The sequence below is a fragment of the Streptomyces spinosus genome (genome assembly GCF_020400655.1).
GTDB lineage: Bacteria > Actinomycetota > Actinomycetes > Streptomycetales > Streptomycetaceae > Streptomyces > Streptomyces argyrophylli.
The window spans coordinates 57,672-171,803 of sequence record NZ_JAINRC010000018.1; the positions used below are offsets into that span (position 1 = coordinate 57,672).

General features: G+C 70.9%; 96 protein-coding genes and 2 pseudogenes. 46 read left to right on the forward strand and 52 right to left on the reverse strand.

What is annotated here, in order from left to right; all coding sequences use genetic code 11:
- Positions 1–394: 394 nt before the first annotated feature.
- Positions 395–1,105 carry a sigma-70 family RNA polymerase sigma factor gene (locus LG395_RS30900; protein ID WP_225811960.1) on the reverse strand — a complete coding sequence of 237 codons (711 nt, stop codon included), beginning with the start codon at positions 1,103–1,105 and terminating at the stop codon, positions 395–397.
- A 226-nt stretch (positions 1,106–1,331) separates the two neighbouring features.
- Here LG395_RS30900 and LG395_RS30905 point away from each other — a divergent pair, with 226 nt between their 5' ends.
- Positions 1,332–1,739: an OsmC family protein gene (locus LG395_RS30905; protein ID WP_225811961.1), complete on the forward strand. Its 408-nt coding sequence runs from the start codon at positions 1,332–1,334 to the stop codon at positions 1,737–1,739.
- Positions 1,740–1,855: 116 nt separating this feature from the next.
- Here LG395_RS30905 and LG395_RS30910 read toward each other — a convergent pair whose 3' ends face one another.
- The 5 genes from LG395_RS30910 to LG395_RS30930 form a co-directional block, all read right to left on the reverse strand.
- On the reverse strand, positions 1,856–4,627 hold the full coding sequence (locus LG395_RS30910; RefSeq protein ID WP_225811962.1) for a helix-turn-helix transcriptional regulator: 2,772 nt from the start codon (positions 4,625–4,627) through the stop codon (positions 1,856–1,858).
- 89 nt (positions 4,628–4,716) lie between these two features.
- Positions 4,717–5,058 carry a hypothetical protein gene (locus LG395_RS30915; protein ID WP_225811963.1) on the reverse strand — a complete coding sequence of 114 codons (342 nt, stop codon included), beginning with the start codon at positions 5,056–5,058 and terminating at the stop codon, positions 4,717–4,719.
- A gap of 113 nt (positions 5,059–5,171) precedes the next feature.
- Entirely contained in the window at positions 5,172–5,891 is a 720-nt protein-coding gene (locus tag LG395_RS30920) for an alpha/beta fold hydrolase (RefSeq protein ID WP_225811964.1), read from the reverse strand.
- A gap of 65 nt (positions 5,892–5,956) precedes the next feature.
- Entirely contained in the window at positions 5,957–6,907 is a 951-nt protein-coding gene (locus LG395_RS30925; RefSeq protein WP_225811965.1) for an alpha/beta hydrolase, read from the reverse strand.
- A 166-nt stretch (positions 6,908–7,073) separates the two neighbouring features.
- Positions 7,074–7,862, reverse strand: coding sequence for a DUF427 domain-containing protein (locus LG395_RS30930; RefSeq protein WP_225811966.1), 789 nt, complete (start codon positions 7,860–7,862; stop codon positions 7,074–7,076).
- A gap of 242 nt (positions 7,863–8,104) precedes the next feature.
- Between LG395_RS30930 and LG395_RS30935 the strand changes: the two genes are divergently transcribed.
- The 4 genes from LG395_RS30935 to LG395_RS30950 all read left to right on the forward strand — a co-directional run bounded on the left by LG395_RS30935 (position 8,105) and on the right by LG395_RS30950 (position 11,848).
- On the forward strand, positions 8,105–8,575 hold the full coding sequence (locus tag LG395_RS30935; RefSeq protein ID WP_225811967.1) for a carboxymuconolactone decarboxylase family protein: 471 nt from the start codon (positions 8,105–8,107) through the stop codon (positions 8,573–8,575).
- Between the two features lie 159 nt (positions 8,576–8,734).
- Positions 8,735–9,697: an alpha/beta fold hydrolase gene (locus LG395_RS30940; protein ID WP_225811968.1), complete on the forward strand. Its 963-nt coding sequence runs from the start codon at positions 8,735–8,737 to the stop codon at positions 9,695–9,697.
- Positions 9,694–11,229 (forward strand): MFS transporter, encoded by a 1,536-nt coding sequence (locus LG395_RS30945; protein ID WP_225811969.1) that lies wholly within the window; start codon positions 9,694–9,696, stop codon positions 11,227–11,229. The genes LG395_RS30940 and LG395_RS30945 overlap by 4 nt, the downstream gene beginning before the upstream one ends.
- A 124-nt stretch (positions 11,230–11,353) precedes the next feature.
- Positions 11,354–11,848 carry a cupin domain-containing protein gene (locus tag LG395_RS30950; protein ID WP_225811970.1) on the forward strand — a complete coding sequence of 165 codons (495 nt, stop codon included), beginning with the start codon at positions 11,354–11,356 and terminating at the stop codon, positions 11,846–11,848.
- Between the two features lie 194 nt (positions 11,849–12,042).
- Here LG395_RS30950 and LG395_RS30955 read toward each other — a convergent pair whose 3' ends face one another.
- Positions 12,043–12,501 (reverse strand): cupin domain-containing protein, encoded by a 459-nt coding sequence (locus LG395_RS30955; protein ID WP_225811971.1) that lies wholly within the window; start codon positions 12,499–12,501, stop codon positions 12,043–12,045.
- 285 nt (positions 12,502–12,786) lie between these two features.
- Between LG395_RS30955 and LG395_RS30960 the strand changes: the two genes are divergently transcribed.
- The 3 genes from LG395_RS30960 (at position 12,787) to LG395_RS30970 (ending at position 17,627) form a co-directional block, all read left to right on the forward strand.
- Entirely contained in the window at positions 12,787–13,527 is a 741-nt protein-coding gene (locus LG395_RS30960; RefSeq protein WP_225811972.1) for an SDR family oxidoreductase, read from the forward strand.
- 112 nt (positions 13,528–13,639) lie between these two features.
- Positions 13,640–16,327 (forward strand): pyruvate dehydrogenase (acetyl-transferring), homodimeric type, encoded by a 2,688-nt coding sequence (gene aceE / locus LG395_RS30965; RefSeq protein ID WP_225811973.1) that lies wholly within the window; start codon positions 13,640–13,642, stop codon positions 16,325–16,327.
- Positions 16,328–16,427: 100 nt separating this feature from the next.
- Positions 16,428–17,627 (forward strand): 2-oxo acid dehydrogenase subunit E2, encoded by a 1,200-nt coding sequence (locus LG395_RS30970; RefSeq protein ID WP_225811974.1) that lies wholly within the window; start codon positions 16,428–16,430, stop codon positions 17,625–17,627.
- 118 nt (positions 17,628–17,745) lie between these two features.
- Here the strand turns inward: LG395_RS30970 and LG395_RS30975 are convergent, their stop codons facing one another.
- The 3 genes from LG395_RS30975 to qcrB all read right to left on the reverse strand — a co-directional run bounded on the left by LG395_RS30975 (position 17,746) and on the right by qcrB (position 21,196).
- The gene (locus LG395_RS30975; RefSeq protein ID WP_225811975.1) at positions 17,746–18,264 is read right to left on the reverse strand and encodes a GNAT family N-acetyltransferase; all 519 of its coding nucleotides are present in this window, start codon (positions 18,262–18,264) and stop codon (positions 17,746–17,748) included.
- A gap of 155 nt (positions 18,265–18,419) precedes the next feature.
- Positions 18,420–19,262, reverse strand: coding sequence for an alpha/beta fold hydrolase (locus LG395_RS30980; protein WP_225811976.1), 843 nt, complete (start codon positions 19,260–19,262; stop codon positions 18,420–18,422).
- Positions 19,263–19,576: 314 nt separating this feature from the next.
- The gene (gene qcrB, locus LG395_RS30985; RefSeq protein ID WP_225811977.1) at positions 19,577–21,196 is read right to left on the reverse strand and encodes a cytochrome bc1 complex cytochrome b subunit; all 1,620 of its coding nucleotides are present in this window, start codon (positions 21,194–21,196) and stop codon (positions 19,577–19,579) included.
- A 393-nt stretch (positions 21,197–21,589) separates the two neighbouring features.
- Between qcrB and LG395_RS30990 the strand changes: the two genes are divergently transcribed.
- From LG395_RS30990 to LG395_RS31010, 5 genes are all read left to right on the forward strand, one after another.
- On the forward strand, positions 21,590–22,354 hold the full coding sequence (locus LG395_RS30990; protein WP_225811978.1) for a class I SAM-dependent methyltransferase: 765 nt from the start codon (positions 21,590–21,592) through the stop codon (positions 22,352–22,354).
- A gap of 191 nt (positions 22,355–22,545) precedes the next feature.
- Positions 22,546–23,784, forward strand: a complete 1,239-nt coding sequence (locus LG395_RS30995; RefSeq protein WP_225811979.1) for an NAD(P)/FAD-dependent oxidoreductase — start codon at positions 22,546–22,548, stop codon at positions 23,782–23,784.
- A gap of 105 nt (positions 23,785–23,889) precedes the next feature.
- Positions 23,890–24,633 carry a PIG-L deacetylase family protein gene (locus LG395_RS31000; RefSeq protein ID WP_225811980.1) on the forward strand — a complete coding sequence of 248 codons (744 nt, stop codon included), beginning with the start codon at positions 23,890–23,892 and terminating at the stop codon, positions 24,631–24,633.
- A gap of 76 nt (positions 24,634–24,709) precedes the next feature.
- Complete coding sequence (locus LG395_RS31005; protein WP_225811981.1) at positions 24,710–25,810, forward strand: phenylacetate--CoA ligase family protein; 1,101 nt, start codon at positions 24,710–24,712, stop codon at positions 25,808–25,810.
- Positions 25,810–27,201, forward strand: a complete 1,392-nt coding sequence (locus tag LG395_RS31010) for an aldehyde dehydrogenase family protein (RefSeq protein WP_225811982.1) — start codon at positions 25,810–25,812, stop codon at positions 27,199–27,201. Before LG395_RS31005 ends, LG395_RS31010 begins: the two co-directional genes overlap by 1 nt.
- A 7-nt stretch (positions 27,202–27,208) precedes the next feature.
- Here the strand turns inward: LG395_RS31010 and LG395_RS31015 are convergent, their stop codons facing one another.
- Entirely contained in the window at positions 27,209–27,838 is a 630-nt protein-coding gene (locus tag LG395_RS31015; protein WP_225811983.1) for a DUF5134 domain-containing protein, read from the reverse strand.
- 200 nt (positions 27,839–28,038) lie between these two features.
- On the opposite strand from LG395_RS31015, the gene LG395_RS31020 reads away from it, so the two are divergent.
- The gene (locus tag LG395_RS31020) at positions 28,039–28,935 is read left to right on the forward strand and encodes an RNA polymerase sigma-70 factor (RefSeq protein ID WP_225811984.1); all 897 of its coding nucleotides are present in this window, start codon (positions 28,039–28,041) and stop codon (positions 28,933–28,935) included.
- A gap of 259 nt (positions 28,936–29,194) precedes the next feature.
- The gene (locus LG395_RS31025; protein WP_308071431.1) at positions 29,195–29,692 is read left to right on the forward strand and encodes an Ohr family peroxiredoxin; all 498 of its coding nucleotides are present in this window, start codon (positions 29,195–29,197) and stop codon (positions 29,690–29,692) included.
- Positions 29,693–29,838: 146 nt separating this feature from the next.
- On the opposite strand, the pseudogene fdxA (LG395_RS31030) reads toward LG395_RS31025, so the two are convergent.
- A pseudogene (gene fdxA / locus LG395_RS31030) lies at positions 29,839–30,144 on the reverse strand (ferredoxin); the annotation flags it as partial.
- 234 nt (positions 30,145–30,378) lie between these two features.
- On the opposite strand from fdxA (LG395_RS31030), the gene LG395_RS31035 reads away from it, so the two are divergent.
- The 3 genes from LG395_RS31035 (at position 30,379) to LG395_RS31045 (ending at position 33,702) form a co-directional block, all read left to right on the forward strand.
- Positions 30,379–32,079, forward strand: a complete 1,701-nt coding sequence (locus LG395_RS31035; protein ID WP_225812082.1) for an FAD-dependent oxidoreductase — start codon at positions 30,379–30,381, stop codon at positions 32,077–32,079.
- Positions 32,080–32,193: 114 nt separating this feature from the next.
- A complete protein-coding gene (locus LG395_RS31040; RefSeq protein WP_225811985.1) occupies positions 32,194–32,940 on the forward strand; it encodes an SDR family oxidoreductase in 747 nt (248 codons plus the stop codon).
- A 165-nt stretch (positions 32,941–33,105) separates the two neighbouring features.
- A complete protein-coding gene (locus LG395_RS31045) occupies positions 33,106–33,702 on the forward strand; it encodes a YceI family protein (protein ID WP_225812083.1) in 597 nt (198 codons plus the stop codon).
- A 127-nt stretch (positions 33,703–33,829) separates the two neighbouring features.
- Here LG395_RS31045 and LG395_RS31050 read toward each other — a convergent pair whose 3' ends face one another.
- Positions 33,830–34,096 carry a WhiB family transcriptional regulator gene (locus tag LG395_RS31050; protein ID WP_225811986.1) on the reverse strand — a complete coding sequence of 89 codons (267 nt, stop codon included), beginning with the start codon at positions 34,094–34,096 and terminating at the stop codon, positions 33,830–33,832.
- A gap of 459 nt (positions 34,097–34,555) precedes the next feature.
- Here LG395_RS31050 and LG395_RS31055 point away from each other — a divergent pair, with 459 nt between their 5' ends.
- From LG395_RS31055 to LG395_RS31065, 3 genes are all read left to right on the forward strand, one after another.
- Entirely contained in the window at positions 34,556–34,990 is a 435-nt protein-coding gene (locus tag LG395_RS31055; protein ID WP_225811987.1) for a cupin domain-containing protein, read from the forward strand.
- 206 nt (positions 34,991–35,196) lie between these two features.
- A complete protein-coding gene (locus LG395_RS31060) occupies positions 35,197–35,451 on the forward strand; it encodes a hypothetical protein (RefSeq protein WP_225811988.1) in 255 nt (84 codons plus the stop codon).
- 194 nt (positions 35,452–35,645) lie between these two features.
- Entirely contained in the window at positions 35,646–36,173 is a 528-nt protein-coding gene (locus LG395_RS31065; protein ID WP_225811989.1) for a hypothetical protein, read from the forward strand.
- Between the two features lie 103 nt (positions 36,174–36,276).
- Here the strand turns inward: LG395_RS31065 and LG395_RS31070 are convergent, their stop codons facing one another.
- Together LG395_RS31070 and LG395_RS31075 are read right to left on the reverse strand one after the other, a co-directional pair.
- The gene (locus LG395_RS31070; RefSeq protein ID WP_225811990.1) at positions 36,277–37,626 is read right to left on the reverse strand and encodes an NAD(P)/FAD-dependent oxidoreductase; all 1,350 of its coding nucleotides are present in this window, start codon (positions 37,624–37,626) and stop codon (positions 36,277–36,279) included.
- A 513-nt stretch (positions 37,627–38,139) separates the two neighbouring features.
- A complete protein-coding gene (locus LG395_RS31075) occupies positions 38,140–38,874 on the reverse strand; it encodes an alpha/beta fold hydrolase (RefSeq protein WP_225811991.1) in 735 nt (244 codons plus the stop codon).
- Between the two features lie 326 nt (positions 38,875–39,200).
- Between LG395_RS31075 and LG395_RS31080 the strand changes: the two genes are divergently transcribed.
- The 4 genes and pseudogenes from LG395_RS31080 to LG395_RS31095 all read left to right on the forward strand — a co-directional run bounded on the left by LG395_RS31080 (position 39,201) and on the right by LG395_RS31095 (position 43,073).
- The gene (locus LG395_RS31080; protein WP_225811992.1) at positions 39,201–40,103 is read left to right on the forward strand and encodes a sigma-70 family RNA polymerase sigma factor family protein; all 903 of its coding nucleotides are present in this window, start codon (positions 39,201–39,203) and stop codon (positions 40,101–40,103) included.
- A 269-nt stretch (positions 40,104–40,372) separates the two neighbouring features.
- Positions 40,373–40,990, forward strand: a pseudogene (locus LG395_RS31085) (sigma-70 family RNA polymerase sigma factor); the annotation flags it as partial.
- Between the two features lie 279 nt (positions 40,991–41,269).
- Entirely contained in the window at positions 41,270–41,851 is a 582-nt protein-coding gene (locus LG395_RS31090) for a hypothetical protein (RefSeq protein WP_225812084.1), read from the forward strand.
- Positions 41,852–42,155: 304 nt separating this feature from the next.
- A complete protein-coding gene (locus LG395_RS31095; protein ID WP_225811993.1) occupies positions 42,156–43,073 on the forward strand; it encodes an alpha/beta fold hydrolase in 918 nt (305 codons plus the stop codon).
- A gap of 249 nt (positions 43,074–43,322) precedes the next feature.
- Here the strand turns inward: LG395_RS31095 and LG395_RS31100 are convergent, their stop codons facing one another.
- From LG395_RS31100 to LG395_RS31110, 3 genes are all read right to left on the reverse strand, one after another.
- On the reverse strand, positions 43,323–45,557 hold the full coding sequence (locus LG395_RS31100; protein ID WP_225811994.1) for an ABC transporter permease: 2,235 nt from the start codon (positions 45,555–45,557) through the stop codon (positions 43,323–43,325).
- Between the two features lie 430 nt (positions 45,558–45,987).
- The gene (locus tag LG395_RS31105; RefSeq protein ID WP_225811995.1) at positions 45,988–46,815 is read right to left on the reverse strand and encodes a hypothetical protein; all 828 of its coding nucleotides are present in this window, start codon (positions 46,813–46,815) and stop codon (positions 45,988–45,990) included.
- Between the two features lie 124 nt (positions 46,816–46,939).
- Entirely contained in the window at positions 46,940–47,917 is a 978-nt protein-coding gene (locus tag LG395_RS31110; RefSeq protein ID WP_225811996.1) for an NAD(P)-dependent oxidoreductase, read from the reverse strand.
- 432 nt (positions 47,918–48,349) lie between these two features.
- Here LG395_RS31110 and LG395_RS31115 point away from each other — a divergent pair, with 432 nt between their 5' ends.
- The gene (locus LG395_RS31115; protein ID WP_225811997.1) at positions 48,350–50,275 is read left to right on the forward strand and encodes an N-acetylmuramoyl-L-alanine amidase; all 1,926 of its coding nucleotides are present in this window, start codon (positions 48,350–48,352) and stop codon (positions 50,273–50,275) included.
- 148 nt (positions 50,276–50,423) lie between these two features.
- On the opposite strand, the gene LG395_RS31120 is transcribed toward LG395_RS31115, so the two are convergent.
- From LG395_RS31120 to LG395_RS31135, 4 genes are all read right to left on the reverse strand, one after another.
- Positions 50,424–51,857 carry an amidase gene (locus LG395_RS31120; protein ID WP_225811998.1) on the reverse strand — a complete coding sequence of 478 codons (1,434 nt, stop codon included), beginning with the start codon at positions 51,855–51,857 and terminating at the stop codon, positions 50,424–50,426.
- Positions 51,854–52,054 (reverse strand): hypothetical protein, encoded by a 201-nt coding sequence (locus LG395_RS31125; RefSeq protein ID WP_225811999.1) that lies wholly within the window; start codon positions 52,052–52,054, stop codon positions 51,854–51,856. Before LG395_RS31125 ends, LG395_RS31120 begins: the two co-directional genes overlap by 4 nt.
- Before the next feature lie 153 nt (positions 52,055–52,207).
- Positions 52,208–54,058: an asparagine synthase (glutamine-hydrolyzing) gene (asnB, locus tag LG395_RS31130; protein WP_225812000.1), complete on the reverse strand. Its 1,851-nt coding sequence runs from the start codon at positions 54,056–54,058 to the stop codon at positions 52,208–52,210.
- Between the two features lie 114 nt (positions 54,059–54,172).
- Positions 54,173–55,399 (reverse strand): MFS transporter, encoded by a 1,227-nt coding sequence (locus tag LG395_RS31135; protein WP_225812001.1) that lies wholly within the window; start codon positions 55,397–55,399, stop codon positions 54,173–54,175.
- A gap of 330 nt (positions 55,400–55,729) precedes the next feature.
- Here LG395_RS31135 and LG395_RS31140 point away from each other — a divergent pair, with 330 nt between their 5' ends.
- Together LG395_RS31140 and LG395_RS31145 are read left to right on the forward strand one after the other, a co-directional pair.
- Positions 55,730–56,692, forward strand: coding sequence for a GlxA family transcriptional regulator (locus LG395_RS31140; protein ID WP_443743015.1), 963 nt, complete (start codon positions 55,730–55,732; stop codon positions 56,690–56,692).
- 97 nt (positions 56,693–56,789) lie between these two features.
- The gene (locus LG395_RS31145) at positions 56,790–57,596 is read left to right on the forward strand and encodes a thioesterase family protein (RefSeq protein WP_225812003.1); all 807 of its coding nucleotides are present in this window, start codon (positions 56,790–56,792) and stop codon (positions 57,594–57,596) included.
- A 67-nt stretch (positions 57,597–57,663) separates the two neighbouring features.
- Here the strand turns inward: LG395_RS31145 and LG395_RS31150 are convergent, their stop codons facing one another.
- Complete coding sequence (locus tag LG395_RS31150; protein ID WP_225812004.1) at positions 57,664–58,902, reverse strand: cytochrome P450; 1,239 nt, start codon at positions 58,900–58,902, stop codon at positions 57,664–57,666.
- A 92-nt stretch (positions 58,903–58,994) separates the two neighbouring features.
- On the opposite strand from LG395_RS31150, the gene LG395_RS31155 reads away from it, so the two are divergent.
- Together LG395_RS31155 and LG395_RS31160 are read left to right on the forward strand one after the other, a co-directional pair.
- Entirely contained in the window at positions 58,995–59,942 is a 948-nt protein-coding gene (locus LG395_RS31155) for a LysR family transcriptional regulator (protein ID WP_225812005.1), read from the forward strand.
- A gap of 49 nt (positions 59,943–59,991) precedes the next feature.
- The gene (locus LG395_RS31160) at positions 59,992–61,503 is read left to right on the forward strand and encodes an AlkA N-terminal domain-containing protein (RefSeq protein WP_225812006.1); all 1,512 of its coding nucleotides are present in this window, start codon (positions 59,992–59,994) and stop codon (positions 61,501–61,503) included.
- Between the two features lie 58 nt (positions 61,504–61,561).
- Here the strand turns inward: LG395_RS31160 and serA are convergent, their stop codons facing one another.
- The 13 genes from serA to LG395_RS31225 all read right to left on the reverse strand — a co-directional run bounded on the left by serA (position 61,562) and on the right by LG395_RS31225 (position 76,035).
- Entirely contained in the window at positions 61,562–63,148 is a 1,587-nt protein-coding gene (gene serA / locus LG395_RS31165; protein ID WP_225812007.1) for a phosphoglycerate dehydrogenase, read from the reverse strand.
- 37 nt (positions 63,149–63,185) lie between these two features.
- Positions 63,186–63,512, reverse strand: coding sequence for a ferredoxin (fdxA, locus tag LG395_RS31170; RefSeq protein WP_225812008.1), 327 nt, complete (start codon positions 63,510–63,512; stop codon positions 63,186–63,188).
- A gap of 4 nt (positions 63,513–63,516) precedes the next feature.
- Positions 63,517–64,569 (reverse strand): 2-oxoacid:ferredoxin oxidoreductase subunit beta, encoded by a 1,053-nt coding sequence (locus LG395_RS31175; protein ID WP_225812009.1) that lies wholly within the window; start codon positions 64,567–64,569, stop codon positions 63,517–63,519.
- The gene (locus LG395_RS31180; protein ID WP_225812010.1) at positions 64,559–66,448 is read right to left on the reverse strand and encodes a 2-oxoacid:acceptor oxidoreductase subunit alpha; all 1,890 of its coding nucleotides are present in this window, start codon (positions 66,446–66,448) and stop codon (positions 64,559–64,561) included. Before LG395_RS31180 ends, LG395_RS31175 begins: the two co-directional genes overlap by 11 nt.
- Positions 66,441–67,283: a VOC family protein gene (locus LG395_RS31185; protein ID WP_225812011.1), complete on the reverse strand. Its 843-nt coding sequence runs from the start codon at positions 67,281–67,283 to the stop codon at positions 66,441–66,443. The genes LG395_RS31180 and LG395_RS31185 overlap by 8 nt, the downstream gene beginning before the upstream one ends.
- 3 nt (positions 67,284–67,286) lie before the next feature.
- Positions 67,287–68,612 (reverse strand): condensation domain-containing protein, encoded by a 1,326-nt coding sequence (locus LG395_RS31190; protein ID WP_225812012.1) that lies wholly within the window; start codon positions 68,610–68,612, stop codon positions 67,287–67,289.
- The gene (locus tag LG395_RS31195; RefSeq protein ID WP_225812013.1) at positions 68,609–69,682 is read right to left on the reverse strand and encodes an NAD(P)/FAD-dependent oxidoreductase; all 1,074 of its coding nucleotides are present in this window, start codon (positions 69,680–69,682) and stop codon (positions 68,609–68,611) included. Before LG395_RS31195 ends, LG395_RS31190 begins: the two co-directional genes overlap by 4 nt.
- The gene (locus LG395_RS31200; protein ID WP_225812014.1) at positions 69,679–71,010 is read right to left on the reverse strand and encodes a SidA/IucD/PvdA family monooxygenase; all 1,332 of its coding nucleotides are present in this window, start codon (positions 71,008–71,010) and stop codon (positions 69,679–69,681) included. Before LG395_RS31200 ends, LG395_RS31195 begins: the two co-directional genes overlap by 4 nt.
- A gap of 161 nt (positions 71,011–71,171) precedes the next feature.
- The gene (gene panD, locus LG395_RS31205; RefSeq protein WP_225812015.1) at positions 71,172–71,549 is read right to left on the reverse strand and encodes an aspartate 1-decarboxylase; all 378 of its coding nucleotides are present in this window, start codon (positions 71,547–71,549) and stop codon (positions 71,172–71,174) included.
- A gap of 100 nt (positions 71,550–71,649) precedes the next feature.
- A complete protein-coding gene (locus LG395_RS31210) occupies positions 71,650–73,218 on the reverse strand; it encodes a class I tRNA ligase family protein (RefSeq protein WP_225812016.1) in 1,569 nt (522 codons plus the stop codon).
- A gap of 15 nt (positions 73,219–73,233) precedes the next feature.
- Complete coding sequence (locus tag LG395_RS31215) at positions 73,234–73,572, reverse strand: cupin domain-containing protein (protein ID WP_225812017.1); 339 nt, start codon at positions 73,570–73,572, stop codon at positions 73,234–73,236.
- A 42-nt stretch (positions 73,573–73,614) separates the two neighbouring features.
- The gene (locus LG395_RS31220; protein ID WP_225812018.1) at positions 73,615–74,859 is read right to left on the reverse strand and encodes an FAD-dependent oxidoreductase; all 1,245 of its coding nucleotides are present in this window, start codon (positions 74,857–74,859) and stop codon (positions 73,615–73,617) included.
- A 597-nt stretch (positions 74,860–75,456) separates the two neighbouring features.
- Positions 75,457–76,035, reverse strand: a complete 579-nt coding sequence (locus tag LG395_RS31225) for a ScbR family autoregulator-binding transcription factor (protein WP_225812019.1) — start codon at positions 76,033–76,035, stop codon at positions 75,457–75,459.
- 359 nt (positions 76,036–76,394) lie between these two features.
- Here LG395_RS31225 and LG395_RS31230 point away from each other — a divergent pair, with 359 nt between their 5' ends.
- The gene (locus LG395_RS31230; protein ID WP_225812020.1) at positions 76,395–77,579 is read left to right on the forward strand and encodes an IS701 family transposase; all 1,185 of its coding nucleotides are present in this window, start codon (positions 76,395–76,397) and stop codon (positions 77,577–77,579) included.
- Positions 77,580–77,672: 93 nt separating this feature from the next.
- Here LG395_RS31230 and LG395_RS31235 read toward each other — a convergent pair whose 3' ends face one another.
- The gene (locus tag LG395_RS31235) at positions 77,673–78,425 is read right to left on the reverse strand and encodes an SDR family NAD(P)-dependent oxidoreductase (protein ID WP_225812021.1); all 753 of its coding nucleotides are present in this window, start codon (positions 78,423–78,425) and stop codon (positions 77,673–77,675) included.
- Positions 78,426–78,604: 179 nt separating this feature from the next.
- Positions 78,605–79,249 (reverse strand): ScbR family autoregulator-binding transcription factor, encoded by a 645-nt coding sequence (locus LG395_RS31240; protein ID WP_225812085.1) that lies wholly within the window; start codon positions 79,247–79,249, stop codon positions 78,605–78,607.
- Between the two features lie 115 nt (positions 79,250–79,364).
- Between LG395_RS31240 and LG395_RS31245 the strand changes: the two genes are divergently transcribed.
- Positions 79,365–80,306 carry a ScbA/BarX family gamma-butyrolactone biosynthesis protein gene (locus LG395_RS31245; protein ID WP_225812022.1) on the forward strand — a complete coding sequence of 314 codons (942 nt, stop codon included), beginning with the start codon at positions 79,365–79,367 and terminating at the stop codon, positions 80,304–80,306.
- Between the two features lie 192 nt (positions 80,307–80,498).
- Here LG395_RS31245 and LG395_RS31250 read toward each other — a convergent pair whose 3' ends face one another.
- Positions 80,499–80,786: a hypothetical protein gene (locus LG395_RS31250; RefSeq protein ID WP_225812023.1), complete on the reverse strand. Its 288-nt coding sequence runs from the start codon at positions 80,784–80,786 to the stop codon at positions 80,499–80,501.
- 594 nt (positions 80,787–81,380) lie between these two features.
- Here LG395_RS31250 and LG395_RS31255 point away from each other — a divergent pair.
- Together LG395_RS31255 and LG395_RS31260 are read left to right on the forward strand one after the other, a co-directional pair.
- Complete coding sequence (locus LG395_RS31255; RefSeq protein WP_225812024.1) at positions 81,381–82,565, forward strand: pyridoxal phosphate-dependent aminotransferase; 1,185 nt, start codon at positions 81,381–81,383, stop codon at positions 82,563–82,565.
- 236 nt (positions 82,566–82,801) lie between these two features.
- The gene (locus LG395_RS31260; protein WP_225812086.1) at positions 82,802–83,710 is read left to right on the forward strand and encodes a DMT family transporter; all 909 of its coding nucleotides are present in this window, start codon (positions 82,802–82,804) and stop codon (positions 83,708–83,710) included.
- Positions 83,711–83,777: 67 nt separating this feature from the next.
- Here the strand turns inward: LG395_RS31260 and LG395_RS31265 are convergent, their stop codons facing one another.
- Both LG395_RS31265 and LG395_RS31270 read right to left on the reverse strand, forming a co-directional pair.
- Positions 83,778–84,386, reverse strand: coding sequence for an ester cyclase (locus LG395_RS31265; RefSeq protein ID WP_225812025.1), 609 nt, complete (start codon positions 84,384–84,386; stop codon positions 83,778–83,780).
- A gap of 59 nt (positions 84,387–84,445) precedes the next feature.
- Positions 84,446–85,642, reverse strand: coding sequence for an L-dopachrome tautomerase-related protein (locus tag LG395_RS31270; RefSeq protein WP_225812026.1), 1,197 nt, complete (start codon positions 85,640–85,642; stop codon positions 84,446–84,448).
- Between the two features lie 273 nt (positions 85,643–85,915).
- Between LG395_RS31270 and LG395_RS31275 the strand changes: the two genes are divergently transcribed.
- Entirely contained in the window at positions 85,916–86,941 is a 1,026-nt protein-coding gene (locus tag LG395_RS31275) for an SLAC1 family transporter (RefSeq protein ID WP_225812027.1), read from the forward strand.
- A gap of 41 nt (positions 86,942–86,982) precedes the next feature.
- On the opposite strand, the gene LG395_RS31280 is transcribed toward LG395_RS31275, so the two are convergent.
- Entirely contained in the window at positions 86,983–87,306 is a 324-nt protein-coding gene (locus LG395_RS31280) for an alpha-amylase inhibitor (RefSeq protein ID WP_225812028.1), read from the reverse strand.
- A 469-nt stretch (positions 87,307–87,775) separates the two neighbouring features.
- On the opposite strand from LG395_RS31280, the gene LG395_RS31285 reads away from it, so the two are divergent.
- On the forward strand, positions 87,776–88,462 hold the full coding sequence (locus tag LG395_RS31285) for an SDR family oxidoreductase (protein WP_225812029.1): 687 nt from the start codon (positions 87,776–87,778) through the stop codon (positions 88,460–88,462).
- Between the two features lie 39 nt (positions 88,463–88,501).
- On the opposite strand, the gene LG395_RS31290 is transcribed toward LG395_RS31285, so the two are convergent.
- From LG395_RS31290 to LG395_RS31305, 4 genes are all read right to left on the reverse strand, one after another.
- Positions 88,502–89,752 carry an alpha-L-fucosidase gene (locus LG395_RS31290; protein WP_225812030.1) on the reverse strand — a complete coding sequence of 417 codons (1,251 nt, stop codon included), beginning with the start codon at positions 89,750–89,752 and terminating at the stop codon, positions 88,502–88,504.
- Between the two features lie 3 nt (positions 89,753–89,755).
- Positions 89,756–92,800 (reverse strand): alpha-mannosidase, encoded by a 3,045-nt coding sequence (locus tag LG395_RS31295; RefSeq protein ID WP_225812031.1) that lies wholly within the window; start codon positions 92,798–92,800, stop codon positions 89,756–89,758.
- 277 nt (positions 92,801–93,077) lie between these two features.
- Positions 93,078–94,415, reverse strand: coding sequence for a 6-phospho-beta-glucosidase (locus LG395_RS31300; protein WP_225812032.1), 1,338 nt, complete (start codon positions 94,413–94,415; stop codon positions 93,078–93,080).
- Positions 94,412–95,182 (reverse strand): DeoR/GlpR family DNA-binding transcription regulator, encoded by a 771-nt coding sequence (locus LG395_RS31305; protein ID WP_225812087.1) that lies wholly within the window; start codon positions 95,180–95,182, stop codon positions 94,412–94,414. Before LG395_RS31305 ends, LG395_RS31300 begins: the two co-directional genes overlap by 4 nt.
- Positions 95,183–95,309: 127 nt before the next feature.
- Here LG395_RS31305 and LG395_RS31310 point away from each other — a divergent pair, with 127 nt between their 5' ends.
- The 6 genes from LG395_RS31310 (at position 95,310) to LG395_RS31335 (ending at position 103,331) form a co-directional block, all read left to right on the forward strand.
- The gene (locus LG395_RS31310) at positions 95,310–96,332 is read left to right on the forward strand and encodes a carbohydrate kinase family protein (RefSeq protein ID WP_225812033.1); all 1,023 of its coding nucleotides are present in this window, start codon (positions 95,310–95,312) and stop codon (positions 96,330–96,332) included.
- Between the two features lie 54 nt (positions 96,333–96,386).
- Complete coding sequence (locus LG395_RS31315; protein ID WP_225812088.1) at positions 96,387–97,673, forward strand: ABC transporter substrate-binding protein; 1,287 nt, start codon at positions 96,387–96,389, stop codon at positions 97,671–97,673.
- On the forward strand, positions 97,673–98,629 hold the full coding sequence (locus LG395_RS31320; protein ID WP_225812034.1) for a carbohydrate ABC transporter permease: 957 nt from the start codon (positions 97,673–97,675) through the stop codon (positions 98,627–98,629). The genes LG395_RS31315 and LG395_RS31320 overlap by 1 nt, the downstream gene beginning before the upstream one ends.
- A 14-nt stretch (positions 98,630–98,643) precedes the next feature.
- On the forward strand, positions 98,644–99,507 hold the full coding sequence (locus tag LG395_RS31325; protein WP_225812035.1) for a carbohydrate ABC transporter permease: 864 nt from the start codon (positions 98,644–98,646) through the stop codon (positions 99,505–99,507).
- On the forward strand, positions 99,504–102,431 hold the full coding sequence (locus LG395_RS31330; protein ID WP_225812036.1) for a glycoside hydrolase family 2 TIM barrel-domain containing protein: 2,928 nt from the start codon (positions 99,504–99,506) through the stop codon (positions 102,429–102,431). The genes LG395_RS31325 and LG395_RS31330 overlap by 4 nt, the downstream gene beginning before the upstream one ends.
- A gap of 66 nt (positions 102,432–102,497) precedes the next feature.
- Positions 102,498–103,331, forward strand: a complete 834-nt coding sequence (locus tag LG395_RS31335; protein WP_225812037.1) for an SDR family NAD(P)-dependent oxidoreductase — start codon at positions 102,498–102,500, stop codon at positions 103,329–103,331.
- A 30-nt stretch (positions 103,332–103,361) separates the two neighbouring features.
- Here the strand turns inward: LG395_RS31335 and ku are convergent, their stop codons facing one another.
- Positions 103,362–104,450: a non-homologous end joining protein Ku gene (gene ku, locus LG395_RS31340; protein WP_225812038.1), complete on the reverse strand. Its 1,089-nt coding sequence runs from the start codon at positions 104,448–104,450 to the stop codon at positions 103,362–103,364.
- Positions 104,451–104,904: 454 nt separating this feature from the next.
- Here ku and LG395_RS31345 point away from each other — a divergent pair, with 454 nt between their 5' ends.
- The 4 genes from LG395_RS31345 to LG395_RS31360 all read left to right on the forward strand — a co-directional run bounded on the left by LG395_RS31345 (position 104,905) and on the right by LG395_RS31360 (position 109,237).
- On the forward strand, positions 104,905–105,351 hold the full coding sequence (locus LG395_RS31345) for a hypothetical protein (RefSeq protein ID WP_225812039.1): 447 nt from the start codon (positions 104,905–104,907) through the stop codon (positions 105,349–105,351).
- 104 nt (positions 105,352–105,455) lie between these two features.
- Entirely contained in the window at positions 105,456–107,474 is a 2,019-nt protein-coding gene (locus LG395_RS31350; protein ID WP_225812040.1) for a hypothetical protein, read from the forward strand.
- A 45-nt stretch (positions 107,475–107,519) separates the two neighbouring features.
- Positions 107,520–108,389 carry a class II glutamine amidotransferase gene (locus LG395_RS31355; RefSeq protein WP_225812041.1) on the forward strand — a complete coding sequence of 290 codons (870 nt, stop codon included), beginning with the start codon at positions 107,520–107,522 and terminating at the stop codon, positions 108,387–108,389.
- A 272-nt stretch (positions 108,390–108,661) separates the two neighbouring features.
- Positions 108,662–109,237: a helix-turn-helix transcriptional regulator gene (locus LG395_RS31360; protein ID WP_225812042.1), complete on the forward strand. Its 576-nt coding sequence runs from the start codon at positions 108,662–108,664 to the stop codon at positions 109,235–109,237.
- Positions 109,238–109,425: 188 nt separating this feature from the next.
- Here LG395_RS31360 and LG395_RS31365 read toward each other — a convergent pair whose 3' ends face one another.
- The 5 genes from LG395_RS31365 to LG395_RS31385 form a co-directional block, all read right to left on the reverse strand.
- Positions 109,426–110,223 (reverse strand): L,D-transpeptidase family protein, encoded by a 798-nt coding sequence (locus LG395_RS31365; protein WP_225812043.1) that lies wholly within the window; start codon positions 110,221–110,223, stop codon positions 109,426–109,428.
- A 389-nt stretch (positions 110,224–110,612) separates the two neighbouring features.
- Positions 110,613–111,821: a CU044_5270 family protein gene (locus LG395_RS31370; RefSeq protein ID WP_225812044.1), complete on the reverse strand. Its 1,209-nt coding sequence runs from the start codon at positions 111,819–111,821 to the stop codon at positions 110,613–110,615.
- Entirely contained in the window at positions 111,818–112,387 is a 570-nt protein-coding gene (locus LG395_RS31375; RefSeq protein ID WP_225812045.1) for an RNA polymerase sigma factor, read from the reverse strand. The genes LG395_RS31370 and LG395_RS31375 overlap by 4 nt, the downstream gene beginning before the upstream one ends.
- Positions 112,388–112,658: 271 nt before the next feature.
- Positions 112,659–112,997 carry an STAS domain-containing protein gene (locus LG395_RS31380; RefSeq protein ID WP_225812046.1) on the reverse strand — a complete coding sequence of 113 codons (339 nt, stop codon included), beginning with the start codon at positions 112,995–112,997 and terminating at the stop codon, positions 112,659–112,661.
- A 5-nt stretch (positions 112,998–113,002) separates the two neighbouring features.
- Entirely contained in the window at positions 113,003–114,082 is a 1,080-nt protein-coding gene (locus LG395_RS31385) for a cobalamin B12-binding domain-containing protein (protein WP_225812047.1), read from the reverse strand.
- Positions 114,083–114,132 lie beyond the last annotated feature (50 nt).

The following is a 114,132-nucleotide window of genomic DNA, read 5'->3' on the forward strand; positions in this document are numbered from 1 at the left end:
TGATTGCCTCCTCGTAACGAAGACGGTTCCCGGCCCCGCCCTACAGACAAGGCGGGTCTTCCCGCTGTGACACGACGAGGTGGGGACGGGCGATCTCAGGCCGTCGGGGCGGGGCGCGCGTCTCGTCGATCACGGCCGAGGCCTCGGCGAACGCACCGGCCCGCAGGTGCACGCCCCGCTGCCCCCGGCACGGGACGTCCGGCAGTCGGGCACGCCGGCCGCCAGACGGTCCGGGAGAGCGGGCTCGCCGATGCCGGTACTCCTGTCGATCCGGGTCGACTCGCTCTCGACGACTGGGTACGGGACCCTTTCCACGGCCACGCCCGGCGTGCGGAGCGGGCCGGCTGCGAAGTGCGGCGGACTTCCGGGCGCGGGGATGGGCCCAACGACTGCCCTAATCGTTCGCGGGCCCGCCGAGCGGGGCGCTCACGGGTTCTCCGGCGTCGCTCAGGAGGACGTGTTCGAGACGGGCCAGGTCACCCACCTGTGCAGCCGCGAGCAACGCCCGCACCAGCCGGCGTTGCGCGGCGACGTCCACGCGCTGCCTTCGCCACGGCGCGGCGAGACGCCGCTGTGCGCGGGTGACCTGCTGCCTTGCGTTGGCGACGGAGAGGTGCAACAGGCCGGCGATCCGGTCGTACGGGTAACCGAACCCCTTCCGAAGGACGAACACGGCGCGCTGCTGCGGTGTCAGCGTCTCCATCAGCAGGGCGACCGCTCGCTCCACGTCGTCCTGCCGTTCGGCCACCACGTCAGGGGTGGCGTCGGGGTCCGGCGGATCCGGAAGCCACGGGGTGGCGCACCACTCCCGCCGTCTGCGAGCCGACTGGAGCACGTTGATCGCCACCCGGACGGTGATCGTCCGCAGCAGCGCCGGAGGGCTGTGCACGGCTGTGCGGTCGGTACGCTGCAACCGCAGCCATACCTCCTGCATCACGTCTTCCGCCTCGCTCACGTTGCCGAGGATCCGATAGGCGATGTTGATCAGCGAGGGTCGGGCCTGCAGGAACACGGACACAGCGCCGTCCGGATCGTCGATCGTCGAGGCCACCGCGCAACTGTCCCGCACCGGCGAGCGCCTGCGTTCCCTCGGATACGTGTCCACGGTCGGCTCCTCCGTCGAGTGGGTGGGCGACGTCGGAACGCCGCGCGACCAACCCTCGCGTCGCAGCGTGGCGACCGCGCCATTGAGAACCCGTGGGAGGGTGCGTGGTGGTGCCCTGGTGATGCCGTGGTGGGGTCGCGGCGTGTCACACGCGCGTACGCCGCTCGGTCTCTGCGGAAGAGGGATGAGCTACCCGGTCCCCGCACCTCGGTCGAGAGGAAGACCCATGACCACGCGCATCGTGTCCATTGCCGAAGGCAGCCGGCTCACCCGTTCCATCGCGGTCGGCCCCCACACCCTGACGGCCGACGAACCCGAGCCGGTCAGCGCGGACGCGGGCCCCACCCCGGGTGAGCTGCTCCTGGCAGCACTGGGGTCCTGCACTTCCATGGCCGTGCGGGCGATGGCCGACCGGCACGGCTGGGCACTCGACCGCGTCGACGTGGCCGTACGCTTCGGTGATCAAGGGCGCATCGTCAAGAACGTCGGGCTGACCGGCGACCTGGAGCCGGCGCAGCGGGAGCAGTTGCTGGCGACAGCCGGGCGCTGTCCCATTCACCGCCTGTTGACCAGGGACGTCGAGATCGTCACCGTGCCCACGTTGCTGGCGGAACCGGACGCGTCCCCCGCCTAGGGTCTTTCGTCCGGATCAGGCCGGATCAGGCACCAGACCCCGCGAGCCCGGCATGATCCGAACGAGAGGCCCTGGTCACGACCCCGGTGACCGGGCCCGCCCGGTAACCGGGCGGGTCAGGAGGTCGCCGGCATCCCTTCGAGGGGCACGGAGCCGATCTCCTTGCGGGAGGAGATGCCAAGCTTCGCGAAGATCTTCCGCAAATGCCATTCGACCGTGTGCGGGCTGAGAAACAGCCGGGCGCCGATCTCCGGGTTCGTGAAGCCGCCCTGGGCGAGTCGCGCGATCTCGGCTTCCTTCGCTGTGAGGACCACCGGCGTCGCCGAGGCGCGTTTGCGCACTTTCACGCCCACGGCCTGCAACTCGCGTCGCGCACGCTCCGCGAATGCCTCGGCCCCGGCTTCGCCGAGCATCGTGTACGCCTCGCTCAGCTGGGAACGGGCCTCGGCCTTTCGCTGTTCCAGGCGCAGCCACTCACCGTAGCGAAGTCGTGCCCGCGCGCCGTCCATCCGGGCCTGAGCCGTGTCGAGCCGTTCGATCGCTTCCCGGTGCAGGACGTCGGCATCGCGCCCCTCGCTCACCAGGGCACGAGTGGCGGCCGAGATGCCGAGCACCCAGTCGGTTCCGCTGACCTGGGCCATCTCCTCGATCGTCCGCACAGCCTCGGCCACCTGCGCGGCCCGCCCCAGTCGTGCGGCCGCTTCGACGAGTTCGACCCGGGACTGGAGGGACAGTCCGAGTTCCTGCGGGTTCTCGCACCCCCGCTCGGCGGAGGCGAAGGCCTCCTCGTACCGGCCCAGACCGTTGTAGAGGACCGCCGCCGCCCACTGGGTCGCCGTCGTCACCTTGCCCTCGTCCTGCAGGAGACGGTCGTGCGTGAGTGTCTCGATCGCCTGCCGGGTCGTGGACTCCCGTCCCTTGAAGGGCTCCACGACGAGTGCCCCGTAGTGCGCGAAGAAGCCGCTGCCCGTGGCTTCACCGATCGCGTTCGCTTCCACCGCCAGGGAGTCTGCGCCACGGAGGTCACCGGCGAACACCCGGTTCGACAGACGCAGCAGGAGGGCCGAGGGCAGGACGGCGAGCGCCCCGTTGCCACGGGCGGAGTCGACCAGCCGTGCCGAGAGCTCGGACCAGGCGGCGAAGTCCCAGGTGCTGTGTGCCATGCGGCACACGAGCGGAAGCCATCCCAGAGCTTGCTCCCGGGAAAGTCCTCCCGTGCGGAACGCGTCGACGGCCTCCTGGAGGATCGGCGCGCCCGCGGAGTATCCCTCGGTGATCACCCGTGCGAGACCGGTCAAGAGAAGACCTTCACGGCTCCCGGCGTCGACGCGGCCCGGCGCGCTCAGCACCGCCTCGGCGACGTCGCGGACCCCACCCGTGGCCAGCCGGCCCGCGGTCAGGGCCGCGTAGATCGCGTCCCGGTACGTCTCACCGGCGAGTACGGCGTCGTACGGCTGGAGCCGCTTGGCCGCTTCGAGCAACAGCGGCAGGCCGGCGCTGGCGCTTTTGGCCGCGGACATGATCTGTCCCCGGAGCAAGGTCGCCTGTGCGGCTCCGACCTCGTCGAGATGGCTCAGTTCCGCAGCATCGACCAGTTCCCGTGCCACGTCGAAGGCGCCCGCCTGGTACTCGGCCTGCGCCGCCGCCAATGCCCTGGCTCCGCGGCGTACGGGATCCGGAGTCAGTTCGGTGGCCCGATGCAGGAATGCCGCCGCCGCCGCGACCCCGCCGCGCGCGTACGCCCGCCCGGCGGAGCCCTCCAGCTCGGCGGCCACGGCCTCGTCCGGTCCCGTCGACGCGCTCGCCAGGTGCCATACGCGGCGTTCGGGATAGGCGCTCGCGTCGATCGAGTCGGCCAGAGCCGCATGCACGCGGCGGCGTTCCTCGAAGCCGACGGCACGGTACGCCGCGGAGCGAACCAGCGGGTGGCGAAAACGCACCCATGTGCCGAGCGTCATCAGTCCCGACGCCTCGGCGTGGGTCACGGCGGTGTCCACGGAGATTCCCAGGCGCTCGGCGGCATCCCGCAGCAGGGTCACGTCACCGACCGGCTCGGTGGCGGCGATGAGCAGCAGTTGTCGCGCCTCCGCGGGAAGCGACTGGATTCTGCGGAGGAAGCCCGCCTCGATCTGGCTGGACAGGGGCCGGGCACCGGGCCCTGGGATACCTCCGGCCAACTCGACGGCGGTCAGCCCTCGCGGCAGCTCCAGCAGGGCCAGCGGATTGCCGCGCGCCTCGGCGATGACGCGGTCGCGCACACGCTGGTCGAGCGGCCCGGTGACGACGGAGTCGAGGAGTCTGCGGGACTCGCGCTCGCTCAGTCCACGCACAGCAAGCTCCGGCAGGTCGGCGAGAATGTCGGGGGAGCCGGATTCCCGGACGGCCAGCACGAGCAGAACCGATTCAGCAAGCAGCCGGCGCGCGACGAAGCCCAGAATCTGGGCCGACACACGGTCCAGCCACTGCGCGTCGTCGACCAGGCAGAGCAACGGCTCGTCGCCGACGGCCCCGGCGAGCAGACTCAACGTGGCCAGACCGACGAGGAAGCGGTCGGGCGCGTCACCGACCCGCATCCCGAACGCGGTGCGCAGCGCGTCGCGTTGCGGCTCGGGAAGACCATCGAGATGGGACAGCAGCGGGGCGCAGAGCTGGTGCAGCGCGGCGTAGGAAAGCTCCATCTCGGACTGCACTCCGGCCGCCCTGACGACGCGGCATCCGGTGGCACGGTCGCACAGATGGTTCAGCAGCTCGGTCTTCCCGATGCCCGCCTCACCGCGCAGCACCAGGACCCCGCTTCGCCCGGCCCTGGCCTGTGCGAGGAGGTCATCGAGAACCTTGCACTCGTCCCGCCGCCCGAAGAGTCCGGTCCGTGCTCCGTCCCTCGCCATGACAGCCTCCCGGCCGCCACGATACCTTGGCGCTCAAGGACGTCGAGCCCGTCCCGAACATGCCGCTCTCCCTTTTCACGGCGCGGGGATCAGGCCACCGACCCCACGACGACGGCCGTGCACACGAACGTCAACATGATGATCACGGCCATGGCGATCAGTGTTCCGCGCAGCCATCGCCCGAACCGGATGTCGTTCGCCGTCTCGGCCGCGCCGACATTCTCGGCGATGTACTTCGTGACCATGTGGGCCACGTGCTTCTGCTCCTCGAGATACCACAACTCGATATCCCTCTTCTGTCCGTGGCTCAGCCCGTCCATCCTCGCGGTGAAGGCCGTCACACGCCGGCGAGCAGCACTGAGATGAGCCTCGCGGTACAAATACGCCTCTATGTCGACCAGTCCACGAGCTGCCTGTTTGTTCATGTTCATGATGCCTTCCAGAGTCGGTGGCCCGGCGGTCGGCACCTGGACCGGGCTGCCGGCGGCCGACCGCTCACTCGATCGGCCGCCCGGTGTGATCCGGTGGGCTGGGAGCCGGCGGTTCAGCCGGTCGCCTGCGCCGCCTCGTCGATCAGGCGCGCGACGTCACCGGGACGCGAGACGCCGACCGCGTGGGAGGCGGTAACGCTCACCATGGTCGCCTTCGCGCGCTCGGCCATGAAGATCTGCGCCTGGGCCGGGATGTTCCGGTCCTCGGTGGCCACGAGAACCCACGACGGAATGTCCGTCCACGCCGGCGCGGAGGCACCCTCCGCCAGCGCGACGTCGGTCACGGGCCGCTGGGTCGCGGCCATGACCGCCGTGATCTCCTCCGGAACGTCGGCGGCGAACTGCTGGTGGAACTTGCTCTTCTCGATGTAGAGATCCGTGACCTGACTACCGTCCGGCAGGGTGACCGGTACCGGACGGAGCGCCTCCCCCAGGGTGCTGCCCGGGAACTTGCCGGAGAGGGTGACCGCGCTCTCCCCCTCGTCCGGCAGGAAGGCGGCGACGTAGACGAGTGCCTTGACGTTGTCGAGGCTGCCGGCGGCGTTGCTGATCACCGAGCCGCCGTAGGAGTGGCCGGCGAGGACCACCGGGCCGTCGACGGAGGCCACGAGTTGTCCGACGTACTCGCTGTCTCCGGCCAGTCCGCGTAGCGGGTTGCTCGCGGCCACCACCGGATAGCCGTGCGACTGGAGCTTTTCGATGACACCGTTCCAACTGGAGGAGTCTGCGAATGCGCCGTGGACGAGGACGATGGTCGGCTTCTGTGCACTCATGAGAGTGGCCTTTCGTTCTGCCAGTGACTGTGTCCGGAATTCGTCCGCGGAATACCGCGGGACGATCAGTCGGTGCCCAGGGCCTTGCGCAGAACGTGGACGGCCTGCTCGATCGCCGCGGTCGAGGCCCGAGTTCCGCGGACCGGGTTCAGCATCATGAAGTCGTGCAGGGTGGCGTTGTAGCGGACGCTGGTCGTCGGCACGCCGGCCTGGATCAGCTTGCGGGCGTACGCTTCACCTTCGTCGCGCAGTACGTCGTTCTCGTCGACCACGACATATGCCGGCGGCAGCCCCTGAAGGTCCTCCAGGGTCGCGCGCAGGGGCGAGGCCGTGATCTGGTCACGCTCGGCCGGGTCGGTGGTGTAGGCGTTCCAGAACCACTCCATGGCCTTCGCCGTCAGGTGCGGACCGTGGGCGAAGAGGCGGTAGCTCTCGGTGTCCTGCCCGGCGTCGGTGACGGGGTAGTACAACGACTGGTGCAGGAAGGTGACGTCGCCGCGCCGCTTGGCCAGGTGAGTCAGGGCGGCGCTCATGTTGCCGCCGACGGAGTCACCGGCGACGACCATGCGGGAGCCGTCCAGACCCTCTTCGGCGCCCTGGGCGGTGACCCACTGGGCGGTGGCGTACGCCTGCTCGACGGCGACGGGGTACTTCGCCTCCGGCGAGCGGTCGTACTCGACGAAGACCAGGGCCGCCTCCGCGCCCACGGCCAGTTCACGCACCAGGCGGTCGTGGGTGCCGGCGTTGCCGAGGATCCAGCCGCCGCCGTGCACGTAGAGGATCACAGGCAGGACACCGGTGCTGCCGACAGGCTTGATGATGCGCACCCGCACATCGCCGACCTCGGCCGGTACAGTGATCCACTTCTCGTCCACGTCGAGCTTGTCGACCGGCCCGGACTGGACATCGTCGAGCAGCTTGCGGGCACCCTCGACACCGAGTTCGTAAAGCAGCGGCGGCTTGGCGGCCGCGTCGGCGAATTCCTGGGCGGCGGGCTCGAGAATGATGTCGCTCACGGCATACTCCCTGTGAGGTGGTGGTTTTCGAAAGACTTTCCACCCCATGAGACCGGGACGGGAGTCGATGTGTGACGCATCGGCGAAAGCGGCACGTAAATCGCTCACCGACCACGGCCTTTCTCAAGGGTTCCCGTGCAGGCCCGAACCGACTGGTCCGGCCTCGTCAGTCAGAAGCCGGCCGCGTGGGGTCGGTGGGCTTCGGCAGCAGGAAACCGTCGACGTACAGGTCGACATGCTCGTTGTAGAACGCGGTCAGTCCGGCGATGCGGTTGGCGTGGATGGTCGGGAAGTCGTACGTCCAGGCGATGTCCTCGTGGGAGGCGGCATCGCTGTCGAACGACCAGTAACTGCTCGTCGTCCCCTTGTAAGGGCATCGGGTCACCGTGCCGGAGCGCCGCAACCTGGTCCAGTCGACGGTCGCACGGTCGAGGTAGTAGCGAGTCGGCAGACCGGTCTCGAACAACTTGACGCAGTTGGGGGCTTCCGCCAGCACCACGCCGTCCACCTCGACCCTGACGCTGCTGCCGGAGCGCAGGGCGTCGACGCGGGAGTACGGACTCCGGGGATGCACGAAGACCGGCTCGTCCTCCTCGAACCAGGAGTCCAGCGCCTCCCACTCGAAACGCACGGTGTCGTGCAAGGGCCCCGGGGCACCCTCCCCCCACACCCACGCCACACCCGGCCGCACCTCCGAGCCGACCCGCAGGGTGTGACGGTGCGCCGGGCCGGCACCGAGGTGCTCCATGTGCCTGTCGTCGTCGAGGACACCGTCCACCAGATCCTCGACCGGGATGCTGAACTGGGGGTAGGCCTGCCACTCCCAGACGTAGAGCGCGCGGCGGGTGTCGAAGACGACACGTCCGCCGATCATTCCCCGGATGCGGCGGGGTACCGGCTCGACGTGCCCGACCGGGACGATGAGGCTCGGGTGCAGGACACTCTCCGTTGCCATGGTGATCACCTTTGGTTCGCTGAGTGGTGCGCTCGCCGTGCCCGGTGTCTGCGGTCCCAGGATGACCGCCCTCGGGCCGACGAGCCCCACCTGTTTGTCGTCACACGGTGTTGCGGATCGTGTTGCACCGATCCGGACCGGGTCCTGGTCCGACGCGAGTGACTCGATGACCGACGATGTCACAGATCGAAGGTGCTCCCGGTCAGTGAGCTGTAACTGTCCCACACCTCAGGAGATCCGTCATGGACGCGCGAATCAACTACTTCGGCAACGCCCTGGCCGGCAAGGTCATGAAGCACCTGAACTCGGCCGGCGCGGCGGTGCACTCGGCTCTCCCCGTCGCCACCCAGGAGCTGGTGAAGATTCGTGCCAGCCAGATCAACGGCTGCGGCTTCTGCACCGACATGCACACCAAGGACGCCGCCGCCGCGGGTGAGGAGCAGCAGCGTCTGAACCTGGTGGCCGTGTGGCGCGAGGCCACCGTCTTCACGGACGCCGAGCGCGCCGCGCTTGAGCTGGCCGAGCAGGGCACGCGCATCGCGGACGGCGCGGACGGCGTGTCGGACGAGGCATGGGCGAACGCCACGAAGCACTACGACGAGGACCAGCTCGTCGCGCTGATGTCGCTGATCGCCGTGATCAACGCCTACAACCGCATCAACGTCATCAACCGGCAGCCCGCCGGCGACTACAAGCCCGGCATGTTCGGCTGAGTCAGCCGCTCCGGCCCGCCCGGCCGCAGGACCGTCCGTCGCCTGGTCGCCCCGACTTTCGACCAGGCGCCGGACGGCGCCCCGCGCGGCCGGTCGAAGTCCGCCCGGCGCTCGGAGCCCGGAGCGGCCGCCGCGGGCCTTGGAACCCTAAGGACCCTCATGTCTGAACGCCACACACTCGCCCCTGTCCGGCGAGTCAGGACCGACGTACTGGAAGTCGCCTACTACGAGGCGGGTTCGGGGGACGACACCGTGCTGCTCCTGCACGGCTTCCCCTACGACATCCACAGCTACGCGGACGTCGCCCCGCTGCTCGCCGAGGGCGGGTTCAGGGTCCTCGTCCCTTATCTGCGGGGCCATGGGCCCACCAGGTTCCTGTTCGAGTCGACTCCGCGCTCGGGTCAGCAGGCCGCTCTGGGAGCCGACGTCGTCGCCTTCCTGGACGCCCTGGGCGTGGAGCGCGCCTACCTCGCCGGATACGACTGGGGCGGGCGCGCCGCCAACGTCGCCGCGGCCCTGTGGCCCGAGCGCGTTCTGGGCCTGGTCTCGGTCAACGGCTACCTCATCCAGGACATCGGCGCCGCGATGGTACCCGTCGCACCCGAACGGGAAGCCGGTTTCTGGTACTTCTACTACTTCCTCACCGAGCGGGGCCGGGCCGGTCTGGCCGCCGACCCGCAGGGGGTCGCGCGGGTCATCTGGAAGCGGAACTCCCCCAAGTGGCCGTTCCGCGAGGAGGATCTGGAGCGGACGGCGAGGGCCTTCGCCAACCCCGACCACACCGACGTCGTGATCCATTCGTACCGGCACCGGCTCGGATTCGCGCCGGGTGCCGCGGCGTACGCGAACCTCGAGGCACGTCTCGCCGAACTTCCGGCGATCACGGTTCCCACCGTCACCCTCGACGGCCTGGCCGACGGCAACTTCCCCGCGACGGACGGTTCCTCGACCGCTCGTCACTTCACCGGCCCCCGGCTCCACCGCGAGGTGGCGGATGCCGGCCACAATCTTCCGCAGGAGAGTCCCGAGGCGTTCGCGGCTGCCGTGCGCGACGTGCGCGCCCTGCGGCGGGAGTACGCCGGCCGCGACGGCTTCGCCGGACTGAGCCAGGACACGACATGACACACTCCCCTGCTCCGGACGACTCCGCCCCGCTCCGCCTCGCCAGTGCCCAGGGACGGTGGACCCTGCTGGCCACCGTTCTGGGCTCCAGCGTGGTACTGCTCGGCTCGACCGTCACCAACGTCGCTCTGCCGCGCATCGGTGACGACTTCGACGCCGACCTCGCCGTGCTCCAGTGGACGGTGAACGCCTACATGCTGACCCTGGCGGGTCTGATCCTGCTGGGCGGCTCCCTGGGGGACCGTTTCGGGCGGCGTCGTATCTTCGTCCTGGGCCTGGTGTGGTTCGCGGTGGCCTCGCTGCTGTGCGCGCTGGCTCCGGACACCACCACGCTGATCGCCGCCCGAGCCTTGCAGGGCGTCGGTGGTGCTCTGCTCACGCCCGGTTCTCTGGCGATCATCGAAGCCTCCTTCCACCCGGACGACCGGCCGCGCGCGATCGGTCTGTGGTCGGGCTTCGGCGGTGTCGGCGCGGCCCTCGGGCCGTTCGTGGGCGGGTGGCTGGTGGACGGTCCCGGCTGGCGCTGGACCTTCCTGCTGAGCATCGTTCCGGCGCTGCTGTGCGTGCCCGTCGCACTGCGCCACGTCCCGGAGTCCGTCGGCACGCCCCGGACGGACGGGGTCCGCACGGCCGGTACGGGGGGCCGGCGGCGCATCGGTTTCGACATCCCCGGCGCCGTCCTGGGCGCTCTGGCACTCGCCCTGATCACCTACGCGCTGACCGAGGCCCGGGACGGCGGGCCGGTGGCCGTCGGCGCGTCCGTCGCCGGCATCGCGGCGGGTGCCGCGTTCCTCCGCGTGGAGCGGCGCAGCAGCGACCCGATGATGCCGTTGTCCGTCTTCTCGTCCCGGCAGTTCACCGCCGTCAATGTGATCACCCTGTGCGTCTACGCGGGCACGGGCGGGTTCTTCTTCGTGACCGCTCTGCAACTGCAGATCGTCGTCGGGTACTCGGCGCTGGCAGCCGGTGCGGCCATGCTGCCCAACACAGCGCTGATGCTGCTGTTCTCGTCCCGGTCCGGGATGCTCGCCCGGCGGCTGGGCCCGCGGATGCCGCTCACCGTCGGCCCGCTGGTGTGCGCGGCGGGTATGTTGATGATGCTGCGGGTCGGTCCGGGCGCGTCCTATCTCCACGACGTCCTGCCCGCCTTGCTGGTGATGGGAGCCGGCATGGTCGTCATGGTCGCTCCGCTGACCGTCACCCTGCTGTCCTCGGTGAACGCCGCGAACGCCGGGCTGGCCAGCGGCATCAACAACGCCGCGGCCCGGGCGGCCGGGCTGGTGTCCGTGGCGGCGTTGCCCCTGCTGGCCGGGATGGGACCGGACGCCTACCGGTCGGACGCGGCCTTCGACACGTCGTTCAGCAGGGTGATGCCACTGTGCGCGGGCCTGCTGGCCGTCGGCGCGTCGGTGGCCTTCGGCACACTGCGGCAGACCGCCACGGTCTCTCGTGCGCTGCACGGGCGGACGCACGGCTGGCTGATGGAGCCGCCGCTGGTGTCCCGCTTCATCCATCACCGGGTCGCCGAATGACACCCGGCGCGGCCCGCTGCTGTCACACCGGCGGACGCCCGCCGGTCTCGTTGTAGAGAGGACCGCTGCTCAGCGGTTCACGTCGGCGCGTCGTCACGCGCTCACCACAGGAGAGGATTCAGTCATGTCGTACCCGTACCCGGAGCAGAAGTACTGGGGAGAGGACGGTGAGGTCAGTGCCGTCTTCCGGCCGGCCGCCACACCGCCCGCCATCGGTGAGAGCGGTACCGGGAAGGACGCCACCCACTATCTGGCGACCACTGGTACCACGCGGGGTGAGTTCGGGCTGTACCGGGTGGAGATGCGGCCCAGGGCGGGCGGGCCGAAGACGCATTTCCACAAGCGGATCTCGGAGTCCTTCTACATCCTGGACGGCACGGTGCGTGTGTTCGACGGTGTGCAGTGGGTCGATGCGCGCAAGGGAGACTTCCTGCACGTGCCCCAGGGCGGGCTGCACGCCTTCCGGAACGACTCCGACGCTCCGGCCGACATGTTGCTCCTGTTCACCCCGGGCGCCCCGCGCGAGGAGTACTTCGAGCAGGTGTCGCAGCTGGCGCACGCCTCGGAGGAGGAGCGTGCCGCGTTCTTCGACAAGCACGACTCGTACTTCGTGGAGTAGGAGACACCCGGCAGGCGGTGCCCCGCACCCGTGGCTTCCCGGCGGTAACCGGTGTCACGGGTGCGGGGCACCGCCTGTCACAGGACGGCCGGCACGTCGTGTCACGGAGCGCGGTGATCCGGCATCTGGCCACTGCGCCGACATGCCGCCGTCCGCCGCCGTGGGGCAGCGGACGGCGTCCGGAACGGCAGGGCTCAGGCGGTCGGCCGCGGTGCGCGCAGGTGGGCGCGCTCCTTGAGTTCCTCCTCGTCGACCAGTTCCAGCATGGGCTTGCCGGGAGCGCACATCATGGTGACGACGAACTCGGTCCGCTCGTCGGCGAGGGCGTTGCCGTCCTGGTAGTGGATGGCGTCGCCACCCGGCTCCCAGAAGGTGCCGCCGGCCTCGATGACGCGCTCGGGCTCGCCCTCGAGTTCGAACCGGACCGCGCCCTTGATGACGTAGCCGAACGCCGGGCCGGAGTGGCGGTGCGGCGGGGTGCCGGGGTCACCGGGCTCCCACTGGACGTGGATGGTCATCGCCGAGGCGCCCTCGGGGACGGTGACGGGCGAGGCGTCCTGGAGCATCCTCGCCGCTCGGGTCCAGCTCGGGCCGTCCTCGCCGCCGGTTCCGTGACCGTGGCCGTGGTGGGCGTGCTGTGAGTTCTCCGACACTGAGTCGCACCTTCCGTGGTTCCACCGTGTCCGGGCGGCGCATCCTCCGCCGTGCACGTGGTCATGTCCGGTCGTGAAGACCGCTCGTCCTCCTGACCGGGTGCCCGGCGGATCTGTGACACGGATCGGTGGCCGGGAGGGCGGGTTCCCCGCACCGGCGCGCGGTGTCACAACAGCCGGACCCGTCCTGTCTAGGTGTGGTGAGCACGGTGGCACACCGACGTCCGCCACCGCCTTCGACGCATACCCAGCGGGGTCATCGGCCCCTCGACGGAAGAGACCCAGATGAGAGTCGTCGTTGCAGGTGCCACCGGTCTGATCGGTTCAAGGACCGTCGCCAGGCTTCGGGACCACGGGGTGGAGGCCGTGGCGGTGTCCCGCGCAGCGGGCGTGGACGTCAGCACCGGACAGGGCCTCGACCAGGCGCTGCGCGCCGCCGAGGTGGTGGTCGACGTCACCGACGCACCCTCGCGGAGGCAGGAGACCAGCACGGCGTTCTTCACCACCGCGACGGGCAACCTCCTCAAGGCCGCCGCCACTGCGGGCGTCGAGCACTACGTGGCGCTGTCGGTGGTCGGCGCCGACCGGGTGGACTCGGGCTACTTCCGGGCCAAGGCGGCGCAGGAGGACCTGGTGCGGCACACCACCGTTCCGTACTCCGTGGTGCGCGCCACCCCGTTCCACGAGTCCGTGGCGGCCGCGGTGATCGCCGGTACCCGGCCCGACGGAGTGCACGTGCCGCCGTTGCTGCTGCGTCCGGTCTCCACGGACGATGTCGCCGCGGCGGTCGCCCATGTCGCGGTGGGTCTGCCGCGGTTCGGGGTGCTCGAGGTCGCCGGCCCGGAAGAGCTCCGGTTCGAGGACGCCACCGCCGATCTGCTCACCTCCCTGGGCCGGCCCGACCCGGTGATCGCCGACGCGCGGGCCCCGTTCTTCGGCGCGGTGCTCGGGGAGCGGGCACTCCTTCCCGGGCCCGACGCCCATGCGGGCCACCAGGCCTTCACCCAGTGGCTCAAGAACCGCTGAGTGCGCCGGGCGGCGACGTCTCGTCGCCCGTGATACCCACCGACCGCCCTGCGGCGCCCACCGTGTCCGCGGCCGGCGTCGCCGGCGCCCACGCAGTGACAGGAAGGCTGCCATGAGTGATCCGTCCCGGCCCCCCGCGACCTCTGTGACCAGTGAGCTCGACCAGCTACCCGACCGTGACCGGGAGGAGACCGCCCAATGGCAGGCCTCCCTCGACGCCGTCGTGCGGAACGCCGGACCGGAGCGGGCGGCTTACCTGATGCGGCGGGTGCACGAGTTCGCCGCGGCGTCGGGGACGCCCCTGCCCGGACTGCTGTCCACGGACTACATCAACACCATCCCGGCCGCCGCGCAGCCGGAGTTCGACGGCGACCTGGACATGGAGTCCAGGATCACCGCGCTCAACCGGTGGAACGCCGCGGCCGTGGTCACCCGGGGTTCCCGGTTCGGACTGGGCGGCCACATCTCCACCTACGCATCGGCGGCCTGGCTCTACGAGATCGGGTTCAACCACTTCTTCCGGGGCAAGGACGGTGACGGCTCCGGCGACCAACTGTTCCTCCAGGGGCACGCCTCCCCTGGCATCTACGCCCGGCTGTTCCTCGAAGGACGGCTGAGCGGGGAGCAACTGGACGCCTTCCGGCGGGAGGCGGGCGGTCACGGCCTGCCGTCGTACCCGCACCCGCGGCGGCTGCCGTGGTTGTGGGAGTTTCCGACGGTGTCCATGGGCCTGGGCCCCCTCGGCGCCATCTACCAGGCCCGCTTCAACCGCTATCTGCAGGCTCGCGGCATCAAGGACACCTCCGCCTCGCGGGTGTGGGCGTTCCTGGGCGACGGGGAGATGGACGAGCCGGAGTCGATGGCCGCCCTGGCCCTGGCCTCCCGCGAGGGCCTGGACAACCTGACGTTCGTCATCAACTGCAACCTCCAGCGCCTGGACGGGCCGGTGCGGTCCAACTCGAAGATCGTCCAGGAGCTGGAGGCACGGTTTCGCGGGGCGGGCTGGAACGTGGTCAAGACCCTGTGGGGCGCGGCCTGGGACGCGCTGCTGGCACAGGACACCACCGGCGACCTCGTGCGGCGCCTGGGCGACGTGCCCGACGCGCAGCTGCAGACGCTGGCCGCACGGGACGCCGCCTACATACGCAGGAAATTCTTCACCGGTGACGCCCTGTCCGCCATGTCCGCCGCCCTGAGCGACGCGCAGGTGGTCGACCTGTTCGAGAACTCCCGCGGCGGACACGAGCCGTTGAAGGTGTACGCCGCCTACCGGGCCGCGGTGGAGCACCGGGGCACGCCGACGGTGGTCCTCGCCCAGACGGTGAAGGGTCACACACTGGGTTCCGCGTTCGAGTCCCGCAACGCCAACCACCAGATGAAGAAGCTCACGCTGGAGCAGTTCCGCGAGATGCGGGACCTGTTGGGGCTTCCCATTCCCGACAGCGCGCTCGCCGGTGACCAGGTCCCGTACTGGCACCCGGGGGAGAACTCGCCGGAGGTGCGGTACCTGCGCGAGCGCCGCGCCGCGCTGGGCGGTCCCGCCCCTCTGCGGCGGGTGATCGCCAAGCCGCTGCCGGAGCCGCCCGCCAAGCCCTTCGAGGCGTTGGAGAAAGGTTTCGGCCACCAGGAGGTCGCCACCACGATGGCGTTGGTGCGGCTGGTCAGGGATCTGATGCGCGACGAGCGCGGCGGAGCGCGCTGGGTGCCGATCATCCCCGACGAGGCCCGTACGTTCGGCATGGAATCGATGTTCCCCACGGCCGGCATCTACTCGCCGCTGGGCCAGAACTACGACCCGGTCGACGCGGACCAGTTGCTCCACTACAAGGAGAGCACGACCGGACAGCTGCTGCTCGAGGGCATCACGGAGGCCGGTTCGGTGGCCGAGTTCGCCGCAGCGGCGACCTCCTACGCCACGCATGGCGAGCCGATGATCCCGTTCTACATCTTCTACGCCATGTTCGGCTTCCAGCGCACCGGCGACCAGTTCTGGGCGCTCGGCGACCAGATGGGCCGCGGCTTCGTCGTCGGCGGCACCGCGGGGCGCACGACCATGACCGGCGAGGGACTGCAGCACGGGGACGGGCACTCACACCTGCTGGCCGCCACCAATCCGGCGGCGATCAGCTACGACCCGGCCTTCGCGTACGAGATCGCGGTGATCGTCCGGGACGGTCTGCGCCGGATGTACGGCGAGCAGCCGGAGGACGTCTTCTACTACCTGACCGTGTACAACGAGCCGAAGCACCAGCCGGCCATGCCCGCGCTGCCGGGTGTCGAGGAGGGCATCGTCCGGGGCATCTACCGGTACCGGCCCGCGGAAGCCGCCGCGGCGGGACCCCGGCTCCAGTTGCTGTCGTCCGGTACGGCCATCCACTGGGCTCTGCGAGCGCAGGAACTCCTCGCCTCCGACTGGAACGTACACGCCGACGTGTGGTCGGTGACGTCGTGGACGGAGCTGCGCCGCGACGCGATGCGCGCCGACGACGCCCGGATGCGCGGTGAGGATCGCATTCCGTTCGTCACCCGGGCACTGGCCGGTGCGCCGGGGCCGGTGCTGGCCGTCAGCGACTGGATGCGGCAGGTGCCCGATCAGATCAGCCAGTGGATCGAGCAGGACTACTACTCGCTGGGCACCGACGGTTTCGGTCTGTCCGACACCCGCGAGGACGTGCGCCGCTACTTCGGTGTGGACGCCGAGTCGATCGTGGTGACCGCGCTGGACCGGCTGGCCCGGGCCGGGCGGCTCCCGCCGGCGACGGTCGCGCAGGCCCGCGCCCGCTACGGCCTGGGCCGGTGACCGGCGGGGAAGCGCGACCGACCCCCCATGACGCAGGTCGTGGACGACAGGACCGGAGGGCCGTTGCGCCCGGCCGGTCCGTGAGGAGCTGAACGACATCATGACGGTTACCGTGACCCTGCCGGCCCTCGGCGAGTCCGTCACCGAGGGCACCGTGACCCGCTGGCTGAAACAGATCGGCGAACACGTCGAGGCCGACGAACCCTTGCTGGAGGTCTCCACCGACAAGGTCGACACCGAGATCCCCTCCCCCGCGGCCGGCGTTCTGCTGAGCATTGCCGTCGCCGAGGACGAGACCGCCGAGGTCGGCGCCGAGCTCGCCTTCATCGGTACGGCGGACGCCGTCCCGGAGGCCCCACCCGCGCCCCCGGCCGCGGCTCCACAAGCCGCCCCGGCGCCGTCTGCCAGCCCCGCGCCGGCACCGGTCACGCCGCCTCCTGCCGTACCGGTCGCCCCGACCCCGCCCCCCGCACCCGCACCCACGGCGGCACCACCGGTGCCGGCGCCGGTCGCGCGGGTGTCACCCGCACCCGCTGTGCCGGCCGCCCCGGCGGCGCAGGAGTCCGTGCTGCGCGGGCGCACGGTCCCGATGACCCGTATCCGCCGGGCCATCGGGGACAACCTGAAGAAGGCCCTGCTGGAGCAGGCGCAGCTGACCAGCACGGTCGAGGCCGACGTCACCCGGCTCATGCGGCTGCGAAACCGGGCGAAGGACGGTTTCCTCGCCCGCGAGGGCCTCAAGCTGTCCCCGATGCCGTTCTTCGTCAAGGCGGCGGCCCAGGCGTTGAAGGCGCATCCGGTCGTCAACGCCAGGATCGACGAGGGCGAGGGGACGATCACCTACTTCGACACCGAGAACGTCGGCATCGCGGTCGACACCGAGAACGGTCTGATGACCCCGGTGATCAAGGCCGCCGGCGACCTGACCGTCGCAGGGATCGCCCGGGCCGTCCACGACCTGGCCGACCGGGCCCGTAGTGGCCACCTCACCCCCGACGACGTGTCGGGCGCGACCTTCACGATCTCCAACACCGGTTCGCGCGGTGCCCTGTTCGACACCGTCATCGTGCCGCCGCGCCAGGCCGCCATCCTGGGCGTGGGCGCCACGGTCAGGAGGCCTGGGGTCGTGCGCAGCGCCGGCGAGGAGGTCATCGGCATCCGGGACCTGGTACACCTGTCGTTGTCGTACGACCACAGGCTGGTGGACGGAGCGGATGCGGCGCGCTACCTGACCACGGTCAAGGAGATTCTGGAGTCCGCGGCCTTCGAGGGCGACCTGTACCCCGACGCCGGGACCTGAGGCGTGCCGGCGCCCTCTCGAAGGTGCTGAGGAACAGCCGATGCGGAACACTAAGTTCCGCATCGGCTGTTCTCATCGGGTCGGCACCCGGTCCGCTGACCCGGAAGGCAGCCGGTGATCACCGGTGCCCGGCGTGGAGCAAGCGACTCCGCCGGTGGCCGGGCAAGCCGGCCGCCAGGTCACGTACCCGGACCCAAGCGGTGACGGTGCCGCCCTCCTCGCTGCGGTGCACGGCGACGGGCACGTGGCGCAGGAGGGCGTTCATCCGCTCGTCGCCGGACAGGACGAGGCCGTAGAGCCTCACCCAACCGCCTCCGAGCGCGTGCCGGCCCAGGTGACGCAGCAGACGGGTACCCAGCCCCTGTCCCTGCCAGGAGTCCTCGACCAGAAGCGCGGCCTCGACGGCCGAGTGGTCCGGCATCAGATGACCCACGGCGACGATGCGGCCGGTGGCGTCCCGTGCGGCCAGGTGGGCCGAGCCGGGGCGGGCCAGCAGAGCGGGCAGGTAGGCCTCAGGCTCGGCCATGGCCCGGTGGTAGCGGCTCCACAGGGTGTGCGAGGAGCAGCGGTGATGCATCGCCACGATGGAAGCGAGGTCGTCGGGGCCTGTAGGAGTGATCCGCGGTTCGCGGCGCATGGGCTTGTCCTTGCGCGGCCGTCCCGGTGCGGAATGCGCACGGGCGGACCGGCGGTCGGGGGAACAGGGTTCGCGCACGTGGAAGCGTGGAACGCCCACGGGACCGACGTGGACCGATCGGTCCGGGCCGGTCCCGTGGGCGTTACGCGGAAGGGTCAGCGCACCGAGCGCGCGGCGTCCTCGATGACGTCGGTGACCTTGCCCGGCTGCGACACGCTCACGGCGTGGGACGCTCGGACCTCCGTGGTGTGGGCACCGGCCCGCTCGGCCATGAACTCCTGAGCCTTCGGAGGGATGTTGAGGTCCTGCGTGGCGACCAGGACCCAGGACGGGATGGTCTTCCAGGCGGGCTCCGCCGCGCCCTCGGCCAGGGCGGCGTTGGTGATCGGCCGCTGGGTGACGGCCATCAGGTCGGTCTCGTTACGGGGCACGTCCGCCGCGAACTGGTGCCGGAACTTGGCGTTCTGAATGTAGAGGTCGGTGCCTTGGGAACCGTCGGCGTTCGTGAACGGCACCGGGCGCAGCGCGTCGCCGAGGGTGCTGCCGGGGAACTTCCCCGACAGGTCGACCGCGCTCTCGCCCTTCTCCGGGAGGAAGGCGGCGAGGTAGACCAGCGCCTTGACGTTCTTGTTGCCGGTGGCGGCATTGCTGATGACCGAGCCGCCGTAGGAGTGACCGGCCAGGACGATGGGACCGTCGATGCCGGCCAGGACGTCCTTGAGGTAGGCGGAGTCCCCGCTGAGGGAACGCAGCGGGTTGGCGACCGCGACCACGGGATAACCGTCGTGCCGCAGTCTCTTGATGACGCCGTTCCAGCTCGTGGAGTCGGCGAAGGCCCCGTGGACCAGGACGACGGTGGGCTTGGGCTTGCGCCAGGGGGCGCCCTTGTCGGCGGAGGCCGGGGCGATCGTGGTGGCGAGCAGGCCCGCGGCGATGGTGGCGCCGGCCAGAACGGTGAGGGAGGTACGGGCCCGGCGTGTGCGGGAGGTACGGGTCATGTCGAATGCCTTCCGGTCGGGATGGGGGCGCCGGCTCCCGGAGGAGGAGCGGGCTGGTACTGGGGTGGATGCCCCTGCGCGGCCCGCTGCCGCGGTACGGGTGTGGGTCCGCTGTGGCTGCGAGGGCAGCTCCGGGGCTGCCGCTCGGGCTTCGGCGGGTCGGGCCGGCGAGGCGGAGGCGCCGCGGCGAACGGACGCGTGCGGCGGGGCCGTTTGGCCCGGCACTTCCTCGTGCCGCCCTCCACTCATATGACCGGAAACAGGCCGAAGGCGTGACACGTCGTGACGGCAGGTCGTGGAGTGTCCGCCGGTGATCAGGAGTGGCGGTGGCCGCTGATCTCCTTGTACTCGGCCGCCGTGGCCTTGGGAACCTGCGTACCCGAGCCGTAGAGGACACGGCTGAGCCTGACGCGCAGACGCTGGGCAGGGTGGGGCACGGTGCCGTCCGCGTCCCGCACGGGTGCGGCTTCAAGGGGCCGGTACTGCGTGTGGGCGGTCAGGACGTGCAGTTGCGCCTGGGTGAGCGGCTCGTGCACCTCGACGTACTCGCCGTGCGGAAGCCGTTTGATGATGCCGCTCTCCCGCCCGTGCAGCACCTTGTCGCGGTCCTGCCGTTGGAGACCCAGTGCCACACGTTTGGTGACGAAGAAGGCCAGGACCGGGACGACGAACAGACCGATGCGCACGGTCCAGGTGACCGATTCCACGGAGACACGCCAATGAGTCGCTATCAGGTCGTTGGCGGCGCCGACGAGAGCCACCAGGTAGACGCTGAGCCAGGCCACGCCGAGAGCGGTCCGCACCGGGCGGTTGCGGGGGCGGTCCAGCAGGTGCTGTTCGCGGTCGTCGTCCGTGACCCAGGACTCGATGAAGGGATACGCACCCATGGCGAGGAAGAGCAGCAGGCCGATCAGCAGGGGAAGGAAGTTGTCCAGGGCCAGGGTGTGGCCCCAGAACGAGACCTCCCAGCCGGGCATGACGCGCAGGAAGCCGTCGGCGACGCCCATGTACCAGTCGGGCTGGGAACCGGCGGAGACCTGGTCGGGGCGGAAGGGCCCGTAGTTCCACACCGGATTGATCTGCGCGACGGCGGCCATGAAGAAGAGAACGCCGGACACGAGGAAGAAGTAACCGCCGGCCTTCACGGCGTACACCCGGAACGGGATGCCGACGACATTGGTGTTGGTACGGCCGGGCCCGGGGTACTGAGCGTGCCGGTGGCGCACGGCCAGGGCCAGGTGGCCGACGAGCAGGGCGACCATCAGTCCGGGGATGACCAGGATGTGGAGGGTGTTGAAACGGGCGATCAGGTCCTCGCCGGGGAACTCGCCGCCGAAGAGGAAGAACGACAGGTACGTCCCGACGACCGGAATCGAGAGGATCGTGCCGTTCACGACCTGCAGGCCCGTTCCGGACAGCAGGTCGTCGGGCAGGTCGTAGCCCGTCAGGCCCCCGAACATGGCCAGGATGAGCAGCAGGAACCCGAGGACCCAGTTCAGCTCGCGTGGCTTGCGGAACGCGCCGGTGAAGAAGATGCGCAGCATGTGCACGAACACGGCGGCGACGAAGACCAGTGCCGCCCAGTGGTGGGCCTGGCGGACGAGGAGGCCGCCGCGGACGTCGAAGGATATGTGCAGGGTCGAGTCGAAGGCCTCCGACACCAGCTGGCCCCGTAGGGGGGCGTAGCTGCCCTGGTAGACCACGGGATCGGAGGACGGGTGGAAGTAGAAGCTCAGGTAGGCGCCGGTGAGCAGCAGGATGACGAAACTGTAGAGTGCGATCTCGCCGAGCATGAACGACCAGTGGTCGGGGAAGACCAGGCGCCGGGCGGAGCGGACCGGACGGCGGTGGCCGAGCCGGCCGTCCGCCCACTGGGCGAGCCTCTCCCCCGTGCGCTCCTGCCCCGGCGCGGCCGGCCGGCTGTCGTTGCCCATCTCTTCACCATTCATTTCTGCATCACCCGAAGCTCGCTGCGTCTGAGGGCGCCGCGGTCCCGGGCTCTGCCGTAGGTCCGCGGCACTGGCGTGTTGCGAGTGCTCCCCGTCGCCGTGCGGCCGTGGCTGACCCTGCCGTGGGCGTTCCCTCGGCCCCGTCACGGGCGGGGAACGCACACGCGGCGCCGCGGAGCCGACTCGTCCACGGCTGTGCTGTTCGGGCACGGTTCGTGAACTGCTGTCCCCGTCATGACCGGCGAGACGGCCCAGGTGTGACACGAGGAGCCGGGCGCCGCCGTGCTCCTCGACGTCCGTGGCAGAGCCCGCACGGGCCGGCCCACCACTCCCCGCCCTCGTTGTCACACCCACGGCCCAGGTGCTGTCTTGCTGGATATGCACCCTGTCATAGCGAGAGCACCGACTTTCCGGCCGCAAACGGATTCCTATGCCGTCACCGCGGAGTTCTACGACATCCTCCAGGCCGAAGCGGACGAGAGACGGGTCCGTCATCTCTACGGTCGCGAAGTCGCGAAGGCCCGTGTCGGCGTCCTGGACATCGGCGCCGGTACCGGACGGGTCACGTTGATGAGCCTGGCCGAGTCCCGAGCCGACGTGTATGCGGTCGAGCCCGCGCGGGCCATGCGGACGTCCCTGATGACCCGCCTCGCCGCTCTGCCCGCACGGGAGAGGGCGCGGGTGACGGTGCACCCGCACGCCTTGGACGAGGCGGCTCTGTACGCGGTGGCGGACGTGGCCGTCTGCCACAACACGGTCGCGTGCCTCTCGCCGAGCGCGCGGCACGCGCTCTGGCATGCCATCGGTGCCGCCCTCGTCCCCGGTGGTTCGCTGTTCCTGCAGCTCCCGCCTGCCCGGCTGCCGGCCCGGAGCATTCGGCGCGTCCTGCCCGAACAGCGGGTCGGTGAGCACACGTACGGCGGACGCATGGTGATGTCGACCGCCGGGAACCGCATCCACACACGCGCCGACTACTGGGTGCGGAGTACGGAAGGTGTGCTCCGGGAGCACACCGAGACGTTCTGGATGTGGCCCGCCTCGCGCGCCCAGGTGATCGACGACCTGAAACAGCACGGATTCGTCCCGTTGCCGGGACACGACGACCCGGCCGTGCTGGCGGTGACGCTCCGATCTCACTGGTGAGACGTCCGATCTCACTGGTGAGACGACGGATCACACATCCTGGTGCGCGCGGGGACGGCCGGGGCCGCCGACGGCGGCCGCCGAGGCACGCTGACGCGGCGATGTCACAACGCGTGTCGTCGCCCGGTCTCATGGATGACCGCACCACACGACTCACCGTGTGCGCCGCACAACCTGAGACGGAAGTCATCATGTCGCCTGGTAACACGTTCGTGATCGTCGGTGGCGGCCTGGCCGCCGGCAAGGCCGCGGAAGAGCTGCGCGCGCACGGTCACGACGGCCCGCTCCTCCTCATCGGCGACGAGCGGGAGCGGCCGTACATACGACCGCCACTGTCCAAGGGGTATCTGCTGGGCAAGGAGGATCGCGAGTCGATTCACGTCCACCCCGAGAACTGGTACCGGGAACACGGGGTCGACCTGCTTCTGGGTACGAGCGTGACGTCGGTCGACGGGCAGGCCAAGGAGGTGACGCTGGACGACGGTCGTCGCGTGCCCTACACCAGGCTGCTCCTGGCGACCGGTTCCTCGCCGCGCCGCCTGTCGGTGCCGGGTGCGGACCTGGAGAACGTGCTGTATCTGCGGCGCGTGGGCGACAGCGAGCGTCTCAAGTCCGCCTTCACCGCGGGTGCGCGGATCGTGGTGGTCGGCGGCGGTTGGATCGGTCTGGAGACAGCGGCCGCGGCCCGGACGGCCGGGGCGGAGGTGACCGTGCTCGAGCACGCCGAGCTGCCCCTGCTCAAGGTTCTGGGGCGGGAGGCGGCCGAGGTCTTCGCCGGCCTGCACCGAGACCACGGCGTCGACCTGCGTCCCCGCGCCGAGATCGAACGCGTCACCGGAACCGGCGGCCGCGTGGACGGGGTCGTGCTCGCCGACGGCAGTCATCTGCCCGCGGACGCCGTGGTGGTGGGGGTGGGTATCACGCCCAACGTCCGCCTCGCCGAGGAGGCGGGCCTGGATGTGCGCAACGGCATCGTCACGGACGAACACCTGCGGACCTCGGTGGCCGACATCTACGCCGCCGGCGACGTCGCCAACGCCTACCACCCGCGGCTCGGCCGGCACGTGCGCGTGGAGCACTGGGCCAACGCGCTGCATCAGCCGCGCACCGTCGCGCTGAGCATGCTGGGCAAGGACGCGGTCTACGACCGGCTGCCGTACTTCTACACCGACCAGTACGACCTCGGGATGGAGTACACCGGCTACGCCGAGCCGGGCGGCTACGACCGTGTCGTCTTCCGCGGAGCCCCGCACGAGCGGCGGTTCATCGCCTTCTGGATGTCCGGGAACCGGATCGTGGCGGGAATGAGCGTCAACGTGTGGGACGTCATCGACACGATCCGTTCCCTGATCGAATCCGGCGTGGAGACGGACGACGCCGTCCTCGCCGATCCCGCCGTCCCCCTGGAAAGCCTCCTTCCGCGCGTCTGAACCACTTCGGCGACACGGTCGGCTCCGAGGCGCCCGGCCACATCGGCCCGAGGGCCCCGCGCCGGCCTGCCCGCCCCACCACGCGACATCGACGAGAGCAGACACATGACCGACAGCCCCCCTGCGCCACTCCGCCCGATGCCGGACGACTGGCGACGGGCACTCGCCGTGGTGGCCCATCCCGACGATCTCGAGTACGGATGCTCGGCCGCCGTGGCCTCCTGGGTGGCCGGCGGCCGGGAGGTCACCTATGTCCTCGCCACCCGTGGTGAGGCCGGTATCGACAGCCGGGCCCCCGACCGCGCCCGGTCGCTGCGCGAGGCGGAGCAGCGGGCCGCCGCCGCGGCCGTGGGTGTTTCCACGGTGGAGTTCCTCGACCACCAGGACGGTGTGATCGAGTACGGCGTGCCCCTGCGGCGCGATATCGCTGCGGCCGTCCGCCGCCACCGGCCCGAGCTGGTGATCACGCTGAACCACCGGGACACCTGGGCCCATGGTGCCTGGAACACACCGGACCACGTGGCCGTGGGGCGCGCGGTGCTGGACGCGTCGGCGGACGCGGGCAACCGCTGGATCTTCCCGGAGCTCACCGAACAAGGCCTGCGGCCCTGGAACGGCGTCCGGTGGGTGGCCGTCGCCAACTCGCCCGCGCCGACTCACGCGGTGTCCGCCGAGCCGGGCTTCGAACAGGCGGTGCTGTCGTTGCTGCGGCACCGCACCTACATCGAGGGATTGACCGAGGAGGACCCCGAGACGTACGCGCGCCGCTTCCTGGCCGAGAGCACCAGCGCCCACGGCTCGCGGTTCGACGTCCGGCGCGCCGTCGCCTTCGAGTTGTTCGGCCGGTGACCGAACGCGCCCGGATCCCACACGCCCCGCGGAAATTCGCTCATACGCACGAGACCGTGCCGAGGAAGGACCATCCATGACGTACGAGTCCCCCACCGTTCTGGACGCCGGACCGTCCGACGACGTCGACCCGGACGAGTTCGTCCGAGCGGCCATGCGCTGGCACTTCGACCCGGCGACAGGCTCCCGCTACTGGCTCGACCGGGCCGACCGGCTCGCCTTCGATCCGCGGCACGACGTCGAGGGCGTGGACGACCTGATGCTCTTCCCCGACCTGACCGACGAACTGCGGGACGTCCCGGTGGCCGACCTGATCCCCCGGGGCTACGCAAACGACGCCCGGCTGCTCAACGTCTTCGACAGCGGCGGAACGACCGGGGCGCCCAAGCGGGTCGTCCAGCTCGACGACTGGGTGCGGCACAGCACGGAGCAGGTCGACAAGCGCCTCCGGGACCACGGCCTGCCCGTCGGAGGCCACTGGCTGACGGTGGCGCCGACGGGTCCCCACCTGGTGGGTGACGTGTTGCAGCGGGCCGCCGGGTCCCTCGGCGGCACGGGGCTGAGCATCGACATGGACCCCCGCTGGGTGAGGAAGCTGGCCGCCGCCGGCCGGAGCGACGAGGTCGAGTCCTACACCGACCATCTCGTCGACCAGTGCCGGCGGATCCTGCTGACCCAGGACATCCGGGTGCTCGCCGCCACCACCCCACTGCTGGAGCGCTTCGCACACGAGGACGACCTTCTGGAGCGCATCAACGGCTCCGTCCAGGCGATCATCTGGGGCGGCACGCACATGGACCCCGACACCCGCCACCTGCTGGGCACGGAGGTCTTTCCCGACGTACCCCTCATCGGCATGTACGGCAACACCATGATGCTCACCGCGCTGCTCGAACGGACAGGTCTCACCGCTTCGGACCCCTGTGTGTTCGACCCCGTGTCGCCGTACGTGTTCCTGTCGGTCGTGGATCCCGACACCGGGGACACGGTGGACGTCGGTGAACGGGGCCAGGTGATCGTCAGCCACGTCAGCAAGTCCATGCTCATCCCCAACAACGCGGAACGGGACACGGCCGTGCGCGTACGGCCGGCCAACGGCCAGGCAGGTGACGCCGTCGCGGACGTCGCGCCGGTGCCCACGGTGAAGGGCGAGACCGTGATCGAGGGCGTGTACTGATGACGGACGCCGTGGTCACCGGGCCGGTGTACCTGGACGCGCTGGGTCCCCGGGGTCCGTACCGGACGCGGGTGCCGAGCGCGGTGACGGATGTGTCCGGTACCGAGGTGGCGCGGCTGAGCCTGGTGCCGCCGGTGTTCGTCGGCCGGGCACTGGCCACGCTGCGCAAGGCCGACCCGGTGCCGGCGGCCGGCCTCGACGCACTGCTGGCGGCGGCCGGCGAGGAGTTCGCCACCGGCACCGTCGGCGGACTGGATGTACGCGAGTACGAACACCTCGTCAGCCGCACCTCCGGTACTCCGCTGACGGTGGTGCGCGCCGCCACACGGGGCACGGCTCGATACGTCGGCCGGGCCCGTTCCTCCGCCGAGCGGGGAAGACCACGCGGGGCGGTGTCCGACCGCCGCGACCCGTCCCTGCCGGCCGGCCACGCCGTCTGGGCCCGCCGGGGACACGTGTTCGCCGTCAACGCCTCCGGCAACCATCCCGGTGTCCACCGGCTGTGGCTCGAGGCACTCGCCCTGGGCTACCGGGTCGCGGTGCGTCCGTCACGGCGGGAACCTTTCACCCCGTACCGGCTGGTCGGGGCGCTGCACCGGGCGGGTGTCCGGCAGGACCAGCTGGTGTTGCTGCCCACGGACCACCGGATCGCCGACACGCTGATCCGCGGTGCCGACCGGGCGGTCGTGTACGGCGGCGACGAGGTGGTCGCCCGGTACGCCCACGATCCGCGCGTGCTGCCGCAGGGCCCGGGCAGGACGAAGATCCTCATCACCGCGGACACCGACTGGCGCGAGCACCTCGACACGATCGTCGGCTCTGTCGCCGACGAGGGGGGCACCGCGTGCGTCAACGCCACCGCCGTCTTCGTCGAGGGTGATCCCGCGCCGCTCGCCGAAGCCATCGCGGCCCGCCTGTCCCGGCTGCCCGTTCTGCCGCCGCAGGACGTGCGAGCGGTGCTCCCGGTGTGTCCGCTGGACCGGGCACGGGCACTCGACTCCTACCTGCGGTCGGTGGCGGCGGGAACCCGTGCGTGGCTCGGTGGTGAGGGCATCGTCGGCGACCTCGACGACGGAAGCGCCGTCCTGCGTCCCGCCGTCCATCAGGTCGCCGGCTGCAGCGCCGCGCAACTGCGGACCGAACTCCCCTTCCCCTGCGTATGGGTGGCCCCCTGGAACCGCGCGGACGGAATCGCCCCGCTGCGGGACACACTCGTGCTCTCGGCGCTCACCCGCGACGGCGCGTTGCTCGACACTCTGCTGGCGGAACCCACCATCGCCAATGTGTACGTCGGTGACCGCCCGACCTACTGGATGGCCCCTGGCGTGCCGCACGACAGCTACCTGTCGGACTTCCTGATGCGCAGCAAAGCCCTGGTCGGCGCCCTGTGACAGGCGGTCAGTGGGGCATGAGCAGCATCAGGGCCGTCCCCAGCGCCATCGTTCCGTCGCGGACGTGACCGTACGGTTCCGTCGCGGCGGCACGGTGCGCGGCGTCCGGGGCGGACCGCAGGGAGGGCATGGGACGGGTCAACGACCACATGGCGCAGGCCAGGAGATACACCGTCAGCGACCCGGTGATCCAGGCATCCGGCACTGGTGCGCCGGTGACATGGCCGTGAGCCGCGGTGTCCTGCGCGGCCGGGACGCCTCCGGCCAGGATCTCGTGGGACGGCACCGCCCCGCCGTGGTGTGCGCGCAGCATCCAGGCCATCGCGGCCATGCCGGCCGCGGACGGCAGCCGGCCGGCGATCTCCGTCACCTTGTTCGCCGTGTGGCGGCGCAGAGCGGCCAGCGGGAACCACAGTGCGGCGAGCGTGCAGAGAACCGTCGTGGCCCGGCCGGACAGCGTTCGTCCGAGACTCCACGGCATGGCCGCCATGACCACGGACATGGCGGCGTGCAGGAGGTGGTCCACCCGGTAACGGCATCCTGTCCCCGGCGACCGGACGTGCCACAGTGCGTGCATTGCCGCGAGGGCGAAGAACACCGTCAGCATGATGTGCACGGCGTCGGCGGGAGTGTCCATGGGACGCGTGCACCTTTCCTGGTCAGTGACCTTTCACAGTCTTGACCGGACGTGCAGTTGTTTCGTGACAGAGATCGCCCGCTGTCGAGTGTCACGGTGTGCGAGCTGGACGGCGTCCGGGGCGATGGTGCCAACGCCCCCGACGCGCCCCCTCATAGCCGCTTGTAGCATGGAACGCACGAAGCCAGAAGGGAAGATCCATGCACGCTGGCGCCCACCCCGACACCCTCGATCAAGCGACGAAGGAGTTCCTTTCGGCGCGCCCGCGACTCTTCGGCATCGCCTACCGCGTCCTGGGCAGTACGGCGGAGGCCGAAGACGTCGTGCAGGAAACCTGGCTGCGGTGGCAGAACACGGACCGCGAGAAGGTCCTCGAACCGGCCGCCTTCCTCACCACGGTGGCCACCCGGCTGGCGATCAACCTGGCCCAGTCCGCCCGGGTGCGCCGGGAGTCCTATGTCGGCCCCTGGCTTCCCGAGCCCGTCGACACCACGAAGGATCCGCAGCTGGGCGCGGAGCGGGCCGAGGCCCTGGAGATGGCGGTTCTGCTGCTCCTGGAGAAACTGAATCCCGTGGAGCGCACCGCCTATGTGCTGCGGGAGGCGTTCGACTATCCCTACGGGCGGGTCTCCGAGATTCTCGAGACGAGCGAGGCCAACGCCCGTCAGCTGGTGAGCAGGGCACGCAGGCACCTGGCCGCCGAGCGCAGGGAGCGCGTCACGCCGGCAGCCCATCGGCGGCTGCTTGAGGTGTTCCTCTCCGCGGCGCGGACGGGTGATCTGTCGGTGCTGGAGGACGTTCTCACCGCCGACGTCGTCAGCTACTCGGATGGTGGCGGAATCCGCGGCGCGTCCAGGATCCCGGTCGTCGGACGGCCGCATGTCTCCCGGTACCTCGTGGCGTTCGCACCGCGTTTCTGGCCACAGGCGGACATCCGGTGGGTCGAGGCGAACGGCCTGCCGGCCGTGCTGGTCTCGTCCGGCGGACAGGCCGTCGCCCTGCTGTCCGTCGACGTCTCGACGGAGGGCATCGACCGGCTCATGTGGGTGATGAACCCGGCCAAGCTGGCGCCCTACGTGGCCTCCCTCCGCGACTGACCCGTCGGCGGGCAGGCGTCACAGGAACGGTTACTCGTCGGTCAACTGGTAGTCCGGACCCCGGACGCCCCGACCCGAGGACGGACGACGTGACGTGTGGTGTGTGCGGTGCGGTGTCGCCCGCGAGAGAGGACGCGCCGGCCTGCCCGGCGCGTCCCTCGCATCCGACTGTCACCGCCTTCCCTGCCTCCGGGCCCCTGAGTACGCGCTCCCGGACATCGGCCGGAGCGCCGTACCACGACCACATCGGAGTCATGCCGTGACCGAGCGCACCCAGGTGCCCAGCCTGTCGACCGAGAAGGACTACGACGGGAACGAGTTCTCGCCCATCTACACGACCACGGTGACCGTGCACGGTGGCGTGGCCTCGCACGGGCGGGCCTCCGGCCGGGCACGCTCGTCAGACGGCGCCTTGGACCTCGACCTGCGCATGCCCGCCGAGCTGGGCGGCGACGGCCAGGGAACCAACCCCGAGCAGCTCTTCGCGGCCGGTTTCGCCGCCTGCTTCCACGGCGCGCTGAGCCTCCTGGCACGGCAGGAGGCGCTCGACCCCGCGGCCATCTCGGTCGTGGCGACCGTCGCCTTCGGACGCGATCCGGAGGACGGTGGCTATCTGCTGCGCGTCGATCTGGTGGTGCGGTGGCCCGGTGTCGCTCACGAGACGGCGACGGGTCTGATGGAGAAGGCCGACGCGCTGTGTCCTTACGCGCGCATGGCCTGGAGGGGCACGCCGACCACCATCACGCTCGCCTCCTGACCGGCACGTCCGGCCTGCGTGGACCGTCGCCCCGGGCGGCGGTCGCTCGCCGCCGGCACACGCGGTCAGGACGGGAACCACAGGTCCGCGTCGGCGGCTTCCTCCTTGCGGACGGCGAAGACGGAGATCTCCTTCTTGTGGAGACCCTGCCGGGGAAGGGCCGAGACCAGCGGGTGGTCCGCGTCCACGCCGCCACGGTGGTCCCGCTCCGGCGTCGCGGCTACGAAGAACTCCGCGTTGACGGACCGGTAGTGCGCCCAGTGCCGCGGCAGGTCGTCCTCGTAGAAGATGGCCTCCACGGGACAGACAGGTTCACAGGCGTGGCAGTCGACGCACTCCGCGGGGTTGATGTAGAGGGTGCGTGAACCCTCGTAGATGCAGTCGACGGGGCATTCCGTGACACACGCCCGGTCCTTGATGTCGACGCAGGGCTGCGCGATGACGTACGTCATCCCTCTCCTCCTCCTCGCCGCCGGACACGCCACAGGGGCCGACTCGGGCCGCCGTCGGACTCGTCGATACGACCGGGGACTCCGTCTCGTTGTGACACGTGCGCTCTCCCCGGTGTCACTCGCCCCGGCGCCACAGGCGCCCGTGTCACAAAGCCCCGCCTGGCCTGGTCGTAGTCGGTGACACCCTCAGCGACGGGAGCAATCGTGGCCATCACCGAACAACGACTGTCGACCATGGTCCTCGTGATCGGTAACGGCGGAGCCGGCCTGCGGGCGGCGATCGAACTGGCCGAGGCCGGCGTCGATGTCGTTGCCGTCGGCAAACGCCCCAAGGAGGACACCCACACCTCCCTGGCCGCCGGCGGGATCAACGCGGCCCTGGCCACGATGGACCCCGAGGACAGCTGGCAGCAGCACGCCGCGGACACCCTCAAGGAGAGTTACCTGCTCGGCGACCCCCGCACCGCGGAGATCGTCACCCAGGGCGCGGCCCTTGGCATCGACGACCTGGAGCGCTACGGCATGGCTTTCGCCCGCGAGGGAGACGGCCGCATCTCGCAGCGCTTCTTCGGAGCGCACAAGTATCGCCGCACCGCCTTCGCCGGCGACTACACCGGCCTGGAGATCCAGCGCACGCTCATCCGGCGCGCGAGCCAGCTGGACATACCCGTGCTCGACACCGTCTACATCACCCGTCTCCTGGTCCACGACGGTGCCGTCTTCGGGGCCTATGGCTTCGACCTCACCAACGGCACCCGTTACCTCATCCACGCGGACGCCGTCATCCTCGCGGCCGGCGGGCACACTCGCATCTGGCGGCGCACCTCGTCGCGACGGGACGAGAACACCGGCGACTCCTTCCGTCTGGCGGTCGAGGCCGGGGCCCGCCTGCGCGACCCCGAACTGGTCCAGTTCCACCCCTCCGGCATCATCGAACCGGAGAACGCCGCCGGCACCCTCGTCAGTGAGGCGGCCCGCGGTGAGGGCGGCATTCTGCGCAACGCCCTCGGCGAGCGGTACATGAGCAGGTACGACCCTCAGCGGATGGAACTGTCCACCCGTGACCGCGTGGCCCTCGCCTCCTACACCGAGATCAAGGAAGGCCGCGGCACCCCCAACGGCGGGGTCTGGCTCGACGTCTCCCACCTCCCCCGACAGACGATCATGAACCGGCTGCCCAGGGTCTACCAGACGCTCCTCGATCTGCAGATGCTCGACATCACCCGCGAACCCATCGAGGTCGCCCCCACCGCGCACTACTCGATGGGCGGCGTGTGGGTCCGCCCGGAGGATCACAGCACCGACGTGCGCGGCCTGTACGCCATCGGCGAGGCCTCCAGCGGCCTCCACGGCGCCAACCGCCTCGGCGGCAACAGTCTCATCGAACTGCTCGTCTACGGCCGCATCACCGGACAGGCCGCGGCCGCCTACTCGGAGTCACTCGCCGCGCAGCCCCGCTCCGCGGCCGCGGTGGCCCGGGCGCGCGCCGAAGTCGACGAGCTCCTCGCCGCCGACGGACCTGAGAACGTCCGCGCCCTCCAGCGCGCCATCCGCAACACCATGACCGAGCACGCCGGTGTCGTCCGCGACGAACAGGGTCTGCGCACGGGCCTGGCGGAGCTGGACACGATCGAGAAGCGCATGGAGAACATCGGGGTCCACCCCGACATCGCCGGCTTCCAGGACCTCGCCCACGCCTTCGACCTCAAGTCGGCCGCCCTGGCGGCCCGGGCCACCCTCGAAGCGGCGCTGGAACGCAGGGAGACCCGCGGTTGTCACAATCGCAGCGACTTCCCTGCCATGGATCCCGCCTTCCGGGTCAATCTCGTCTGGTCCCCGACGACCGGAATCACCCATGAGAGCATTCCGCCCATTCCGGGCGAGATCGCATCCCTCATGGAGGACGTCTCCACCGATGGAAAGCTCGTCGAATAGTTGTCCGTCACCCCCGCATTCCTGCTCCACGTTCTTCGCCTCGTCACAGAAATCGTGCGCAGCCGGTCTTTTCTGATGCAGACCGACGTCACACATCACTGAAAGGATTTCACTATGAAGGTCGTAGTGATCGGCGGTACCGGACTGATCGGCTCGAAGCTGGTCGCCAGGCTCGAGGAGCACGGTCACGAGGCCGTACCGGCGGCACCCAACACCGGCGTCAACACGCTCACGGGCGAGGGCCTGGCCGAGGTCCTCGACGGTGCCTCGGTCGTGGTGGACGTCTCCAACTCGCCTTCCTTCGCGGACGACGCCGTCATGGAGTTCTTCCGTACCTCGACCACCAACCTCCTCAAGGCGGAGGCGGACGCCGGGGTGACCCACCACGTGGCCCTCTCCGTGGTGGGTACGGAACGGCTCGAGGAAAGCGGCTACTTCCGTGCCAAGCAGGCTCAGGAGGGGCTGATCAAGGACTCGGGAATCCCGTACTCCATCGTGCACGCCACGCAGTTCTTCGAGTTCATGAAGGGCATCGCCGATTCGGCGACCGACGGTGACACCGTCCGCCTGGCCCCGGTCAAGATCCGGCCCATCCACTCCGACGACGTGGCCGCCGCCGTCGGCCGCACCGCTGTCGATACTCCGGTCAACGGAGTGGTGGAGGTCGCCGGGCCCGAGGTGTTCCAGCTGGACGAGCTGATCCGAAAGGGCCTGGCCGCCAAGGGCGACCCGCGCACGGTGGTGTCCGATGTGCACGCCCCCTACTTCGGTGCGGAGCTGCAGGAGACCACCCTGCTTCCCGGTCCGGACGCGCACATCGCGGACACCCGTTTCGCCGACTGGCTCGCGCAGCGACGGTGAGCCGCGGGTGGCGGTCACTGGGGCAGGGCCCGCCACCCCGAGGGGGGCCTGTCGTCCGCACCGCGGCACGGCAGGCCCCCTCTTCCTGTCCGGCGCGGCGGCGGCCAGGACTCCGACACGCCTTGCAACCGACAGACAACACCGCAGAGAAAGCCAGCCACCATGCTGATGCGACGCGATCAAGCCGTTCCTCCCAGCTCGACCTCGTACCTGGGGGTGACCGGTACATACACCATCGACCCGGTCCACAGTTCGATCGGCTTCTCCGTCCGGCACGCCATGATCTCCAACGTCCGCGGCAGGTTCGACCGTTTCGAAGGCCTTCTCAAACTCGACGGCGCCGACCCGTCGCGTTCCGAGGCGTACGTGAGTGTCCAGACCGACAGCCTGAACACGGGCATCCAGGAGCGCGACGCTCACCTCGGAGGGCCCGACTTCTTCGACTCCGCGACGTTTCCCCTGATGGCGTTCCGCTCCACCGGCATCGTCCCGCTCGGCGACGACGAGTTCCGTCTCACAGGCGGTCTGCGCATCAAGGACATCGAGCTGCCCTTGGACATCGACGTCGTCTTCGGCGGAGCCGGCGAGGACGCCTACGGGCTGCACCGGGTCGGCTTCGAGGGCGCGGCCACGCTGCGGCGTTCGGACTGGGGGCTGGCCTGGAACACACCGTTGGCGACGGGGGGAGTCCTCGTCAGCGACAAGGTGACCCTGACACTGGACGTCTCAGCGGTACGACTCGACCGGGACACGGCGTCCTGACCGGAAGCCGGTGCGGGCGGGGTGGCGCCCGTTCGGGAACCACCCCGCCCACAGCCTCCCCTGCCTGTGTCTGCGTTTCGGCTCCTTCTGCTGCGGCCACAGGCCGGGTCCATCACTCGGCCCCTGCTCACGCGGCGGTTTCCGTCACCCCGGGCGTACGCGCCGTGCGCCGTCGCATGGCGCGGCGCTCCCCTTCCGTCGTACCGCCCCAGATACCCTCCACCGGATCCGCGGCGACGGCCCACGCCAAACACCGCTCCCGCACGGGGCAGCGCCGGCAGACGGCCTTCGCCTCATCCGTCTGTATCGCCACCAGGCCGCTGTTGACGTTGCCTATCGGGAAGAAGAGATCAGGGTCCTGGCCTCGGCAAAGCGCCCGTTCGCGCCAGTCCATGGAACACCTCCTGGGTGAGGGACGGATACGGTCTCGGGGGGCGGCTCGTCGTCAGGGCGTTCGACGACGCGGATGGCGGTCCACCACCGCTCGTCACCTGATAGGACCGAGCGGTCGATGTGTGTGTGACACCGCGACGGCGCGGAGCTGGCGTTCCCGAAGACCTGAGAGAGATCCACCGATTATCGAAGACGCCCCCGCGCGTGGGCGACTCGTCAGGAACGAGGGCGGTTCCAGGGGCGCGGTTCGTCAGGGTATCGCGTCGGCTCTCCAGACGGCGGGAACTGTACTGCTCCGTCTCGCGTCTGCCTCTTCGTGTCGCCGGAACACACTGTTGTGGCACCCCGGCCATCGGTGTCATTTCCCACGGCAATACAGTGAGTCCTGTCGAACAGGCCGCTCATGAGGTGCACTGACCCGAGCGGCCCCTCACATACCCGCCTCCCGAAGGGGATCAGCATGCGCAACGTGTTGCGTACCGCGGCCATCGGTGCCATGTCCGCAGGGCTCACGCTCGCCCCGGGGGTCGCCCAGGCGACACCCGGCGGTCCCGGTGTCACAGCCAAGACGCTGGCACAGTGGACCACCCATCGTTGGGACTACACAATCCGTGAGATCACCATTCCTCCCGGTCAGGGGACGGGATGGCATTACCACGACGGCTACCTGTACGCCTATGTCAAGCAGGGAACACTGAGCCACTTCGATGCCAGGTGCGCGTCGGACGGCGTGTACAAGGAGGGCGACTACATAAAGGAGCCGCCTGGCGCGGAGCACGTGCACATCGGGCAGAACCGCGGCGCGGTGAACGTCGTCCTGAAGGTCCTCTATGTCCTGCCGCACGGCAGCCCCTTCGCTGAGGACGCCCCTGATCCCGGCTGCGAGCCGAACTGACCGGGCTCGCCGCTCCACGGCTGTCACAGCTCCCGCCACTACCTGGTCAATGCGGTGTCCACGGCTACGACGGCAACCGCTCAAGGCCGTGCGGCGAAGAAGAAGGAGCATGGCAGGGACACACGTCAGCCGATGCGTTCGAATGATCGCTGTTCGAGAGACGTCCGTGCCCAGGCTTCCGGCACAAGCCGAGGAAGGACGAGAGGATGCCCCGAAGCACTGACCGGCAGGCCGATCCCGCCGCCGCCACCGCGTCGCTGGCGGCGGAGGCGGCGCTGCTCGAGGGCAGGCTGCGCCTGCTCCGAGAGGCGATCGACACGGTGGACGCCCGCATCGACGCGGTCTCCGAGGCCCTCCGGCAACTGCAGCATTCGGTGGCCCAGCCCGCCGACGGCCGGAAGCACCCGGGCGGCGAGACAGACGGCACCAGGCTCGATCACTCGAGGTCCGGCCGCCCCTGACAGATCGAGCGGGCGGACCCGGTGATGTCCCTCGCCAGTCGATGCGTGCGCTCCGGTGTCAGCCCGCTTCGTTCCCGGCCGGCGGGGGCCGCTGCATATGATGTGCGGGTAGCATCCAACGGTGTTGGGCCGGGTTGACGTCGCCGACACATCGGCGGCCCCGCCGGAACAAGGGTTGAGGACGAGAGGAACACATGGGCTCCGTGACCCCCAAGGCTCGCAACATCGAGATCACCGCCGAGAGCCTCCGGGAGGATCTTGCCCGGCTGGAGGTTCAGAAGCAGGCGCTGGAGCGTGAACTGTCCGCTGTCACCGCGCACCTCGACTCCGTGCAACGAGCCCTCAGCGCCCTTCAGGCCCTGCTGCCCATGGCCGCCGCGTCGTCCGCGGCACCCGGGTCCGTGGACGTCGGGCCGACGACGCAGCCGGCGCCCGCGGACACCACCGAGGACGCGGACGCGAGCCGGGCGAGGACCGACCACGCCGATGTCGAGGCCGACACCGACAGCGCACCGAAGTACGGCAAGCTGACCGAACAGATCCTGACGTACTTCGCCGAAGTCCCGGACGCCGACGTCCGAGCCCGCGATGTCGCCGCCGCTCTGGGCCGGGACACCGACAGTGGCAGCATCAACGCCGTGCGGAGCACGCTCGACCGTCTGGTCGGCACCTCCCGCATCCGCCGTGTCGGGCGCGGCCTGTACCGCGCCGCCAAGCCCTGACCGGGGACAGTGCTTCGCCGCGCCAGGTGATGGGTGCCGCTGTCACCGCCGGGCAACGGGTGCTCCCAGCGAGACACCCGTCACCCGGCATGTCACCGCCGGCTCATCCGGCGACGACATCCTTGGGCTCCTCGCTGCGCCGTGGGGTGCCGCTGGAGACGAAGGCGTCTCGCGGGTGCTGGACCGAGACGAGGGAGACGATGTCCCGGCCGTAGAAGGCGGCGGTGGCCCACACCGCGAAAACACGGATCTTGCGTTCCCAGCTGGGTACGGCCAGGACGTGGTATCCCCGGTGCATCAGCCAGGCCGGGAAACCCTTGATGACCAGACGCCGGTACTGGAAGATGCCGCGGCCCAGCCCGAGTGTGGCCACCACGCCCAGACTGTGGTGCACGTAGTCCTTGGCCGGCCGGCCCCGAAGTGACGCCAGGATGTTCTTGGCCAGGAGCTTGCCCTGGCGGACGGCGTGCTGCGCGTTGGGCACCGTCCGGGCCCCCGGCCGCCCTGCGGCGAGGTCGGGCACGGAGGCGTCGTCACCGGCCGCCCAGACGTCCGCCACCACCTCGGTGTCCGTACCGACCCGGAGATCCGCCCGCACCGTCAGCAGGCCCCGTTCGTCGACGGGAAGGTCCGTGTGGTTGTGCACGATCGGGTTGGACGCGTTGCCCGCCGCCCACACGATCAGGCCGGAGTCGTACTCCTCCCCGTCGGACAGCACGACGTGCCCGTCTTCCGCGGAGACGAGCTGGGTGTTCAGATGCACCCGGCCGCCCCGCTTCTCCAGCGAGCGCACCACCCACTCACCCGGCCGGTCGGTCACCTCGGGAAGGATCCGGCCCCGAGCCTCGACCAGGTGGAAGCCCAGTTCTGCCGCATCGATCTCCGGGTAGTGCTTCAGCAGGGCGGTCGCCAGGGCCAGCAGTTCGCCGAAGCCCTCCACTCCGGAGAACCCGCCTCCGACCACGGTGACGGTGAGCAGCTTGCGTCGCTCGGGACCGCGCGGAAGGGTCGCCGCGCGATCGAACGAGGTGAGCAGCCGGTCGCGGATCGCCACGGCCTCCTCGACGTGCTTCAGTCCGTACGCCTGGTCGCTCAGCCCCGGGATCGGGAACGTGCGCGTAACGGCCCCTGCCGTCACCACCAGCACGTCGTAGTGGAGGTCGAAGTCCGGCCCGGTCTCCGGCCGGACCGTGACCGTGCGCGCGCTGTTGCGGATCTCCGTCACCGCGCCCGCGATCACACGGGTCCGGCGCAGGTGCCGCCGCAGCGAGACCGCGGCATGCCGGGCCTCGACCGACCCGGCGACCACCTCGGGGAGGAACGGCTGGTATGTCATGTACGGGCGAGGGTCGACCACGGTGACGCGTGCCTCACCTCGACGCAACTTCTTCTCCAGGCCCCACGCGGTGTAGAAACCCGCGTAACCACCACCCACGATCAAGATCTCACGCACGGTGTCCTCTGTTCCTCTCGGTTCCACCTATCAAGACCGGCCAGCACCACTTGGTGTGACGTGACCGGGAGCGGAACCGGGAAGCCCGTGTGCGACCGGCGGCACCGTTTCTGGTCCACCCCTCGGACTGGATACCGTCCCTCGCTGCAGAGACACGGGGCGTTCGCGGTGCCGACCGCCGGATGGCCACACCCGCGCTGCGCCGCGGCTCGGCCCGGTCGGCTGGGGAACGTGTCAGCCACGACGTCGGTCCGTGCCCTCAAGTGCGTACCGCCGACCGCACCGTGGCGCCCTGGAACCGCCGTGGGCGAGTCCTTGGCCGCCCCATGGCGCGACTCGTGGCCAACGCCAAGGGGCGGCGTCCGGCAGCCGGTACGGAGTTGCGTCCGCGCGGGGAGCGCGGAGCCACCCTGCTGCCGGCGAAGCAGATCGCGGCCCGGTCGCCCTTGCTCCCCGGGCCGCTGCCCGGCGTGGGCCATGCCGCCCCGGTCGTCGGTGCGGCCGGCGCGTTCGTCACGCGCTCGCGTGCCGCCTCCAGTGCGCCTCCAGGATTTCGGCCACCTCTGCGGGCCGCTGGAGCAGGGGCCAGTGATTGCAGTCCATCTCGATCACCGCGGAGGCGTGCAGGGAGGCGCCGAGCTTGCGCCCGAACTCGATCTGGCAGGCGGGGTCGAGCGCTCCCCAGAAGACCAGGCACGGCGCCGACACCGCGGACAGCCCCGGCTCCCACTCCGCCCCCATCGTCACAGCCGACCGGTACAGCCTGAGAATGGCGTCCTTCATCGGACCGTCCACATGGCTCACCGTCTCCCGTGCCAGGTCGACGGGCACGTCGAAGCCGGTCGCCAAGTCGTCGGCGAACTGTTCCGGTTGCAGCTCCTCCATGAAGCGGTCACCTTCGACCTGGTCCTGCCAGATCTTGGCCAACGGGTGCCAGACATATTCGGAGTTGATCGGTCCGTTGCCCCCGGCCCAGGTACGGACCAGATCGGGGCGCAGATAGGCGACGCGGGCGGTGAATATGCACCCCCAGTCATGGCCGACCAGGTCGACCGGCTCACCGACCCGCTCCAGCCGTTCGATGAGCCAGTCCACGTACTCCTCCTTCGTGGATCCGAAGCCGGCCGGACGCGCCGCGCCGAAGCCGGGCAGATCCCAGGCTTCCACGTCCGTGCGGGTCAGGTGCCGCCGCACGCCGTCCCATACCCGGTGGGTATCGGGGACGCCGTGAATCAGGATGGCAGGCATGGACAGGTCCCTTCGTCAGCGGGCGACGCCTCGCGATCGGTGGCGGGAGAACATCCTGTCACACTGTTATGTCCGTGCATTGCGGGGCTTCGCTCATCGTCACACGTCGGCGCGACGGGGTGGTATTCCTTCGGACCGCGTGACGGAGGCCGACCTGGTGTCACATGATCCGTGCCTGCCCGGTCTGCACTGCTGAGGGCACCGAAGACCAGGCCGTCGACCGAGGGCATCCGGGACCGGGTGCTCCGTCCGCCGACCGTCACGGACGTCGATCCAGCCGATCTCGGCGGTGGTGACACGGTGCCGTGTGAGAAGGAGGATGCCGTATGGACCAGGCCGGTGACGCGGTGCCGATCGCGGATCTGCTCGACGAACGACGGCATCTGCTCAACGTCGCCTACTGGATGCTGGGCACAGGTCCCGAGGCCGAGGACGCCGTCACCGAGGCCTACCGGCAGTGGTACGACCTGTCGGACCTCCAGAAGGCGCGCATCACCGACCCGGGTGCCTGGCTGACCGAAACCACGGGCTCCATCTGCCTGGCACGCCTCGTCCTGCCCGAGCGAGGACCCACAGGGCCGGGCGGGGAGGACGGCGACGCGGTGGCGGGACTCCACCAGGCCTGGGAGGAGGAGATCAGCGGCGCCCTGCTCGACGCCCTGGAGGCTCTGTCCCCCACCGAGCGGGCGGCGTTCGTCCTCAACGACGTCTTCGCCATGCCACCACGAGCGGTCGCCGGCATCGTGGGGCGGACGCCACACGAATGCGCCGAACTCGCCGACCGCGCCCGCCGCAGTGTGCGTCGCACCCGCTCACACCCCACCACACCACAGCAGCACGACAGGATCGTCCGCGCGGTCCGGCGCGCCTGTGCCACGGCCGACGCCACTCATCTGGCATCCCTGCTGGCACCCGACGCCACTGCGTTCTTCGACGGTGGCGGCAAGGTGCGTGCCCTCACCCGGCCGGTGCACGGCAACCAGCACGTCGCCCGCACTCTCCTCACCCTCCTGACCCCCCGACCGCGCACGACTCTGCACCTCAGCCCGGCCAACGGCCGTACCGCCATCGTCGTACGCCACAACGCCCAGGTAGCCGCCGTCATCAGTTTCGACATCGCCGACCACCACGTCTTCCAGGTCTGGGCCGTCCTCAACCCCGACAAGCTGCGCACCTGGAACCGCCCCCACACCCCTGGCGCCCCCACTTCCACAGCCCTCGGAGACTGAGGCGCTCCCACACCGTGTGCCCGGTCAGGCCGAGAACACAGCACTTTTTCCGCTGCTCACAACAACCGGTCACGAACGACCTGTAACGGATCCGGGATGGCCCTGGTCTAAGGGGCAGACACAGTTGGAATCAATGTGACTTGTTGTGGCGTGTCCTGGAGTCGGCCGATGGGCGGACCGTCACGCCGCAGCCGTACGAGCGCGCCCGCCGGCAGCACCGGTTCGCGGGGAACGGAGCCAGAAGGATCATGCATCGTGAGACGCCCTCCATGGGAGGCGACCTGGACGAGGCCGTGTCTGTCTTCGTGGAGCTCCGCCCACGTCTGTTCGCCATCGCGTACCGCGTTCTGGGCAGTGCGACGGAGGCCGAGGACGTGGTCCAGGACGTATGGATGCGCTGGCAGAGAACGGACCGCTCGGTGGTGGTGAACCCTGCGGCGTTCCTGTCGAGTGCGACGACACGGCTGGCCATCAACGTGGCCCAGTCGGCCCGGGTTCGCCGCGAAACCTACATCGGCCCCTGGTTGCCCGAGCCCGTCGACACGAGCAGCGACCCGGAGACCGGCGCGCAGCGCGCCGAGGCGCTCGAGCTGGCCCTGCTGCTCCTCCTGGAGAAGCTGAACCCGAGCGAGCGGGCCGCCTACGTACTGCGGGAGGCGTTCGACTACGGCTACGCCGAGATCGCCGAGATACTGGGCCTGACCTCTGTCAATGCCCGCAAGATCGTGAGCCGGGCCCGCAAGCACCTGTCGGCCGGGCATCGGCAGTCTGTGGACACGGCCGAGCACCGACGGCTCCTCGATGCCTTCGTCTCGGCGGCGCGGACCGGAGACGTCGCGTCGCTGGAGGCTGTTCTGGCCCGAAGAGACGTCCGTCAGCCCGGTGGCAGGTTCTCCGGTCCCGCTCACGGTCGACAGGACAAGACGCCGGGCGCCACGCTGTCCGTCCCGGTGTTCGGTGCGTTGCTCGAAGCCGGTTGACCTGAGGTGACGCCTGCCCTCGGGCGTCCGGCCGCGTAAGCGGCAGTGCTGGTCGCAGCCACTCGTTGTGGCTGCGACCAGCACTGTCACAACACGCTTCAGACCTGTCGTCGCCGCGCCGGCTGCTCGGCCACGGCGGGTGGCGGACCCGGTGACACGGGCCGCCGAAGTCGCCGCACTCCATTCCTGCCTGCTGATTGGCACGAGTCCGCCGCTGTGCAGGTGTGCGTCACCGCTGAGGGGCTGCGCGAGGATCTGGCCCGTCTGCGGCTCCAGAAGCAGGCGCTGGAGAGGGAACTGGCCGCCGTCATGGCCCATCTGGACACCCTCCGGCAGGCCCTGGGCGCACTCCGGGTCCTGATGGCGGACCCAGCGGGTGGCGCGCCGGATCCCTTGGACACCGTTGGCGCGGCCCGAAGCCGTGCGCCGGCGCCCAGACGGGCGCACACTCCACCGGCCGTTCGTCCCGCAGTCGCGGAAGTCACCCGGGTCTCGGGGCCGCCCGAGACCCGGCAGCGACCGGGCGTGCGGGCTCCCCGTCCCGAGGCGGCGGGGAAACGGACGTACGGCAATCTCACCGAGCAGATCCTGGAATATCTCTCACAGGCTGGCAACGGCGACGTACGCGCCCGGGACGTAGCGGCGGCACTCGGCCGTGACACCGACAACGGAAGCATCAACGCGGTGCGCAGCGCACTCGACCGTCTCGTCGGTGCGTCCCGAGTCCGGCGGACCGGCCGGGGTCTCTACCGGGCCCGGCATTCCTGACCGCATCCGCGGGGACGACGGTGAAACGGCCCCGGACGCCGTCTGCGGGGGATCGACGACGTCCGGGGCACTGCACCCGCTCGGCTCCTGCAGCGGGTGTGAAAGCGCTCCTGACGCTTGTCCGGGTCACCGTCCAACGTCAGGAACACTGTGATCAGTGTATCGCACTCACACAGTGCTGCGGGCCAATAGTGCAACTCGTCGGCCCCTCCGGCGATGTGTGACCGAGCGGCCCGGTAACAGTGTGATGACATGTTGCTTTTCTTGTTGGAGGGTGCCGCCCCGCAATGGATCATCGGAAGGCGTGAAGCACTCTTCAGCGCCGCTGTCCCCCGGCACCCACACGGTCACCGTCCCTCACGACGCCGCTTACGTCGAACAGCGATACCACGTCGCCGGTTCGGGCCCGGTGTGCATCGCCCACTCGGGCGGACCCGGCATCAGTTGGGAATACCTGCGCATGCCCGCGCTCGAACACAGCCTCACCATGGTGTACGTCGAGCCGGTCGGCACGGGCGCTTCCGGACGACTCCCCGATCCGCAGGACTATTCCGTGACCACATACGCGCGTCTGCTGCACCATGTGGTCGACCACCTGGAACTGCCCGAGGTCACTCTGCTCGGTCACTCCCACGGTGGTTTCGTCGCCCAGCAGTACGCCCTCGACCACCCGGCGCGGCTCGCCGCCCTTGTCCTGTACGACACGTCGCCCGTGGCAGACGACCAGTTCTGGTCGGCGGCGGTCGCCGCCATGCAGCGCTTCGTGGACCGTCACATCGACGGCCATCCGGAGGTGGCCGGTTACGTCGCTGCCCTCACGGCCCGCCTGGACCTGCTCGACGACGACGGCACCACCGCCGTCCTGCGCAAGATCATGCCCGCCTATCTCTTCGACTACTGGGGCAGGGAGGGGGAGTTCGCACCCGCCCGCCAGTCGCTCCGGATGTACGCGGCTCCCACCCGCGGCCAGGGCACTCCGTTCGATGTCCGGGATGCCCTGCCCCGTATCACCACACCGGCGCTCGTCCTGGCCGGCAGGCAGGACTTCATCTGCGGACCCCGATGGGCCCGGCTCCTGCACGAGGCCATGCCTCAAGCGGAGTTGTCGATCCTCGAGGACACGGGACACCTCGCGCACATCGAACGGCCCGCACAGTTCAGCGATGCGGTCCTCGCCTTCCTCCGCGGTCAGGGTGTGCTGGGGGGCCGGCAGACCCCGTAGCCGTGGCGCCTGACAACGGTGTGCGGACGGCCACAGGGTGGCTGCTCCGCGGGCGTCGCGCGGCGCCGCCGATGGCGCGGCGCGACGCGCCGAAGGGGTGACGAAGGCGTCAGGCAGCACGGCGCGGCGATCCGATGCGCCGGTACCGAGAACTGGGCGGACCCATGACGCGAGCGACGACGGTGCCGGGTCCGCCGGCCGCGCGACCGAGCCGACCAGTTCCGGCGCAGCCCCTTCGGAAGGCGGACATCACTCGTGGCGAATGGCCTCCACTCGGGTCACCTGCCGCAAGGTCGGCAGCGTCGACAGGGTCACCAGCAGGACCGATCCCGCGCCGATACCGGTCATGGCCAGCATGCTGCCCCAGTCGAACACCACCGTACGGCCGACGAGGTGGAGGAGGGTGCCGCCGAGCGCCGTTCCGACCACGCTCGCCACCAGCATTCCGATCGCCACGGGCAGCGCTGTCTGCCACAACACCGAGCCGCTGAGGGTGCGCCGTCGAGCGCCCACGGCGACGAGCATGGCCATGACGCGTTTCTGGTCCCGCAGTTGTTCGACGGCACCGATCAGCATGCTGGTGGCGATCAGGAGCAGGACGACGGCCACTCCGGCGAGCAAGGCGCGCCTGATGCTGCTCAGGGCCGTGTCCTCCTTGTGGTCGTCCGGGAAGTCGACCTGGAAGCGGGGGTTCAACCGGACCGCGGCGGTGCGGATGCGGTCTTGGACGTCTTCTCGGGAAGTCCGGTACGCGACGCTCACGGCAGGCGTCGCGTGTGCGGTCGCGGTCGTGCCGGCGGCGCCGGGAGTGGCGAGCAGCATCGTTTCGGGAAAGGCGCCTTGCGGGTTTCCCGGCCTTGCCCGGACCGTGGCGGTGATCCGGGGCACCCGCCAGACCGGGCCGCTCTCGCCCATGCGCATCCTCGTGCCGGTCTCCCACTCGGTCATGTCGTGCGTGCCCCCGTTGCGGGGCGTGACCAGGAAGGCGTCGCCACCCGAGCACGTGGACACGGAGGCCAGGAGACGAAGTTCCGCGCAGCCGGCGATGCGTACGGTCTGCGGGATGCCTTGGGGTCTTTCACTCACCTGCATCTCACTGAAGGCGACGGCCCGTGTTACTCCGGGAGTCCGGGCGAGGAGAGGAGCGTACGGCTTCTCACCCTGGGCTCCGACCAGACGGACCACGCTGACCCGCGTGTCCGGCGCCGACCGTGCCTGTGGGGTGGACGGGTGGTTACCCGTAGGGCTGTGGGCGATACCGGTGAAAAGGGTCTGCAACGCTATGGCCCCGGCGACGGCAACGACGATGCCGTTGACCGATCGGGTGGACGCTTCGCCGTGCGACCGCAGCCTGCGCATCGCGAGCTGCCAGGAAAGGGGGCCCGACCCGCCGACCCGTTCGGTGAACCGCTCGAGGAGCCACGGAATGACAGCGGTCACGCCCACGAGCAGCGCGAGCATTCCGGCGACCACGGTGACGACGCCTGCCGTGCTCCGAACCTGCGTCGCGTCCCGGACGGACGTCCGCAGGAGCAACAGGCCGAACAGGGGCAGGGCGACGCGCCACCACAGTCGCCGCTTGGCGGTGACGGACCTGCGCACCACTCCCAGCGGTTCGGCGACCACCTTGTTCATCGCCAGATGAGCGCTGATCAGGGACAGACAGGGCACGGCGACGACCACCACGGCGGCCAGGGACGGCTCGGGGGTGAGGTCCCGCGGGAAGACACTGAGTCCCTGGACATCGACCAGTTCGACGAACCGGCGTCCCACCGCGAACAGCGCCGCGCCCACGACGATGCCGATGAGGGAGCTGACCAGCGCCTCACCGGCGGCGATGCGGGCCGTCATGCCGCGGTCCGCGCCGATCAGCCGCAGAGCCGCCAGCCGCCTGTCGCGGTGTTCACCGCCGAACCTCATGGCCGCGGCGATGAACACGGCGACCGGGGTGAGCAGTACCACGATGCCGACGACGGTGAGCAGGACGAGATCGGGGGCCAGGGGTTTGTCCGCATAGACCTTGCCGAAGTGGTCGAGCCGCCGTGCGCCCGCCACGCCGCTCTCCATGTGCTCGCCGCCCAGGAAGAAGACGTACTCGCCGGGGCCGAGCAGACCCGAGTCGTTCACCTCTCCTGCGACCGGGTGGTCGAGGCGGGCACGCAACAGTCCGTTCGCGGGCTGCGCGAGCAGTCGGCCGAGGGCCGGTGACACGACCATTTCGCCTGGCTGTGGATACCTGTCGAGTCCGGGTGGCAAGGGGGCGTCGGGCCCCTCGGGTTCCACGAGCCGGCCGCGGATCACAACACCGCGGAAGACGGTGTCGATGTCGCTCACCAGTACGGTGCGCTGGGAAGCCGCTACGACCCGGTCGTCCAGGTTGACGTCGATGCGTCCGTGGATGCGCGCGTCGCGATGATGCCGGGCCGTGGGCACCGATGCCGCGAGCAGCACCACGGCGACACCGATTCCGATCCCCGCGGCCATCAGGACTGTGCGTACCGCGCTGCCCCGGCCGCCGGTCAGGGCGAGCCTTGCTCCCAGGGCGAGTGCGCGAAGCCCGCCGAGGCGCTTTCGGCGTCGCCGCGCCGGAGCCGGGACCGGACCGAGTCGGTCTTGCCGACGTGGGCTCACTGACTTCCTCTCATGCTGCCGCGGAGCCGTGTAGCTCTTGATCTTGGTGAGGTTCACGCCGCTGCTGGCGAACCCGCCGAATGCCTTGTACAGCGCACTGGGGATGTTGGGCACGCGGAAGAACAGACTCGTCGTCGTCGGTTTCCCGGTCTGCGGGGCCGGAGTGGCCTGGCTCGACTGAAGCCGGTGCAGGGCAGTTCGCCACCTGGCGGGTACAGGGCGTTCGCGGCGGGCGCCGAGTTGGAGCCCGGTCCGCCCCGGTGTGCGACAGTGGTCACGTTCTTCAGCCCTTCCTGAGGGGCGCTCTGCCGACAGGCGGCAGGATCTCCGCGGCGAATCGCGCCTGCTGGAGTATCGGTGAGCTGGTCTCGATGATGCTCACAAGGTCGTGCCGGTCGCCCCTCGTGTCCACGGACAGCACCTGCTGGTAGACCTCGGTGAGGACGTGCTGGACGACGACGGCCGCCTGCCCAACCTGCCGCGCGAGCCGCGCCTTCAGCACCTGCGGCAATACGTGTCGGGCGGCGGGGAGACCGTACACGGTGGCGGCCAGACTCAGCCGCTCGTCGTGCAGCACGGCCGCCAGTTCGGCGGCCTGCCCGGCGGGTGCCGCCTGAGGGTGTGGCGGTGTCGTGCCCGACACGCTGCCCGCCAGCGCGTCTGTCATCCGACGGGCCGCTCCCAGCGCCAGGGCGGCGACCGCGGTCCAGTGGAAGGCGGCATCGCTCGCGCACAGCGGCTCGCCCGAAGTGTACGTGGCGAAGCCGGCCGGCACATACACCTCGACCGCCGCGTACACGTCCGCCGGCCCGGACGCCGGGCTGCTGTCCCCGCTGCCGCTGGGGAGTCGGCCGGTCGCGAGGAGGTGCTTGGCGGGCACCACGAACAGATCGGGTCCGTTCTGCCCGCCGTCCGCACCGCCGCAGGGCCGATGGCCGTCGTCGGCGAGCGGTAGTGCCACCCAGGGCATGGCGTCCGCGGCGGAGGGCAGCCGCCAGTGCCCCGAGAGGGTGTAGCCCCCGGAGGCCGGCCGAGCGGCTGGTGTACCGGTCCCGTCGGTGCCGGGGACCCCGGTGGGCAGCGGTGCGGCCCAGTTCCACGTACTGGTCAAGGCCCGCCAGGCTCCGGCGGGGTCGTCATGGCCGTACTCCTCGAGGGCGGAAAGCACCCTCAGAAGTGCGGAATCGGGTCCCAGGGCCTTCACCCGGTCGTCGTGCGTCGGCATCGGCATACGTTCAGGCCGCCTGTTCGTCGACTTGGGCTCCGGTTGTCGTCAGGACGATGTTGTGCAACGCCTGGCCCCGCTGGTAACGGCCCAACTGGCGCCGCAGGAAGTCCTTGCTCATGGCCTCGAAAGCGTCCGTGAACGCGGCCACGTGGGGGGTGATCAGCACGCCGGGTAGGTGCCACAAGGGGTGGTCGGCCGGCAGGGGTTCGGGATCCGTGACGTCGAGCGCGGCCCGCAGCCGTCCGGCCCGCACCCCGCGGACCAGGGCGTCGGTGTCGACCAGTTCGCCACGAGCGATGTTCACGAGCATCGCATTGTCCGGCAACAATGCCAGTGCGTCCGCGCCGAACATGCCGCGCGTCCGCTCGGTCAGGGGGGCGCACAGCACCACCGCCTCCACCGTGGGCAGCAGCGCGGGCAGCTCCGCCGCCCCGTGCACGTGCCCCGCCCGGGTCGTACGCGCCGTGCGCGCCACGAGGACCACCTCGCACCGGAACGTGCTCAGCCGGGCTGCGACCGCCGCGCCGACAGCCCCGTGGCCGACGACCAGGACACGTTTGCCGACCAGCGTGGTCCGGAACTCGGGCCGCCATCTTCCCTCGGCCTGTCGCGTCCGGAAGTCGTCGAGTCCCCGGCACAGCGAGAGCAACAGGGTCACGCCCAGCTCGGCTGTGGCCTCGCGGTGCACACCGCGACCGGTCGCAAGCCGCATGCCGGAAGACGCGCCGTCCAGCAACGGCATGACGTACTCGTAGCCGGAGCTGAGGAGTTGAAGCACCTCAAGGTTGTGCATGCGCGGTAACACCTCGCGCAGTACGTGCTCGGCGCCCGGCGACGGTGGAGCGACCAGGAAACGCACGTCGTCCGGATGACCGGGGAGTGCGGTGGAACCGTCCCAGAAGACGTATCGCAACCCGGCCGTGAGGTCGGGGAACCGGTGCGGGGGGTACGGGATCCAGACGGTCCTGGCGTCGCCGTCCTTCATGGTAGATCAACTTCTTCCGGCTTCGGTGCCGCGTGGACCGGCACGGATCCACCTAGTGGTCCACGCGGATTTCGGTTGGCTTCATGAAGCTTCGTGCGTTCGTGGGAATGGACGTGTCAGTCGATGTGAAGGTTTGATGTGGAGCTCGCCACTCGAACGGCTGCGCCGTCGACGAGTGGGGACGACCAGGGCAACGCACCGGAGCCTACTCGGCACGTAGCACGCCGCGTTCGACGCAGGTGGCGACTGGGATTCGCGTATTTGGACGCGGTTCACACGGCGTCGACCTAGCCGATCAGCCCGCATCACAACATTGTGATGCGCTCATCATAACGTCTGCTACGTTCGGAGTGCATCGAACTCGGCCAACGTGGATTTCCAGTCGGCTGACAGTCGATGCGACCTTCACCTCTGCCCCGATTTGGGAAGTAGATGACAAAAGACACGAACCCCCGCCGGAAGCATGCCCTCCGGCGGCGTCCCGTTGCGCTTGGTGCCGCGGCCGTGGCCGTGGCCGGAGCCATTGCCGTTCCGGTGGTGGCGCAGGCGACTCAGGGCGACCCCGCGAGCGACCCCACCCTGCAGAAGGCGTTCGCGACTGCTGCGGCCGAGTTCCACGTCCCCCCGCAGGTGTTGCTCGCGGTGGCCTACGAGCAGTCGGCCTGGGACACCCACAAGGGGCAGCACAGTGCCTCGGGTGGTTACGGCCCGATGCACCTGACCGACGTCACCCCCGAGATGATCGCCGGCGGCTCCGCCGGCATGGCCGGCCGTGCCGAGGCCGCCAAGCTCGCGAAGGGCGAGGACAAGCACACCGCGCGGACCGCCGCGAAGCTCTCCGGGCTGTCCGTCGACGAAGTGCGTACCGACCCCTCGGCGAACATCCGCGCCGGCGCCGCGCTGCTCGCGTCGTACCAGAAGGAGTTGAACGGCAAGACCTCTGACAACCCCGACGACTGGTACGGGGCGGTCGCCCGGTACAGCCAGGCCACGGAACGCCAGGGCGCGTCGGCGTTCGCGAACCGGGTCTTCGACACGATGAAGAAGGGTGTCGCCCGCACGACGGACGGCGGCGAGACCGTGCGGCTCACCGCCGACGCAGAGGTCAACCCAGCCACCTGGCAGGTAAAAGCGCTCAAGTTGCCGAGCGCCAAGGCGACGACGGACCCCGAGTGCCCGCCGACCCTGGACTGCACCTTCGTCCCGGCTGCCCCGGGCAACGGGCAGGTTTCGGACCGGCCCGCGAACGGGATCAGGATCGACCAGATCGTCATCCACGACACCGAGTCGCCCTACGAGTCGGCCATCGCCACGTTCCAGGACCCGTCGAGCTTCACCTCGGCGCACTACGTGGTGCGCTCCTCCGACGGCGCGGTGACCCAGATGGTGCCCACCAAGAACCTGGGCTTCCACGCGGGCAACTACTCCACCAACCTGCACTCGATCGGCATCGAGCACGAGGGCTACGCGGCGCACGGTGCCACCTGGTACACCCAGTCGGAGTACCGCGCGACGGCGGAGCTGGTGAAGTACCTGGCCGAGCGCTTCGACATCCCGCTGGACCGTCAGCACATCATCGGTCACGACAATGTCCTGGCGCCGGCCGATCGGTTCACCAAGGACCAGCACTGGGATCCTGGGCCCTCCTGGGACTGGGAGCGCTTCATGGGCCTGGTCGGTGCTCCGCTGAGCGGACGGCGCGGCATCGGCCCCGTGGGCTCCGCCGTGACGATGGCACCGGACTTCACCCGGAACGAGCAGGCCATGGAGCTGTGTCCGCAGGATGACGGCAGTGGCGCCACCAAGGAGTGCACGACCGTGCGCCAGGCGTCGAACTTCATCGCCCTGCGCACGGAACCGCGTGCCGACGCACCACTCTTCGCCGAGCAGTCCATCCACCCGAACGAGCCCGGCACCAACCGGATCAGCGACTGGGGCTCCGCCGCCCAGGCCGGGCAGCAGTTCGTCGTCGCCGGAGTGAAGGGCGACTGGACGGCCATTTGGTACAGCGGCAGCAAGGTGTGGTTCCACAACCCACATGGTCGTTTCACGATCCCCACCCGTGACGCGACCATCGTCCGGCCCGCTGGCACCGAGTCCCTGAAGGTCTTCGGCACCAGCTACCCGGACGCCGACGAGTACCCAGAGGGTCTTTCGCCGTCGACGCAGGCCCCCCTGAGCATGTACAGCGTTCCCGCCGGGCAGGCGTACGTGGCCACGGCCGAGCCGACACCGACGGACGACTTCTTCCCGTCCAGCGGCAAGGTCGTCATCGGTACCGGGAAGATGTACACGATCCAGTACAGCCACAAGACCGCTCTGATCCATGCGGACGAGGTCGACGCCACGCGCCGTTGAGCGGTTCGGCAGGGATCGGGGACCTGACTGGTTGGCCGTCCGGCGCATGGGCGAGCACCGGCCGGCCACCATGTCGGCCCGCCCCTGCTGATCTGGCTCACGCGCGTCCACGCCGACAGCCGACTCCACCGTTTCGACGCTTGAGCTGTCACTGAGGCCGGAACCCGGACGAGGAGCCGCTCAGCAGGGGTGCTCGGCGCCGGGTCTCCTCGTCACCGCAGGCGGCCTCGTAGACCTGGCCGATGTGCAGCAGGTCGGGTTCGGCCAGGTGGTTGCCGATGAGTTGCATGCCGATGGGCAGGCCGTGGTGGTCCTCGCCGACCGGCAGGGACAGGGCGGGGAGGCCGGTGATGTTGGCCGGTGAGGTGAGCCGGAGGAGGCCGTCGGTGATGTCTTCCGTGTAGCCGTCGTCCCATCGCATCTCGGTCTGCGAACGCAGAGGGGCCGTGGCGGCGACGGTGGGTGTGGCGAGGACGTCGATGGTGGTGAAGAGCTCGCGCCATGCCTCCCTGATCAGGCTGCGGCCTCGCTGCGCTCTCAGGTAGGTGTCGGCGGTGATCATCCGTCCGGCCTCCAGGAGGGTCCGCAGGCCGTCGCCGAAGAGCTCCGGGTGGTGGCGAAGGTGCTCGTCGTGCGCCGCTGCCGCCTCGGGGGCCACGTGGCCCCACAGTGTGGGGATCACATACGTGGTGAGTGGCACGGTCACGTCGACCGGGGTCGCTCCGAGTTCGACGAGCCGGGCTGTCGCCCGGTGCACCGCGTCCGCCACGGGTGTTTCCACGTGCTCGAAGAAGTAGTTCGCGGGGACACCGACTCTCACGCCCCTCAGGTCCCCGGAGCCCGTGCCGAGCCGGGGCGGATGCGGTGAGACGACGCTCGCCGGATCCCGCGGGTCCTGACCGGAGATGGCGTGGAGGACCAGGGCCGCGTCCTGGACGCTCCGGGTGAGGGGGCCGACGTGGTCCATGGACCAGGACAGGGGGGCCACGCCGAAGCGGGAGACCACGCCGTAGGTGGGCTTGAGGCCCACGAGCCCGTTGAACGACGCGGGGACGCGGACGGAGCCGGCGGTGTCGGTGCCCAGGGCGAAGGTGGCGGAGCCGACCGCCACGGCGGCGGCCGACCCGCCGCTGGAGCCGCCGGCGATCCTGTCGCGGGCCCAGGGATTGGCGGTCTGGGGGGTGATGAGGCCGTAGGCGAACTCGTGCATCTCGGTCTTCCCGACCAGGATCGCGCCGGCCGCGGTCAGACGGTCCATGACCGCGCTGTCCTCGGCGGGGACCCGCTCGGCCCACAGTGCGGAACTGGCCGTGGTGAGGACGCCGGAGGCGTCGATGTTGTCTTTCAGCGCGAAGGGGACGCCGTGCAGCGGGCCCAGGGGGCGCCCCGCCATCACATCCCGCTCCGCCTGGGCCGCCCTTGCCCGGGCGGCCTCGGCTGTGCGGGTCACGAAGGCGTTGAGGGTGTCTTCGGTGTCCGCGGCCCGCTGGAGGACGGACTCGGTCAGTTCGACCGGGGAGAGCTCCTTGGCGGCGATGGCCTCGGCCGCGGCGGCGGCGGTGAGTTCGCAGGGCTGCGTCACCGGAGTCTCCCGGTGGCACCGCGGCCGGTGACGGTGAAGACGGGTGCCGGTGCGGTTCCGGTGAGGTCCAGTGCGTCCAGGGTCCTGATGATCGACGTGATGCGGGCTGCCAGCTCCGCGGCCCGGTACTGCAGGAGGTCTGCCTCGGGCCGGTCGCCAAAGGACGTTCCTGGGGCGCTGCGCGAGGGCGACGGCATGGGTGTGTCCTCTCGGAACTTCGCGCGACGGGCGTCGCTGCCGGGCGGCTGGGAATGCCCGGCGCCCCTGCTGACGGGGGATGGACTCACAGGGACGCCGGGCGGTCTCGGAGGCGCCGGCCGGCGGGGGTGCCGCCGGCCGGCCGGTTGGTGCTACACGTCGAGGGTGACGTCGTACGACTCGAGCCAGGCGTTGAGCGACAGGGGCACCTCGAGGTCGATCCGGGTGATCTGCGTGCTCTCGGCACTGACAGGCCGGGTCAGCCGGTCCTTGACCCGGCCCAGGTCCAGCAGCGGCAGGATGGGCGCGTCGCCGCTGGAGAGGACTTCGGCGAACCGGTCGCGCAGCTTCTTCTCGTAACCGGAGTCCTGAGTGCTGGGGTAGGGCGCCTTGACACGTTCGGCGATGGACTGCGGGAGCACGTCGCGCGTGGCGGCGCGCAGCAGGCTCTTCTCTCGCCCGTCGAATTTCTTCATCGACCAGGGGGCGTTGAAGACGTATTCCACCAGCCGGTGGTCGCAGAAGGGGACCCGGACCTCGAGGCCCACCGCCATGCTCATGCGGTCCTTGCGGTCCAGGAGCGTGTTCACGAAGCGTGTGAGGTTGAGGTAGGACAGCTCCCTCATCCGCTTCTCCAGTCCGCTCTCCCCGGGCAGTACGGGGGTTTCGGCGATGGCGGTGTGGTAGCTGTCGCTGCGGCGGCCCGGTATGTCCAGGCGGGTGAGGAGGGAGGTGTCGAAGAGGGGGGTGCCGTCGTAGAACGGTCCGGGTGTGCTGGTGAGCCAGGGGAAGGTCTCGGCGGTGAGGACCTCGGGGTCGTGGAACCAGCTGTAGCCGCCGAAGAGTTCGTCCGCCGATTCCCCGGACAGGGCGACCGTGGAGCGCTGGCGCACGGCCTGGAAGAGCAGGTAGAGGGAGGGCCACAGGTCGCCGTACCAGACGGGCGGCAGGTCGGTGGCGGCCAGGACGGCGGCCCGCACGGCGGGGTCGCTGAGGTCGTCGCTGTCGAGGAGGATCTCCTTGTGGTCGGCCTTGACCAGTTCGGCCAGGTCGCGCACGAAGGGGGCGTCCGGGGTGCTGCGCAGCGGGTCGGGTACGAAGTTCTCGGCGGCGCCGACGAAGTCGACGGAGAAGGACCGTACGGGTCCGGCGCCCTGGTCCTTGAGTGCCTTGGCGGCCAGGGCGGTGACCGCCGAGGAGTCCAGGCCTCCGGAGAGCAGGCTGCACAGCGGAACGTCGGAGATGAGCTGCCGGGAGACGATGTCCTCGAGCAGTTCGCGCACCGTGCGGATGGTCTGGTCCAGGGAGTCCGTGTGCTCCCTGGCCTCCAGCGCCCAGTAGCGGTGCTTGCTCAGTCCCTGTCGGCCCACGCGGACGAGGTGACCGGGACGGACCTCGAACATGCCGGTGAAGATGGCGTGTTCGGGGGTCTTGACCATGTCGAGTATCTCGCTGAGGCCGTCGGCGTTGACGCGGCGGGGTACGTCGGGGTTGGCCAGGATCGCCTTGGGCTCGGAGCCGAAGAGGACGCCGTGGGGGGTGGGGAAGTAGTAGAGCGGCTTGACGCCCATGCGGTCGCGGACCAGGAGCAGTTCCTCGCGGCGGGTGTCCCAGATGGCGAAGGCGAACATGCCGTTGAGCTTGGTCACGAAGTCCACGCCCCACTGCAGGTAGGCGCGCAGGACCACTTCGGTGTCGCTCTGGGTCAGGAAGCGGTGACCGCGGGAGACGAGGTCGGAGCGCAGTTCCCGGTAGTTGTAGATCTCGCCGCTGAAGGTCAGCACGGCCAGGACACGGCCGTCGTCCTCGGCGAGCATGGGCTGCTTGCCGCCTTCGAGGTCGATCACGGACAGCCGGCGGTGGCCGATGGCGGCGTGACGGTCCGTCCACAGGCCGCTGGCGTCCGGGCCGCGGCAGGCCATGGTCTGGGTCATCGCGTCCGCCGTCGCGCGCTCGCGGGTCAGATCGCGTTCGAAGTCCACCCATCCGGCGATTCCGCACATGTGTGGTGTCCTCTCGTTGGTGTGTTGGGACCGGAGGTCTGCGACCGGCCGCCCGGACCGTTCGCGCTGCGGCAGGGTCCGGGCGTGCCGGGTCCTCGGAAGGGCCGGGGCGGGTCAGGCGTTGTCCGGCCAGGTCAGGCGTCGGGCGTAGTGGGCCCATACGGCGATGACCATGAGGACGGCTGTCATGCCGCCCAGGGTCATGACCGTCGAGGGCGAGCTGGCGTCGACGACGATTCCGCCGGTCAGGGCGCCGAGGGAGATCGTGGCCTGGAACGACGCGGTGAACATGACGGAAGCGGCTTCGGGGGTGTCGGGACTCGCCTTGGTGAACCACGTCTGGGAGGAGACGGGCACCGCCCCGTATGCCACGCCCCAGACGATCAGGAGGGCGACCGCTCCGGCTTTCCACTGGCCCAGAACGGGCAGGAGCAGGGTGGCGGCGGCGATCATGCCGGCGGCGATGCCGAAGGTGGCCCGCGGGTGGCGTGCGACCAGGGAGCCGCCCAGGAAGTTGCCGAGGATGCCCGCCGCGCCGTAGATCAGCAGGAAGACGGTGATGAGCCCGGAGCCCGCGTCGGTGACCTGCTCGAGGAACGGTGTGACGTAGGTGTACGTGCCGAAGTGCGCCAGCACCACCAGAACGGTCAGGAGCAGGGCGAAGCGGGTGGCGACGCTGTTGAGCATGCCTCGCAGGACGCCCAGGCGGGTGGTCTGGTGCGGTGGCAGTGGCGGCGTGACGATGAGCAGCATGATCAGTACGCCGACGGTGAGGCCGCCCATGGCGATGAACGCGGTACGCCATCCGGCCAGGTCGCCGATGAAGGTGCCGGCCGGTACGCCGAGCACGGAACCGAGGGGCACCGCGGAGAAGATCACCGCTGTGGCTCGGCCGACGGATTCGGCGGGGACCAGGCGTTCGGCCAGTGAGGCGCCGATGGACCAGAAGCCGCCGATGACGATGCCGACGATGACGCGGGAGACCAGGACCAGCCAGTAGTCGGGGGCCGCCGCCGCCAGGAAGTTCGCCGCGGCGAGCAGGACCATGAAGGCGCACAGCATCAGGCGGCGGTCGATCCGCGCGGTGGCGACGGTGACGACGGGTGCGGCGATCGCCGCGAGGAAGCCGGGCATGGTCATCATCAGTCCGGCCATGCCGTCGGAGATGGTGAAGCTCGCACCGATCTTGGTCAGAAGTCCGATGGGGAGGATTTCCGTGGTGACGATGGAGAAGATGCCCAGCATCACCGCGACGACGGCCAGCCATCCGATCACCGGGGAGCGGTGCGGTGAATCGGCCCCGCCAGGATCGCGCGTGGTGGCGGTGGTGGATGCAGCCATGAATTCCGTCCTGTGATGTGTGTGCTGTTGCCAGATCAGTTCAGCAGGCGGAGCGGGGCGAGGGCTGGCAGATCTGCGACATGAGCGCCGTCCCGGAGGGTGGCGTCGCAAATCCGCTGATGGGTGTTTCCACGGTCGCCGCAGGTCACCCGTTTGACGCGGGGGCTGTGCGACGGAGATCCGACGCCGTGCGGTTCATGCGCGACTTGGGCAAGTCCCTTCCGCGACGCGCCCGCATTGCCGTACGTATGTGCGCCGTGGGCGTACTCGTGTGCGACTTCGGCAAGATTGCGTTGACCCGGTGCGGAGAGCCGGATGAGGGTGGGCCGCATGCCGATATCCGTGGCTCTACTTTTCCCTTCAATTGTTGCTGGATTGGACATCTCAGCAGCCCGTGAGGTTTTCGGCGTCGACCGTTCCGACCTTGTCGACCCGTGGTACGAATTCGCCGGCTGGGCCCCGGACGACGCCCGGAATTGCGATGCCTGCCGTGTGGAGCGGCTGTGGAGCACAGATCAGCTGCCGGCGGCGCACACGATCGTGGTGCCGGCCTGGCCGGACGTGCACGAGGAACCGCCGGCCGCCCTCGTCCGGGCGCTGCGGACCGCACACGGCGCGGGGTCGCGTGTCGTCGCCGCGTCGACGGGGGTGTTCGTGCTCGCGGCCGCCGGACTGCTGGACGGCCGGCGGGCGAGTGTGCACTGGGCGCACGCCGACGCCCTGACCGCCCGCTATCCGCAGGTCAGGCCCGACCCGGCCGCGCGGTACCTGGACGACGGCGACCTGCTCACGTCCGTGGGCGGCGCCGCCAGTCTCGAGCTCTTCCTGCACGTGGTCAGCCTTGATCACGGCAGTGCCGTCGCGAAGGCGCTGGCCCGCCGCCTGTTCGCCCCCTTCGCCGACCCGGGCACCGACGCCCCCGCGGTCGTCGAGCACGACACGGACGAGGTGCTCGCGCAGATCCTGCCGTGGGTCTCGGAGCGTCTGGAGCACGAGCTGACCGTGGACGACATGGCCGAGCAGGCCCGTGTCAGCCGTCGCACGCTGACTCGCCACTTCCGCTCGCACACCGGTATGGCGCCTCTGCAGTGGGTCCTGTCGCAGCGCGTGCACCGGGCCCAGCGCCTGCTGGAGACGACGGCCATGAGCGTCGAGCAGATCGCGACGCAGTGCGGGATGGGAACCGGAGCGACCCTGCGCCGGCACTTCAACCGGACCACGGGCCTGTCGCCGGACGCCTATCGTCGTTGGTTCCGTGCCAAGGGGGCGGGAAGCCCGCCCAGCCGGGCCTGAGCGCGGGGGGCGGCCCCGAGGTGCCGCGTGATGCGTGCCGTGCGCCGTCTGCGGGTGGCGCCGTCCCGCCCGCCGTTCACCGAGGAAAGGGAAGCGTGTGACGAACCATCCGGCTCCGGCGCTACCGGACGCCTTCTACCACGACCTGGGACGCGGCCGTTTCGAGAGCAGTACGGCCACGGCCGGGCCGTGGAGCCCCAAGTGGCAGCACGGCGGTCCGCCGTCGGCGCTGCTGGGCCGCGCCATGGAGGAGCATGAACCGCGTGAGGGCTTCCACATCGCCCGCGTGACCGTGGAACTGCCGCGCCCCGTCCCCGTGGCCGACCTGCGGGTCTCGGTGCGGACCGTCCACGCGGGCCGGCGCGTCGAGCTGCTCGAAGGACAGATCAGCTCGGACGCCGGTCCGGTGATGCTGGCCAGGGCCTGGCGGGTGGCTGCCAGTCCGGCCGACACGCCCGCACTGCGACCCCATCCGCCCGCGCCGGCGCTGCCCGGCGCCCAGGCCCCGCACACCATGGCGGGGGCGCATCTCGACGGCTACATCGCGGCCATGGAGTGGCGCTTCGAGGCGGGCGGGGGTTTCGACGTGCCAGGACCGGGGGTGGCGTGGGCGCGTCAGCGGATCCCCCTGGTGGCGGGGGCAGCGGACACCGCGCTCACCCGCGCGCTGACACTGGCGGACAGCAGCTGGGCCGTCGCGTTCGAACTGGACCACCACCGCCGGCTCGTCATCAACACGGACGTGACGCTGGCGTTGCACCGGCCGCCGGCCGGGGCGTGGCTGTGCGTGCGCTCGGCCACGGCCGCCAGCCCTCGCGGGTCGGGGCTGGCGGTCGGGCAGTTGTACGACCAGAGCGGCGAGTGCGGCCAGGTCACGCAGACACTGCTGGTCAATGAACGGTGAACGGGGGGCGGCCCGTGCCGTGCGCACGGGCCGCCCCACCCACCGCGGGCGGCTCTCGCCCCGCGTCCTAGCCGGGCCAGGAGACCAGCAGCTTGCGCGGGCCGCGGAAGGAGACGTTCGCGGGGAAGTCGAAGTCCTGGTCCTCGACGACCCGCATGCCGGGGGCGCGCCGCGCCAGGAGGTCGAGTGCGATGCGGGCCTCCATGCGGGCCAGGGCGGCGCCGATGCAGTAGTGGATGCCCTGGCCGAAGGCGAGGTGCTTGCGGGAGTCCTCGCGGTGGATGTCGAAGGCCTCGGGCTCGGCGAAGTGGGCGGGGTCGCGGTTGGCCGCGCCCAGCAGCAGCAGGATCTTCGCCTGCGCGGGGATCTCGACACCGCCGACCGTCACGGCCTCGGTGGTGATGCGCCGCCAGGCCGGGATGCTGCTGTCGTAGCGGAGCACTTCCTCGACCGCCTTGGGGATGAGGGAGCGGTCGGCGCACAGCTCGTCCCACTGCGTGCGGTTGGCCAGCAGCCGGCGCACGGCGTTCCCGGTGAAGCTGGTGGTCGTCTCGTGCCCGGCGAAGCTGAGGCCGTAGGCGACGTTGGTGATGTCCGCGATCGAGAGGCTCTCCGGATCCTCCCGGTGGATCCGGACGAGGTCGCTCGTGAAGTCGTCGACGGGGTCGGCCGCGCGCTTGGCGACGAACTCCTCGCAGTAACGCCAGTAGTTGACCATGTTGTTGGCGATGTCGCGCTGTTCGGCGGGGGTCGGCTTGCCCCAGCTGAAGGCGATCCGGTTACCGCACCAGGACTTGAGCATGTCCATGTCCTCATCGGGGAATCCGATGAAGGTGAAGATCATGTAGGCGGGCAGGGGGTAGGTCAGCGCGGGGACGAGGTCCACGATCCCGGGCCGGATCTCGTCGACCAGTTCGGTCGCCTTGGCCCACACCTTGGGCTCGAGGACCGAGATCCGCCGGGCGGAGAACGCCTTCTGGTTGTGCCGGCGAATGCGGGTGTGGCGAGGAGGGTCGCAGTCCGACATGACCGGATAGGCATGGAATCCGGCCTTGACGATGCTCTGGGCCTCCTGCGTCAGGGGAAACACCGGGCGCTGCCCGACGGCGGCGGAGAAGACGCGCGGGTTCATCAACGCGCTTTGGATGTCCTCGTACCCGGTTATCACCCACATGTCTATCGCCGGCGCATAGAAGGCGGGTCCTTCTTCGCGCACGGCGGACAATATCGGGTAGGGGTCCTCGACGTAGGCGTCACCCAGCGGGTTGAAGCTGTGGTTTACCGGGCATGCCGTCATGTCCGTCATAACGAAACTCCCAGGGCTCGGCGGCCTTCAGTCTCACCCGCCGCCGACCCTTTTGAAAACCGGAAAATTCTGGGCATCAAGCGGGGTTTTTTATGTCTGAGCGAATAAGCCTGCGCCAGCTCGACTATTTCGTCGCGGCAGCCGAAGCCGGAACGCTGACGGGCGCGGCGGAGCTGCTGTACGTGTCGCCCTCGGCGGTGTCGGCCGGCATCGGCGAGCTCGAGCACCGAGTAGGGGCGCAGCTGCTGCTGCGGGCCCGGGCCAAGGGGCTCACCCTGACCGCCGCCGGACGCCTCTTCCTGCCCCAGGCCAAGGCGCTGCTGGCGAGCAGCGAGCAACTGCGCGCCAGCGTGCAGGAGATGGGGCGTCGTCCGACCGGGCCTCTGGTGATCGGTTGCTTCACGACGCTGGCCCCGTTCCTGGTGCCGTGGCTGCTGGCGGAGTTCCCCTTCGCCCACCCTGGCGTGACCCTGGACTTCGTCGAGGGCTCCGCGACCACGTTGCAGCGCCTGCTCCGGGACGGGCGCTGCGAGGTGGCACTGCTGTACGGAGTGGACGTGGACGACGGCATCGCGTTCGACAGGCTCCACTCCGTCGAGCCGCACGTTCTCCTGCCGCAGCACCATCCGCTGGCGGACCGGGACAGCGTGCGTCTGTCCGATCTCGCCGGGCTCGACATGGTGATGCTCGACGTGCCGCCCAGCCGCCGCTACTTCAGCGACCTGCTCACGCGGGCGGGGATCGCTCCGGTGGTACGCCACAGCACGTCCAGCTTCGAGGTCGTCCGCGGCCTCGTGGCGCGGGGCGCGGGGTACTCCCTGCTCATCCAGCGCCCCGCCCTGAACGTCAGCTACGAGGGCCGGGCGGTGCAGGTGCGCCGGATCGCCGACGAGGTAGCGCCCCTCGATGTCGGACTGGCCCGTCTGGAGGGCGCGCACGTGACCCGACGGGCGGCGGCGTTCGCGTCGTTCTGCCGTGCCGGCGTCCCGCGGGGGCCCTGGGCAGGGGCCTCGGCGGCGCACGAGGTGCCTCGAGGTTGACGTCGTGAACGTGCCAGCCCTAGCGGGGGCGGAGACTCAGGATGGGCCCATGCACGAAAACGCGGAACACTGCGTCCGGGCAGTGCAGTCCAAGGACGCGCGGTTCGACGGCTGGTTCTTCACGGCGGTGCTGACGACGAAGATCTACTGCCGGCCCAGCTGTCCGGTGGTCCCGCCCAAGCCCGAGAACATGTCCTTCTATCCCAGCGCGGCGGCCGCCCAGCAGGCGGGGTTCCGGGCCTGCAAGCGCTGCCGTCCCGACGCTACGCCGGGCTCGCCCGAATGGAACGTGCGGGCCGGTCTCGCCGCGCGCGCGATGCGGCTGATCAAGGACGGCGTCGTGGACCGGGAGGGCGTGCGCGGGCTGGCGGCACGCCTTGGGTATTCGACGCGCCAGGTCGAGCGGCAGTTGCAGGCGGAGGTCGGAGCCGGGCCCGCGGCCCTGGCGCGGGCCCAGCGCGCCCAGGCCGCTCGTCTGCTGATCGAGACCAGCACGCTGCCGATGGCGGAGGTGGCGTTCGCGTCGGGATTCGCCTCCATCCGCACGTTCAACGACACGGTGCACAGCGTGTTCGGCATGACGCCCTCCGAACTGCGCCGTCGCGGCCGTCCCTCGGCCACCGCGGGGGCGGTGGCCCTGCGTCTGCCGTTCCGTTCCCCGCTGTGCCCCGACAGCCTGTTCGGACATCTGGCCGTCACGGGTGTGCCGGGGGTGGAGGAATGGCGGGCCGGCGCGTACCGTCGCACGCTGCGGCTGCCTCATGGGCACGGCATCGCCGAACTCAGGCCGACGGGGGCGTCGTACATCCAGTGCACGCTCCACCTGTCCGACCTGCGCGACCTGACCATCGCCATCAACAGGTGCCGGCGCCTGCTGGACCTCGACGCCGATCCGGTGGCCTACGGCGAAGCGCTGCACGACGACGACGTGCTCGCCCCGCTGGTCCGCAAAAGCCCGGGCCGGCGCATCCCGCAGACGGTCGACGGCGCGGAGTTCGCGGTCCGCGCCATGCTGGGGCAGCAGGTGTCCACGGCCGCCGCCCGCACGCACGCGGCGCGTCTGGTGCGGGCCCACGGCGATCCCGTGGTGGACGCGACGGGAGGCCTGACGCACCTGTTCCCCTCCCCCGCGGCCCTGTCGGCCCTCGACCCGGCCGTCCTGGCCCTGCCGCGCAGACGCAGCGAGGCCGTGCTCGCCCTGGTCGACGCGCTGGCGTCAGGGCGTCTCGACCTCGGCGCGGGCAGCGACTGGCAGGAGGCACGCGCCAGGCTCGGCGCGCTGCCCGGTGCGGGGCCGTGGACGGTGGAGACGATCGCCCTGCGCGCCCTGGGGGATCCCGACGCCTTCCCCGCCACGGACCTCGGCGTCAAGGCGGCCGCCGCCGGCCTGGGGCTGCCGGGCACACCGGCCGCGCTGCTGCGCCGCGCCCGGGTGTGGCAGCCGTGGCGCGGTTACGCCGTGCAGTACCTGTGGGCCACGGGAGATCACCCCGTCAACGAGATGCCCACCGGCGACATCACCTCGCCGCCCCCGTCGACGCTCCGCGCGCACGACGCGTGACGGCCGGCGCGGGGCCGCGCCGGCCGTCACCTCCGTCGTGCCCGCGACGCGGCAGCACTCAGGTGGTCAGGTCCACGAAGTGTGCCCAGGAAGGACGGACCACCTCGCTGATCCTGTGCAGCACACCGGGGGAGACGACGCTGTCGACCGTCAGCGCGACAGCGGCCTCGCCTCCTTCGGTGTCCCGCGCCACCTGCATCACGGCGATGTTGACCCCTGCCTCGCCCAGGATCCGTCCGATGGTGCCGATCATGCCGGGCACGTCCTTGTACTGGAGGAACAGCATCCGGTCGGTGATCTCCAGCTCGATGTCGTAGCCGGCGATCCCGGTGAGTCTGCGGATGTTCCTGGGCCCGGACAGGGCTCCGCAGACCGTGAGCGCACGGCCGTCGGGCAGGGTGCCGCGCAGGGTGATCTGGTCGGTGTGGGACGCGCTTTCGGAGCTGGTGAGGAAGCGGACCGCGGCGATGCGCTCCCGTGCGACAAGGGGGGCGTTCACCAGGGTGACCCGCCGGCCGTCGGCGAACATGCCCGCGAGCACGCCGCGTTCCAGCACGGAGACGTCGTGCTGGGTGATCGGGCCGTGCACCTCGACGTCGAGATCCACGGGAGGCTGCCCGTCGGCCAGGGCCGTGAAGATGCGGCCGAGATCGCCGGCGAGCGGGAGGAAGCGCGTCACCTCGGTGAGGGGAGCGGTGACGTGGAGGTTGACGGCGTCGGGAACCAGCTCCCCGGCGAGGGTCCGCCGGACGGCGTGGGCGACCGTGGTGCCGGCCCTGTCCTGGGCCTCGACGGTGGAGGCGCCCAGGTGCGGCGTGCACACGACGTTGTCGAGGGCCGGCAGGGGTGAGTCGGTGCAGGGCTCGGTGGCGAAGACGTCCACGCCGGCCCCGGCGACGCGGCCCTCCGTCAGCGCGGCGGCCAGGGCCTGTTCGTCCACGATGCCGCCCCGGGCCGCGTTGACGATGCGCACGCCCGGCTTGACCCGTCGTAGCTCCTGATGGCCGATGAGGCCGGTCGTCTCGGCCGTTCGGGGCAGGTGCACCGTGATGAAGTCGGACACGGCGAGGAGTTCGTCCAGCGTCACCGGCTTCGCGCCCGCCTCGGCCGCCTGGGACGGGGACAGGTAGGGGTCGTAGGCGATGACCCGCATGCCGAAGGCGCGCATGCGGTAGGCCACCAGTCGCCCGATGCGTCCGAGTCCCACGACGCCCAGGGTCTTGTCCGCCAGTTCCACACCGGTGTAGCGGCCGCGCTGCCACTGTCCCCGTTTCAGCGACGCGTCGGCCTGGGGGATGTGGCGGGCCACCGAGATGATGAGCCCGCAGGCGAGCTCGGCCGCGGTGACGCTGTTGGACGCGGGGGCGTTGACGACGGTGACGCCGGCTCGTGTCGCGGCGTCGAGGTCCACGTTGTCGAGGCCGGTCCCTGCCCTTCCGACGACCCTGAGGCGAGGGGCGGCGGCGAGCACTTCGGCGTCCACCCGGGTCGCCGAGCGCACGAGGAGGGCGTCCGCGTCACGCACGGCCGCCAGCAGCCGTGCGCGGTCGCCGCCGTCGCAGTGGCGGATCTCCACCTGGGGGCCGAGCGCGTCGATGGTGGCCGGTGCGAGGGCTTCGGCCAGGAGCACGATGGGGGGTGTCATGGGGCTCGATTCCGGTAGGGGGAACGGCGGTGGGGCCTCAGGAGGAGGCGGTGCGCTGGGGCTCGCCGGCCACGGCAGGGTGGTCCGTTTCGAGCGGGGGCTGGGAGCTGGCTCCGCCGGGGGCGCCGACGGTCGCGAAGAAGTCCCGCTCGACGCCCAGGTAGTCCGCCCAGTCGGCGGGCAGGTCGTCCTGGTAGAACACGGCTTCCACGGGGCAGACCGGTTCGCACGCCCCGCAGTCCACGCATTCGTCGGGCTGGATGTACATCTTCCGGGGGCCTTCGTAGATGCAGTCGACGGGGCACTCCTCGATGCACGCCTTGTCTTTGACGTCGATGCAGGGCTGGGCGATGACGTAGGTCATGGAGCTACTCCTTGACGGTCCAGGTGTCGGTGCCGGCGAGCAGCGCCGCGAGGTCGCCCTTGCCGTCACGTTCGACGGCGGCGTCGAGCTGGCCGGCCATCTGCGTGTCGTAGTCGGGCCGTTCGACCTGGCGCAGCACGCCGATCGGTGTGTGGTGCAGGGTGTGCGGGTCGGCGAGGCGGGACAGCGCGAAGGCGGTGCCGGGGTCGGTCTCGTGCGCGTCGTGCACGAGGACGTCGGCCTCGTTGCCGGCGGTGACGGGGACCACGCGCAGCCGGCCGGTGGCCGTGTCACGGATGACGCCCTTGCCGCCCGCGTGGCCGAACCGGATCGGTTTGCCGTGCTCCAGCCGGATCACCGCTTCCTGTGCGCTCCGCTTGTCCTTGAGGACGGCGAAGGCGCCGTCGTTGAAGATGTTGCAGTTCTGGTAGATCTCCACGAGCGCGGTGCCCTGGTGGACGGCCGCCTGGCGCAGCACGTCGACCAGGTGGTGGCGGTCGGAGTCGAGGGTGCGGGCGATGAAGGTGGCCTCCGCGCCGATGGCCAGGGAAGCCGGGTTGAACGGGGTTTCGAGGGATCCCATCGGCGTGGACCTGGTGATCTTCCCGGTTTCCGAGGTCGGCGAGTACTGCCCCTTGGTCAGGCCGTAGATCCGGTTGTTGAACAGCAGGATCTTGAGGTTGACGTTGCGGCGCAGGGCGTGGATGAGGTGGTTGCCGCCGATGGACAGGGCGTCGCCGTCGCCGGTGACGACCCATACGCTCAGGTCGGTGCGGGAGGTGGCGAGGCCGGTGGCGATGGCGGGGGCACGACCGTGGATGGAGTGCATGCCGTAGGTGTTCATGTAGTAGGGGAAGCGGCTGGAGCAGCCGATCCCCGACACGAAGACGATGTTCTCCCGCGCCAGGCCGAGTTCGGGCAGGAAGCCCTGCACGGCGGCGAGGACGGCGTAGTCACCGCAGCCGGGGCACCAGCGCACCTCCTGGTCGGACTTGAACTCCGTCGCGGACTGCCTGGTCCCGGCCCAGGGCACCAGGGGCAGCGGGTCACCGGGCATGGAGGGCCTCCCGCAGGGTCGTGGCGAGTCGTTCCGCGCTGAAGGGCATTCCGGTCACCTGGGTGTGCGCGGTGACGTCCTTCAGATACGTGGCGCGCAGCAGTGCCGACAGCTGTCCGAGGTTCATCTCGGGGACCAGGACACGGCGGTAGCGGGCGAGGACGGTGCCGAGGTTGCGGGGCCGGGGATTGAGGTGACGCAGATGTGCCTGCGCGACGCGCTCGCCCTCGCCGCGCAGCCGGCGTACGGCGGCGGTGATGGGTCCGTAGCTGGAGCCCCAGCCCAGGACGAGGAGGTCGGCGTCGTCGGTGGGGTCGTCGACGAGGAGGTCGGGTACGCCGATGCCGTCGATCTTCGCCTGGCGGACGCGGACCATGTGGTCGTGGTTGCCGGGGTCGTAGGAGATGTGGCCTGTGCCGTCCTGTTTCTCGATGCCGCCGATGCGGTGTTCCAGGCCGGGTGTGCCGGGGACGGCCCAGGGGCGGGCGAGCGTGTCGGGGTGGCGTTTGTAGGGCCAGAAGACCTCGGTTCCGTCGTCGGTGGTGTGGTTCGGCCTGACCGCGAACTGCTGGCGCAGGTCGGGCAGTTCGTCCGGGTCGGGGATCTTCCAGGGTTCGCTGCCGTGGGCGAGGTAGCCGTCGGACAGCAGGAAGACCGGTGTGCGGTAGGTGAGGGCGATGCGGGCGGCTTCGATCACCGTGTCGAAGCAGTCGGCCGGGGTGCGGGGGGCGACGACGGGCACGGGTGCCTCTCCGTTGCGGCCGTACATCGCTTGCAGGAGGTCGGCCTGTTCCGTTTTGGTGGGCAGCCCGGTGGAGGGTCCGCCGCGCTGGATGTCGATGATCAGCAGGGGCAGTTCGAGGGAGACGGCGAGACCGACCGTCTCCGATTTCAGCGCCATTCCCGGACCCGAGGTGGTGGTGACGGCGAGGGATCCGCCGAAGGCGGCGCCCAGCGCGGCGCCGATGGCCGCGATCTCGTCCTCCGCCTGGAAGGCGCGCACGCCGAAGTTCTTGTGGCGGCTCAGCTCGTGCAGGATGTCGGAGGCCGGGGTGATGGGGTAGGAGCCCAGGTAGACAGGGAGGTCTGCGCGTCTGCCTGCGGCGATCAGGCCGTAGGACAGGGCGAGGTTTCCGGAGATGTTGCGGTAGGTGCCCGGCGGGAAGGCGCTGGTCGCGGGCGGGACGTCGTAGGAGGCCGCGAAGGTCTCGGTCGTCTCGCCGAAGTTCCATCCCGCGCGCAGCGCGGCGATGTTCGCGTCGGCGAGGTGGGGGCGCGCCGCGAACTTGCGCTTCAGGAACGTCTCGGTGCCGGTCGTGGGGCGGTGGTACATCCACGACAGCAGGCCGAGGGCGAACATGTTCTTGCACCGGTCCGCTTCCTTGCGCGACAGCGCGAAGTCCTTCAGCGCTTCGGTGGTCAGCGCGGTCAGCGGTACGGCGTGCGCGTTGAAGCGGTCCAGGGCGCCGCTGTCGAGCGGTGAGGTGGCGTAGCCGACCTTCTGCAGCGCGCGGGGGGTGAACTCGTCGCTGTCGACGATGATGTCCGCGCCGGCCGGCACGTCGGGCAGGTTGGCCTTGAGCGCCGCGGGGTTCATGGCGACCAGCACGTCGGGGGCGTCGCCGGGGGTGAGGATGTCGTGGTCGGCGAAGTGCAGTTGGAAACTCGAGACGCCGGGAAGGGTCCCGGCGGGAGCCCGGATCTCCGCGGGGAAGTTCGGCAGGGTCGACAGGTCGTTGCCGAAGGCCGCCGTCTGCGAGGTGAACCGGTCGCCGGTGAGCTGCATGCCGTCGCCGGAGTCACCGGCGAAACGGATGACCACCTGGTGCAGCCGGCGCGTGGGCTTGGTGTGACGCGCCGCGCCCGCGGGCTCAGGCATGACGCGCTCCGGGCCGCACCCGCGGGGCGGGCCGGGAGGCGGCCGGGGCGTTCTCGGTCCAGACGTCCGCTCCCAGCTGACCGGCGAGGAGGACCGAACCGGCGGTGGGGTCGGGGGCGGACGCGGGCACGATCAGCGCTGCCCGCGGCTGTGCGGCGTCGGTGACCGCGGCGCCCGGCAGGCCGACGACGAGGAGGTCTCCCACGGTGGCGGCGTGTGCGTCCGCGGGTCCTGTCAGGTGGCCGGCGGGACGGGCGGGGGCCTGGAGGAGCCGTTCGTACAGCCGCACGGTGGCGGGGAACTCGCTCTCGGTGACGGCGTGCCGGGGCAGCAGTCGCAGGCCGGTCTCCCGCGGTCGCGGGCGTGCGGTGCCCGGCATGGCCGTCCGTGGCTGCTCGCCGGACCAGGGCCGGTGTTCGACGAGTTCGGCCAGCGTTCCGTCGGGGTAGCGGACCCGTGCCCGCGCGCCGGGAAGGATCGGCTCGGGCGGTTCCACCACGGTGGTACGGGTGGCTTGGAGCAGGTCGAGCTGTCGCCCCAGGTGCGGCACGATGAGGGAGTAGCGCGTCTGCCGCTGGATCGGGGTGAAGGGACGGCTGCTGGCGATGAGCAGGACACTGCCGACGGCGGCCAGTTCCAGGCCCCCGAAGTCGGGGATGGGCATGCGCAGGTCGGCCGGGACACCGAGGAGGCGCTCGTAGTAGCCGATGTGCTCGTCCAGGTCCGGCAACGGGATCAGTGAACGGGCCAGCAGGCGCGGCCGGGTCAGGACGGAGGAGTCGGGGCGGGTGCGGAACCAGCGCTCGGGGTCGGCAGGCTGCGTGGGGCCGGGCATCGGTCAGCCTTTCTGCACGGGGTTGGGGGTTGAGGTCCACCAGGGCCGCACGGGTATGTCCCAGGCCGCGAACTCCTCGCTCACGAGGTGGTGCAGGTGGGCGGCGTCCCCGAAGTGCTCGGGCATGCCGGTCACGGTCACCGTCATCTGCCGGCCGCTGCGCACCAGGCACAGCGAGGCCCTCAGGCGGGCGCGGTCCGGCAGGAGACCGGGCACGTTCATGGTGCGCAGCGCCAGGGAGTCGGCGGTACGGCCGGCGAAGTCCAGCACGTCGTGGTCGACGTCGCCGAAGTTGGAGGCGACGACGTCGGTCTGTTGCGCGCCGGGGGCCTTGAGTGCCGCGGCGGCGCGGGACGGCAGCAGGTGCCAGAGGGCTTCGGGGACGAGGGTGGCGCTGTGCAGTCCGGAGTGCCGCAGCAGCTCTTTGGTGGCGTGCCGGGTGGGCTTGAGGTCCTGGTGGTTCGCGGCGCCGCCGGGAAGGCTCAACGGGACGACCACGAGTGCGTTGGCCTGTTCGTCGTCGGCGGAGCGGCGCAGGCTCATGGGGATGCCGACGTGCACGTCCTCGCGGTGTGCGCGTGGGACGTGGGTGCGCGTCAGGTTGGCGGCGATCTCCACGAGGAGGGTGTTGCCGGTGCCGTGGTGGCGGCGTGCGGCGGCCTCCCACGCCTCGGCCTGTGCCGTGACGATGGCCGTGGTGAAGTAGCGGGGCGTCGAGGCCGGCCGGGGGCCCTGGCGTGGCGCGGACAGGGTGGCGAGGGCCCGTAGCACGGCCAGCCGTTGGTGCCGTGGCCGGCGCAGCAGCCAGGACGCCGTCCGTGTCAGTGCCCGGGTGGTCTGTCCCAGCGCGTCGGTGAGGTCGCTGTCGGGGGGCTGCTGTGCCGGTGTGCGTGCGGCGATCGCGCGGAGCAGGCCCAGGCCGTCGCTCCGGAAGTGCGGGACGGTCAGCGACACGAGGGAGCCGTCGCCGTAGGGGGCGGCCGCCAGACGCCACAGCCGGCTCGAGTCCGCCGGCAGGGGGGTGAGGGTCTGCGCGTCGGCCCATGCGAGTGCGGTGTCCGGTGTCAGGGGCGTGCGGTCGATCGCCAGGTGGTGCGTGTTGGACGCCATGACCCACTTGCGCCGGGCGGCGGGGACCGAGCTCCTTACCGCGGTACGGCTGAGCAGGCCACGGTCGAGGCGCTGCCATTCGGCGTTCAGTTCGCTTTCGGGCAGCGGACCGGGGAGGCGCCACAGGACCTGGACGATGCGGGAGGAGCCCAGTGCCGTGGCGGCCTGGTGCAGCATTTCGTCGGTGGAGTTCAGACGCCACCGTGTCGCGCGCGTCATCGTTGCAGCGCCTCCAGGAGGTGGTCGGCGGCCTGGCGGCCCACGGCGGGGGCGATTTTGAACCCGCCCCCGTTCCAGCCGGCCGCGGTCACCAGTCCGCGCGGGCTGGGCCAGCTGGTCACCGATCCGGGACCGGCCTCCGGCACCATCGCGTCGTAGGCCGTGACACCGCCGACGGCGGCGGCGCCGGCGAGCTGCGGAAAGCGCCGCGCGACGACGGCGCGGACGCGTTCCGCCTCGGCCGTGTCGACGCCGTCGCGGGTGCGGGCGGGTACGCCGGTGCGGGTCGAGGGGACGCCGGCCAGGACGGTGCGGTCCGTGTCCCATCGGCGCAGCCAGGCGCCTGTGGTGTGGTCGACCATGGTGGGCAGGCCGGTGGTGTCCTCGACGCGGAACAGGCAGTAGCTCACCGCTCTCGTGCGCAGCGGAAGGTGGACGCCGGCGGACGCCGCGAGGGGCGTGCTGCCCACGCCGGCGGCGAGGAGCACCGCGTCGGCGTGGACGTCCGCGCCGGAGGTCCGCACGCCCCGCACGCGCGAGGAGGAGTGCGTGAGGCTGAGGGCCCGGGCGCGGAGCAGGCGCAGTGCGGGGCCCGCGTCGCGGTGCAGGGCCCGGAGGGTGTCGGCGGCCGGCAGCCATCCGGCCCGCGGCTCCATCACGCCGAGGACGTGGCGGGGGACGGTGAGCTGCGGGTGGCGCTTGACGATGTCGCCGGCGTCGAGGACCTCGACGGGGAGTCCGGCGCTGCGCACCGCCTCGATGCGGGGCGCGGCCCGGCCGAGGTCGCCCTCGTCGATCAGGGTGAGGCTGCCGTGCCGGCGGACGGCGGGCCAGGAGCCGTGCCGGCCGCGGGCCAGGTAGCGGGCGCAGCTTTCGACCAGCCAGGCGGCGTAGGCGCCGGCCGGGTCGAAGGCGCGTATGAGGCCGCCGGAGACGGGCGTGGCCGCGTCGGTGGCGGAGTCGTCGATGACGACGACGCTGGCGCCGTGGGCGGTGAGATGTTCGGCGCCGGCGAGGCCGATGATTCCGGCGCCGACGATGGCGACGTCCGCCCTCAGCGCTGCCGTCATCGCAGCGCCTCGTGCGCGGGGCGGGGGAGGGTGGGGGCGGGTGGCGTCAGGAGGGAGTCGGCGATGTCCGAGGCGCGGGCGGAGAGCATGGCCAAGGCGCCGGCGTCACCCATGCCGTGACTGGCTTCGCACAGGCCGTTCAGGTAGATCCTCAGCGGCCGGGAGGCGGTCTCGGGGGCCTTGAGTTCGATGGCGTAGTCGCGTCCCACCTCGGGGATGCCCTCCTCGTCGAGAGGGAGCCGGTGGGCCACGCCTTCGAGCAGGGGGTGGTAGCGCTCGTCGTCGGCGCTGATGCCGAAGTCCTTGAATCCGGTGGCGAGGATGACGACGTCCGCGTCGAGGCTGTCGTGGGTGTGGTGGTTGATCTCGCGCATGGTCAGGCGGTGGGGCCCGGTGCCGGAGGGGGCGTCGATCCGGGTGACCTCGGTGAAGGGGCGCAGACGGAGGCGGTCGGAGCCGATCAGGTCGTACTCACGCTGCACGGTGACGAGACGGTCGATGACGTCCTGGTCGCAGGCGGCGTAGTTGATGGAGCGCAGGTCGGTGCGCAGGCGGCGTTTGACCGCCGCGGGCAGCGGGTGGAAGTAGTCGACGAACTCGGGCAGGAACACCTGGCGGCTGTAGGGGCTGGTGTCCTTGAGGCGGAAGCCGATGCTGCGGTGGATGGAGGTCACCTGGCGGACGTTGGGCCGCTCCAGCAGGTCGAGCACGATCTCGATGGCGCTCTGGCTGGCTCCGATGACGGCGACGCGGATGTCCTGGTCGTTGAAGGCGTTGACGGAGGACAGGTAGCGGGTGGAGTGGAACACGGTGTCGCCGAGGCTGGCGGGGAAGGGGTGGGGGATGCGGGGGGAGCGCCCGGTTCCCAGGACGAGTGTCTGGCCGAAGTACTGCCGGCCGTCCTGGGTCTTGACGCAGAACACCTCGTTGCCGTCCTGGTCGTCCCGGAGCGTGAGCTGGGCGGCGCTCCGGCCGTAGTCGACCCGGTCGGCGAACGCGCCGGCGACCCAGGCGAGGTAGGCGCCGTATTCGCGGCGCAGCGGGAACTTGGCGTTGAGGTGGAGGTAGTCGGTCAGCGCTCCGCGGGAGGCCAGGTACTTGATGAACGTGTGGGGGCTGTCCTGGTTGCGCTGCATCGCGAGGTCGCGGAAGGGGTTGTTCTGGATGTCCGCGCCGGACAGGAGCTGTTCGTCCTGCCACTGGAAGCCGGGTGAGCGTTCGATGAAATGGGCGTCGCTCAGGCGTCCGACCTCTTCGAGGATCACGGCCAGGGAGAGGTTCGCCGGTCCGAATCCGATGCCCAGAACGGGGTGGACTTTCTGTTTCATCGTGTGATGTCCCTCGGCTTGTCGTGCGTGCAAAGGCGGCGGGCACCTGCGGCTGGGGTCCTTCGAGACGCCCTGGCTGCCGCAGGTGCCGTGAGCGGCCCTGCGGCGCCGGCAGGTTCTGCGCGTGGGGGGCTGCGCGATGCAGCGGGGCCGGTCTGCGGTCAGGAACTCAGCAGCGCCGTGTCGGTGATCGCGTTGGCGTCGTCGACGTGGACGACCCGGGACTTGAACCCGATCCGCTCCTCTTCGTCGAGCTGGGCGTAGCTGATGATGATGACCTTGTCGCCGGGCTGGACGAGCCGGGCCGCGGCGCCGTTGATGACGACGTGTCCCTTGGGCGCCTGCGGAGACTCGTCGAGGATGGTGTAGGTCTCGAAGCGCGCGCCGTTGTTGATGTTGACGACGTGCACCAGTTCGTGGACGCCGATGCCGGCGGCTTCGAGCAGTTCCGGCGAGATGGTGATGGATCCGACGTAGTTGAGGTTGCTGTCGGTGACGGTCGCGCGGTGGATCTTCGAGTGCATGAACGTGCGCAGCATGGTGCGGCTCCTTGTCCAGGTGGGTGATGCCGGTCGGTTGAGGCGGGTGGTGCGGGGGCGCCGTGTTCCGCGGCCGGGGCCGGGATCTCGGGCGGGCCTGTTACGGGAGGGAGTCCGTCAGGCCGGCGAAGGCGCCGGGGGGCCGGTCGTGGAGAGCGGCGAGCAGCGGCGGGGCGGTGTCGGCGGCGGCGCCGAAGGCCGCGGTGATGTGCCGGCACAGGTCGGGGGTGAGCGGCCAGGCGAGCGTGCGCAGGCTCCACAGGAACTGGAGGGCGCCGCTGACGTCGGCCGGATCGTCGGCGTCGAGGTTCTCGCAGCGCAGGGCGAGGACTTCCAGGTGCAGTGCGAGCGCCTCTGCGGCCTTGCGGATGGAGAACGACTCCAGTCGGTAGGCGTCCTCGAAGCGCTGCCGGGAGGCGTTCAGTGCGGTCACCCACCACGCGGAGGGCTCGGTGTCGACGCGCCGGCCGGTCGCGGTTTCCGCCAGAGCGCTGCGGATCTTCGACAGCGGGGTGTCGAACCGTGTGGTGATCGTGGCGGCGGCCACGGGCTCGCTGAACTCCGACTGCTGGAGCTCGGGGCTGGTCAGGGACAGTACGAACCGGGTGCGGTCGCGGCCGACGCTCTCCAGGTACTCCCCCGCCCAGCGGACGTCGCCCTTGCTCGTGGAGAACTTGCGGCCCTCCAGCAGGTAGTACTGGTTGGTGAGGGTGCGTGTCCTGGTCGGTTCGACGGGCAGTCCGTGGCGGGCGGCGAGCAGGGACAGCGCCACGTAGACGAAGGCGTTGTAGAAGCCGTTGTCGATGCCGATGAACTGGACCAGTTCGTCGACGCTCTCCCGGCCGCCGCGGGTCCGCTGGAGCCAGTAGACGTGGCCGACGTAGATCTCGGGCCAGGCGTTGACGGTCTGCCCGCCCTGGCCGCCGCCGTCCCAGTCGACGGTGATGCCCCAGGTCAGCGGGTAGGTGATCGGAATGTACGGCAGGGGGCCCGCGAGCGTCTGCTCGACCACGCGGGCCAGGTCGGGGCGCAGCTGTACGTCGGAGTCCGCGTACCAGTCGGTGAGCATGGAGCGGTAGCGCTCCAGGTCCAGGACCCAGATGGAGACAGGCCGGCGCGGCAGATCGCCGCCCGTTCCGCCGGCGGGCAGCAGGGCACCGGGCAGGTTGTACAGCCCGCAGGCCTCGCAGACGCCGGCCCTGGCGTGTGCCAGGCAGGTGGGGCAGCGCCCGGTGACGAACGCCTCGGCCTTGTAGGTGCCGGTGGCGGCGTCGTAGGGCAGTTCCACTTCGCGCCGGTCGAAGGCGCCGTTCTCCCACAGGCGGGTGAAGAAGTCCCGCACGAAGGCGGTGTAGTCGTCGTCGGGGCGTTCGAAGAGGTCGACGTCGACGGCTGCGAGGCTCAGCGTGCGGCTGATGCTGTCGTAGGCGTGCCGGATGAGCGACTCGGGGTCGGTTCCGATGCGCTCGGCCGTGGTGACGACGTAGGTCTGGTTGTCGTCGGTGCTGGTGCCGAAGGCGACGTCGTGTCCGAGGATCTTCTGGGAGCGGGCGCACACGTCGCTGGCGAGCACCGGGCCGGCGAGGTGGCCGAGGTGGAGGTCCCCGTTGGGGGTGGGGGGAGAGAAGGTGACGTTGATGCGTCGCCGGCCTGAAGGGGCGTCGGTCATGAGGGAGGATCCCCCTTAGTCGGTGGGCTGGAGCCAGTAGATGGACACGAACGTCAGCGGCTCGCTCGAACTCGTGTTCGTGACGATGTGGTTGGTTCCGTGCGGGATGTAGATCACGTCCCCGGGTACGACCTGTCGCTCCTCGTCCCCCACCCGGGCGCGCCCCTGGCCGCTGACGAAGATGAACGTCTCGTCGGTGGCGTGGCCGTGCGGGGTGCTGGACTCCTCGGGCCGGATGGAGCACAGCGTGCTGTTCCACGGCGGGGTGACGACGCCCTCCCAGGGGTAGAGCTGGCGGATGTCACAGCCGTTCTTGCGGATCAGCTCGTCGCCGGCGCTGGTCTTGACGTGCATGCGGTTCCTCTCGTCCGGCGTCTGCCGCGCGGGGTGCTTGCCTCACCCCAGGGCGAACAGGCGCTCGATGGTGTCGGGTGCGAACGATTCGGCGGGCACGTGGAAGGGCCCCTGGAAGGTGGCCAGCCGGGAGCCCGCCAGGACGGGGTCGGTGGGCCACACCTCGGCGTAGGCCGAGCGACGGGCCCTGCCCTGCGCCGTGAAGGTCATGTTCATCGTGGTGCGTACCGAGCCGGAGATCTCCAGGCGGCGCATGCGCTCCTTGCGTTCCTCGGCGTAGGACTCGAAAATCTTCGCGTCCCAGGTGCCGGCGACGCGCAGGCAGTCGCGGACCATGCGCGCGTCGCGCAGGGCGATGGACAGCCCCTGTCCGATCACCGGGTCGGACCAGCCCGCGGCGTCCCCGAGCAGCACGGCCCCGGGCACGGCGGGGGTGTCGGCCCATGCGTCGTTCATCGGGTAGAACGCGCACACGGCGGTGGGGGTCGCCGCCGCGAACATCTCGCTGCCGGGGATGCAGTCGAGCTGGAAGGCCTGGAGGAAGTCGGCATGACGGTTCGGGCCGGCGAAGCGGCCCTTCTGGCCGACGTCGTGCAGGAGGTAGAGGCGGGCGCGGCCCCCCTCCCGCGGGAAGACGAAGTAGAGCAGGTCGTTCTCGGTGCCGATGGAGGTGACGTTGACCGGCCAGTCGTGCAGGTCCTCCACCAGCATCCCGCCGCCCAGCGAGTTGGGCGGTGTCTGTGTCAGCCCGATGCCCAGCTGTCGGCGCACCGTGGACATCCTGCCGTCCGCGCCCGCGATGAGCCGGCACGACACCTGGTGTTCCATGTCGTTGAGCTCGTAGCGGACCGTGGGGTCGTCTCCCCCGCTCACCAGGACGTCGCCGATTCCGCGTACGACGGTGGCACCCGCCTCCTCGGCGGCGGTGGACAGCGCTTCACAGGCGGCCGGGTGCCCCACATCGAGAACTCCTCGAATTCCGGGCAACATCCGGTCGAGGTGCAGTGCCTTGGACTTCGCGGTTTCGGGATCGACGATCTCGTCGAAACCGATGAACCGGTCGACGTAGGTTCCACCGGCTTTCAGAATGCATTCTTCGAGGCCCAGGTCGATGAGTTCCTGCACGCCCCAGCAGTTGATGACTTCGCCTCGTACTTTGTCGCGGTAGGAGGTCTGCCGCTCGAGGAGCATCACCTCGTATCCGTCGCCGGCCAGGGCTGCTGCCAGAGCGGATCCGGCTATACCACCGCCGACGACGACCACGTCGAAGCGCTCGGTTTCCGCCATCCAATCCTCCTGTACGCCGTTATGAGGGCATGCCTGACATGGCTGACCGGAATCTCAGCCGAGTTCTGCCGGGTGGTGACGGGTTAATCCTTGCTATCTCTACGGGCCCGCACGAGAGGTGTATGTGACATTCGTCGTCCAGTTTGGGTCAGCGGGACCGTCCTCCGACGTCATCGATGCCTGAACATTTACCGACGCGCCGAATACGGGAGTTTTCTGCGCTGCCCGTCGGACGCGTCATCGTGCCGGCTGTGACGTGGGCCAGCCTGCCCCGTGGAACACGCGGCCGCCAACGGCGACTTGCTCAAGTGGGGCGGGCGCTGCTGCGGCGGCGGGTTCGGGTGCGGGCGCCGCGGGCGCGGGTGCCGGACGGTGGACGCGGTTGGGCCCGGCACCGGCGCGGTCCTCGGGCGCCGGCCCCGGCACGTGCCGTGGGCCGTGGTGCGCGGGCTGTGGGGCGTGCGCCGTGGGGCGTGTGCCGTGGGGCGTGTGCCGTGTGCCGGGCGCCGGGAGCTGGGCGCCGGCGGACGACACCGTCCGTGCCGGGAAGCGTTCGGCGTCCGCAGCGTGGGCGAGTCACGCCTCACGCCTCACGCCTCACGGCATGATGCCCCCCAGCGCCATGCTCCACATCTGTTCCAGCTGCTTCACCGCGTCCGGTTCGCGGGCGGCCTGTAGCGAGGCCCGTACGCGCATCTCGGTTCCGGCCAGGAGGTAGGCCGCAAGGCGGGCCACCGCCGCCGGCTGGGTGCCGGCGCGCAGCTGACCCGTGCGCTGGGCGCGGTACGCCAGTTCCCCCACGGCCGGCAGCCAGCAGGACGCCCAGCCCAGGTCGTTGGCGGGCCGCTCCCGGGTCAGGCGCGCCGCGGACCGTACAGCCGTGTCGTCCTCCAGGAGCCGGGCCAGCGAGAGGGTGAGCTCGACCAGTCGCTCCAGGGCGGGGCCGTGCCCCCTGGCGAAGTGCTCGACGACTCCCCGGATGGCCGTGCACCCTTCCGCCTGGACGGCGTCGGCCAGTTCGCTCTTGCTGCGGAAGTGGAAGGTGAGAGCACCGGTAGTGATGCCGGCCGTCTTGCACACTTGCACCAGGGACGTGCCAGCGTAACCGTAGCGGTCGAACTCCGACGCGGCCGCCTGCACCAACGCCCGCCGTGTACGCGCTGCTCTTTCCTGCATCTGTGCTCCGGGAGGCTATCTGGTTGTCTGGCGGCCACGGTCGCGTGCGCGGGCCTCCCCCAGGGCTGCGCGAGGGCTGCCGACCGGACTCACCACTACGGCGACGCGGTCAGCGGCTGGCATCCCGCATCCCCGTGAACGATCTTGCAACGGAACACCAAGCCTCGCGGTCACCTGGCCGTTGCCACAAGTCCAACTTCCCCACACGCACGGCTGAGATGGCCTGTTTCGGCTCGCGCGCGCCGCCGTGGCCTTCCACTCTCGCGGTTCGCCCCGCAGCGCAATGTCCGATTCCCGACTCGCCAGAAACATAGTTGACTCAATTATTCTATGCGGGTCCCGAGAGAAGGGGTTGTGTCATGTCCTTGCTCTACCCGCCCCCGGTCGGCCGGTACGGCTCCGTCGACCACCTGTCCGCCTTCACGGACACCGTGTTCGCCCACCTGCAGCGCGCGGACCAGAGGCGCTGGGGCCACGCCTACCTCCAGGGTCTCCTGACGGTCCCGGGCAAGAAGACCGTGCGGCGCCTGGCCGCGGCCTCCACGGCGTCCCCGACGGCGTTCCAGTCGCTTCAGCAGTTCGTCAACTCCAGCCCGTGGGAGTGGGAGCCGGTGAGGGGCGAGCTGGCGCGCTGGAGCGACGCACGCCTGTCCCCTCGTGCGTGGACCGTCTCCACGACGGTCGCCGCGAAGCGGGGCGATCACTCCTGCGGTGTGCACCGGCGCTTCGTGCCCCATCTCGGCCAGCACGTCAACGGCCAGATGTCGGTCGGGCTCTTCATGTCGGACGGCACGGCGGCGGTACCCGTGGACTGGCGTCTGCACCTCCCCGAACGCTGGACGCACCCTCACCTGCGCCGGCGTGCGCGGATTCCCGGCGACGCCCGGTCATTACCCCCGTGGGCCGACGCCCTGGAGATGGCGGACAGGCTCAGGCGGTGCCACGGTCTGACACCGGCCCCGCTCGTGGCCGACATGAGCGGCACCAGGCCGACGGCCGACCTGGCGTGCGCGCTGCTGCGCCAGCGCAACGAGTTCGTGATCGCCGTGCCGCCCGCCCTGCCCGTCATGGCCGTCGACGCGTCCGCCACGGCACTGGCACAGCTGCCCTCCTCGGACGGCCGGCGCACGCTGATGCTGTCCCCTTCCGCCAGTGCCGTTCTCCACGCCCGCGGCGCGCTGCGGCACGGACAGCGCGCGGGACGCGGACTGACCTGCCTGGCCCGCCTGCCCGTCCCCACAGGGGGCGCGTGGCGGCAGGGCGTCCTGCGTCTGTTCACCGACCCGCGTCAGCCCGAGCGGATCTGGCTGACCAACATGGTCCGCCACCGCCTGAGCGATCTGCGCCTCCTCACCGAGCACCTCGTCCCCACGGCCGAATGCGTCCGTGAACTGGAGGAGGACTTCGGGCTGCTGGACTTCGAGGGCCGCTCCTACCCGGGCTGGCACCACTTCATGACGCTGATGTCGGCAGCTCACGCCTACCGCCGGCTGGCAGGCACCCCCCTGCGTCCGAGCCGGGCGCTGCGCGGCGTACCGGCCTGAGCGGAGGCCTCCGCTTCGCGTGCGGGAACGCGCAGCCCAGGCGCCGGCGGTACCGCGTCGGAGGGCGCGCGTCACCGAGGGCGACCGGTCGGGTCAGACCGCGCCGACCCCGCCGTCCACGGCCATCGCGGCGCCCGTCACGAACGAGGCCTGATCGCTGCACAGCCACGCGGCGGCCTCGGCCACCTCCTCCGGGAGGGCGAGTCGCCGCTGGATCGCCCGCGTGTAGGCGGTCTCCTCCGACGGCATGACGCGCATCGCGGCCTCCATCAGCGGTGTCCTGGTGCTCCCGACGACCAGCGCGTTGACGCGGATCCCCTGGCCCCCGTAGTCCGCCGCCGCCGCCTTCGTCAGACCGATCACCGCGTGCTTGGCCGCGACGTAGGGCGCCACCGCGCCGGTGGCCAGCTGTCCCGCCGTCGAGGAGGTGTTGACGATCGCCCCGCCCTCCCCCTGCCGGAGCATGACCGGTATCTGCTCGCGCAGACAGTTGAAGACCCCACGGACGTTGACGTCCATGATCTGGTCGTACATGGCGTCGGGAACCTCGTGCAGGGTAGGGCCCGCCGTGCCCCAACCGGCGTTGTTGAACGCGGCGTCGAGACGGCCGAAGTGGCGGACGGCCTCGTCGACGGCGCGCCTGACGTCCTCCACCGACGTCACGTCCCCGGCGACGGCACGGGCCCGGGCCCCCTCGGCGGCGAGTTCCCCGGCGAGCTTCCGCAGCGACTCCGCCCGGCGCGCCATCAGCACGAGCTGGGCTCCCTTGCGCGCGAAGAGGCGAGCAGCCGCCGCCCCGATACCGCTGGAAGCACCCGAAATCATGATCGTCTTTCCCGCGAGCACGCGACCCCCCGTGAAGTGAGCGTGGAAGAACCGACAGCGACATCCACTGCGCACACAGTGGCACGAGACCACCGCCGTCCGCTTCGAACTGCGCCAATCGGTGGTTGAGTTGGCCGGGTTCCAGACGTTCGAAGCGACCACTGCCTCCGGGCTCGCTCCCGGATCGCGCGCCACGGCGGCTAACGGGACAGGTAACGCTCCTCGCCCATCGCGACCTTGCCCGCGGCGGACGGTGTGGCGATGGCGGGAAGCAGGCACCGCCACATGTCGCGCACGCGCAGGGGCAGGTCCTGGCGTTCCGTCTCCAGATGCGCGTGCATCTGCGCGCCCGTGCAGGCGTTGACGATCAAACGCGCCAGCGCCTCGACTTCCGCGGCCGCCCGCACCTCACGCCGGCGTTGGGCCTCCCGGAGGCTGTCCACCAGCACCCCCGTCCACTGCTGGTGCGAATTCTGTTCGCCGTTCATGAAGAACTCCTGGTCCATCACCAGGCGCGCGCCCGCCAGCAGAAAGACGTCGTCCACCATCTGGTGAGCCCAGCTGAGCGTGACGTCGACGGAGAACTGGAGTCCCTCCGACTCCAGATCCTCAAGAACCGGTCGTAGCCGTTCCGGTTGTAGCTGGACGATTTCCCGCGCGAGTTCCTCCTTGTTCCTGAAATGGAAGTACATCGCGCCCAGCGTCACTCCGGCACGATCCGTGATCTTCGTCAGGGTCGTCGCGAAGAAGCCCTGCTCGGCGAAGACCTCGGCCGCTGCCCGCAGGAGTTCGGCGCGCGTCCGCTGCGCCCTCGCCTGCTGCGGCGCCGACCTTCTACCCGTCATCTGTCCCACGTCTCCAGTCACCCTCTCGACAAGAAACATAACCGTATCTATTTTTATCTTCGAATGTTTCCCGGCGGAGACGCGGCTCGAACGATGATGTTCCGGAAAGGATCACATGTCTCACAGCAGCATGGCTTCCCTACCGCCTGACCTGCACCGTTACGTCGGCAAGACAGACGTGAGCGAGGTGCTCGTCCGGGCACTGGCCGCGAAGACCGACGACACGCACGTCGTCACCGCCCAATGGCCCCGAACCCACCGGTACTACACCTCCGACCTGAGCGGCTACGCCCCTCACATCCTCACCGAGAGCATCAGGCAGGCCCTGGCGCTCATCTCCAGGACGGCCTTCGGAGTCCCCCTGTCCAGCCGCATGGGCTGGCAGACCTTCAACTTAGCGGTGTCGGCGAGCAGGTTGTACACCGAGGAGGGCGACCCGGACATACGCCTGACGGTCACTCATTCCCACGTCACACCACGCAAACGGGGATCCGTCCGCCTCACCGCGTCCGTCGAGGCGACCCGCGACGGTCACCACCTCGGATCAGCCCACGTGACCTACAGCGCGCACCCCCCGGCGATCTACGACCGACTGCGCGGCCCCTACGCCGACCCTTGTACGGCCACCTCGCGCGCGCTCCCGCTGTCCGCACCGGCACCCATCCTGACGGGAAGCCGCCGAGCCGACGACGTCGTCCTCACCGCCACCCGGGTTCCGCGTTCCTGGCTGCTGCGGGTCGACACGGCCCACCCGGTGCTGTTCGACCATCCGCACGACCACGTGCCCGGCATGGTACTGCTCGAGGCGTGCGGCCAGGCCGCCATCGCCACCGTGCATCCGCTGCGTGCCGTGCCCGTCCGCTTCGACACCACGTTCCTGCGCTACGTCGAACTCGACAAGCCCTGCCTCATCACCACGACACGCCGCGGTACCGCCGAAGGCAGCCCCGACACCGTCGACGTCACCGGCAGGCAGGACGGCCACGAGGCGTTCACGTCCAGCGTCACCGTCCAGCTCCGGCCCGCCCTGCTCCGCCCGGACCTCGCCCTGGCGTGACGCCGGATCACCGGCAACGCCGTGGGGATCCGTGTCGGGAGAGGCTGGACGTCCGACGGCACGACGAGGCGAGCCGATCAGGGGGTGGATGGTGGCGCACCGGCTCGGCCGTGAGGTCGCCGGGCCTCCTTGCCCGTACGGGGCGCCCACAAGGCGCCGGGCGTGCGGTCGACCACCTCCCAGGGGCAGGCCTCAGGCTCCCGGTCGTCGCGCTCGGGGCGGCGGCCGGGGGTCGGGGCCGAGTAGGTGTGCGCGCGGCGCTGCCTTCTGGTCCGCGATGACGTCGTACGTCCGGCCCGCGTGACGACGGGGGGCCGGCGACCGTGGCAGCACCGACGGACGCTGGATGCGGTGCGCCCGCCGGTCGACGGGCGCAGCACGGCCGGCCCGGGTCACCGCGTCGATCAACTCCTGCGGGTCGCCGCCCAGCAGAGCGGCGCCGAGGATCCGGCCGGCGTCGCCGTCGATCACGGACTTCATCGGGCAACGGGTCGAGGGGCACAGGTCATCACATTCTCCCACTCGATCACCTGGCGCTCCCCTGGGAAGTTCCGCTTCCGTCCGTCTCGGCGGCCTGTGCACCAGAGGCGAGGGGAACTCCCCTGAAGCCCGTGCCCACCGTTTGGTCTCGCCTGTGGTGGAGGGGGATCCGCCCAGCTTCCATCCGGTGGGCTGGCGGGCCCGGAATGTCTGCCCGTCCTCGATCCGGGCCTTGTTGCGGGCGAACTCGCGTACGGCAGTTGCGGCGTCCCACCGCTGGGGTGCGGGCTCCTTCCGCTGGCCGGTGCCGGCGGGCGGGGCAGTGTCACAGGGGGCGAGCCAGGCGGCACCCTCTGCATCCACCCCAGCCCGACCGAGGCGTCCAACGAGGTGCTCGGGGCCTTGGTCGCCGGCGGCCGAGCGAGGGCTCCGCCCGTCACCAGTGTGGCCGCGCATATGCTGGACGACCGCCATCGGGCCGGTCCGGGGTGAGGCAGGCGCTGTCCCCACCGCCGCGGGCACCACCACTCAGGGGCTCCCCGCCGTCCCGCCCGTCGGGGACGCGGGGGCCGCTCTCACGCCGGAGGCAGACGTATGGACACCCCGCGCATCTCGCGCCGCGCGCGAGCCGTCGCGCCCTTCTACGCCATGGAGTTCGGCAAGCATGCCGCCGCGCTGGAAGCCCAAGGGCACCACGTCGTCAAGCTCAGCCTGGGCGAACCCGATTTCGGTGCGCCCCCGGCCGTCCTGGAGGCCATGCGGGAGGCCATGGACGGAAGGCCCCTGCCGTACACGCCCGCCCTGGGTCTGCCCGCGTTGCGGCAGGCCATCGCCCGCTTCTATCGGGACGTGCACGGCGTGCCGGTCGATCCCCGCCGGATCGTGGTGACCGCCGGTGCCTCCGCCGCCCTGGTCCTCGCCGCCGCCGCCCTCGTCGACCCCGGGGACGAGGTCCTCATCGCGGACCCCTCGTACCCCTGCAACCGCCAGATCATGGAGAGCTTCGGCGCCCGCGCCGTCCTCGTGCCCACCACCGCCGCCGGCCGCTTCCAGTTGGACGCCGCGTCCGTGCGGTCGCACTGGACGGACCGGACCCGCGGGGTCATGGTCGCCACACCGTCCAACCCGACCGGTACGTCCGTGCCGCCCGCCGAGCTGGCGGCGATCTGCGCCATGGCCCGCGAGCGCGGTGCGTGGCGCCTGGTCGACGAGATCTACCTCGACCTCGGCGACCACGACGAGCACGGTCGCCCGCCGGCGAGCGTGCTGGCGTCCGACCCCGACGCCGTGGTCGTCAACAGTTTCTCGAAGTACTTCGGCATGACCGGCTGGCGGCTCGGCTGGTGCGTCGTCCCCGAGACGTACGTACCCGTGATGGAGCGCCTCGCCCAGAACTACTTCCTGTGCGCGTCGGCGCCCGCCCAGCAGGCCGCGCTGGCCTGTTTCACCCACGAGTCGCTCGCGGTCTGCGAGGAGCGCCGCGAGGAGTTCGTCCGGCGCCGCGCCCTCGCCATCGAGGGTCTGGAAGGCATCGGCCTGCCGGTGCCCGTGCGCCCCGACGGCGCGTTCTACGTGTACTTCGACGTCAGCGGCACCGGGCTCACCTCCTGGGAGTTCTGCGAACGGGCCCTGCGCGAGGCACACGTCGCCCTCACCCCCGGCAGGGACTTCGGCATCCGCACGGCGGACACCCATGTCCGGCTCTCCTGCGCGGCGGCGGCGGACGAACTGCGTGAGGGCATCGCCCGCCTCGGCACGCTGCTGGCCACGCTCGGATGACGTGTCGGGGCCCGCGGGCAGCTTGGCGCCGTTCGAAGGGTGACGCACCCGCTCCGCCGGACCGGGCCTGCGGCGGCAGCGGCGAGCGGGCCGAGCGTGACGGCCGGGACTAGACTGTCGGGGGTGTTTCCTCGCGGGGGAGCAGGAGACCGCCCAGAACACCTCGCTGGTCGGCCGTACGGTGACGCTTCGTCCTCACCGCATGCGCACGACAACCGGAAGCGGTGCCATCGGACATGATGCTGGCGATCGTCTTTGCCGTGCTTGCCGCGGGCAGCAACGCATGGGGAACCGTCCTGCAGCGGCGTGCCGCCGGCAGTGTCCCCGCCTCGCGGTCACCCCTCCGGCTCCTCGCCGGTCTGCTGCACAGACCGGCGTGGCTCGGCGGCATCCTCGGAGTGACGCTCTCGGCCCTCTTCCAGGCCTTGGCCCTGAACGCCGGATCACTGGCGACGGTACAGCCCGTCTTCATCCTGGAGCTGCCGATGGCCCTGCTGTTCGGCAGCTTCGTCTTCCGGGTGCAGGTGTCCGGCAAGGCGTGGTGGAGCGTGCTGTGCATCTTCGCGGGGCTGGCGGTCTTCCTGTTCTCGGCCGCCCCCACGGGGGGACGCGACCAGGTGCCCGGCCTGTGGTGGCCACCGACGATCGCCGTCGTCGGCGCGGTGGAGGCGGCACTGGCCGTCATCGGTCTGCGCCGGCCACCCGGTCTGGCCAGGGCCGCCTGTCTGGCAGCCGCTGCGGCCATCGGCAACGCGCTCACGGCGGCCCTGGTGAAGTCCGCCATGGACGTCCTGTCCCGGGACGGAGCGGCCGGTTTCCTCCTCGCCTGGCAGACGTACGGCTTCGCCGTCGCGGGATCGCTCTCCATCGTGTTGCTCGGATACGCCATGCAAGGCGGCCCACTGATCGCCTCCCAGCCGGCCCTGACGCTGGGCGACGCCGCGGTCAGCTTCGCTCTGGGGGTGACGTTGTACGCGGAGTCGCCCCGGCAGGGGTTGTGGCTCGTACCGGCCCTCGCCGGTCTGGCGCTCCTTGCTTACGGCGTCTTCGCGCTCTCCCGCACCCGGTGCCTGGCCAAGTGCGTCAACCATGACGAGCGGGACGAGGACAGGGACGTGGGTCAGCGCGCCGCGGCGATCATGTGACGTCCCGGCGTTCCGGCCGAAGGGACGGGCAGGGACGCGTCCGGCGCGGCTTCCGTCGGACCGTCGGTCAGTCGGCGCCGAGCTGGGACAGCAGGGTCTGGTTGTCCTCGATGTGCCAGTCCTCGACGATCCGCCGCTCGCCGACGTGCTGGATGTCGATGGCGTTGAAGTCCACCTCCTGGCCCTTGCCCCGGACTCCGTCGAAGGTGCCGGTGAAGTGGCCCCTGAAGACGAGCCGAGCGGTGATCTTGTCACCGGTGATCAGCAGGTCGGCCAGTTCGCACGTCAGATCGGGCACGGCGGCGCGGAAGTTCCGGGAGGCGGACAGGGGGCCTTCGGGGCCCTGCGGCCGGCCGGGCGGCAGGGTGTTGTCCACGAAGTCCGGGCTGACCGACGCGTCGAGGTACTTCTTCTCGCCCGTGTTCCAGAAGGTGTACAGCTGCTGCGCGAGACGTACCTCCAGCGCCGCCCGGTGCTCGCCGATCGAGCGGTCCACCGTCAGTGCCGTCGGCCTCACCAGGCCGGGTGAGCCGTCGACCAGCTTCCAGGGCCAGGCGTGGGAGCCGGCCGGCTGCCGGTCCTCGGCGACGGACGGCCCTGCGGCCAGCGCGGTGCCGGCCGCGACGGAGGCGGCGACGGCGGCCGCCACCGCGGCGCGAGTGAGCTTGCGGGACATGCGGGAATCTGCCTTTCGGTCGACGGGTTGCGGGAGGGGGTGGCCCGGGCCGGTCCGGGTCAGCGGCGTGCCGGTCCGCTGCCGATGGGCAGGCGGTAGAGCACGTACGGCTTGCGCCGCAGGTCGGTGCCGCCGTTGTAGGCGGCCTGGCGGTTGAGCTGATTGGCGATGACGTAGAGCTTGTGGTCGTAGCCGATGGAGAACGTGTCGGGCCAGCTGAGCCGCTCGTCCCGCACCAGCGTGTGGTAGGTGCCGTCGGTGTCGCGGCGGACGATCGCCTTGCGCTCGATGTCACCCGCGTACACGCGTCCCGCGCGGTCGGTCTCCAGGCCGTCGGACATCCCCTTCACACCCAGGTCGTGCACCGCGATGGCGGTCTTCCGGGGACGGGTGAGGTCGCGGGTGCGGACCGCGTACAGCCGCCGGCTGGACAGCGGGCAGTAGTACAGCCACTCGCCGTCGGGGCTCAGCGCGATACCGTCCACGCCGATGCCGATGGGCGTCCCCGCGGACGTGCGGTCCGGACGGCTGAGCATCGGCCGGCCGTCGACCGTCGGCACGAAACCCGGTTCCGGCAGCGTCGACGGGGCGTCGTCCAGGTGCCGCCACGACTCGCCCGTGGCCAGGTTCACGACGATCAGCCCGTTGGGGCCGTCCGGTGTGGCATCGGTGAGGTAGGCGAAGCCGTGGACCAGATCGAAGCGCACGTCGTTGACGAAGCTGCGCGGACCGGCGACCGAGGCGGGCAGGACGATCGTGCGCACCACCTTGTCGGTGGCCAGGTCGACGGCCACCAGCTTGGGCCCGCCGTACGGCGCGTCGGCCCACTCCACTCGGCCGGTGTCGACCACCCACAGCCGGTCGGCGGCGTCCACGACGACGCTCTGCACCCCCAGGAAGTGGCGCTCCGGGGCGGCCGTGTCAGGGGTGTTGGTCTCCCGGTCCGGGTAGGCGACGGGCTTGCCGTGCCGGATCTCCGCCACGGTGAAGGGCACGTCGTCCCCCCACCGGGGGAAGTTCACGAAGACGCGGCCGCCGCGTGAGACCGTGACACCGGTCGGCATCGCACCGTCGAACGTGGCCACCGTCTCCAACCGCGGCGCGTGCGGGCGCGCTTGCGGGGCGGCGCCGCCCGGCCGCGGGGCGGCCTCCGCCTGCCCGGCGCCGACCGCCAGGGCCGCGCCCAGGGCGAGGGGCACGGCGAGCACGGTACGCCGGTCCGGGCCCGTCGTCGAAGCGGGATCGGGGGTACGCATGGGGACTGGCTCCCAACTGTGCTGGGGCCTTCGCGAAGAAGGTCACCTCGGGTTGCTTTCCGCATCACCCTGGTACGGGACGCCCGATGATTCAAATGATTCGATGTGCTCGATTCCATAGATTTCACGCATGGCGGCGGTCGCCCTCGAGATCTCATGCGTTGCACCTATGGAAACGATGAGAATCATTCCTTGGACTCATGAGGTGATGGGGCGCAAGATCGGAGCGTCCTCGGAAACAGGACGTCAACCGCCCGAATCACTGGAGTCCCGATGTCCGTATCCACCCTCCGTCCGGGCCGGTCCGCCGGCGCCGCGCGACGCGCCCGGGCCAGGCTTCCGCTCAACGCCTTCGGCATCTCCTTCGGCCTGTCCGGGCTGGCGGGGACCTGGACCGCCGCAGCCGGCCTCGGGGCGCCGCGGATGATCGGGACCGTCCTCTGGCTGGTGGCCGCGACCGCGTGGCTGGTGACCGTGGTGCGCTACGCCGCGGCCGGGCTCGGACCGCACGAGGTCGCCGACGATCTGCGCCATCCCGTTCTCGGCCCGTTCGCCGCCCTCGTGCCCGCCGCCGCCTCGCTGCTGTCGGCCCGGCTCGCCATGTCGTTCCCGCTGGTGGGGAGGGGGCTGGTGTGGGTCATGCTGACCCTCGGCGCCGGCTTCGGCGCGTGGTTCGTCGCCAGGCTGCTGACCGTGCCGCGCGATCCGGCGACGCTGCACGGCGGCCATCTGCTGCCCACGGTCGCGGCGTCCCTGATCTCGGCCCAATCGGTCGCGACGATCGGTCACCCCGGTGCGGCGAAGGTGCTGTTCGCCGCGGGCATCCTGTTCTGGCTGCTGATCGGGAGCCTGCTGCTGACCCGCTTCGTGACCGGTCCCGAACTCCCGCGGCCGCTGCTGCCCACCCTGGCGATCTTCTCGGCGCCGCCCGCCGTCGCGGGCAACGCCTGGTGGGTGATCACCGGGGGCCGGCCCGGAACGGTCCACGAGATCCTGCTCGGCACGATGGCCGCCCTGCTCCTGCCCCACCTCGCCCTGGTGAGGCAGTACCTGCGGCTCCCCTTCGGCCTCGGTTTCTGGGCCCTCACCTTCACCACCGCGGCGAGTGCGACCTACGGGATCCGGCTGCTGTCCCTCACCGGGGCGCCGTGGAGCACCCCGCTGGGCTGGGCCGTGGTCGCCGTCGCCACCGGTGTCATCGGAGCCGTCGCCGTCCGCTCCCTGGCCCTGGTCCCCTTCCACCGGACGCGCCGTCACCACACCGGCCGCAGCGCGCACCCGGCGACGGCAGCCTGCTGAAGCGCGGCACACTGTCTCTTTCCCCGGGTCTGCGCACCACTTCAGTACGGCCGGCACGTCGCCAGGTGGTCCGGATGGCCGTGTCGGCCCAGGTAGCCCTCCCCGACCGTGGTGACGGCGCCCGGGGGGAGCGTGGCGCAGGGGCCGGCCGCCCCGTCCTGGTAGGCCACCGAGACGCTGACGGTGTCGTCACAGTTGTTGGCGGCGGTGGTGTAGCGCCAGCTCTCGTACATCGCCACGCAAGCCGGGGCGGGGGGCGCGGGTGCCTCGCCCTGCGCGAGGGCGGGTGCGGCCGGGCCGAGCGGAAAGGTCAATACGGTGAAGCCTGCCGCGGACGTCGTGATCCGTTTCGTCCAGGATCGCACTGTCTGACTCCTCGCCTTGTTGTGCACCTGTGGAGAGGGATGCGCCCGATGAGCGCTCGTCCCGTTCAAGTCGTGAAGCTTTCAGGAGGGCGGGCGAGGCGTAAACCGAAGCCGCCCGCTTTCGGTCAGGGCGTCGCTTCCAGCCCGAGCGGCCGTCGCCGGTGCACAACGGCCGGAGGGTTGTGCGACCCGGTGGACGGGGCTTCAACCTTTTCAGTGGCCTCCGTCCGGTGCGTACGGTCCGGCCAGGTCGTCGGGCCGGACGGCCGGGCGGGGTCCTCGCCTCTGCAAGGCGTCCCGGCGTGGCTCGGCGGCAATGTGGCCGGTTGGTGACGGTGACACCGGGCCCGCGGGGCCGAGTGCCGTCTCACGTGCGGCGGTACGGCGTTCGATGCACGCTGGGAGAGAGAAGCGGGTCCCCCGCCCGGGGCCGGCTGTGATCGGCGGGCGGCAGCGGGAAGGAAGTGCGATGGAGATCGAAGGTTCGGTCGCCCTGGTGACCGGGGCGAACCGCGGCATCGGCCACGCGTTCGCCCGCGCGCTGATCGCACGGGGAGCGGCGAAGGTCTACGCCGGTGTCCGCGATCCGGCGAGCGTGAGCGACGAAGACCTGATCGCGCTCCGTCTGGACGTCACCGTGCCGGAGGAGGTCGCCGCGGCGGCCGAGGCCGCCGACGACGTCACCATCGTGATCAACAACGCGGGCGTCGGGGGCTTCGACACCAAGCTGCTGACGGGCTCCTTCGACGGCGCGCGCGAGGCGATGGAGATCAACTACTTCGGTACCTGGGCCGTCTCCCGTGCCTTCGCCCCGGTCCTGGCCCGCAACGGCGGCGGCGCACTGATCAACATGCTGTCGACGGCCTCGTGGGCGTCCCGGCCGGACTATCCCGGGTACGCGGCCTCCAAAGCGGCCCAGTGGTCCTTGACGGGCGCGCTGCGGGAGGGCCTGCGCGAGCAGGGGACCCTCGTGATCGGGGTCCACGCCGGTTTCGTGGAGACGGATCTCAGCTCCTTCACGGACGCGGCGAAGATCGGCGTGGAGGATGTCGCCGAGCAGACCATGGACGCTCTGGCGCACGACCGGGCCGAGGTCCTCACCGACGAGCGGACCCGGCAGGTCAAGCGCGCCCTGTCGCGACCGGTCGAACGGTGAAGGGTCCCGTGCGGCGGCGTCCGGGAAGGAGCACCGCGGTCAGAACCGGCCCGCCCCCCGGTACAGCTCCAGTTCGCCGTCCAGTTCGACGGCGAGGACGGTGGCGTGCGGGTCGAGGTCGGACGCGGCCGGCGGGTCGATCCACAGCACCCCGACCGCCTCGTGGAGTCCGCCGGTCACCCGGTGGCCCAGTTCGGTCCCGGTGCCGAGGACGGTGACCCTGTCGACCTTGGTGGCCAGGCCCCGGACGCCGATCTCGGCGCGCGGGGCGTCGAACACGGTGAGGTAGAGGGTGCGCCGGTCGGGAGAGAGGGTGCTGGGACCGTAGTGGTGCCCGGCCGGCAGGCCGCGCACGGTGCCGTACACCGCCTCCGCGTGTCTGCGGATCCACTCCCCCAGCCCTTCCAGGCGCTCGGCCTGCGGACGCGGGATGGTGCCGTCCTCCATGGGGCCGACGTCGAGCAGCAGGTTGCCGCCGCCGCCGATGGTCTCGGTGAAGTAGCGGATCAGCTGGGCGAGCGACTTGTGGTTGTGGTCGTGGTGCTGGTAGCCCCACGAGTCGTTGATCGTCAGGCACAGTTCCCAGGGGCCGTCCGGGGGTACGACGGGGGCGCCTTGTTCGGGGGTGGCGTAGTCGCCCTCGCCGAGCATGCGTGCGTTGAACACGACGTGCGGGACGTAGGAACGGACGAGCGCGGCCAGTTCGGGGATGCGCCACTGCTCCTCGCTGCGCTCCCATTCGCCGTCGAACCACATCAGGTCCGGCCGGTAGCGGGAGGCCAGCTCCCGTACCTGGCCGTTGCGGTAGGCGATGAACCGCTCCCAGGCGTCCGGGTCCTCGTCCCCCGGGGCCGCTTCCGAGTAGCGGTTGTCCTCCAGCTCCGGCGGGCGGCCCGGCTTGCGGGTGCTGGCGTAGTCGGGGTGGTTCCAGTCGGAGTGCGAGTAGTACAGGCCCACCTTCAGGCCCCTTTCACGCAGGGCGTCGGCGTAGGGGCCGACGTAGTCCCTGCCGAGGCCGAGGTCGCCGTACGCCGTGTCCCACAGGGCGACGCCGTCGTGGTGACGGCTGGTCAGGACGGCGTACCCGGCGCCCGCGCGGGCGAACAGGTCCGCCCATGCCCGGGGGTCGTAGTGGGCGCCGGTGAAGCGCTCCAGCTGGGACATGTACCGGTCGTGCGGCACGACGTCGTCGTAGAAGGACCAGGACTCCTGGACCCCGTCGACGGCGTAGATGCCCCAGTGCACGAAGATCCCCAGCTTGGCGTCGGTGAACCAGGGTTGCATCGCCATCGGTCAGCTCCTGCGCAGGCGGAGGGTGAGGATCTGGAAGGGGCGCAGCTCGACGGGCACGGTGTCGCCGTCGGTGACCGCGTCCTGGAGGGGGCGCTCGAGCAGGTCGGTGACCTGGGCGGCGGCGAGGGGGAAGCCGGTGCGCAGGAGGCCCCGGGCCCGGCCGCCGCGGGACTCGTAGAGGCGGACCACGACATCGCCGGAGGAGTCGTCGGCGAGCTTGACCGCCTCGACGGTCACCGACTCGCCGTCCACCGAGACGACGGGCCGCGGCTCGCCCGCGGCCTCGGCGACCCGCAGGGGCAGGTTGAGGGCGTAGCCCTCGGCGACCGCGTCCGCGATGCTCGCGCCGGGCAGGAGGGAGTAGGTCAGGCGGTGCCGGCCCTGGTCGGCCCCGGGGTCCGGGATGCGCGGGGCGCGGACCAGGGAGAGGCGGACGGTGGTGGTCGTACCGCCGTCCTCACGGACCGTGCGCGAGACGTCGTGGCCGTACGTGGAGTCGTTGATGACGGCGACGCCGTAGCCGGGCTCCCCGATGTGCAGCCAGCGGTGGCCGGAGACCTCGAAACGGGCCGCCTCCCAGCTGGTGTTGGTGTGGGTGGGCCGCTGGACGTGGCCGAACTGGATCTCGGCGGAGGAGTGCGGGGCGCGGACGTCCACCGGGAAGCCGGCCTTGAGGAACTTCTCGGCCTCGTGCCAGTCGATGTCCGTCTCGAAGTCGATCCGGGGGCTGCCGGCCCGCAGCGTGATCGTCTGCGTGATCTTCGAGCCGTTGCCGAAGGAGCGGCTGACCCGGATCGCGCCGAGGAGCGGGTCCTGCTCGACGACCGTGATCTCCGAGGGGTCCAGCAGGTCCGTGTAGCGGTTCCTGTAGTGCTGGTCGACGTCCCAGGCGTCCCAGTAGTTCGGCAGGTCGGTGTGCAGGCGCAGGAGGTTGCCCTGGCCGGCGAGGACCTCGCGATTGGCCCGCAGGTCGTACACGGAGGACAGGGTGCCGTCGTCCGCGATCCGCACGCGCACCAGGCCGTTGTCGATGACCCGGCCGTCGACCGTCACCGGCGGCGGAGCCTCGGCCCCGCCCGCCAGGGGCGCGCTGCCGTTCGCCGGGACCTCCACGTACACCGGGGCACCGGCGCTGTCGCGGACGACCTCGGCGCGGGCGTAGGGGCTGGTGTTGAAGACCCGGGCGGTACCGGTGCCCAGCGCGGCGATCGCCTCGGCGGTCAGCTCCTCCAGTTCCCCGGCGACGCGCGCGTATTCGGCCTCGGCCTCGCGGTGCACCCAGGCGATCGAGGAGCCCGGCAGGATGTCGTGGAACTGGTGGAGCAGGACGGTCTTCCAGAGCCGGTCGAGCCTGTCGTGCGGGTACCGGTAGCCGGGCGCGTGCAGGGCGGCCGTCGTGGCCCACAACTCGGCCTCGCGCAGCTTGTGTTCGCTGCGCCGGTTGCCCTGCTTGGTGCGGGCCTGGGAGGTGTAGGTGGCGCGGTGCAGCTCCAGGTACAGTTCGCCGACCCAGACCGGCGCGTCCTCGTACTCGGCGCGGGCCTTGGCGAAGAAGGCGTCCGGGTGCTCGATCTCCAGGCGCGGGGAGCCCTCCAGGTTCCGCAGGCGCCGGGCGCGCTCCATGATCTCGCGGGTGGGGCCGCCCCCGCCGTCGCCCCAGCCGAACGGGGCCAGCGACCGGGTCGCGGCACCCTTCTCGGCGTAGTTGCGGACGGCGCGGGACATCTCCTCGCCGCTGAAGCAGGCGTTGTAGGTGTCGACCGGCGGGAAGTGGGTGAAGATGCGGGTGCCGTCGATGCCCTCCCACCAGAAGGTGTGGTGGGGGAACTTGTTGGTCTGGTTCCAGGAGATCTTCTGGGTGAGGAACCACTCGTTGCCGGCCAGCTTGGCGAGCTGCGGGTAGGCCGCGTTGTAGCCGAAGGAGTCGGGCAGCCAGACGCCCTTGGTCTCGATGCCGAAGTGCTCGATGAAGAACCGTTTGCCGTGGACGAACTGGCGGGCGACGGCCTCGCCGCCGGGCAGGTTGCCGTCGGCCTCCACCCACATGCCGCCGACCGGCGCCCACTGGCCCTTCTTGACCGACTCCTTGATGCGGGCCCACACGCGCGGGTAGTTGTCGCGCACCCACTCGTACTGCTGGGCCTGTGAGCAGGCGAAGACGAACTCCTCGTACTCGTCCGCCAGCGAGGTGACGTTGGAGAAGGTCCGGGAGGTCTTGCGCTTGGTCTCGCGGATCGGCCACAGCCAGGCCGAGTCGATGTGCGCGTGGCCCACGCCGGAGATGCGGTGGGCGCTCGCGTGTGCCGGTTTCGACAGCACCGGCTTCAGGGCCTCGCGGACGGCGGGTGCCGAGCCGGAGACGTCGTCCAGGTCGAGCAGGTCCATCGCGTGGTCGAGGGCGTGCGCGATCTCGTGCCGGCGCGGGTCGTGCTCGCCCAGCTCCTGCATCAGCTCGCGGAGCACCTGGAGGTCCAGGTCGAGGTGCCAGACCTCTTCGTCGAGGACGGCGATGTCGGCGCGCCGGAAGGTGTACAGCGGCTTGTCGCCGGCCGTCAGGACGTCGCCGAGCGGGGTGGGGGCCGCGAAGTCGCCCGCGAGGATGTCGGGGTTGGAGGCGGCTTCGAGCAGGTAGTCGACGACCTCGCCGCCGGTCGCCGGGTTGGCGATCGGCACGTACTGGTTGAGCGGGTTGACCGCCTTCAGCGGGGTCCCGTCGGTGAGGTGGACCAGGGCCTCGGCCTGGTTGCCGGGCCAGTCGCCCACGAAGCCGAGGTCGATGACGGCCTCGACGCGGCGGCCCGCGAACTCAGCGGGCACCCGGCCGTGCAGCCGGAACCAGGTGGTGCCCCAGGGCGGGCCCCACGGGGTGCCCGTGGCGAACGGCTCGTACGGGGCGGCCGCGGCTTCCTCGAAGGGCACCGGCTCCCCGGGGGCCTGCCAGGCCGCCACCTCGAAGGGGACGGTGGCCGCGTGGACCGCGGGCTTGATGCGCTGGTTGTGGAGGCGCTCCGCGCGCTCCTCGATCCGGCGGCGTTCGTCGTGCATGGGAGTCTCCAGAAGAGGGCGGGAAGCGCGGGCTGATCGGCCGGCCAGGTGAGGCGTCACAGGCCGGCGGGGTCCGGACGGGGACTGGAGGGCGCTTGCCGAGCGGCTGGGGGCCAGGGGCTTTCGTTGGGGTCGGGCCGGATCAGGGGGCGGGGTCCGGTGCCGTGCGTCGCACGGCCCAGGAGGGCGCGCCATGGCGGAGCCATGGCAACCGACGGCCACGCGGCGGGGCGCGGCACCAGGGCCCGCGAGCCCGGCGTGATCCGAACGGAAGGCCCTAGGTGAGGTAGGCCAGGCCGGGATGGACCGCGGTGTAGCCCTCGACGAGCCGGCGGGCGACGTTGACCGAGTCGACCAGCGGGTGCAGCGCGAACGCCTTCACGGCCGTCGCGCGGGAGCCGGACTCGGCGGCCGCGAGCACCTCGCGCTCGACGGCCTTCACCGCGCAGACCAGGCCGGTGGCGTGGCCGGGCAGCGGGTCGACGGCGACCGGGTGGGCACCGTTGGCGTCGACGAAGCAGGGCACCTCGATGACGGCCTCGCCGTCGAGCACCGACAGGGTGCCGCGGTTGCGGACGTTGAGGATCAGGGTGGTGCGCTCGTCGCGGGCGATGGCGCGCATCAGGGCGAGGGCGACCTTCTCGTAGCCGCCGGAGAGGTCGTCGGCGTCGCGTTCGCCGGCGCCCGCGGTCTCGCGGTTCTCGGCCATGTAGGTCGCCTCGCGCTCGGCGCGGGTGCGGTTCCAGACGTCGAGGGCCTTCCTGTCCGGGTCCCTGACCTGCTGGTAGAAGCGGGCCTGCTGGTCGCGCAGGAAGGCGCCGCGGGTCTTCTCGGCCTGCTGGTAGGCGCGGACGGCCTCACGGTTGAAGTAGTAGTAGTGCAGGTACTCGTTGGGGATCGCGCCGAGGGAGCGCAGCCAGTCGGAGCCGAAGAGCTTGCCCTCCTCGAAGGAGCCGAGCAGGGCGGGGTCGGCGAGCAGGCGCGGGAGTTCGTCGCGGCCCGCGACGCGCAGGCCGCGTACCCAGCCGAGGTGGTTGAGGCCGACGTAGTCGATCCAGGCCTCCCGCAGGTCGGCGCCGAGGACCCGGGCGATGCGGCGGCCGAGGCCGACCGGGGAGTCGCAGATGCCGATGACGCGGTCGCCGAGGTGGCGGGACATGGCCTCGGTGACCAGGCCGGCGGGGTTGGTGAAGTTGATGACCCAGGCGTCGGGGGCGAGGCGGGCCACCCGCCGGGCGATGTCGACGGCGACGGGGACCGTCCGCAGACCGTAGGCGATGCCGCCCGCGCCGACCGTCTCCTGGCCGAGGACGCCCTCGGCCAGCGCGACCCGTTCGTCGTCGGCGCGGCCCTCCAGGCCGCCGACGCGGATCGCGGAGAAGACGAAGTCGGCACCGCGCAGGGCCTCGTCCAGGGAGGTGCTGATGGTCACGGCCGGGGCGTCGGCCACGGTCGAGGCCTGTTCGGCCAGCACACGGGCGACCGCCTTCAGCCGGCCGTCGTCCAGGTCGTGCAGGACGACCTCGGTCACCCGCCCTTCGCCGCGGTCCGTCAGCAGTGCCCCGTACACCAGGGGCACCCGGAATCCGCCGCCGCCCAGGATCGTCAGTTTCACGTCCGTACCTCTCCTGCTGCTGTCATGACCACCTCGACGCCGGCCTCCTCGAGGGAGGACCGGGTCGCCGGGTCGATGGGGGCGTTGGTCACCACCTTGTCCAGGTGCTCGGGACCGCACACCTTCGCCATGCCCGTACCGGGGAACTTGGCCGCGTCGGCGAGCAGCACGACCTTGTCGCTCGCGGCGATCATGGCGCGCTTGACCGGCACTTCCACGACCGTCGTGTCCATCACCTGTCCGCCCGGCCGGACCCCGCTGGTGCCGAGGAACAGCCAGTCGGCGTGCAGCTGGCGCAGGTTGTCCTCGGTGAGGAAGCCGACCAGGGACCGGTACTCGCGCCGGACCATGCCGCCGAGCAGCACCAGTTCGATGCCCTCGTCGTCGGCGAGCTCCTCGTAGACCACCAGGTTGCTGGTGATGACCGTGAGGCGGCGGCCGTGCAGTTGGCGGGCCAGCCGGTAGGCGGTGGTGCCGATGTCGAGCAGCACGGACTGGCCGTCGGCGACCATGGCCGCGGCGCGCTCCGCTATGGCGTCCTTCTCGGCCACGCGCACCTCGGCGACCTCGGCGAAGGGCTGGTCGCCCTCCTCCACGACCGCGCCGCCGTGCACCCGTGTGAGCAGCCCGTCGTCCTCCAGCTTGACCAGGTCGCGCCGGATCGTGGCGGGGCTCACGCCCAGCTGCTCGGAGAGATCGGTCACCGCGGCGGGACCACCCGAGCGCAGGGCCCGCAGGATGAGTTGGTGTCGTCGTTCTGCCAGCACGGCGCGAACACTACTCTTCATCTTCAATCAAATCCATGCTCACTTCTGCTCGACTATTGACCAATCTCGGCGAGCGGCGCACGATTCCGGTCATCGAAATTGACGGGTTCTGACGAGAGGGTGGCGTGTGGACGACGACAGGCCCGATGTGCTGCTGACCGGGCTGCTCTTCTACGACCTCGTCCTCACGGGGCTCGCGAAGCCGCCGACACCGGGCGAGGAGATCTGGACGGCCGGCATGGGATGCGGCCCCGGCGGGATCGCGAACCTCGCGGTGGCCGCGTCCCGGTTCGGTCTGCGCACCTCGCTGGCCACGGTCTTCGGCGACGACTTCTACGGCGCGCACTGCCGGGAGGTGCTGGGCGACCAGGAGGGCGTCGGCCTCTCGCTCTCCCGCACCGCGGACGGCTGGCCCACCCCGGTCACCGTCGCCCTCGCACACGGCGGCGACCGCGCCCTCGTCACCCACGGTCAGGAGCCGCCGTACTCGCAGGACGCGCTCATGGGCGACCCGCCCGAGGCGCGCACCGCCCTGGTGCACCTGGAGGCCGAGCCCCGCGAGTGGATCGCCAAGGCGGCCGCGAACGGCACCCGCGTCTACGCGGACGTCGGCTGGGACCCCACCCGGCAGTGGTCCCGCGACCTCCTCGACCAGCTCGCGCTGTGCCACGCCTTCCTCCCCAACGAGCACGAGGCCATGGCCTACACCCGCACCGACACCGCGGCCGCCGCGCTGCGCGCCCTCGCGGAGCTGGTCCCGGTGGCGGTGGTGACGCGCGGCGGTCACGGCGCGGTGGCCGTCGACCAGACCACCGGCGAGTACGCGGAGGTCCCGGCCCTCGACGTGGACGTCCTCGACGCGACGGGCGCCGGGGACGTGTTCGGGGCGAGCTTCGTCGCCGCCTCGCTGGGCGGCTGGCCGCTGGCGGAACGGCTGCGGTTCGCCGTCCTCGCCGCCGGGCTGTCCGTCCAGCACCACGGCGGCGCGCTCGCCGCCCCCGGCTGGTACGGCGTCGACCGCTGGTGGCGCCGCGCGCTCACCGACCCCGGCCTCGAAAGCGCCTACGGCTTCCTCGCCGACCGGCTGCCGGCCGACCCCGGACCACCGGTGCGGTACGCGCCCGTCACTCCCCCCGATCGGCACGGCTGACCCCACCCGACGCTCATGCGAAGTCACGAAAAGATCCGAAAGGCGGTGGGAGCAGTGCGGCTCTCACGTAGAGGCCTGCTGCGCGCGGGCCTGGCCGGCACGGCCGCCACGGCGCTCGGCGGCCTGGCGTCCGGCTGTGCCGTCCCGACCGGTTCCACCGGCCGGAACATGGTCCTGTGGTACTGGGACGGCGGGCTCGGCGACACGGTCGTGCGGAAGGCGAAGGCCCGCTACGGCGCCGACGTCGACCTGCAGGCCATCAAGATCGGCGGCTACTACCGGTCGAAACTGCTCACCACCATGACCGGCCGTGCCCACATCCCCGACATCGCGGGCCTCAAGGGCGAGGACATGGCGTCCTACCTGCCCGACGCCGACCAGTTCGTCGACCTCAGGACCCTGGGCGCCGATGCGTACAAGAGCCGGTACCTGCCGTGGAAGTGGGAGCAGGGTCTCGCCGACGACGGCACGATGGTCGGGTTCCCGATCGACTGCGGGCCGGTGGCGCACTTCTACCAGTACACCGTCTTCCGCGAGGCGGGGCTGCCCTACGAACCCGAGGACGTCTCCCGGGAGCTGAACACCTGGGAGAAGTTCTTCGCGGCCGGCGAGCAGCTGAGGAAGCGGATCCCGGGGACCTGCCTGCTCACCGACATCACGTCCGTCTTCACCAACGTGGTGCAGCAAGGCGGCAAGCGGTACGTCGATGAGGACCGGCACTTCATCGGCGACCAGGCACATGTGCGCGACGCCTGGGCGCTGGCCGTGGAGGCCAAGCGGCGCAGGATCGTGTCCGACCTGGTCACCGGCACACCGGACCAGCTCTCGGCCGTGCAGGACGGCAAGCTGCCCAGCCAGCTCGGCGCCTCCTGGGCGACGTACGACCTCAAGAGCGGGGTGCCGAGGACCAAGGGCAGGTGGCGCGTGGCGCAGATGCCGGTCCGGCCCTCCAACAACGGCGGATCGTTCCTGTCGATCACCAGGGCGTGCCGGGAGCCCGAGCAGGCGTTCCGGATCATCACCTGGATCCTGGACGCCGCCAACCAGGCCCAGGGGTACGTCGACGCGGGTCTGTTCCCCTCCACCCCCGCCACGTACGAGATGAGGCAACTGCGGGAGCCGGACCCCTTCTTCGGCGGCCAGGTCACCACCGACGTCTTCGGGCCCGCCGCGCAGAAGATCGCGGTCGCCTACAACAGCCCGTACGACGTGGCGCTCTCGCAGCCCATCCTCGACGAGATCAAGAACGTCGGCGTCCTCGGCAAGGACCCGGACAAGGCCTGGAGCGACGCCATGAGCAAGTGCCGCCGGATCGCCGATCACCTGGGGGTGAGCCACTGATGGCCACCGCACTCGAGAAGCCCGCACCGACCGTGGCAGGCCTCCCGGCCGGCCGCCCCCGCACGGGCCTGCGCAGGTACTGGCACCTCTACGCCGCGATCTCCCCGTTCTACCTCCTCTTCCTCTGCTTCGGCCTGATACCGGTCGGCTTCTCGCTCTACGTCTCCCTGCACCGCTGGGACGGCCTCGGCCCGATGGAGTGGGCGGGCCTGTCGCAGTACCAGTACCTGCTGAGCGACGGTGACTTCTGGCAGTCGGTCGGGAACACCCTCGTGATCTGGGTGCTGGCCACCTTGCCCATGGTCTTCCTGGCGATGGTGACGGCCGTGATGCTGAACTCGGCGGTCCGCTTCAAGAACGTCTACCGCTTCGCCTACTTCCTGCCGAACGTCACCTCGGTGGTGGCCGTCGCGATCGTCTTCGGCTCGGTCTTCTCCACCAACTTCGGCCTGGTCAACGCCCTCTTGCAGGCGGTCGGCCTCGACCAGGTGGCGTGGCTGAACACGCCGTGGGGCATCAAGGCCGCCATCGCCACGCTGATGACCTGGCAGTGGACCGGGTACAACGCCATCATCTTCCTGGCCGGGCTGCAGACCATCCCGAGCGAGCTGTACGAGGCGGCCCGCATGGACGGCGCCGGCCCCGTGCAGACCTTCTTCCGGATCACGCTGCCCATGCTGCGCCCGGTGCTGCTGTTCGTGCTCGTCGTGTCCACGGTCACCGGTCTGCAGAGCTTCTCCGAACCGCAGGTGCTGTTGCAGAACACCGCCAACGAGTCCACGTTCTCCGGCGGCCCCGGCCACGCGGGCCGGACGATGGTCCTCTACTTCTTCCAGCAGACCTTCGACAACAACGACTTCGGCTACGGAGCCGCCGTGGCGTGGGGCGTCTTCCTCGTCGTCATCCTCTTCTCGATCATCAACTGGCGCCTGGTGCAGCGCCGGGGCGAAGACTAGGAAGGCCCATCACCATGGCATCCATCCAAGGAACCCGCGGGCCCGGGCGCATCCGGGGAACCCGCACCCGGGGCATCGCCCTGCACGCCGTACTCGTCGTCGGTCTGCTGCTGTCGGCCTTCCCGTTCTACTGGGCCGTCGTCATGTCGACGCACACGTCGTCGGAGATCTTCGCCTATCCGCCGAAGCTGCTGCCGGGCTCGCACTTCCCGGAGAACGTCCGCAACCTCTTCCACAGCGTCGCCTTCTTCGGCTCGATGTGGAACTCGCTGCTGGTGGCGGGCTCGGTGACCTTCCTCGTCCTGTTCTTCGACTCACTGGCGGCCTTCGTGTTCGCCAAGTTCGACTTCCCCGGCAAGAACGTGCTGTTCGCGCTGCTCATGCTCATCTTCATGGTGCCGGCGCAGCTGTCCGCCATCCCGCAGTTCGTGATCATGGCGAAGCTGGGCTGGATCGGCACGATGACCTCGCTGATCGTGCCCGCCGCGGCCAACGCGTTCGGCATCTTCTGGATGCGCCAGTACATGCGGGGCGCCATCCACGACGAACTCCTCGACGCCTCCCGCATCGACGGCGCGAACTTCCTGCGCCAGTACTGGCACGTGGCCCTGCCGGTGGTCCGGCCCGGCCTGGCCTTCCTCGGCATCTTCACCTTCATGGGCCAGTGGAACGACTACGCCTGGCCCCTGATCGCCCTCACCAACCCGGACAACGTCACCCTCCAGGTGGCCCTGTCCCAGCTCAACGGCACGCACGGCACCACCGACTACGGCATAGTCGTGACCGGCGCGCTCCTCGCCCTCGTCCCGCTGCTGGTCGTCTTCGCGATCGGCGCCAAGCAGATCATCGGCGACCTCGGCAAGGGGGCCATCCGTTGACGGACGCACTCCTGGCACTGCGCCCCTGGCAGGCACCCGAGGTGACCTCCTGGGGGCGGCTGCCCATGAACGCCGTCGACCGGCGCTCCGGCGCCCTGTCCCTGGACGGCGACTGGCGCTTCCAGCTGCTGCCGACGCCGGAGGCGACCGTCCACGACACCTGGTCGACGGCACACGTCCCGGGCGCGTGGACCATGCAGGACACCGACGACCTGCCGCAGTACACGAACGTCCGCATGCCGTACCCGCAGTTCCCTCCGCAGGCGCCGGACGCCAATCCCACCGGTGTGTACGAACGGCACGTGGACGTCCCCGCCGACTGGGCCGGCCGCCGGATCGTCCTCCAGGTCGGGGCCGCCGAGAGCGTGCTGCTGGTGCACGTCGACGGACGGCCCGTAGGCATCTCCAAGGACTCCCACCTGGCCGCCGAGTTCGACCTGACCGGCGTCGTGCGCCCCGGTGAGCCCTCGGTCGTACGGCTGACGGTGGTCAAGTGGTCCGACGCCTCGCACATCGAGGACCAGGACCAGTGGTGGCACGGCGGGATCACCCGGTCCGTGCTGCTGTACACGACCGATCCCCTGCACCTCGCGGACGTGAGCGTACGGGCACGCCAGGACGGCGACCTGCGCGTGGACTGCCTGGTGCGCAACGCGGCGGGCGACCGGGCGCTGCCCGAGGGCTGGTACGTCACCGGTGACCTGGACGGCGATCCCCTCGCCCAGGACGCCGGGTTCGACCGGCTCAACGCCGAGGACGAGCGGGTGTCCGACTTCCTGGGCGAGGCCCGTATCCACGCCGTCGTGCCCGGGGTGCGCACCTGGAACGCGGAGCAGCCCGAGCTGTACGGGCTGACCGTCCGGCTGCACCGCCCGGACGGCACGGTCGCCGACTGCTCGCACCACCGCGTCGGCTTCCGGGACGTCGGCATCGTCGGCCGGGACCTGCTGGTCAACGGGGAGCGGGTCTTCATCCGCGGCGTCAACCGGCACGACTTCCACCCGCTGACCGGGCGCACGGTGTCGTACGACGACATGCGCGCGGACCTGGTACTGCTCAAGCGCTTCGGCTTCAACGCGATCCGCACCTCCCACTACCCGAACGACCCGTGGCTGTACGACCTCGCCGACGAACTCGGCTTCTACGTCGTGGACGAGGCCGACATCGAGTCCCACGACCACGCCCACGAGATCGCCGACGACCCGCGCTACCTGAACGCGTTCGTGGACCGCGTCGCGCGCATGGTGCTGCGCGACAGGAACCACCCCTCGGTCATCGTCTGGTCGCTGGGCAACGAGTCCGACTACGGCGCCAACCACGACGCGGCGGCCGGCTGGGTGCGCCGGCACGATCCCACCCGGCCGATCCAGTACGAGGGCGCGGCCAAGCGCGGCTGGGCGGACCCGGACGTGGCGTCCGACATCGCCTGCCCCATGTACGCGCCGCTTCAGGACTGCCTGACCCACGCGCTGTCCGGTCGGCAGACCAAGCCCCTCATCCAGTGCGAGTACTCGCACGCGATGGGCAACAGCAACGGCACGCTGGCCGACCACTGGGCCGCCATCGAGGCCACCGCGGGCCTTCAGGGCGGGTTCATCTGGGAGTTCCGGGACCACGGAATCCTCCAGCGCGTGAGCGACGGCAGGCCGGTCGGGCGCGCGGGCGCCGGACTGTACGGCAACGGTGTCACCGCGCCCGGCCACCGCTGGGCGTACGGCGGCGACTTCGGCGAGGCCCCGCACGACGGGGCGTTCGTCGCGGACGGGATCGTCTTCCCCGACCGCACCCCCAAGCCCGCGATGTACGAACACCGGGAGATCGCGGCACCGGTGCGCATCCGGTCCTTCCGGCACGAGGGCGTCGTCCTCGCCAACCACCAGCACTTCCGCGGCCTGGACTGGCTGACCGGCACCTGGGAGCTGGCGCTGGCCGACGGCCGTACGCTGACCGGCCCTGCCGAACTGCCCGGTCTGCGGCCGGGCGAGACCGCGGCCGTACCGCTGCCGTTCGCGGTGCCGGCCGACGGCGGCGAGGCCTGGCTGACGCTGCGGGTGACGACGGCCGAGGACCAGGCGTGGGCACCGGCCGGTACGGAGGTGTGCGCGCCGCGGATCCGGTTGCGGGCGGCGGACGCGCCGGCACAGCCGGTCGTGGCCGGGCCGGCCGTCGACGTGGACCCCGAGGGGCTGCTGCGCCACCCGCTGCTGACCGCCGCCCCGACGCTGTCGCTGTGGCGGGCGCCCACCGACAACGACGAGCTGGGCGGGATGGCGGCGCGCTGGCGCGCCTGGGGCCTGGACCGGCTGGTGCGCACGGTGGTCTCCGTCGACCGGGACGGCGAGCGGGTGACCGTGGAGGCCGCGTACGCCTGCGCCCTCGGAGTGGTACGGCACCGGCAGACGTTCACACCCGTCGAGGGCGGCGTCCGGGTCGACGAGTCGGCCGACCTGCCCGAGGAGTTCCACGACGTCGCCCGGGTCGGCTCGGTGTTCGAGACGGTGGCCGGGCTCGACCGGATGGAGTGGTTCGGACAGGGTCCCTGGGAGTCGTACCCGGACCGGGCCGCCGGGGCACCGGTCGGCCACCACGCGCTGCCCGTCGACGACCTGTTCACCCCGTACCTGCGCCCCCAGGAAAGCGGCGGCCGGCACGGCGTACGGCGGTTCACGCTGTCGTCCCCCGGGGCGACCGGACTCGCGGTCGAGCTGGACGAGCCCCGCCAGGTCTGTGTCACCCGCTACCGCGCCGAGGACCTCGCCGCCGCCGCGCACCACGACGAACTCACACCGCGGGCCGGCTGTGTGGTCCACGTCGACGCCGCACACCGGGGCCTCGGTACGGCCTCCTGCGGCCCCGACACCTTCCCCGCCTACCTCGTCGCACCGGGGGTGCACCGCTGGAGCTGGACCCTGCGCACGGCATGACGGGCGTGCCGGCGCAGGTCGACGGGTACCGGCGTGTCGTGCTCTCGACGCATACGAGGAGGACCCATGACCAACCACCCCGAATCCCTGTCCGCCGGGGGAACAGCCGTCGTGACCGGTGCCTCCTCGGGCATCGGTGCGGCCTACGCCCGCCGGCTCGCCGCGGAGGGTCACGATCTGGTGCTGGTGGCGCGTCGCGCGGAGCGTCTGCGCGCCCTCGCCGCGGAGCTGACCGGGCGGCACGACGTACGGGTGGAAACCGTCGCCGCGGATCTCAGCGAGGCGGGCGACCTGGACCGGGTCGCCCGGCGAGCCGCCGGGGACGACGTCGGGCTGCTGGTGAACAACGCGGGCATCAACGGCTACGGCCCCTTCGCCGAGACCGACGCGGCGCTGCTGGAGAAGGTGATGGCCGTGAACGTGGTGGCGCTCACCCGGCTCGCCCGTGCGGCCGTGCCGGGCATGCTGGCACGCGGCCGCGGCGCCGTGGTGAACGTGGCTTCCACCCTCGCCTTCGCCGGTTCCCTCCCGCCGGGCCCGCTGCCGGTGCGGGCGGTGTACGCCGGGACCAAGGGCTACGTCGTCACCTTCAGCCGAACCCTCGCCGCGGAGCTGGAGGGTGCGCCGGTCCGCGTCCAGGTGCTGTGCCCCGGGCTGACGGCGACCGAGTTCCACCTCACCCAGGGCCGGGATCCGGTGCCCGGTGACGCGGCACGCGTACACGACGACGGCGGCATGCCCGCCGAGGACGTGGTGACCGCTTCACTGAGGGCCCTGGAAACCGGCGAGGTCGTGTGCGTGCCCGGCCTGGTCGACGGCGAGGCGGTGGACCGCATCGCCGCGGCGGAATCGTCGCTCCGCGCCTCGGCCACCGGCACGCTCGCCCCGCGGTACCTGTGACGACGGGCGGCACGCGCGGTCCGGGAGCGCTCAGGCGGCGGTCTTCTTGCGGCGGCGGCCGCCGGAGGCGAGCGCGTCGACGAGTTCCTCGCGGCTCATCCTCGACCGGCCGGGCACGTCCTGTTCGGTCGCCCGCCGGTACAGCTCCGCCTTGCTCAGCTTCTGCAGCTCCCGCCTGCCGTCGGCACCGCGGCCGCGGGCCCGCGCCGCCCCGGCCTCCTTCGGCGGAGCCTTCCGCGCCGGCGCCTTCGCCGGTCCGCCCGCCGACGACCGGGCGGCCGCCTTGCGCGGTGCCGGCTTCTCCTCGCGCCCGCCGGCCGGCTCCTCGCCACCGCGGCCGGACCGGGCGGCCTTCAGGCTGCCTTCGAGGACCTTCATCAGGTCGATCACGTTGGTCGCCTCCGGCGGCTCCTCGGCCGCCGCGATCTCCTGACCCCCGGCCTTGGCCTTCACCAGCTCGCGCACCTTCTCCTGGTAGGTGTCGCGGTAGCGGGAGGGGTCCCAGTCGGAGCTGAGCGCGTCGACCAGTTGCAGCGCCATGTCCAGCTGCTTGCCCCGTCCCGCCCGGCCGGAGGGAAGCTCGGGCAGTTCCCGGCCCGGGTCACGGACCTCGTCCGCCCAGTGCAGCGTCTGCAACACCAGCACGCCGTCCTCCGCGCGCAGCGCGGTCAGGTACTGCTTGTTGCGCATGACGAAGGTGGCGATCCCCGCCTTGTCCGTCCCCGCCAGCGCGGCGCGCAGCAGCTCGTAGACCTTGGCGTACTCCTTGCCGCGCGGGGCGACGTAGTAGGTGCGGTCGAAGTAGACCGGCTCGATCCGGTCGAGGTCGACGAAGTCGGTGATGTCGATGGTCTGCGAGCGGCCCGGCGCGATCTCGTCGAGTTCGCCGGGCTCGACCACGACGTACCGGCCCTCGTCGAGCTCGTAGCCCTTGACGATGTCGCCGGGGCCGACCTCGTCGCCGGTGCGCTCGTTCACCCGCTTGTTGCGGATCCGGTCCGAGGTGCCCCGCTGCAACTGGTGGAAGTGGACGGTGTGGTCCTCGGTCGCCGTGTAGAGGCCGACGGGGACGGTGACGAGCCCGAAGGTGATCACCCCTGACCAGATCGCCCGAGCCATGACCGTGCTCCGTCCCGTGTCGTCCAGCGCCCGTACTCGGCCCTCCGCTTCCACGCTCGCACCGCCGCCGCGCCCGCGCTCGCCCAGGCCGCGCGTCAGGCGCCCGAATGGTCCTCGCGCGGTTCCCGTCGCACGTCCCAGCGGTGGTGAGCCGCTCCCGGGGGGTTCACGATGGAGGAAGCGGCGCACCGAATCCACAAACGATCACAGCGCTCGACTGGTCGCTGCGGACACGCTCCTGCCCCTCCCGCACGGTTCGCCGCGAGTGCGAGAGCGGCCCCGAAGGGTGCCAGGGCAGCGCCTGCCGGCCAGTGCGCGGCCCCAACCCCCCGGTCCGGCCGCGACGGGACCTCCCTGGCCACGTGCCCACGCACACAGCTCGCCCGTCTCCGGTCGCGGACCGTGCCCGCGGGTGCCGCGCGGGGCGCCGGCGACGGTCAGGAGGAAGATCGCGATGCCTACCGAGACCGAGTTGCTCCGGAGCGACGACAAGCAGATCGAGGAGTTGTTCCGCAAGAGTCCGGCGGGCGAGGTCCCCCGGGGCCCGATGGAGGGCGTGGCCATCATCCCGGGGGCGGGGCGCACGGGGGCACGGGTGCTCGCCGGCGTGGTGAACCGGTTCTGGTGGCGGGGCAAGGTCTTCAGCCCGGAGGGATACCTCAGCAACCGGCTCACCGCGCTGGACATCCTGTCCATCGTCGCCATGGTCGGGCCCGGACCCAGCCGCCTGGACGACCGCGAGTGCATCGTCATCGACTACTCGCACACCTCCACGGTGTTCGGGGGCGTACGGGACGAACTCCGCCAGGTCGACCCGGACCTGTACCTGGGACTGATCTGGCTGGCCGGCCACAGGATCGGCTGGTTCACACTGCGCGACCCCGACAGCGTGCGGGGCTGACCGCCCGTCCCCCCTCTCGGCCGTCCGGCACCGGATCCGTCGGCAGGCCGGGCCCGTGCGCTGTGCGAGGTTCGCACCGTGCCGCCCTGACGAAAGGCCCCACCTTGTTCCCCGTCACACGTATCCGCGGAGCGACGCCCCGGACCCCGGGCACCGCCCGGAGGTCCACGTCCCGTCCCGCCCTCGCCGGTCCCGTCCTGGCCGCGTCCGCCACGCTGGCCCTCACCCTCACGGCGCTTCCCGCGACGACACCGCCCGGCACCGGGGGGGTCCTGCGCGGGACGGTCACCAGCGCGGGGAAGCCGTTGTCCCACGCCACCGTCACGCTCTTCGCGGGAGACCGGCACGGCGTCCGGCAACTGGGGCGCGCCACCACCGACGCACACGGCTCCTTCCGGCTCCGCCACGTGCAGCGCGGGGGCTCCGTGCAGTACGTCGAAGCGGTCCCTTCCGGGGACGAGGCCCTGCGGCTGCGTTCCGTCGTGGGCGTCGGCCCGGGCGGCGGTGTGCCGCAGCGCACGGAATCCGCCGTCACCGTCAACGAGTTCACCACCGTCGCCACCGGCTACGCCCTGGCCCAGTTCACCGGCCGGCACGGCATCTCCGGCCCCAGCCCCGGCCTGGAGAACGCCGCGGCCACGTCGTACAACCTGGCCGACCCGGCCACGGGCAAGCCCGGGAAGGTCGTCACGGACCACAACAACGGCGACAAGAACGACACCCTCGCCACCCTGGGCACCCTGGCCAACCTGGTCTCCCTGTGCGCTCCGGGAGCGGACACCGGACACTGCCGGGACATGCTGCGCCGGACGGCACTTCCGCGGGCCGCCGCCCCGTCGGACACCGCTCAGGCCGTGTCCAACCTGGCCCACGACCCGAAACGGTCCACCGGCGCGCTGTACGCGCTGGCCGGTCGGGCGCACACCTACAGCCCCGCCCTGACCTCCGCGCCCACCGCCTGGATCCTGGCCCTGCACTACACCCCTCCCGAGGTGTACGCGCCCGGACGCATGGCCGTCGACGCCAAGGGGAACGTCTGGTCCACCGTCAACTGGCTGCCCGGCACACGGAACCCCAGTACCTTCGTCACCGTTCAGGACCCCCTGGGCAACCCGGTCCTGAACAGCCCGATCAGCGGCGGCGGCATGAAGGCCGGGGCCTGGGGCATCGCCATCGACCACCAGGGTTCCGTCTGGGTGCCGAGCTACGGCGGTGACGCCATGTCGAAGTACTCGTCGGCCGGGAAGCCGCTCTCACCCGCGACGGGGTTCAAGGACGGCGGCCTGAACCACCCGCAGGGCACCGCCGTCGACCAGCGGGGCAACGTCTGGATAGCGAACTTCTACGGCCTGAAGGGCAACCGCGGCAAGGGGAACGTGATCGTGTACCCGCACGGTGACCCCTCCAAGGCGATCACCATCACCGGCGGTGGCCTCGACCACCCGTTCGCCCTCCAGATCGACGGCTACGGACGGGCCTGGGTGACCAACGCCCGCCTCAACGGCGCCAGGCTGATGGACAAGCGCCCCCTCGACGCTCACGCGGGCGGCAGCGTCACGGTGATCGGGCCCGACTTCAAGCCGACCTCGTTCTCGCCCGTCAAGGACGCCTCGCTCGACTGGCCCCTCGGCCTCGCCGTCGACTCCGTGAACAACGTCTGGGTGCCCAACTTCCTCAGCGACTCGGTCACCGAGATCGGGCCGGACGGAAAGGTCGCCGGCGTGCACAAGCTGGCCCGGCGCATCGCCCCCTGGTCCGTGGCCGTCGACGGTTCCGACCGGGTGTGGGTGGCCGGCTTCGGCACTCCGTCCGTCACCGTCCTGTGCGGCGCGAACACCGGCGCCTGCCCGCCCGGCTCCACCACGGGCTCCGTACTGTCACCGCCCGGCGGCTTCCGCAGCCAGTCCATCCAGCACCTCACCGCCGTCCAGCTCGACCAGTCCGGCAACGTCTGGCTGGCCAACAACTGGTCCCGGCTGGTCCCGCCCACCGGTGGTGACGGCCTCGTCGAACTCGTCGGCGCCGCCACACCCGTCTGCACACCCCTTCAGCCGCTGCCGTCCCGCCCGGCGTCCACCGGCCCCACCCCGTGCGCCCTCCAGCACGGCACCGGGCACCCGTGACCCGTCCGCACCCCCACGCCCCGGCCAGCCCTCCGGAGGAACGCCGTGTGCCGTCTCTTCGGCCTCAGCAGCGCCCCGCGCCGTACCCGCGCCACGTTCTGGCTCCTGGACGCCCCCGACAGCCTCAGCCGGCAGAGCCACCATGACCCCGACGGCACCGGTCTCGGCCACTTCGCCGCCGACGGCACCCCGCGCGTCGACAAGGCCCCCATCGCCGCCTACCGCGACCTCGCCTTCGCCGAGGAGGCCCGCGAGGTCGAGTCGGCGACCTTCATCGCCCACGTGCGCTTCGCCTCCACCGGCAGCCTCGATGTCCGCAACACCCATCCCTTCGAGCAGGACGGGCGCCTCTTCGCCCACAACGGGGTCATCGAGGGCCTGGACGAGCTCGACGACCACCTGGGCGAGGACCGGTCACTCGTGGCGGGCGACACCGACTCCGAGCGGTTCTTCGCCCTGATCACCCGGGAGACCCGGCGGCACGGCGGGGACGTCACCGAGGGCATCCGGCACGCCGCCCACTGGATCGCCGCCCACCTGCCCGTCTACGCCATCAACCTGGTCCTCGTCACCGCGGAGGAACTGTGGGCGCTGCGCTACCCGGACACCCACGACCTCTACGTCCTCGAGCGCCGGCCGGGCGGCCAGCACGGCAGCCGGCACCTCGATCACACCGGCACCCACGGCCGTATGCGCATCCGCTCGTCACACCTCGCCGAGCTGCCCGCCGTCGTCGTCGCCAGCGAACGCATGGACGACAACCCGCACTGGCGCGAGATGGAGCCCGGCGAACTGCTGCACGTCGGCCCCGGCCTCCGCCTCGCCCACCAGGTCGCCCTCCCCGATCCCCCGGCACACCGGCTCACCCTGGACGACCTGCGCCCGGACGCGGCCGCCTCCCAGAAGGCTGCCTGAGGCTGCCCGCACGGCCTGCTCCGGCCGGCACCAGGCAGTACCGCGCCACCGAGGTCGACGAGGAAGGCGAGCGTGTGCCGGGCCGGCCCCGGCCGCGTCCGGCCCCTGGCGTATCCGAGATCCCGGCCCCTTCGGTCCCTCCTCGCCTGCCGCGGGCCCCTCGCGGGTCGCGCGGAGCCTCGTCGCACTGGTGACGCTCGTTCCGGAACTGTTAGCGTCTGGCCGGCCGCGCCCTCGGCACGTGGCCGGCGGGTTCCGGAAGAGGGTGGGGGATGGACGAGGCGACGTTCGGCGGGCTGCTGCGTGCGGCACGGCAGCGGGCCCTGCTGACCCTGGAGAGTCTCGCCGAGGCTTCCGGGGTGAGCGTCCGGGCCATCAGCGACATGGAACGAGGCAAGAGCCTGCCCCGGCAGGCCACGCTGAACGAGTTGCTGGACGCCCTGGAACTGAGCGAGGAGGAACGGCGCCCCCTCGTACAGGCGTCCGCACGGCGTGCCGGACGGGTGCCACGGCAGTTGCCGCCGGATCTGTCGGCGTTCCGCGGACGCGCCGGTACCCGGGGCAACATCGGCTACGTCCGGCAGCGCCTGGGCGACCTCGACGGCGCGATCGCCGACTACCGCGCGTCGCTGCGGCTCTACGAGGAGGTCCTCGACGAGTACAAGCAGGCGGAAGTGCTCGACGACCTGGCCTCCGCCCAGTTGGAGCGCGGAGAGACACAGGAGGCACGGGCCAACCTGGTCCGTTCGGCCGAACTCTTCGCCGGGTTGCGGGTCGCGCGCGCCGCGGAGATGCGCGCCAAGGCGGAGGCACTCGCCAAAGCACCGACGGCGACGCCGGGCCTCTAGGGTCTTTCGTTTGGATCAGGCCGGATCAGGGAGCGGGGTCTGGTGCCGTGCGTCGCAAGGCGGAGGAGGGCGCCATGGCGGAGCCATGGCAACCGACGACAACGCGGCGAGGCGCGGCACCAGGGCCCGCGGAGCCCGGCGTGATCCGAACGAGCGGCCCCGGGGGCCCGGCGTGGACCGCGGAACCGTCATCGGGCCAGGGAAGCCGCGTCGCCCATGACCACGACGGGATGGTCGGCGGGGTCGAGCGTGCGCAGCAGCTGCTTCATGTGGGCCTTGGAGACGCTGATGCACGCGTGGGTGGGGCCGCCGTGGTCGACGTGGATCCATATGCCCCCGCCGCGGTTCGCCCCCATCGGGTGAGTGCCGTCCATCGGCGACGTACCGGGCCGCCGGTTGTAGTCGATGGCGATGACGTAGTCGAAGGAGCCACCGAGCGGTTCGCCCTCGAAGCCGGTGCCGCCGGCCCAGAAGGCGCCGGAGTGGTGGTAGGGCAACTTGGCACCGGGGTCGGGCAGGCGGCCGCCGGCGTCGCTGAGGCCGAACACTCCTGTCGGGCTGTGCAGGTCGCCCTCGTAGTGCTCGTCGGTCCATCCCCTGTAGCCGTTGTGCGCGTCCCACACCGCCCCGGGACGCCAGCCGTCGTCGCTCCGCTGCCAGAGTACGACTTTCGAGGTGGCCGACTTCCGGCCGGCTCCGGTGACGAGGACGACCTGCCGGGTGTCGGCCGGGATCTTCGCCAGCGTCTCGGGGCCGAGCCCCGGCAGTTGCGCGGGGAGCTCGGGCCGCGCCCGGGTGGTCGCCTTCGACGCGGCCGGGGCGGACGCCGACTGTCCGCTCTCCGGCCCGGCGGCGGCCTGGTCGTCGGAGATGCTCCTGGCTGCCGGAGCGGAGGCGCCGGCGGGCAGGTGCTGGCAGGCGGTTACGCCCAGCGCGGAGATGACGAGCGCCGCGGTCGCCGACAGGCAGGTCTTGTGGAGACGCATGGGTGCAGGCTTTCTCGATCGGGAGGGGTGGAGGAAATCGCGTGGGGGCCGCCGTGCCGCGACGCGCGAGTGGTGCCACCCCAAGTCGCGGCGTGCTCGACCTCGTCGGGCGGACCACGCGAGGAGCCCCGGGTCGCGAGGGCGTTCCATGGCCTTCGGCCGATCACCAGGGCGGTCCGCGACACGGGGAGGTCGGATGCCGCAGCCCGGCCGCGGCGCCGAGGCCGCGTACGGCGCGGCGGCCGCGGGCGGGAGCCGGGTCTCCCCAGCCGCCTGCCGCCCGCGTCGGCGGCAGGCCTCCGGGTGCGTCACACGGTTGCGCGAGGATCACACGTGTGCCGGGGGGCGGCCTGCCGCGTGTGCTTCCGTGTCGCCGGCCGGGCCGCGGTTCAGCTGTGGGCGTTCCTGGGCACGGTGATCTGGTGCTCGCCCCAGTTCATCCGGGTGATCGCCCGGCAGTCGACCCTCGTGCCCGCTTCCAGGCCCGCCCTGCCGGCCCTGGCCGAGGGTTCCACCAGCAGGTACTCGTCGCTGAGCATGGAGCCGGTGGCGGGGTCGAAGACCAGCCGCTGCCTGGTGGTCCCCAGAGGGGTCCGATACGTGTCGGGGGGTTCGACCCCCACGCCTTCGCGCCCCAGCGCGTCGGTGACGTGTCCGAGCACGCGGACCCCGGGCAGACCGGCCATCAGCCGGTACGCCGCGGCACGGACGGCGGGCTTCACGGGCATGGTGACGAGGTTGCCCGCCTGTCGCAGCATCCAGGTACTCCGACCCGGCGCGCTGTGGTCCGCGCTGTCGTCCTGGGCGTAGAGCTTCTCCAGGTAGTGGCGGAGTGCTCCGTCGGTGGCGGGCAGTGCCCGCAGCTCCTTGTACGAGACGTTGTCCGGGCCGAGGGCGTAGATCTTGTCGTCGATGTTCGTCCGCATGACCGTCGGCCGCCCGGTTCCCATCACGAAGCGGTGCCTGGCGGTCCCGGACGCCGCACTCGTCTCGGTCTCGACCTCGCGGGGCGAGCCCGCAGCCCGCCAGCGCGTCCGGTCCGCCGCGGTTCGGGGTTCGGTCACGGAGTCCAGCCCCGAGACCGCCAGGCTCCCGGTACCGGGCCGCACGCCCACCGACCATTCCTCCGTCGACGTGACGCGCAGCGCGAAGAGCTGCCCGTTCGCTTCGGCGACGTCCGTGTACCGCGACTGCGTGGTGGTCTGCCAGTAGGCCGCTTCGGCGGAGACCTCTGCCTTCTTCGCCGCGCTGAGGAGTTCGATACGACCGTCCACGTCCGCGGCACCGCTCGGTGCCCGCGTCGCGGCGGAGGACCGCGGCCGGGCCGTGGAACCGTCGTCCGGCGCATGTGTGCCGAGCGTGTTCACGGTCACCACGACGGACGCCGCCACCGCTGCGAGGGCCACCGCTCCGAGGGGGCGGTACCGGCTCCTCAGCCGCCTGACGTGGCCGTCCGCGGGGTCGGAGACGATGTGCGCGTAGAGCCGGCGCTGCCGCATCGGGTCCACCAGCCGGGAGGGGTTCAGCTCGTCGGGCCGTGCGTCCGCGAGCACCTTCATGGCGTCGGGCCGTCCGGACCGCTTGGCGGAGTTCTTCATGCGGGCGCTCCTTGCTGCTGGGTGTGGATCGTGGCCTCCAACGGGGTGTGTACGGACGCCGCCTCTGTCGCCTGTGCCGTCTCCAGGACCTTCTCCAGACGGCGGCGGGCCCGGAACAGCCGGACCGTGAGCGTGGCGCCGGTGCAGTTCAGGACCTGGGCCGCCTCCTTGGCGCTCAGGCCGTGCCAGGCGATCAGCGTCAGCAGTTCCCGGTCGGTGTCCGACAGGCTCGCGAGGGCCTTCAACGCGATGTGCCGGTCGGTGACCTCCGCCGCGACGTCACCGGCGTGTATCTGGGTGCCGCGGCTGATGCGCTCTGCTTCCTCCGCGGCGATGGCGTACCGGAGGGCGTCGCGGCGGCGCAGTTCTCGCACCAGGTTGCGGGCCACTCCCAGAAGCCACGGCAGCGCCGGTTCGGGGAGGTCGTGCCTTCGCCGCCAGGCGACCGTGAACGTCTCGCTGGTGATGTCCTCTCCTGCTTGCCGTCCGACGAGGCTCGTCGCATAGCCAAGGACGCGCGGGTAGCACTCCTCGTAAACGTCTCGGAAGCGCTCGGCAGTTGTCACGGACGCGCTCCCTTCATCCTGGCTCTCACACCGAGCAATGCGCGCTGACGCCCGTTCCTTACACGCGAGGGAGGAAAATCTGCCGAAGTGATCGACGTCATATCGCCGCCCCACATCCCGGCAGGTCAGCCGGCGCGTGATGCCCTTTCAGCACCAGCGGCCCGCGGGGGACCCTGAAGATGCGCACCGCCTCCTGCGCCGGTCTGCTCGCCTGCCCTCGCCGCGGCTCTCACGGCTTGAGGCAGCGGCGACGACACCGGGGCCGAAGAGGTCAGGTGGAGGTGGGTGGCGCGGTGAGGTGGGCGAGGATGTCGGTGACGTGCAGCATGCGTTCGAGGTGGGGCGGCCGGTTGTCCAGGTGGAGGGTGGCTCCGAGGGCGCTGGTGCGACGGTGGATCATGAGCAGGGCCGCCAGCCCGGAGGAGTCGATGTACGCCAGCTCGCGGAAGTCGAGCCGGACGTCGGCCGGCGGTGGCCCGCCCGCCGTGAGCCGCCGACCGACCTCGTCGAGGAGGTCGTCGCTGGTGTCGTAGTCGAGTTCGCCGCCGACCAGGACGGTCAGCGTGGTGGGCTCGCGGCGGACGGTCAGGGTGAATTCGCCGGGCGGCATGTGCGTCATGCGTGTGTGCCGGGGGCGGGACGGGTGGTGTGCTCGGTCAGGGCGGTCCTGCCGTGGCCGAGGGTCTTCAGGGCGCGGGGGAAGTCGTGGAGTTGGCCGGTCAGGGCGTCGAGGCCGGCCGACAGCGAGTGGGCGGGGACACCCCTGGCTGTGAGGATGCCGGCGGTCCAGGTGAGGAAGGTCGTGAACAGGTCGGGGTCGTCGACGTAGAGCGCGGCGGCCAGGAAGTCGACGATGTGGGCGATGTCCTCGGCGGTGCGTTCGTGCTGGGCACCGCTGTAGGCGCGCATGGCGGGGAAGCGGTCCTCCAGGTCGGCCAGGGTCTGCTTGACGATCTGGGGCCGGGACCGGGCGACCAGGGTGTATTCCTGGTCGGCCAGGTGCGGCAGGTCGTCGACCGTGTGCCGGATCGCCGACGCGTCCGGCCGCGGTATGCCCGCCGCCAGGACGGCGACCGCGGCCCGTGCGTCGGCCGCCCACCGGTCGGCGCCCAGAGCGGTGGCGTAGCGGCCTCGGGGGCCGAAGGCGCGGCCTCCGGCCAGGACGGGGACACCGATGGCCTGGCACGCGGTGATGGCGGCGTGCGCGGTCGGCAGGTGGGTGGGGATCGATCCGGACAGCAGGACCGCGTCGGGGTCGGTCAGGTGCAGGTGGGCGACCAGGTGCGGGGTGGGTGTCTGGGCGCCGAGGTAGTCCACCTGCCAGCCGTGCAGGGTGAGGATCTCGGCGACCAGGCGGGCGGGCAGTGCGTGCCATTCCCCGTCCACGCAGGCCACCGTCACCCGGCCGCGGTCCGGTGCGGGCCGGCCGGCGCCGGGATGGTGGGCGAGGGAGGCGATGACCCGCTCGTTGATGGCGGTGGCGGCGTGCTCCTGGGCGACGCTGATACGGTCCGCCGCCCATTCGATGCCGACTTTCTCCTGCACGGGTGCGATGACCTGGAGCAGGAGCGTTTCCCGGCTCACCCCCTGGGCGAGGGCGTCGTGGACGGTCGCGACGGCTCGCTGCTCGTCACCGTCGATCACGGCCTGCCACAGCCGTCGCACCGCACCGGTCGTCGCGGTGGGCTCACTCACTGCCTGCTCCTCCTGGTCGGTCCCCGTCGGTCGTACGGCGGTCGACGATG

What these genes read in the sequence shown, in the direction of transcription:
- LG395_RS30905 (WP_225811961.1), top strand. Translation starts at nt 1,332, where the DNA reads ATGACCACGCGCATCGTGTCCATTGCCGAAGGCAGCCGGCTCACCCGT.
- LG395_RS30910 (WP_225811962.1), bottom strand. Translation starts at nt 4,627, where the DNA reads ATGGCGAGGGACGGAGCACGGACCGGACTCTTCGGGCGGCGGGACGAG.
- LG395_RS30915 (WP_225811963.1), bottom strand. Translation starts at nt 5,058, where the DNA reads ATGAACATGAACAAACAGGCAGCTCGTGGACTGGTCGACATAGAGGCG.
- LG395_RS30920 (WP_225811964.1), bottom strand. Translation starts at nt 5,891, where the DNA reads ATGAGTGCACAGAAGCCGACCATCGTCCTCGTCCACGGCGCATTCGCA.
- LG395_RS30930 (WP_225811966.1), bottom strand. Translation starts at nt 7,862, where the DNA reads ATGGCAACGGAGAGTGTCCTGCACCCGAGCCTCATCGTCCCGGTCGGG.
- LG395_RS30935 (WP_225811967.1), top strand. Translation starts at nt 8,105, where the DNA reads ATGGACGCGCGAATCAACTACTTCGGCAACGCCCTGGCCGGCAAGGTC.
- LG395_RS30940 (WP_225811968.1), top strand. Translation starts at nt 8,735, where the DNA reads ATGTCTGAACGCCACACACTCGCCCCTGTCCGGCGAGTCAGGACCGAC.
- LG395_RS30945 (WP_225811969.1), top strand. Translation starts at nt 9,694, where the DNA reads ATGACACACTCCCCTGCTCCGGACGACTCCGCCCCGCTCCGCCTCGCC.
- LG395_RS30950 (WP_225811970.1), top strand. Translation starts at nt 11,354, where the DNA reads ATGTCGTACCCGTACCCGGAGCAGAAGTACTGGGGAGAGGACGGTGAG.
- LG395_RS30960 (WP_225811972.1), top strand. Translation starts at nt 12,787, where the DNA reads ATGAGAGTCGTCGTTGCAGGTGCCACCGGTCTGATCGGTTCAAGGACC.
- aceE (WP_225811973.1), top strand. Translation starts at nt 13,640, where the DNA reads ATGAGTGATCCGTCCCGGCCCCCCGCGACCTCTGTGACCAGTGAGCTC.
- LG395_RS30970 (WP_225811974.1), top strand. Translation starts at nt 16,428, where the DNA reads ATGACGGTTACCGTGACCCTGCCGGCCCTCGGCGAGTCCGTCACCGAG.
- LG395_RS30975 (WP_225811975.1), bottom strand. Translation starts at nt 18,264, where the DNA reads ATGCGCCGCGAACCGCGGATCACTCCTACAGGCCCCGACGACCTCGCT.
- LG395_RS30980 (WP_225811976.1), bottom strand. Translation starts at nt 19,262, where the DNA reads ATGACCCGTACCTCCCGCACACGCCGGGCCCGTACCTCCCTCACCGTT.
- qcrB (WP_225811977.1), bottom strand. Translation starts at nt 21,196, where the DNA reads ATGGGCAACGACAGCCGGCCGGCCGCGCCGGGGCAGGAGCGCACGGGG.
- LG395_RS30990 (WP_225811978.1), top strand. Translation starts at nt 21,590, where the DNA reads ATGCACCCTGTCATAGCGAGAGCACCGACTTTCCGGCCGCAAACGGAT.
- LG395_RS30995 (WP_225811979.1), top strand. Translation starts at nt 22,546, where the DNA reads ATGTCGCCTGGTAACACGTTCGTGATCGTCGGTGGCGGCCTGGCCGCC.
- LG395_RS31000 (WP_225811980.1), top strand. Translation starts at nt 23,890, where the DNA reads ATGACCGACAGCCCCCCTGCGCCACTCCGCCCGATGCCGGACGACTGG.
- LG395_RS31005 (WP_225811981.1), top strand. Translation starts at nt 24,710, where the DNA reads ATGACGTACGAGTCCCCCACCGTTCTGGACGCCGGACCGTCCGACGAC.
- LG395_RS31010 (WP_225811982.1), top strand. Translation starts at nt 25,810, where the DNA reads ATGACGGACGCCGTGGTCACCGGGCCGGTGTACCTGGACGCGCTGGGT.
- LG395_RS31015 (WP_225811983.1), bottom strand. Translation starts at nt 27,838, where the DNA reads ATGGACACTCCCGCCGACGCCGTGCACATCATGCTGACGGTGTTCTTC.
- LG395_RS31020 (WP_225811984.1), top strand. Translation starts at nt 28,039, where the DNA reads ATGCACGCTGGCGCCCACCCCGACACCCTCGATCAAGCGACGAAGGAG.
- LG395_RS31035 (WP_225812082.1), top strand. Translation starts at nt 30,379, where the DNA reads ATGGTCCTCGTGATCGGTAACGGCGGAGCCGGCCTGCGGGCGGCGATC.
- LG395_RS31040 (WP_225811985.1), top strand. Translation starts at nt 32,194, where the DNA reads ATGAAGGTCGTAGTGATCGGCGGTACCGGACTGATCGGCTCGAAGCTG.
- LG395_RS31050 (WP_225811986.1), bottom strand. Translation starts at nt 34,096, where the DNA reads ATGGACTGGCGCGAACGGGCGCTTTGCCGAGGCCAGGACCCTGATCTC.
- LG395_RS31055 (WP_225811987.1), top strand. Translation starts at nt 34,556, where the DNA reads ATGCGCAACGTGTTGCGTACCGCGGCCATCGGTGCCATGTCCGCAGGG.
- LG395_RS31060 (WP_225811988.1), top strand. Translation starts at nt 35,197, where the DNA reads ATGCCCCGAAGCACTGACCGGCAGGCCGATCCCGCCGCCGCCACCGCG.
- LG395_RS31065 (WP_225811989.1), top strand. Translation starts at nt 35,646, where the DNA reads ATGGGCTCCGTGACCCCCAAGGCTCGCAACATCGAGATCACCGCCGAG.
- LG395_RS31075 (WP_225811991.1), bottom strand. Translation starts at nt 38,874, where the DNA reads ATGCCTGCCATCCTGATTCACGGCGTCCCCGATACCCACCGGGTATGG.
- LG395_RS31080 (WP_225811992.1), top strand. Translation starts at nt 39,201, where the DNA reads ATGGACCAGGCCGGTGACGCGGTGCCGATCGCGGATCTGCTCGACGAA.
- LG395_RS31100 (WP_225811994.1), bottom strand. Translation starts at nt 45,557, where the DNA reads ATGGCCGCGGGGATCGGAATCGGTGTCGCCGTGGTGCTGCTCGCGGCA.
- LG395_RS31110 (WP_225811996.1), bottom strand. Translation starts at nt 47,917, where the DNA reads ATGAAGGACGGCGACGCCAGGACCGTCTGGATCCCGTACCCCCCGCAC.
- LG395_RS31115 (WP_225811997.1), top strand. Translation starts at nt 48,350, where the DNA reads ATGACAAAAGACACGAACCCCCGCCGGAAGCATGCCCTCCGGCGGCGT.
- LG395_RS31125 (WP_225811999.1), bottom strand. Translation starts at nt 52,054, where the DNA reads ATGCCGTCGCCCTCGCGCAGCGCCCCAGGAACGTCCTTTGGCGACCGG.
- asnB (WP_225812000.1), bottom strand. Translation starts at nt 54,058, where the DNA reads ATGTGCGGAATCGCCGGATGGGTGGACTTCGAACGCGATCTGACCCGC.
- LG395_RS31135 (WP_225812001.1), bottom strand. Translation starts at nt 55,399, where the DNA reads ATGGCTGCATCCACCACCGCCACCACGCGCGATCCTGGCGGGGCCGAT.
- LG395_RS31140 (WP_443743015.1), top strand. Translation starts at nt 55,730, where the DNA reads ATGCCGATATCCGTGGCTCTACTTTTCCCTTCAATTGTTGCTGGATTG.
- LG395_RS31150 (WP_225812004.1), bottom strand. Translation starts at nt 58,902, where the DNA reads ATGACGGACATGACGGCATGCCCGGTAAACCACAGCTTCAACCCGCTG.
- LG395_RS31155 (WP_225812005.1), top strand. Translation starts at nt 58,995, where the DNA reads ATGTCTGAGCGAATAAGCCTGCGCCAGCTCGACTATTTCGTCGCGGCA.
- LG395_RS31160 (WP_225812006.1), top strand. Translation starts at nt 59,992, where the DNA reads ATGCACGAAAACGCGGAACACTGCGTCCGGGCAGTGCAGTCCAAGGAC.
- serA (WP_225812007.1), bottom strand. Translation starts at nt 63,148, where the DNA reads ATGACACCCCCCATCGTGCTCCTGGCCGAAGCCCTCGCACCGGCCACC.
- fdxA (WP_225812008.1), bottom strand. Translation starts at nt 63,512, where the DNA reads ATGACCTACGTCATCGCCCAGCCCTGCATCGACGTCAAAGACAAGGCG.
- LG395_RS31175 (WP_225812009.1), bottom strand. Translation starts at nt 64,569, where the DNA reads ATGCCCGGTGACCCGCTGCCCCTGGTGCCCTGGGCCGGGACCAGGCAG.
- LG395_RS31180 (WP_225812010.1), bottom strand. Translation starts at nt 66,448, where the DNA reads ATGCCTGAGCCCGCGGGCGCGGCGCGTCACACCAAGCCCACGCGCCGG.
- LG395_RS31185 (WP_225812011.1), bottom strand. Translation starts at nt 67,283, where the DNA reads ATGCCCGGCCCCACGCAGCCTGCCGACCCCGAGCGCTGGTTCCGCACC.
- LG395_RS31190 (WP_225812012.1), bottom strand. Translation starts at nt 68,612, where the DNA reads ATGACGCGCGCGACACGGTGGCGTCTGAACTCCACCGACGAAATGCTG.
- LG395_RS31195 (WP_225812013.1), bottom strand. Translation starts at nt 69,682, where the DNA reads ATGACGGCAGCGCTGAGGGCGGACGTCGCCATCGTCGGCGCCGGAATC.
- LG395_RS31200 (WP_225812014.1), bottom strand. Translation starts at nt 71,010, where the DNA reads ATGAAACAGAAAGTCCACCCCGTTCTGGGCATCGGATTCGGACCGGCG.
- panD (WP_225812015.1), bottom strand. Translation starts at nt 71,549, where the DNA reads ATGCTGCGCACGTTCATGCACTCGAAGATCCACCGCGCGACCGTCACC.
- LG395_RS31210 (WP_225812016.1), bottom strand. Translation starts at nt 73,218, where the DNA reads ATGACCGACGCCCCTTCAGGCCGGCGACGCATCAACGTCACCTTCTCT.
- LG395_RS31215 (WP_225812017.1), bottom strand. Translation starts at nt 73,572, where the DNA reads ATGCACGTCAAGACCAGCGCCGGCGACGAGCTGATCCGCAAGAACGGC.
- LG395_RS31220 (WP_225812018.1), bottom strand. Translation starts at nt 74,859, where the DNA reads ATGGCGGAAACCGAGCGCTTCGACGTGGTCGTCGTCGGCGGTGGTATA.
- LG395_RS31225 (WP_225812019.1), bottom strand. Translation starts at nt 76,035, where the DNA reads ATGCAGGAAAGAGCAGCGCGTACACGGCGGGCGTTGGTGCAGGCGGCC.
- LG395_RS31230 (WP_225812020.1), top strand. Translation starts at nt 76,395, where the DNA reads ATGTCCTTGCTCTACCCGCCCCCGGTCGGCCGGTACGGCTCCGTCGAC.
- LG395_RS31240 (WP_225812085.1), bottom strand. Translation starts at nt 79,249, where the DNA reads ATGACGGGTAGAAGGTCGGCGCCGCAGCAGGCGAGGGCGCAGCGGACG.
- LG395_RS31245 (WP_225812022.1), top strand. Translation starts at nt 79,365, where the DNA reads ATGTCTCACAGCAGCATGGCTTCCCTACCGCCTGACCTGCACCGTTAC.
- LG395_RS31250 (WP_225812023.1), bottom strand. Translation starts at nt 80,786, where the DNA reads ATGAAGTCCGTGATCGACGGCGACGCCGGCCGGATCCTCGGCGCCGCT.
- LG395_RS31255 (WP_225812024.1), top strand. Translation starts at nt 81,381, where the DNA reads ATGGACACCCCGCGCATCTCGCGCCGCGCGCGAGCCGTCGCGCCCTTC.
- LG395_RS31260 (WP_225812086.1), top strand. Translation starts at nt 82,802, where the DNA reads ATGATGCTGGCGATCGTCTTTGCCGTGCTTGCCGCGGGCAGCAACGCA.
- LG395_RS31265 (WP_225812025.1), bottom strand. Translation starts at nt 84,386, where the DNA reads ATGTCCCGCAAGCTCACTCGCGCCGCGGTGGCGGCCGCCGTCGCCGCC.
- LG395_RS31270 (WP_225812026.1), bottom strand. Translation starts at nt 85,642, where the DNA reads ATGCGTACCCCCGATCCCGCTTCGACGACGGGCCCGGACCGGCGTACC.
- LG395_RS31275 (WP_225812027.1), top strand. Translation starts at nt 85,916, where the DNA reads ATGTCCGTATCCACCCTCCGTCCGGGCCGGTCCGCCGGCGCCGCGCGA.
- LG395_RS31285 (WP_225812029.1), top strand. Translation starts at nt 87,776, where the DNA reads ATGGAGATCGAAGGTTCGGTCGCCCTGGTGACCGGGGCGAACCGCGGC.
- LG395_RS31290 (WP_225812030.1), bottom strand. Translation starts at nt 89,752, where the DNA reads ATGGCGATGCAACCCTGGTTCACCGACGCCAAGCTGGGGATCTTCGTG.
- LG395_RS31295 (WP_225812031.1), bottom strand. Translation starts at nt 92,800, where the DNA reads ATGCACGACGAACGCCGCCGGATCGAGGAGCGCGCGGAGCGCCTCCAC.
- LG395_RS31320 (WP_225812034.1), top strand. Translation starts at nt 97,673, where the DNA reads ATGGCCACCGCACTCGAGAAGCCCGCACCGACCGTGGCAGGCCTCCCG.
- LG395_RS31325 (WP_225812035.1), top strand. Translation starts at nt 98,644, where the DNA reads ATGGCATCCATCCAAGGAACCCGCGGGCCCGGGCGCATCCGGGGAACC.
- LG395_RS31335 (WP_225812037.1), top strand. Translation starts at nt 102,498, where the DNA reads ATGACCAACCACCCCGAATCCCTGTCCGCCGGGGGAACAGCCGTCGTG.
- ku (WP_225812038.1), bottom strand. Translation starts at nt 104,450, where the DNA reads ATGGCTCGGGCGATCTGGTCAGGGGTGATCACCTTCGGGCTCGTCACC.
- LG395_RS31345 (WP_225812039.1), top strand. Translation starts at nt 104,905, where the DNA reads ATGCCTACCGAGACCGAGTTGCTCCGGAGCGACGACAAGCAGATCGAG.
- LG395_RS31360 (WP_225812042.1), top strand. Translation starts at nt 108,662, where the DNA reads ATGGACGAGGCGACGTTCGGCGGGCTGCTGCGTGCGGCACGGCAGCGG.
- LG395_RS31365 (WP_225812043.1), bottom strand. Translation starts at nt 110,223, where the DNA reads ATGCGTCTCCACAAGACCTGCCTGTCGGCGACCGCGGCGCTCGTCATC.
- LG395_RS31370 (WP_225812044.1), bottom strand. Translation starts at nt 111,821, where the DNA reads ATGAAGAACTCCGCCAAGCGGTCCGGACGGCCCGACGCCATGAAGGTG.
- LG395_RS31380 (WP_225812046.1), bottom strand. Translation starts at nt 112,997, where the DNA reads ATGCCGCCCGGCGAATTCACCCTGACCGTCCGCCGCGAGCCCACCACG.